The sequence below is a fragment of the Mucilaginibacter sp. UYNi724 genome (assembly GCF_054057495.1).
In genome coordinates, this window is the sequence record NZ_JBSRZI010000010.1 from 57,672 (window position 1) to 173,014 (window position 115,343).

101 protein-coding genes (2 of these 101 cut by a window edge) are annotated in these 115,343 nt (G+C 44.3%); 41 read left to right on the forward strand and 60 right to left on the reverse strand.

Annotation, left to right across the window (positions count from 1 at the left end):
- The 7 genes from ACVW0P_RS15010 to ACVW0P_RS15040 all read right to left on the reverse strand — a co-directional run.
- Positions 1 to 1,227, reverse strand: partial view of an amino acid permease gene (locus tag ACVW0P_RS15010; RefSeq protein WP_457132810.1) — the 5' portion only. Its footprint begins 228 nt before the window's first position; only the first 1,227 of its 1,455 coding nucleotides appear in the window; its start codon is at positions 1,225 to 1,227; its stop codon lies beyond the left edge, outside the window.
- A gap of 235 nt (positions 1,228 to 1,462) precedes the next feature.
- The gene (locus tag ACVW0P_RS15015; protein ID WP_457132811.1) at positions 1,463 to 2,461 is read right to left on the reverse strand and encodes a quinone oxidoreductase family protein; all 999 of its coding nucleotides are present in this window, start codon (positions 2,459 to 2,461) and stop codon (positions 1,463 to 1,465) included.
- 83 nt (positions 2,462 to 2,544) lie between these two features.
- Positions 2,545 to 3,156: a superoxide dismutase gene (locus tag ACVW0P_RS15020; RefSeq protein ID WP_457132812.1), complete on the reverse strand. Its 612-nt coding sequence runs from the start codon at positions 3,154 to 3,156 to the stop codon at positions 2,545 to 2,547.
- A gap of 200 nt (positions 3,157 to 3,356) precedes the next feature.
- Entirely contained in the window at positions 3,357 to 3,830 is a 474-nt protein-coding gene (locus ACVW0P_RS15025; protein WP_457132813.1) for a nucleoside deaminase, read from the reverse strand.
- Positions 3,827 to 4,204: an SdpI family protein gene (locus tag ACVW0P_RS15030; protein ID WP_457132814.1), complete on the reverse strand. Its 378-nt coding sequence runs from the start codon at positions 4,202 to 4,204 to the stop codon at positions 3,827 to 3,829. Before ACVW0P_RS15030 ends, ACVW0P_RS15025 begins: the two co-directional genes overlap by 4 nt.
- A 1-nt stretch (position 4,205) precedes the next feature.
- Positions 4,206 to 4,541, reverse strand: coding sequence for a tRNA-binding protein (locus ACVW0P_RS15035; RefSeq protein WP_457132922.1), 336 nt, complete (start codon positions 4,539 to 4,541; stop codon positions 4,206 to 4,208).
- Between the two features lie 318 nt (positions 4,542 to 4,859).
- On the reverse strand, positions 4,860 to 5,393 hold the full coding sequence (locus ACVW0P_RS15040) for a YfiT family bacillithiol transferase (protein WP_457132815.1): 534 nt from the start codon (positions 5,391 to 5,393) through the stop codon (positions 4,860 to 4,862).
- Between the two features lie 82 nt (positions 5,394 to 5,475).
- Here ACVW0P_RS15040 and ACVW0P_RS15045 point away from each other — a divergent pair, with 82 nt between their 5' ends.
- Positions 5,476 to 6,807, forward strand: a complete 1,332-nt coding sequence (locus ACVW0P_RS15045; protein ID WP_457132816.1) for an FAD-dependent oxidoreductase — start codon at positions 5,476 to 5,478, stop codon at positions 6,805 to 6,807.
- A gap of 55 nt (positions 6,808 to 6,862) precedes the next feature.
- On the opposite strand, the gene ACVW0P_RS15050 is transcribed toward ACVW0P_RS15045, so the two are convergent.
- The 13 genes from ACVW0P_RS15050 to ACVW0P_RS15110 all read right to left on the reverse strand — a co-directional run bounded on the left by ACVW0P_RS15050 (position 6,863) and on the right by ACVW0P_RS15110 (position 23,861).
- Positions 6,863 to 8,026, reverse strand: a complete 1,164-nt coding sequence (locus tag ACVW0P_RS15050) for a uracil-DNA glycosylase family protein (RefSeq protein WP_457132817.1) — start codon at positions 8,024 to 8,026, stop codon at positions 6,863 to 6,865.
- Between the two features lie 6 nt (positions 8,027 to 8,032).
- Positions 8,033 to 8,749, reverse strand: coding sequence for a hypothetical protein (locus ACVW0P_RS15055; RefSeq protein ID WP_457132818.1), 717 nt, complete (start codon positions 8,747 to 8,749; stop codon positions 8,033 to 8,035).
- Positions 8,737 to 9,627 carry a hypothetical protein gene (locus ACVW0P_RS15060; RefSeq protein WP_457132819.1) on the reverse strand — a complete coding sequence of 297 codons (891 nt, stop codon included), beginning with the start codon at positions 9,625 to 9,627 and terminating at the stop codon, positions 8,737 to 8,739. Before ACVW0P_RS15060 ends, ACVW0P_RS15055 begins: the two co-directional genes overlap by 13 nt.
- 823 nt (positions 9,628 to 10,450) lie before the next feature.
- Positions 10,451 to 11,170 carry a 6-phosphogluconolactonase gene (pgl, locus tag ACVW0P_RS15065; protein ID WP_457132820.1) on the reverse strand — a complete coding sequence of 240 codons (720 nt, stop codon included), beginning with the start codon at positions 11,168 to 11,170 and terminating at the stop codon, positions 10,451 to 10,453.
- Positions 11,171 to 11,260: 90 nt separating this feature from the next.
- Positions 11,261 to 12,778 (reverse strand): glucose-6-phosphate dehydrogenase, encoded by a 1,518-nt coding sequence (zwf, locus tag ACVW0P_RS15070; RefSeq protein WP_457132821.1) that lies wholly within the window; start codon positions 12,776 to 12,778, stop codon positions 11,261 to 11,263.
- Between the two features lie 108 nt (positions 12,779 to 12,886).
- The gene (gene gndA / locus ACVW0P_RS15075) at positions 12,887 to 14,314 is read right to left on the reverse strand and encodes an NADP-dependent phosphogluconate dehydrogenase (protein ID WP_457132822.1); all 1,428 of its coding nucleotides are present in this window, start codon (positions 14,312 to 14,314) and stop codon (positions 12,887 to 12,889) included.
- The gene (locus ACVW0P_RS15080) at positions 14,295 to 14,939 is read right to left on the reverse strand and encodes an HAD family hydrolase (protein ID WP_354427398.1); all 645 of its coding nucleotides are present in this window, start codon (positions 14,937 to 14,939) and stop codon (positions 14,295 to 14,297) included. Before ACVW0P_RS15080 ends, gndA begins: the two co-directional genes overlap by 20 nt.
- A gap of 4 nt (positions 14,940 to 14,943) precedes the next feature.
- Complete coding sequence (tal, locus tag ACVW0P_RS15085; protein WP_457132823.1) at positions 14,944 to 16,038, reverse strand: transaldolase; 1,095 nt, start codon at positions 16,036 to 16,038, stop codon at positions 14,944 to 14,946.
- A gap of 129 nt (positions 16,039 to 16,167) precedes the next feature.
- Positions 16,168 to 16,866 (reverse strand): ribose 5-phosphate isomerase A, encoded by a 699-nt coding sequence (gene rpiA, locus ACVW0P_RS15090; RefSeq protein WP_457132824.1) that lies wholly within the window; start codon positions 16,864 to 16,866, stop codon positions 16,168 to 16,170.
- Positions 16,867 to 16,945: 79 nt separating this feature from the next.
- Entirely contained in the window at positions 16,946 to 18,952 is a 2,007-nt protein-coding gene (tkt, locus tag ACVW0P_RS15095; RefSeq protein WP_457132825.1) for a transketolase, read from the reverse strand.
- 15 nt (positions 18,953 to 18,967) lie between these two features.
- The gene (locus ACVW0P_RS15100; protein ID WP_457132826.1) at positions 18,968 to 19,723 is read right to left on the reverse strand and encodes an ROK family protein; all 756 of its coding nucleotides are present in this window, start codon (positions 19,721 to 19,723) and stop codon (positions 18,968 to 18,970) included.
- Positions 19,724 to 19,954: 231 nt separating this feature from the next.
- Positions 19,955 to 21,490, reverse strand: coding sequence for a carboxylesterase/lipase family protein (locus ACVW0P_RS15105; RefSeq protein WP_457132827.1), 1,536 nt, complete (start codon positions 21,488 to 21,490; stop codon positions 19,955 to 19,957).
- A gap of 58 nt (positions 21,491 to 21,548) precedes the next feature.
- A complete protein-coding gene (locus ACVW0P_RS15110) occupies positions 21,549 to 23,861 on the reverse strand; it encodes a glycoside hydrolase family 3 N-terminal domain-containing protein (protein WP_457132828.1) in 2,313 nt (770 codons plus the stop codon).
- A gap of 199 nt (positions 23,862 to 24,060) precedes the next feature.
- Here ACVW0P_RS15110 and ACVW0P_RS15115 point away from each other — a divergent pair, with 199 nt between their 5' ends.
- On the forward strand, positions 24,061 to 24,627 hold the full coding sequence (locus tag ACVW0P_RS15115; RefSeq protein WP_457132829.1) for a biliverdin-producing heme oxygenase: 567 nt from the start codon (positions 24,061 to 24,063) through the stop codon (positions 24,625 to 24,627).
- A 45-nt stretch (positions 24,628 to 24,672) separates the two neighbouring features.
- Here ACVW0P_RS15115 and ACVW0P_RS15120 read toward each other — a convergent pair whose 3' ends face one another.
- The gene (locus ACVW0P_RS15120; protein WP_457132830.1) at positions 24,673 to 26,880 is read right to left on the reverse strand and encodes an ATP-binding protein; all 2,208 of its coding nucleotides are present in this window, start codon (positions 26,878 to 26,880) and stop codon (positions 24,673 to 24,675) included.
- 201 nt (positions 26,881 to 27,081) lie between these two features.
- Here ACVW0P_RS15120 and ACVW0P_RS15125 point away from each other — a divergent pair, with 201 nt between their 5' ends.
- The 3 genes from ACVW0P_RS15125 (at position 27,082) to ACVW0P_RS15135 (ending at position 30,309) form a co-directional block, all read left to right on the forward strand.
- On the forward strand, positions 27,082 to 27,495 hold the full coding sequence (locus tag ACVW0P_RS15125) for a VOC family protein (RefSeq protein ID WP_457132831.1): 414 nt from the start codon (positions 27,082 to 27,084) through the stop codon (positions 27,493 to 27,495).
- Positions 27,496 to 27,718: 223 nt separating this feature from the next.
- Positions 27,719 to 29,431 (forward strand): DUF3857 domain-containing transglutaminase family protein, encoded by a 1,713-nt coding sequence (locus tag ACVW0P_RS15130; RefSeq protein ID WP_457132832.1) that lies wholly within the window; start codon positions 27,719 to 27,721, stop codon positions 29,429 to 29,431.
- Positions 29,419 to 30,309: a DUF2569 domain-containing protein gene (locus ACVW0P_RS15135; protein WP_457132833.1), complete on the forward strand. Its 891-nt coding sequence runs from the start codon at positions 29,419 to 29,421 to the stop codon at positions 30,307 to 30,309. The genes ACVW0P_RS15130 and ACVW0P_RS15135 overlap by 13 nt, the downstream gene beginning before the upstream one ends.
- Position 30,310: 1 nt before the next feature.
- Here the strand turns inward: ACVW0P_RS15135 and ACVW0P_RS15140 are convergent, their stop codons facing one another.
- From ACVW0P_RS15140 to pdeM, 4 genes are all read right to left on the reverse strand, one after another.
- Positions 30,311 to 31,588 carry a DUF3472 domain-containing protein gene (locus ACVW0P_RS15140; protein ID WP_457132834.1) on the reverse strand — a complete coding sequence of 426 codons (1,278 nt, stop codon included), beginning with the start codon at positions 31,586 to 31,588 and terminating at the stop codon, positions 30,311 to 30,313.
- A gap of 37 nt (positions 31,589 to 31,625) precedes the next feature.
- A complete protein-coding gene (locus ACVW0P_RS15145) occupies positions 31,626 to 33,581 on the reverse strand; it encodes a beta-galactosidase trimerization domain-containing protein (protein ID WP_457132835.1) in 1,956 nt (651 codons plus the stop codon).
- Positions 33,582 to 33,654: 73 nt separating this feature from the next.
- Positions 33,655 to 34,089: a CBS domain-containing protein gene (locus ACVW0P_RS15150; RefSeq protein WP_354427374.1), complete on the reverse strand. Its 435-nt coding sequence runs from the start codon at positions 34,087 to 34,089 to the stop codon at positions 33,655 to 33,657.
- Between the two features lie 84 nt (positions 34,090 to 34,173).
- A complete protein-coding gene (pdeM, locus tag ACVW0P_RS15155) occupies positions 34,174 to 34,839 on the reverse strand; it encodes a ligase-associated DNA damage response endonuclease PdeM (protein WP_457132836.1) in 666 nt (221 codons plus the stop codon).
- A gap of 113 nt (positions 34,840 to 34,952) precedes the next feature.
- Between pdeM and ACVW0P_RS15160 the strand changes: the two genes are divergently transcribed.
- Positions 34,953 to 35,279: a nucleotide pyrophosphohydrolase gene (locus tag ACVW0P_RS15160; protein WP_457132837.1), complete on the forward strand. Its 327-nt coding sequence runs from the start codon at positions 34,953 to 34,955 to the stop codon at positions 35,277 to 35,279.
- A 120-nt stretch (positions 35,280 to 35,399) separates the two neighbouring features.
- Positions 35,400 to 36,224: a DUF4349 domain-containing protein gene (locus ACVW0P_RS15165; RefSeq protein WP_457132838.1), complete on the forward strand. Its 825-nt coding sequence runs from the start codon at positions 35,400 to 35,402 to the stop codon at positions 36,222 to 36,224.
- Positions 36,225 to 36,297: 73 nt separating this feature from the next.
- Here ACVW0P_RS15165 and ACVW0P_RS15170 read toward each other — a convergent pair whose 3' ends face one another.
- From ACVW0P_RS15170 to ACVW0P_RS15185, 4 genes are read right to left on the reverse strand one after another with little or no spacing between them, the layout of a single operon-like run.
- A complete protein-coding gene (locus tag ACVW0P_RS15170; RefSeq protein WP_457132839.1) occupies positions 36,298 to 37,017 on the reverse strand; it encodes a 2-phosphosulfolactate phosphatase in 720 nt (239 codons plus the stop codon).
- 27 nt (positions 37,018 to 37,044) lie between these two features.
- Entirely contained in the window at positions 37,045 to 38,124 is a 1,080-nt protein-coding gene (gene gcvT, locus ACVW0P_RS15175) for a glycine cleavage system aminomethyltransferase GcvT (protein ID WP_457132840.1), read from the reverse strand.
- Between the two features lie 54 nt (positions 38,125 to 38,178).
- Positions 38,179 to 39,372, reverse strand: coding sequence for a glycosyltransferase family 4 protein (locus ACVW0P_RS15180; RefSeq protein ID WP_457132841.1), 1,194 nt, complete (start codon positions 39,370 to 39,372; stop codon positions 38,179 to 38,181).
- 40 nt (positions 39,373 to 39,412) lie between these two features.
- A complete protein-coding gene (locus tag ACVW0P_RS15185) occupies positions 39,413 to 40,048 on the reverse strand; it encodes a ribonuclease HII (RefSeq protein ID WP_457132842.1) in 636 nt (211 codons plus the stop codon).
- A gap of 107 nt (positions 40,049 to 40,155) precedes the next feature.
- Between ACVW0P_RS15185 and ACVW0P_RS15190 the strand changes: the two genes are divergently transcribed.
- The gene (locus ACVW0P_RS15190) at positions 40,156 to 40,620 is read left to right on the forward strand and encodes a DUF4920 domain-containing protein (RefSeq protein WP_457132843.1); all 465 of its coding nucleotides are present in this window, start codon (positions 40,156 to 40,158) and stop codon (positions 40,618 to 40,620) included.
- Between the two features lie 113 nt (positions 40,621 to 40,733).
- Here ACVW0P_RS15190 and ACVW0P_RS15195 read toward each other — a convergent pair whose 3' ends face one another.
- The 7 genes from ACVW0P_RS15195 to panC form a co-directional block, all read right to left on the reverse strand.
- Entirely contained in the window at positions 40,734 to 41,426 is a 693-nt protein-coding gene (locus tag ACVW0P_RS15195) for a hypothetical protein (RefSeq protein WP_457132844.1), read from the reverse strand.
- Between the two features lie 84 nt (positions 41,427 to 41,510).
- Positions 41,511 to 44,327, reverse strand: coding sequence for a carbamoyl-phosphate synthase large subunit (carB, locus tag ACVW0P_RS15200; protein ID WP_457132845.1), 2,817 nt, complete (start codon positions 44,325 to 44,327; stop codon positions 41,511 to 41,513).
- A gap of 194 nt (positions 44,328 to 44,521) precedes the next feature.
- A complete protein-coding gene (locus ACVW0P_RS15205) occupies positions 44,522 to 45,241 on the reverse strand; it encodes a sterol desaturase family protein (protein ID WP_457132846.1) in 720 nt (239 codons plus the stop codon).
- A 70-nt stretch (positions 45,242 to 45,311) separates the two neighbouring features.
- A complete protein-coding gene (locus ACVW0P_RS15210) occupies positions 45,312 to 45,878 on the reverse strand; it encodes a Crp/Fnr family transcriptional regulator (protein ID WP_457132847.1) in 567 nt (188 codons plus the stop codon).
- 8 nt (positions 45,879 to 45,886) lie between these two features.
- Positions 45,887 to 46,864, reverse strand: coding sequence for a TonB family protein (locus ACVW0P_RS15215; RefSeq protein ID WP_457132848.1), 978 nt, complete (start codon positions 46,862 to 46,864; stop codon positions 45,887 to 45,889).
- 27 nt (positions 46,865 to 46,891) lie between these two features.
- Positions 46,892 to 47,242, reverse strand: coding sequence for an aspartate 1-decarboxylase (gene panD, locus ACVW0P_RS15220; protein ID WP_354427351.1), 351 nt, complete (start codon positions 47,240 to 47,242; stop codon positions 46,892 to 46,894).
- 93 nt (positions 47,243 to 47,335) lie between these two features.
- A complete protein-coding gene (panC, locus tag ACVW0P_RS15225) occupies positions 47,336 to 48,187 on the reverse strand; it encodes a pantoate--beta-alanine ligase (RefSeq protein WP_457132849.1) in 852 nt (283 codons plus the stop codon).
- Between the two features lie 155 nt (positions 48,188 to 48,342).
- Here panC and ACVW0P_RS15230 point away from each other — a divergent pair, with 155 nt between their 5' ends.
- The 4 genes from ACVW0P_RS15230 to ACVW0P_RS15245 all read left to right on the forward strand — a co-directional run bounded on the left by ACVW0P_RS15230 (position 48,343) and on the right by ACVW0P_RS15245 (position 52,862).
- Complete coding sequence (locus tag ACVW0P_RS15230) at positions 48,343 to 49,167, forward strand: glycogen/starch synthase (RefSeq protein WP_457132850.1); 825 nt, start codon at positions 48,343 to 48,345, stop codon at positions 49,165 to 49,167.
- A gap of 15 nt (positions 49,168 to 49,182) precedes the next feature.
- Positions 49,183 to 50,553 (forward strand): DUF4270 family protein, encoded by a 1,371-nt coding sequence (locus ACVW0P_RS15235; protein ID WP_457132851.1) that lies wholly within the window; start codon positions 49,183 to 49,185, stop codon positions 50,551 to 50,553.
- Positions 50,554 to 50,696: 143 nt separating this feature from the next.
- Entirely contained in the window at positions 50,697 to 52,532 is a 1,836-nt protein-coding gene (glmS, locus tag ACVW0P_RS15240; RefSeq protein ID WP_457132852.1) for a glutamine--fructose-6-phosphate transaminase (isomerizing), read from the forward strand.
- Positions 52,533 to 52,730: 198 nt separating this feature from the next.
- A complete protein-coding gene (locus tag ACVW0P_RS15245; protein WP_457132853.1) occupies positions 52,731 to 52,862 on the forward strand; it encodes a hypothetical protein in 132 nt (43 codons plus the stop codon).
- Positions 52,863 to 52,936: 74 nt separating this feature from the next.
- Here ACVW0P_RS15245 and ACVW0P_RS15250 read toward each other — a convergent pair whose 3' ends face one another.
- Positions 52,937 to 54,430 (reverse strand): catalase, encoded by a 1,494-nt coding sequence (locus ACVW0P_RS15250; protein ID WP_457132854.1) that lies wholly within the window; start codon positions 54,428 to 54,430, stop codon positions 52,937 to 52,939.
- A 90-nt stretch (positions 54,431 to 54,520) separates the two neighbouring features.
- Between ACVW0P_RS15250 and ACVW0P_RS15255 the strand changes: the two genes are divergently transcribed.
- A complete protein-coding gene (locus ACVW0P_RS15255) occupies positions 54,521 to 55,456 on the forward strand; it encodes a LysR substrate-binding domain-containing protein (protein ID WP_457132855.1) in 936 nt (311 codons plus the stop codon).
- A 93-nt stretch (positions 55,457 to 55,549) separates the two neighbouring features.
- Here ACVW0P_RS15255 and ACVW0P_RS15260 read toward each other — a convergent pair whose 3' ends face one another.
- From ACVW0P_RS15260 to ACVW0P_RS15270, 3 genes are all read right to left on the reverse strand, one after another.
- A complete protein-coding gene (locus ACVW0P_RS15260; RefSeq protein WP_354427336.1) occupies positions 55,550 to 55,957 on the reverse strand; it encodes an HIT family protein in 408 nt (135 codons plus the stop codon).
- A gap of 83 nt (positions 55,958 to 56,040) precedes the next feature.
- On the reverse strand, positions 56,041 to 56,514 hold the full coding sequence (greA, locus tag ACVW0P_RS15265) for a transcription elongation factor GreA (RefSeq protein ID WP_354427334.1): 474 nt from the start codon (positions 56,512 to 56,514) through the stop codon (positions 56,041 to 56,043).
- A gap of 222 nt (positions 56,515 to 56,736) precedes the next feature.
- Positions 56,737 to 57,672 carry a 2-hydroxyacid dehydrogenase gene (locus tag ACVW0P_RS15270; RefSeq protein WP_457132856.1) on the reverse strand — a complete coding sequence of 312 codons (936 nt, stop codon included), beginning with the start codon at positions 57,670 to 57,672 and terminating at the stop codon, positions 56,737 to 56,739.
- Positions 57,673 to 57,946: 274 nt separating this feature from the next.
- On the opposite strand from ACVW0P_RS15270, the gene ACVW0P_RS15275 reads away from it, so the two are divergent.
- On the forward strand, positions 57,947 to 58,510 hold the full coding sequence (locus ACVW0P_RS15275; RefSeq protein ID WP_457132857.1) for a hypothetical protein: 564 nt from the start codon (positions 57,947 to 57,949) through the stop codon (positions 58,508 to 58,510).
- Here ACVW0P_RS15275 and rsmA read toward each other — a convergent pair.
- The gene (gene rsmA, locus ACVW0P_RS15280; protein ID WP_457132858.1) at positions 58,507 to 59,292 is read right to left on the reverse strand and encodes a 16S rRNA (adenine(1518)-N(6)/adenine(1519)-N(6))-dimethyltransferase RsmA; all 786 of its coding nucleotides are present in this window, start codon (positions 59,290 to 59,292) and stop codon (positions 58,507 to 58,509) included. The genes ACVW0P_RS15275 and rsmA overlap by 4 nt on opposite strands.
- Before the next feature lie 215 nt (positions 59,293 to 59,507).
- On the opposite strand from rsmA, the gene pdxA reads away from it, so the two are divergent.
- The 5 genes from pdxA to ACVW0P_RS15305 all read left to right on the forward strand — a co-directional run bounded on the left by pdxA (position 59,508) and on the right by ACVW0P_RS15305 (position 63,806).
- The gene (pdxA, locus tag ACVW0P_RS15285) at positions 59,508 to 60,563 is read left to right on the forward strand and encodes a 4-hydroxythreonine-4-phosphate dehydrogenase PdxA (protein WP_457132859.1); all 1,056 of its coding nucleotides are present in this window, start codon (positions 59,508 to 59,510) and stop codon (positions 60,561 to 60,563) included.
- 80 nt (positions 60,564 to 60,643) lie between these two features.
- Positions 60,644 to 61,828 carry a DUF5009 domain-containing protein gene (locus ACVW0P_RS15290; protein ID WP_354427326.1) on the forward strand — a complete coding sequence of 395 codons (1,185 nt, stop codon included), beginning with the start codon at positions 60,644 to 60,646 and terminating at the stop codon, positions 61,826 to 61,828.
- A 197-nt stretch (positions 61,829 to 62,025) separates the two neighbouring features.
- Entirely contained in the window at positions 62,026 to 62,514 is a 489-nt protein-coding gene (locus tag ACVW0P_RS15295; protein ID WP_457132860.1) for a cupin domain-containing protein, read from the forward strand.
- Between the two features lie 52 nt (positions 62,515 to 62,566).
- Positions 62,567 to 62,959: a VOC family protein gene (locus ACVW0P_RS15300; RefSeq protein WP_457132861.1), complete on the forward strand. Its 393-nt coding sequence runs from the start codon at positions 62,567 to 62,569 to the stop codon at positions 62,957 to 62,959.
- A gap of 67 nt (positions 62,960 to 63,026) precedes the next feature.
- On the forward strand, positions 63,027 to 63,806 hold the full coding sequence (locus tag ACVW0P_RS15305) for a DUF3800 domain-containing protein (RefSeq protein ID WP_457132862.1): 780 nt from the start codon (positions 63,027 to 63,029) through the stop codon (positions 63,804 to 63,806).
- 161 nt (positions 63,807 to 63,967) lie between these two features.
- On the opposite strand, the gene ACVW0P_RS15310 is transcribed toward ACVW0P_RS15305, so the two are convergent.
- Entirely contained in the window at positions 63,968 to 64,804 is an 837-nt protein-coding gene (locus ACVW0P_RS15310) for a DUF5677 domain-containing protein (protein WP_457132863.1), read from the reverse strand.
- Positions 64,805 to 64,904: 100 nt separating this feature from the next.
- On the opposite strand from ACVW0P_RS15310, the gene ACVW0P_RS15315 reads away from it, so the two are divergent.
- From ACVW0P_RS15315 to ACVW0P_RS15370, 12 genes are all read left to right on the forward strand, one after another.
- Positions 64,905 to 66,242: a hypothetical protein gene (locus tag ACVW0P_RS15315; protein WP_457132864.1), complete on the forward strand. Its 1,338-nt coding sequence runs from the start codon at positions 64,905 to 64,907 to the stop codon at positions 66,240 to 66,242.
- Between the two features lie 642 nt (positions 66,243 to 66,884).
- Positions 66,885 to 67,406, forward strand: a complete 522-nt coding sequence (locus ACVW0P_RS15320; protein ID WP_457132865.1) for a YceD family protein — start codon at positions 66,885 to 66,887, stop codon at positions 67,404 to 67,406.
- A 17-nt stretch (positions 67,407 to 67,423) separates the two neighbouring features.
- Positions 67,424 to 67,615 (forward strand): 50S ribosomal protein L32, encoded by a 192-nt coding sequence (gene rpmF, locus ACVW0P_RS15325; RefSeq protein ID WP_354427311.1) that lies wholly within the window; start codon positions 67,424 to 67,426, stop codon positions 67,613 to 67,615.
- A 17-nt stretch (positions 67,616 to 67,632) separates the two neighbouring features.
- Positions 67,633 to 68,571, forward strand: coding sequence for a phosphate acyltransferase PlsX (gene plsX / locus ACVW0P_RS15330; RefSeq protein WP_457132866.1), 939 nt, complete (start codon positions 67,633 to 67,635; stop codon positions 68,569 to 68,571).
- Between the two features lie 11 nt (positions 68,572 to 68,582).
- Positions 68,583 to 69,587, forward strand: coding sequence for a beta-ketoacyl-ACP synthase III (locus tag ACVW0P_RS15335; protein ID WP_457132867.1), 1,005 nt, complete (start codon positions 68,583 to 68,585; stop codon positions 69,585 to 69,587).
- 166 nt (positions 69,588 to 69,753) lie between these two features.
- On the forward strand, positions 69,754 to 70,227 hold the full coding sequence (accB, locus tag ACVW0P_RS15340) for an acetyl-CoA carboxylase biotin carboxyl carrier protein (protein ID WP_354427306.1): 474 nt from the start codon (positions 69,754 to 69,756) through the stop codon (positions 70,225 to 70,227).
- A 119-nt stretch (positions 70,228 to 70,346) separates the two neighbouring features.
- Positions 70,347 to 71,681, forward strand: a complete 1,335-nt coding sequence (gene accC, locus ACVW0P_RS15345) for an acetyl-CoA carboxylase biotin carboxylase subunit (protein WP_354427304.1) — start codon at positions 70,347 to 70,349, stop codon at positions 71,679 to 71,681.
- Positions 71,682 to 71,752: 71 nt separating this feature from the next.
- The gene (gene tatC, locus ACVW0P_RS15350; protein WP_457132868.1) at positions 71,753 to 72,610 is read left to right on the forward strand and encodes a twin-arginine translocase subunit TatC; all 858 of its coding nucleotides are present in this window, start codon (positions 71,753 to 71,755) and stop codon (positions 72,608 to 72,610) included.
- Between the two features lie 235 nt (positions 72,611 to 72,845).
- The gene (gene rpiB / locus ACVW0P_RS15355; RefSeq protein ID WP_457132869.1) at positions 72,846 to 73,280 is read left to right on the forward strand and encodes a ribose 5-phosphate isomerase B; all 435 of its coding nucleotides are present in this window, start codon (positions 72,846 to 72,848) and stop codon (positions 73,278 to 73,280) included.
- Between the two features lie 30 nt (positions 73,281 to 73,310).
- Complete coding sequence (locus ACVW0P_RS15360) at positions 73,311 to 74,891, forward strand: M28 family peptidase (protein ID WP_457132870.1); 1,581 nt, start codon at positions 73,311 to 73,313, stop codon at positions 74,889 to 74,891.
- Positions 74,892 to 75,024: 133 nt separating this feature from the next.
- On the forward strand, positions 75,025 to 76,407 hold the full coding sequence (locus tag ACVW0P_RS15365) for a LutB/LldF family L-lactate oxidation iron-sulfur protein (protein WP_457132871.1): 1,383 nt from the start codon (positions 75,025 to 75,027) through the stop codon (positions 76,405 to 76,407).
- Between the two features lie 9 nt (positions 76,408 to 76,416).
- The gene (locus tag ACVW0P_RS15370; protein ID WP_457132872.1) at positions 76,417 to 76,965 is read left to right on the forward strand and encodes a dihydrofolate reductase family protein; all 549 of its coding nucleotides are present in this window, start codon (positions 76,417 to 76,419) and stop codon (positions 76,963 to 76,965) included.
- Between the two features lie 4 nt (positions 76,966 to 76,969).
- Here the strand turns inward: ACVW0P_RS15370 and ACVW0P_RS15375 are convergent, their stop codons facing one another.
- Positions 76,970 to 77,788 carry a DUF4198 domain-containing protein gene (locus ACVW0P_RS15375; RefSeq protein WP_457132873.1) on the reverse strand — a complete coding sequence of 273 codons (819 nt, stop codon included), beginning with the start codon at positions 77,786 to 77,788 and terminating at the stop codon, positions 76,970 to 76,972.
- Between the two features lie 88 nt (positions 77,789 to 77,876).
- Here ACVW0P_RS15375 and ACVW0P_RS15380 point away from each other — a divergent pair, with 88 nt between their 5' ends.
- Together ACVW0P_RS15380 and ACVW0P_RS15385 are read left to right on the forward strand one after the other, a co-directional pair.
- Complete coding sequence (locus tag ACVW0P_RS15380; protein ID WP_457132874.1) at positions 77,877 to 79,853, forward strand: alpha-ketoacid dehydrogenase subunit alpha/beta; 1,977 nt, start codon at positions 77,877 to 77,879, stop codon at positions 79,851 to 79,853.
- A gap of 13 nt (positions 79,854 to 79,866) precedes the next feature.
- On the forward strand, positions 79,867 to 80,121 hold the full coding sequence (locus tag ACVW0P_RS15385) for a hypothetical protein (RefSeq protein WP_457132875.1): 255 nt from the start codon (positions 79,867 to 79,869) through the stop codon (positions 80,119 to 80,121).
- Between the two features lie 87 nt (positions 80,122 to 80,208).
- Here ACVW0P_RS15385 and ACVW0P_RS15390 read toward each other — a convergent pair whose 3' ends face one another.
- From ACVW0P_RS15390 to gcvH, 5 genes are all read right to left on the reverse strand, one after another.
- On the reverse strand, positions 80,209 to 80,826 hold the full coding sequence (locus tag ACVW0P_RS15390) for a SprT-like domain-containing protein (RefSeq protein ID WP_457132876.1): 618 nt from the start codon (positions 80,824 to 80,826) through the stop codon (positions 80,209 to 80,211).
- Positions 80,827 to 80,937: 111 nt separating this feature from the next.
- The gene (gene feoB, locus ACVW0P_RS15395; protein ID WP_457132877.1) at positions 80,938 to 83,052 is read right to left on the reverse strand and encodes a ferrous iron transport protein B; all 2,115 of its coding nucleotides are present in this window, start codon (positions 83,050 to 83,052) and stop codon (positions 80,938 to 80,940) included.
- 12 nt (positions 83,053 to 83,064) lie between these two features.
- Positions 83,065 to 83,280: a FeoA family protein gene (locus ACVW0P_RS15400; protein ID WP_354427286.1), complete on the reverse strand. Its 216-nt coding sequence runs from the start codon at positions 83,278 to 83,280 to the stop codon at positions 83,065 to 83,067.
- A gap of 218 nt (positions 83,281 to 83,498) precedes the next feature.
- Positions 83,499 to 83,894, reverse strand: a complete 396-nt coding sequence (locus ACVW0P_RS15405) for a VanZ family protein (RefSeq protein ID WP_457132878.1) — start codon at positions 83,892 to 83,894, stop codon at positions 83,499 to 83,501.
- Between the two features lie 7 nt (positions 83,895 to 83,901).
- Positions 83,902 to 84,282 (reverse strand): glycine cleavage system protein GcvH, encoded by a 381-nt coding sequence (gcvH, locus tag ACVW0P_RS15410; RefSeq protein WP_354427281.1) that lies wholly within the window; start codon positions 84,280 to 84,282, stop codon positions 83,902 to 83,904.
- A 142-nt stretch (positions 84,283 to 84,424) separates the two neighbouring features.
- Between gcvH and ACVW0P_RS15415 the strand changes: the two genes are divergently transcribed.
- The 4 genes from ACVW0P_RS15415 to ACVW0P_RS15430 all read left to right on the forward strand — a co-directional run bounded on the left by ACVW0P_RS15415 (position 84,425) and on the right by ACVW0P_RS15430 (position 89,122).
- The gene (locus tag ACVW0P_RS15415; RefSeq protein ID WP_457132879.1) at positions 84,425 to 85,006 is read left to right on the forward strand and encodes a DUF4142 domain-containing protein; all 582 of its coding nucleotides are present in this window, start codon (positions 84,425 to 84,427) and stop codon (positions 85,004 to 85,006) included.
- 114 nt (positions 85,007 to 85,120) lie between these two features.
- Entirely contained in the window at positions 85,121 to 87,562 is a 2,442-nt protein-coding gene (locus ACVW0P_RS15420) for a zinc-dependent metalloprotease (RefSeq protein ID WP_457132880.1), read from the forward strand.
- Between the two features lie 33 nt (positions 87,563 to 87,595).
- On the forward strand, positions 87,596 to 88,612 hold the full coding sequence (locus ACVW0P_RS15425) for a Gfo/Idh/MocA family oxidoreductase (RefSeq protein WP_457132881.1): 1,017 nt from the start codon (positions 87,596 to 87,598) through the stop codon (positions 88,610 to 88,612).
- A 24-nt stretch (positions 88,613 to 88,636) separates the two neighbouring features.
- Entirely contained in the window at positions 88,637 to 89,122 is a 486-nt protein-coding gene (locus ACVW0P_RS15430) for a TlpA family protein disulfide reductase (RefSeq protein WP_354427273.1), read from the forward strand.
- An 88-nt stretch (positions 89,123 to 89,210) separates the two neighbouring features.
- On the opposite strand, the gene ACVW0P_RS15435 is transcribed toward ACVW0P_RS15430, so the two are convergent.
- From ACVW0P_RS15435 to ACVW0P_RS15450, 4 genes are all read right to left on the reverse strand, one after another.
- Positions 89,211 to 89,999, reverse strand: coding sequence for a succinate dehydrogenase/fumarate reductase iron-sulfur subunit (locus ACVW0P_RS15435; RefSeq protein ID WP_457132882.1), 789 nt, complete (start codon positions 89,997 to 89,999; stop codon positions 89,211 to 89,213).
- A gap of 27 nt (positions 90,000 to 90,026) precedes the next feature.
- Complete coding sequence (locus tag ACVW0P_RS15440; protein ID WP_457132883.1) at positions 90,027 to 90,392, reverse strand: four helix bundle protein; 366 nt, start codon at positions 90,390 to 90,392, stop codon at positions 90,027 to 90,029.
- A 78-nt stretch (positions 90,393 to 90,470) separates the two neighbouring features.
- The gene (locus ACVW0P_RS15445; protein WP_457132884.1) at positions 90,471 to 92,405 is read right to left on the reverse strand and encodes a fumarate reductase/succinate dehydrogenase flavoprotein subunit; all 1,935 of its coding nucleotides are present in this window, start codon (positions 92,403 to 92,405) and stop codon (positions 90,471 to 90,473) included.
- 83 nt (positions 92,406 to 92,488) lie between these two features.
- Positions 92,489 to 93,268: a succinate dehydrogenase cytochrome b subunit gene (locus tag ACVW0P_RS15450; RefSeq protein WP_457132885.1), complete on the reverse strand. Its 780-nt coding sequence runs from the start codon at positions 93,266 to 93,268 to the stop codon at positions 92,489 to 92,491.
- Between the two features lie 209 nt (positions 93,269 to 93,477).
- Here ACVW0P_RS15450 and ACVW0P_RS15455 point away from each other — a divergent pair, with 209 nt between their 5' ends.
- Positions 93,478 to 94,611: a TlpA family protein disulfide reductase gene (locus ACVW0P_RS15455; RefSeq protein ID WP_457132886.1), complete on the forward strand. Its 1,134-nt coding sequence runs from the start codon at positions 93,478 to 93,480 to the stop codon at positions 94,609 to 94,611.
- Positions 94,612 to 94,659: 48 nt separating this feature from the next.
- On the opposite strand, the gene ACVW0P_RS15460 is transcribed toward ACVW0P_RS15455, so the two are convergent.
- The 7 genes from ACVW0P_RS15460 to ACVW0P_RS15490 all read right to left on the reverse strand — a co-directional run bounded on the left by ACVW0P_RS15460 (position 94,660) and on the right by ACVW0P_RS15490 (position 104,852).
- The gene (locus ACVW0P_RS15460; protein WP_457132887.1) at positions 94,660 to 95,109 is read right to left on the reverse strand and encodes a GNAT family N-acetyltransferase; all 450 of its coding nucleotides are present in this window, start codon (positions 95,107 to 95,109) and stop codon (positions 94,660 to 94,662) included.
- A gap of 100 nt (positions 95,110 to 95,209) precedes the next feature.
- Positions 95,210 to 96,073: a glycoside hydrolase family 16 protein gene (locus ACVW0P_RS15465; protein WP_457132888.1), complete on the reverse strand. Its 864-nt coding sequence runs from the start codon at positions 96,071 to 96,073 to the stop codon at positions 95,210 to 95,212.
- A 70-nt stretch (positions 96,074 to 96,143) separates the two neighbouring features.
- Complete coding sequence (locus ACVW0P_RS15470) at positions 96,144 to 97,181, reverse strand: family 16 glycosylhydrolase (protein WP_457132889.1); 1,038 nt, start codon at positions 97,179 to 97,181, stop codon at positions 96,144 to 96,146.
- 8 nt (positions 97,182 to 97,189) lie between these two features.
- The gene (locus ACVW0P_RS15475) at positions 97,190 to 98,083 is read right to left on the reverse strand and encodes a PKD domain-containing protein (protein ID WP_457132890.1); all 894 of its coding nucleotides are present in this window, start codon (positions 98,081 to 98,083) and stop codon (positions 97,190 to 97,192) included.
- 11 nt (positions 98,084 to 98,094) lie between these two features.
- Entirely contained in the window at positions 98,095 to 100,179 is a 2,085-nt protein-coding gene (locus tag ACVW0P_RS15480) for a hypothetical protein (RefSeq protein WP_457132891.1), read from the reverse strand.
- Between the two features lie 19 nt (positions 100,180 to 100,198).
- Positions 100,199 to 101,710, reverse strand: coding sequence for a RagB/SusD family nutrient uptake outer membrane protein (locus ACVW0P_RS15485; RefSeq protein ID WP_457132892.1), 1,512 nt, complete (start codon positions 101,708 to 101,710; stop codon positions 100,199 to 100,201).
- Positions 101,711 to 101,729: 19 nt separating this feature from the next.
- Positions 101,730 to 104,852, reverse strand: a complete 3,123-nt coding sequence (locus ACVW0P_RS15490; RefSeq protein WP_457132893.1) for a SusC/RagA family TonB-linked outer membrane protein — start codon at positions 104,850 to 104,852, stop codon at positions 101,730 to 101,732.
- 321 nt (positions 104,853 to 105,173) lie between these two features.
- Here ACVW0P_RS15490 and ACVW0P_RS15495 point away from each other — a divergent pair, with 321 nt between their 5' ends.
- Positions 105,174 to 108,116, forward strand: a complete 2,943-nt coding sequence (locus ACVW0P_RS15495; RefSeq protein WP_457132894.1) for a ligand-binding sensor domain-containing protein — start codon at positions 105,174 to 105,176, stop codon at positions 108,114 to 108,116.
- Between the two features lie 128 nt (positions 108,117 to 108,244).
- On the opposite strand, the gene ACVW0P_RS15500 is transcribed toward ACVW0P_RS15495, so the two are convergent.
- The gene (locus tag ACVW0P_RS15500) at positions 108,245 to 108,916 is read right to left on the reverse strand and encodes a MarC family protein (RefSeq protein WP_457132895.1); all 672 of its coding nucleotides are present in this window, start codon (positions 108,914 to 108,916) and stop codon (positions 108,245 to 108,247) included.
- Between the two features lie 275 nt (positions 108,917 to 109,191).
- Here ACVW0P_RS15500 and ACVW0P_RS15505 point away from each other — a divergent pair, with 275 nt between their 5' ends.
- Together ACVW0P_RS15505 and ACVW0P_RS15510 are read left to right on the forward strand one after the other, a co-directional pair.
- Positions 109,192 to 111,966, forward strand: a complete 2,775-nt coding sequence (locus ACVW0P_RS15505; protein ID WP_457132896.1) for a TonB-dependent receptor — start codon at positions 109,192 to 109,194, stop codon at positions 111,964 to 111,966.
- Between the two features lie 469 nt (positions 111,967 to 112,435).
- Positions 112,436 to 115,343 carry the 5' portion of an AAA family ATPase gene (locus ACVW0P_RS15510; protein ID WP_457132897.1) on the forward strand. Its footprint extends 137 nt past the window's final position, so the window shows 2,908 of its 3,045 coding nt (coding positions 1-2,908); its start codon is at positions 112,436 to 112,438; the stop codon falls past the right edge of the window.

A 115,343-nucleotide genomic window follows, 5' to 3' on the forward strand; every position in this document is an offset into this window, starting at 1 on the left:
CACTCCGGCGCATACCATTACAAAAGCAAGTAAAGTGCCAATGCTGGTCATTTCGCCCACCACGCGGATGGGCACAAAGGCCGCGAATAAAGATATGAACCCGCAAAGCAGCATATTTGATTTCCACGGGGTGCGAAATTTATGATGAATCTCAGAAAACACCTTCGGCAGCAAACCATCTTTAGACATAGAGAAGAACACGCGTGACTGGCCTAACAAGTCAACCAATATTACCGATGTATAACCGATCAGTATCGCCAGTACAATGGCTTTGCTTAACCACTGGTAATGCGTTTTTTCGATAGCGATGGCAACCGGCGCGCCCGAGCCGATGAACTCTTTATAATTAGCCATCCCCGTCATTACATGGGCGAAGATCACAAACAGGATAGTACACACTATTAACGAGCCGATGATACCGATAGGCATATTGCGCTGCGGGTTCTTAGCCTCTTGCGCGGCGGTAGATACGGCATCAAAGCCGATGAAAACAAAGAATACAAGCCCGGCACCTCTAAGTATGCCCGACCAGCCATAATCACCCCAAACGCCCGTATTTTGCGGGATGTAAGGATGATAGTTTGCCGGGTTGATGAATGACCAACCTACGGCAATAAATACCAACACCACGCCAACCTTTAAACTTACAATAATGGCATTAATAAGCGCCGACCCTTTTGTACCACGGATGATGATACTGGTTACCAATACCACTATCAAGGCCGCTGGCAGGTTAATAATACCACGCACCACATCGCCATTGGCGGCTTTAGAAGTTTCGAATGGCGACAGGATAAGCTGCGGGGGCAGGTACAGATCAAACCATGATAAGAACTTAGTTAAATACTGCGACCAGCTGATAGCTACGGTTGCAGCGCCAACTGCGTACTCCAGCATCAAATCCCAGCCGATGATCCAGGCAAACAGCTCGCCCATGGTGGCATAAGAATAAGTGTATGCACTGCCTGCAACCGGTATCATCGCCGAAAATTCCGCATAACACAATGCCGCGAACGTACAGCCCAAAGCAGCAATTAAAAACGAGATGGTAACCGCCGGGCCAGAGTGCTGGCCCGCGGCGATGCCGGCTAACGAGAACAAGCCCGCGCCAATAATAATGCCTATCCCGATGAGGATAAGGTTAACCGGGCCAAGCGAACGTTTAAGTGAATTTTCTCCTACTTCTTCAGATTCTTTCAGTAGAAGTTCGATGGGTTTTTTGATCATGTTTAAATAAAGTCCACAAAATTAGTAGATTATTAATTAAACACTAATTATTAGTGATGTAAGTATGAAAGGAGGGGTGATTATGACTATCGCATATTTTACTCACCTCGACAACGCTACGCTGGTCGACGCTCTCTTCGCTGCGCGGAAAGAGGGTTTAGCTTCATTATTTTCTCACCTTTTGCGAAGCAGATAGGCGCGCGTACCTAGTACAGCAGGGTGATTAAATCTGCGGCTACGAAACCTTGATAACCAACTTGCCAAACTGCTTTGCCGCACCCATTTTATCAAAGGCCTTTTTAACATCAGCAAACGGGAACACCTCATCAACCATCGGGACTATTTTATGTTCGTTCACCAAGGCAAGCATGGCTTTAAAATCTTCCTGGGTGCCCATGGTGGTTCCTAAGATCTGCAGCTGTTTCCAAAAAATGGGGCGGGCATTTAGTTCGGGGATGTCACCTGCCGTACCACCGAAGAATACGATACGGCCACCGGGGTTACACAAATCCGGGATCTTGTTAAAATCGGGGCCGAGGGCGCTATCCACCACAATATCAAAACCACCACCGCTAAGGTGCTTTAGCTCCTGCGCCCAATCCTGAGCCTTATAGTTTACCCCGGCAGATGCGCCAAGTTGTTTGGCTTGCTCAATTTTCTCGCCCGTGCCCGATGTTACAAAAACTTGCGCACCTGCCGCTAAGGCAAACTGCAAGGTAAACGACCCCGTGCCAGCGCCCACCCCCACAACCAATACCTTATCGCCTTTTTTGATATGTGTTTTGGTGAATAACGCGCGGTAAGCAGTTAGCCCGGCCAAAGGCAAGGCAGCAGCTTGTTCAAATGTTAGATGCGAGGGTTTTGGGTATAGGTATTCTGCCTTAACCAATACGTATTCGGCCATGGTGCCATCATCGGGCAGGCCCAGTATTTTAAATTCTTTCGATTGAAATTCCGTTTGTTCGCCCCAGTTATGGGATGGGTTAATGATCACTTCTTTACCCAGCCAGTGGCTTGCACCCTCGCCTGCTTCGGCAACTATGCCCGCACCATCAGCGCCAAGAATGGTTGGGTATTTTATGCCGGCGTATTTGCCTTGCGTAATCCACCAGTCGCGGCGGTTTAAGGCGGCGGCTTTTATTTGCACCAATACTTCGCCCGGGCCGGGTGTGGGTTTGGCAACATCTTTTATAACCAATGGGTTTTCTGCGGATTCGAGTACAATGGCTTTCATGGTGGTAATGCTTAATTGTAAAATAAAAAAAGCGGCAGAATTGTTTCCAATCTGCCGCTTTCAAATATAAAAGGCTGCGCTAATTAAGCGATAGCTTTTGTATATAATTCTGAAACGTGGTTCCAGTTAATTACATTCCAGATAGCGGTTAAGTATGCCGGGCGCAGGTTTTGGTACTTTAAGTAGTACGCGTGCTCCCAAACATCGATACCTAAAATTGGGGTGCCTTTTACTTCGGCAACATCCATTAAAGGGTTATCCTGGTTAGGGGTTGATGTAACAGCCAGTTTTTTATCGGCAGTAACAATTAACCAGGCCCAGCCAGATCCGAAACGGGTTGCACCGGCTTCGTTCACTTTGGTTTTAAAATCAGCAACCGAACCGAAAGTGCTTTTAATAGCATCGGCCAAGGCGCCTGTAGGCTCGCCGCCACCGCTTGGTGAAAGCAACGTCCAAAACATGGTGTGGTTATAGTGGCCACCACCGTTGTTACGTACTGCAGGTGCAAATTTTGATATATTTTTGATGATGTCTTCAATTTTACCATCAGCCTCCGGTTTACCTTCTAAAGCTTTGTTTAAGTTGGTAATATAAGCCTGGTGGTGCTTGCCATGGTGAATTTCCATAGTAGCTTTATCGATGTGTGGTTCCAGAGCATCGGTAGCGTAGGGTAACGCCGGTAGTGTAAATGCCATAATATTTAAAATTTAAGGTTAAACGTTTTCGTGATGGAACAAATATAAGGGTTGAGGTATGTTTTTGTTCTATATCAATGTCAAGTTTTTGTTAAGAGAGTCCGGAAGACGGGAAGACAGAAAGTCGGCAGATGATTTGCATGCCCCGCCTTCTTATCGACTTACGGTCTTCCCGCCTTATGGACTTCCCGACTCCCTCCCTACTTCCTCTTCCCTTTAAAAAAATCCTTCACTAACTGCGAGCACTCGTTTTCGTGGATGCCGCCGGTGATGAGGGTTTTAGGGTGGGTGATACTTTGGTTAAGCCTGCCGAAGCCCCGCTGAACATCATAAGCGCCAAAAACTATCCGGCCTACCTGGAACCAGTAGCTCGCGCCGGCGCACATTACGCAGGGCTCCATGGTAACATACAACGTGCACTCGGGCAGGTACTTGCCACCCATAGAATTTACCGCCGCGGTAAGGGCCTGCATTTCTGCATGGGCGGTTACATCATTAAGGCGCTCGGTAAGGTTATGGCCGCGGCCGATGATCTGCCCTTTGCAAACCACAATGGCACCAATAGGGATCTCATCTTCCTGCAAGGCCTGGCGGGCCTCCTTCAGGGCCTCGTTCATAAAAAAATCATCGGGCGATATGGCGGGCTGTTCATCGCCAAAAGTGTGATACCTCATAAGGGTTTATTGTCAAATACTTTACTCAAATGTTTCTCTGTACCCATCATTAGCAACACCGCCATTGTTATGGCCGACACGACTAATAAGGCTGTTTGGATGGCAATTTGCATATCCTCTTTCATGCCGATCATGTCTAAACTGATTGTTAAAACAAAACCCGCAACAATCGTGATAATACCAAGCCTGATCATATACACGGCCGAAAAATGATTGGCTTCATCCCATGTTTCCTGATTTTTCATGGCCGATGGCATACGGTACCCATACAGGCTATTGATGTGCTTCGGCGGGAAACGCTTTTGTATAAAGCCCATCAGCATAAAAAGGAAGCCTATTAATTGCGGGCCTATCAGCCAATGTTCTAAACGCATATCATATCAGTTTGCTGCCGTTTGGTACGGGTTTATCGATGGCGGTAAGTACAATGTCGCCGTTCTCGTCGGCAAGGCCGGTAACCAAAAACTCCGACATAAAATTGGCTATCTGTTTCCTTGGGAAATTCACCACACCCATGATCTGTTTGCCGGGAAGTTCTTCTTTTGTGTAATGCCTTGTGATCTGCGCGCTGCTTTGTTTTATCCCCAGCGGGCCAAAATCCACTTTAAGCTTGTAAGCAGGCTTCCTCGCCTCCGGGAAATCGACTGCTTCCAGTATGGTACCGGCACGCAGTTCTACCTTTTCAAAATCGTTCCAGGTTATGGTTTCCATAATAACAAAGGTATTTAAAAAAATTGCCATGTTATTTATCCATCGCGTTATTGCTTCGTACCGCAAAGACGCGCGGAAATTAATTCGCGTTAGGGATTACAGCGGATACCGGCCATGTGCCTAAGGCCTGCAGGCGTATGAGCGGAAAGCCCGCCCGCAGGGAACGCCCAAAAGAAGCCTCTTCCCCCGCTCTCTCCGAAGGAGAGGGCTAAATGCGCTGTGTTTTTAAGCCCTCTCCTTCGGAGAGGGTTTGGGTGAGGCTATCTTCGGAGAAGGTTTGGGTGAGGCTATCTTCGGAGAGGGTTTGGGTGAGGCGTCCTATCCTTTCAACTTCTTCACCGTTTCCGTTAAATGCGCCAAATGGTGGTTACCATGCCATGCATACAAGGCCAGGTTCTTTTTCAAAGGTGTTACACTACCACTCTCGGGGTGTACGAAAGTGCGGTTCCATTGGTCCTCGGTAAAAGATTCGAACAGGGCTATCATGTGCTGGTGGATGCCGTCGAGCATTTTTAGCGATGGCTCCACCGGCAGACGGTAATCTGCCTGGATGGCCCAACCGGCTTCGTCATATGGTTTTATGGTGGGGTTATCCTCTGTAAGGGCCAGCTTAAAACGGCAAAGCGAATTCATGTGGCTATCGGCCAGGTGGTGCACAACCTGGCGCAGCGTCCACCCGCCGGTGCGGTACTGGGTGTCTAACTGCTCATAAGTAAGGCCTAAAATAGCCTCGCGGATGCGGCCCGGCAAAGTGGCAATATCGTGGGTCCATTGGCGCATGTCCTGCTCGGTATAAGATACGGGCGGCACAAATTTGCCTATGGGGTAACGCATTTCTTCGTCTGTAAGCATGTGTTTGATGGATATGTTATAAATTTTGTGGTTGAACAAGTAATTGGCCTAAATTAGCGTTTTACAGTTATTTCGCCTTACGATGCTCAAAAAATTACTGCTAATAGTACTGCTCCTCAAATGCTCGGCAGGCTTTGCCGAAACTATCCGCACCGATGTTTTGGTAGTGGGCGGCGGGGCAAGCGGTGTGGCGGCGGCCATACAAAGCGCGCGCAGCAACGTAAAAACCATGCTGATTGAACAAGGCGCCCGGCTTGCCGGCAGCATGGCCAGCGGCGGCATGTCCATACTGGAAGCCAACCGCAATTTAGCATCCGGCATTTATGCCGAATTTAGGGAACACATTCGCCAATTTTACAAACTTCGCCTTGGTTACGATACCACCCGCAACGCGCCGCTTGTTTTTGAACCGGCCACCGGCGCGGCCATCCTCAAAAAAATCACCGATACGGTGAAGAACCTCACCGTGAAAATGAATACGCCTTTCAACGCCATAAAAAAGGACGGCACGGGCTGGATAGTTACCGCGACCATAGGCGGCAAGCCCGTTACCATTAAAGCGAAATTGGTTGTAGATGCTACCGAACTGGGCGGCGTGGTTAGGGCAGCGGGCTTAAAGGGTGGCGAGATGTTGCAACTGGGTTTGAATGATATGTACACGCCTTACCCGCCCGAAGCAAGCGTTTCGCAACTGTACCGAACAAGCATTGCCGTGGGCGATGCCTTGCCCGGCAAGAAATACCCGCCCCCGGCAGCGTACTGCATCCCGCTGGGGGCTGTGCTGGTTAAAGACGAAGAGAACCTGCTGATTGCCGGAGAGGCAGTGGGCCTTACCGACCCCGCCGCACAGATGACGCTTGGGCAGGGCGTTGGCGCTACCGCCGCCTATTGCGTGTTTTTTAACACCACCACCAAGAACCTTCGCCCGCGAGTTATACAGGGCGAGATACTGGACCATAAAGGGATGCTGATGCCCTTCGCCGATATTAAAACTACCGACCGCGACTACCGCGCCATACAACAGATAGGAGCGACAGGTCTGCTGCAAGGCATGCAAAAGGTTAACGGCAACAGCGCGCAGGTTTTGTTTATGCCCGATACACTGGTGCGCACCGCCGAGGTAAAGCCCTTTTTGAACGAGATCTATTCCCGCTCGTTCCTGTGGTTTAACCGAGAGCAGCCGGGCGAACTATTCACCATAGCCAACCTGCTCAGCTACATAAGCGAAATGACCCTGCGCGACCCCGAAAACCTGCAGGACGGCCTCCAAAAAACATGGAAAACCTACTACCATTTCCTCACCGACTTTAACCCCAACCGCCCCATAACCCGCCGCGAATTTGCCGTACTGGCCAACCGCTTCCTAAACCCCTTTGCCCGTAAAATTGATATAAGTGGCAGATTGGTGAATTAATGTTTTTGTAAAGCAAGGGTTGTAGTGCTTGGGTGAGGGTAGCCCCGCTATCCGCTCATACGGCGCAGCCGTTCGGCGCGAGGCCGGTATCGCTGCTATCGGGTTTAGAGGGAGTTAGATTATTAAAATTAATTGGTGTGTTATATAGATTTACATTATTGTCACGCTCGGCTGCTAAGATATTTCTCATTGGTCTTGAGAAGTAAACTGTTCGTTTTAATGCTGCATTTGCTTTATTGCCATGTTCAATTAGAACCTCATCAATTAAATTTTTAGTGTCCAAATTAAGTTCTAATTCGTCATATTCATACCTACAAAACAAATCATCTGAATTTTTATATAATAAGATGTTATTGCCACTGAGGATTTTTGAGTCTAAATATGGAAATGACTTTTTTATTTTAAATATGTGAAGTTCTGTACAATAAGGACCATCTTTTTGCCTAATAATATAAGAGTTTGTGAGTCTATGCCCATATTTTAACGCGCTCTTATATTCGATCAAGTAAAATAGTTTGTGTAATGCGAAATAGGTATATGAGTCTTTTTTTTGAAATAAATAATTAATTATTGCAGATACATCAACAGTTAAAGGTTTCGCTGAGATAACCATAGGTTTCTTAGAAAGGTTTTTAAGGGCATCAGCGAGAAATTGGTAGTCCGATCTTTGATTTGCCAAGCTTCGGTGTAACATAGCTCTTTGTCCTGGATGGTATAGCGGGATTAAAAGCCTGCCGTACCATTTGTTAGCTGTCCGAACTGAGCCTTTTAAAGTTAAATTATGCTTAGATATGTAGTTTAAACTTTCTAAAGCTACTCTTCCTAAAGTCACAACTATCTTAGGTTTTATTACATCGACCTGTTCCTGCAAAAACTTGGAACAATTCAAAATTTCACTTTTAATGGGTGTCGAATTATTCCCGCTGTCGTCCCTTGGGTTACATAAGACGGCATTGGTTACAAAGATTATTGAACGATCAATACCAACAAATTTCAATAATCCCTCGAAATTATGTCCTGCTTTGTCTCCATGAAAAGGAATTCCGCTGTCGTCAGCACCTAAGCGTCCGGGAGCCTCGCCTATAAACATCAAATCTGCGTTGAGGGAACCGGCCGATCTATTTAAAACTTTGGTGACATTGCACATTCGAGGGCACAAGTCACACTGTTGTACTCTGGCACTAAGTTCATCGAAATCGTTAAAATTAAATAAATCCATAACTCGCTACCAAGTTAAACTATCAATACAATTCTTTACAGCTTTTTTATTATTTATGTAATAATGGATTGAATGACAGGTTATGCTTCCTACTTGTGAATTTGTCTTACTACATACAAATCCTAATAAATGGGTTAGCCCAATATAATTTCCAAGTGCCTTTTTTAGGAAGTCGTGATTTCGATAAACAGCCGTTAAGTTTAAATCATTATTAACCTGTGCAAATTGCACATATTGTAAACAAGGATTTCCAAGTATTCTCGTATTGCTGTCGTAATCGACTGATGACACATGCATAATATAACATGCGGTTTGTTTGTTAGGTCGACTATTTATGTCATTAATGATTTTTTGTATTTGATTCTCTTTTTTAAAGCCAAACTTTGTAAATCGTAAAAAATAGTTCCCCCACTTACTCCTATTCTTTCGATGTAGTTTTTTCCCTCTTACATAAAGGATTTCATGCAAATCATAAAAATGATTTACATCCTTTGTTTGATTACGTTGATATAATTTATATGGAAAAATTGTATTTGCAACATCTTGCATATCATTTTTTGTAATGATTTTAGACTGTATGATTTCATTTAGGTTATCGTCATCAATAAAGCTTGGTGCTGTTATATGCACAATTAAATTAAACCCGTCACCTTGGGATAAAATTAATGAACATGCATCTCGCCAAGCAGTTAGACAAGTTTGAGATTCAATTAGTTTTGGCATTTTTCTAAGTAACTTATTTCTCTGTTATTTAAGTCGACCTTCACACTTCCACCACAGTTTTTTACGAGTTGACGAAATACATCATAACCCATTAATATGGCTCGTTCCCATTCTGCAACATTACATTTTGACACCTCCAAATTAGATGACAGGTTTTTGATTGTTTTTATTATTTTGTTATCTACCCTTTCTATATCTTCGTAAAACAAGTGTTCTTTGGCAGATTGATAAATAAATGCACTTATAGCTTCTTCTATGATTGCAGCCCTTGCACCATCTTCTACTTCGTCTACCAATGGATCGCTTTTCCTTTTAATTTTCATTATAGTTCTTACAACTGGCGACCACCCGAGAACAGCAGCATACGCGAAATGGAAAATGTCATGATATCTGTATCCATCATCATCATAATTGTTATCTGTTAAAGGATCACCTATTGCTTTTCCATTTATTGAGAGGTGGATTATTTTTGTACCCTTTTTGGTTTCTTCACTAAACTTCAAAGTTATTAGTCGCGGAATTTTTTCTTCCTCGCAATTAACAGCATCGAACAATTCAGTTACGCAAACTATTTCGCCTGCCTTTGGAAATCTGACTTTTATTTTCTGTAAATTATTTGACGCAATTTCATCCAACTTCAAGTCCATTTTAGTGGCTATATTGGCTGAATACCACAATATATTCCCCAATATTTCTTCAACGTTGACCTCAAATTTCGTATGCGCTGCTTTATCTCTAAAGCGCTTCTTGAACTCCGTTATTAATGCTCCGCTTTCGCCTATAATTCCAAATAATGGAATTATAAAACTTTGCAATACTTTTCTATTTGGATTTTGATCATATTCTTTAGCCAGTTCTTGATATTTATTTAAGTCCATCTTATTATGATAAGTTATTATAAATATAAGTTTTAATTTTTTGACTACAACCCCGTAAAACTACCTGATTTTCAATTAGCTAATAGTTAATTTCTCGTCAGCGGACCAGCCTCGTTCGGAAGCAAGAAGAACAATGGCGGCCTTGTGCGTAGCAAGGGCATTGGAAACTTTTGTAGAAGTGTTGGCAAAAGCGGGTGGGGGCAAAAGATTTCCGGCCCGTGGTTCTGAGTGCTTTGCGGCGCGGGAATGGTGCGCAAGAGGCCTTTTTGCTGACTTGATATTTGGCTACTTTGTATCAAGACAAAGTAACAGCCCCTCCGCAGCAAGCGAGTGGACTGGCGTTATTAAAGCACAAACCTATCCTCCGTGCGGTTGCCACGCTATCGCTCGCAATGACATAAAGGGCTGAATGGTTACCCGTCCTAAGATATTGCTTTGTACTCTTACAACAATGAATTATGTAATGTCGAGCGCTATATCTCCACGCGTCATTGTGAGGAGCGTAGCAACGTGGCAATCTTCGATAGACTTGTATACTGCTCTGTAAGTAGGGGATTGCCACGCTATCGCTCGCAATGGCGTGGTGGGAGCGGCTTGGTGTATAACACACCCCTAACCCCTCTCAAGAGGGGAACTGCTGCTTATAAATTTTATGCAATCCCGTGGTGACAGTATATTGACACCATGCTACTTTTTCTAATTTATTGATCATTAGGCTATTACAAAAAAATTGCGGCGTTCACGGCCGTGAACGTGAACATTTGGGATGAAAAACGCCTTTTTATCTAAACAAGAAAGCCTCCGCAATGCGGAGGCTTTCTTGTTATTTGTTTTGCAGTTTACTTGCCGCCGGTTCATCCATGAACCATTGCAGGTCGGCGCCTGTTATGAGTTGGGCGGGGTACTCCTGTATGTCTTTTGGGTCTTCGAGGATATGTTTCACGGCCTCTGCCTTACCTTCGCCATATACCAGGAACGCGGTATGATGCGCATTATTGATGAGTGGGGCGGTAAAGGTAATACGGTTCATTTTAACCTCGTCGATATATAAGGCTTGCACCGATGCGCTTTCCTCTATCAATACAGCAGTATGCGGGAACAACGATGCCGTGTGCGAGTTATCGCCAAGGCCTAATATGATCAAATCGAAACTCGCGTTCTCGCCGTCAAAAAAACCGATGAGGTGGCGGGTATAATCCTTGGCGGCTTCTTCGGCACCCAGTGCAGTTTGCACCGCGTAAACATGCGATGGATCTATCCCCAACGGGTCAAACAAGGTTTGCTTGGCCATCAGGTAATTGCTTTGCGAATCGGTTAAGGGTACATCGCGCTCATCGCCAAAAAAGAAAAACACCTTATCCCACTCAATTTTATCACGGTACTCGCTTACCAACAACTCGTGCAGTTTCTTTGGCGAACTGCCGCCGCTAAGCGCTACGCTAAAGCGGTCGTTAGCCTCAATGGCGTGTTTGGCTGTATCGGCGAAGTATTTGGCTAAAGAAGCCAGTACTTCGGTATCCGTATTAAATATATTCAGCTTCATATATCAATTTGAGAATTAGGTAATTTGAAGATTTGAAAATGTACCGATCTAATCTTAAAATCAGCGCATTTTCAAATCTTCAAATTAAAATTATTTTTTGCCATTTACCGGCAAGGTGAACCAGTTGTAACCGTCGCGGGCAATCAGTGCCTCGGCAGATTCAGGGCCCCATGAGTCGGCACTATAATTAGGGAAATTAAGGCTCTTTTTGTTTTGCCAGGTGTTTAGTATCGGCATCACCAGTTCCCACGCGGCTTCTACCTGATCGCCACGCATAAACAGGGTTTGGTCGCCCAGCATGGTATCCAGTATCAAGGTTTCGTAAGCCTCCGGTGCCTGGTTGGTGTAAGTGCCTTTGTAATCGAACACCATATCAACGGCGTTCAGCACCATATCTATACCGGGGCGTTTGGCCTGTACCTGCAAACGGATACTCATCTCCGGCTGGATACTAATGATCAGCCTGTTTTGCTGCCAGCTTTCGGTAGCCTCGGCAGGGAATACCAAGTGCGGCACATCCTTAAACTGTATGGTAATAACCGACGACGATTGGTGCATGCGTTTACCTGTACGCAGGTAAAACGGCACACCCTGCCAACGCCAGTTATCCACGAAGAACTTGATGGCGGCGAATGTTTCGGTATTACTTTGCGGGTCTACTTTACCTTCCTCGCGATAGCCGGGCACTTCCTGGCCTTTCATCCATCCGCTACCGTACTGGCCCCTAACGGCCGAGTTACGTACGTCCTCAGGAGTAAATTTGCGCATTGATTTTAGCACATCGACCTTACGGTCGCGCACTTCATCCGCGTTAAAACTTACCGGCGGTTCCATCGCTATTGTACAAAGTAATTGCAGCAAGTGGTTCTGGATCATATCGCGCATAGCACCCGATCCATCGTAGTAATCGCCACGCTCTTCCACGCCTAATTGCTCGGTAACCGAGATTTGCACGTGCTCTATATAGTTACGGTTCCACAACGGCTCCATAATGGAGTTGGCAAAGCGAAAGGCCATAATGTTTTGTACAGTTTCTTTACCCAGGTAATGATCTATCCGGTAGATCTGGCACTCATCAAAAATACCTTTCAGCAATTCGTTAAGCTCTTTGGCCGTCTCCAAATCGTGACCAAATGGTTTCTCGATGATGATCCTTACCTTATTTTTATCTTCAGCTAATTTGGCTTTAGAGATATTCGAGGCGATGATAGGGAAGAAATTTGGCGCTACGGCAAGGTAGAACAATACATTCGCGGTGGTTTTCCACTCGGCGTTATGCGCGTCTATCCGTTTGCCAAATTCTTTGTAGGTCTCGGCATCTGTAGCGTCAGAAACCTGGTAATAAATGCTTTTTTCAAACTCGGCCCATTTCTTGGCGTCGGCTTTACCGCTGCGCGAGAATTGGTCAATGTCGGCATGCAAATTTTTTCTAAACTGCTCGTCGGTTAATTTTGTACGGCCCGTACCGATGATAGAGAACTGCTTTGGCAACCATCCATCTAAAAAAAGGTTGTAAAGCGCCGGCGCAATTTTGCGGGAATTTAAATCGCCCGTACCACCAAATATGATAAATATGGTTGGTTCTGATTTTGTGCTATTGTTACTCATTTTAGTATGTTCTAAGTTTTATTTGTATCAAGTAGTTAGTATCAGGTATCAAGATGTGCGTCGGCAATAAGCTTCCAAGTCGTGATACTTGATACTATATACTTTATACTAATTGCTCTGCGCCCACTGTGTATGGAACGTACCTTCTTTGCCAATCAGTTCGTAAGTGTGCGCGCCAAAGTAATCGCGTTGCGCCTGTGTTAAGTTTGATGGCATACGCTCGTTACGGAAGTTATCAAAATACTCTAACGATGCCGCGTAAGCTGGGATAGCTATACCCGCGTTAACCGCAGATGATATTACCTTACGAATGCCCGGAAGAGTGCCTTTAACTATTTCGGCAACGTCGCCATCTAACAGTAAATGTTCCAGATTTTTGTCTTTACCGTACGCGCCGTAAATGTTCTCCAGGAATTTGGAACGGATGATACACCCACCCCTCCAGATCTTGGCAATCTCGTCAAGTTTCAACTCGTATTTGTACTCGGCAGAAGCAAGCGACAGCATGTGCATACCCTGCGAGTAACTGATGATCATGGTGAAGTAGAAGGCTTGCTCTAAAGAAGCTAAAAGCTCATCTACCCCGCCGTCGAAAGTCTGGTTCTCATCTTTGCTGTAGATGCCTGCTGCTTTGGTACGAAGTGCCTTGTATTTAGAAAGATCGCGCATGGCAACAGCGGCATCAACCGTTGGGATAGGTGCCTGCAGGTCCATCGCGCTTTGCGAGGTCCATTTACCGGTACCTTTAGCACGGGCTTCATCTTTGATGTCGTCTAACAATAAGTGGTCGGTTCCGGGTGCTTTAAAGGCGAAAATATCCTTTGTAATATCTAAAAGAAACGATTGAAGGCGTTCGTTATTCCAGTCGGTAAATACTTTACCGATAGCATCGCCGTCCATCTTCAAACCTTTTTTCATGATCTCGTAGGTCTCGGCCAATAACTGCATAATACCATACTCGATACCGTTATGCACCATCTTCACAAAGTGGCCGGATGCACCGGGGCCTATATAAGTTACACATGGCACACCATCAACCTTAGCGGCAATGGCTTCAAAGATCGGTTTCATTACAGCATAGGCGTCTTTATCGCCACCCGGCATCATGCTTGGGCCACGGCGCGCACCTTCTTCACCACCTGATACACCCATCCCAAAGAAGTGCAAGCCATTAGCCTCCAGTTCCTCAACACGGCGGTTGGTATCGGTAAAGTGCGAGTTACCGCCATCTATCAAAATATCGCCCTTATCTAAAAGTGGAGAAAGTTCTGCAATAACGCTATCCACAGGTTTGCCCGCAGGTACCAGCATCATAATGGCACGCGGCGTGGTAAGGCTGTGTATAAATTCTTTAACGTCTAAAAAACCTTTTACTTGCAGGTCGCCGCCCTCTTTGTTCAGCGAATCTACCTTGGCTACATCTTTATCGTGCCCTGCTACTGCAAAACCATGGTCGGCCATGTTGAGTAATAAGCTACGGCCCATTACACCTAAGCCTATCATGCCAAAGGCATATTTATCTGTTGTTGCGCTCATGTTTTTTGAGGTTTTCTTTCTTTAAATTTTCTAATATTTCTTTCGTTTCTTCAAAGGAGGTATGCTGATGGGCCTCCATGCCTAATTTGTCAGCAGCCAGTGCAAACATCTTGCGGTCGTCAAAGTAAACGCATTCCTGTGGGGTAGCAAGGGCGATACCCATTGCAAGTTTAAATATGGCTGGGTCCGGCTTCCGGATCTTCACTTCACAGGATGACACAAATGCGTCAAAAACCTCGTGCAGCTTAAACTTTTTCACACGGTAATCATTCAGTTCCTTGCCCTCGTTGTTAATGGCGATGATGCGGAAACCACAATCTTTTTTCCATTCCTTTAACCACTTTAACATATCAGGCAATTCTTTCGACTGCTTAAACATGAAGTTTTTGAAATCCTCGCGTGTAAAATCGCGCGGATGGTTAAAAATAACGGTGTCCAGGTACTCCTCTAAGTCAACACCAGATGCTTCGTACACATTAAATATAAACGTGTGCAACTCACTTAACTCTTTGTAGTCCAACCCAAATAGCCGGGCGGCCTCTTGCCGGGATTCGTGCCCCCAGCCGTTAGTAAGCAGCACGCCGCCAATATCAAAAAACAGGACTTTTACCGATGAAGCTTCCACAATGTTATACTTTAGCTTTTTGTTCTTCGATAGCTTTCAGTAATTTTTCAAATGGCTTATTGAATTTCTCAATGCCTTCGTCTTCCAGGTCCTGGGTGATTTTATCAAGGTCGATACCCAAGGATTTTAATCGGCCTAAAGTTTCTGTAGCCTGGTCTAATCCTAACATTAAAGTATCAGCAGCAATACCATGGTCGCGGAAAGCTTCGATAGTTTCTAAAGGAACGGTATCAACGGTGTCCGGGCCGATAAGGGCTTCAACGTATTTGGTATCTTTAAACGCAGGGTTTTTGCTGCCTGTACTTGCCCAAAGCAAGCGTTGTGGTTTACCGCCTTTAGCTTCTAAGGCTTTCCAACGATCTGTACTGAATACCCTTTTGTAAATTTCGTAAGCTTTTTTTGCGGATGCGATGGCAACTTCTCCAACAAGGCCATTTTCACCTTTTTCCTGCAATAATGGGTCAACAACCACATCAATACGGCTCAAGAAAAAGCTTGCTACTGATGAAATGTGTTCGATGTTGTGGCCTGCAGCTAAGTGGTCTTCTAAACCGGAAATATAAGCTTCGGTAACTTCTTCATATCGATCTAAACCAAAAAGTAAGGTAACGTTAACGTTAATACCTTTGGCTATGGTTTCCCTTATTGCTTTTAAACCAGGTTTAGTACCGGGGATCTTGATCATTACATTTTTGCGGTCAACCTGTTTCCAAAGTAACTCGGCTTGTTTGGCAGTACCTTCGGCATCTAACGCCAAAAATGGCGATACCTCTAAACTTACATAACCATCTGCACCAACAACGCCTTCATTATATAAAGGGTCAAAAAGGTCGGCAGCTGCCTGGATATCTTTTATAGCTAATTTAAAAAACAACTCTTCTGTAGTTCCGCCATCTTTACCATATGTTGCAATATCAGCATCATAGTCTGAACTGCTTGAAATTGCTTTCTCAAAAATAGCAGGGTTTGAGGTTACGCCGCGTACGCCATCCTCATCAATTAATTTTTGCAAATTTCCGCTTTTAATTATCTCGCGGTCAATAAAATCAAGCCAGATGCTTTGGCCGAAATCATGTATTTGTTTTACGTTGTTTGCCATGATAAATGTATGTATGGTGGTTTTTATTTGTATTAATATTTAATTAGTTTGCCGCACAAATGTGGCGTTTATAGTAACCGATAGTGTAATCTTAATCTCCTTATTAGGTTAGGCTTACGTCACAAATTATTAGTCGTTTTCTGCCGTTAACAGTTGCAGGTTATAGCCTATAAATAAGCCACTTTCTATTACTCCTGTTATTGCCTTTATATCCCGCTCCAAGCTGTCGTTTATCTCGTTGAAACTACAATCGAGGATCAGGTTATTATTCTCGGTAACTATGGGCCCATCCTTGCCTTTTGCGGGGCGTAGCACAATGCTATTGGCGCCAAGTTTCTCCAGTTCAGCCTCTACAAGCAGTAATGCCTGCGGATAAACCTCAACTGGCACCGGGAAGTTTGTCCCTAATTTTGACACCAGCTTGCTCTCGTCGACAATTATGTAATTCAGCCGACTGCTTCTGATCAATAACTTCTCTTTAAACATCGCCCCGCCGCGGCCTTTTATCAGCCAATTGTTCGGGTCAACCTCGTCAGCGCCGTCAAACAACCAATGGGGGGTATGCTCAAACAAAGTAGTAAGCGGGATGCCCAGCTTGCTGCAAAACATCGTTATCTCTAACGATGTTGGGATAGCCAATATATTTAAGCCCTCGTTTTTAATCCTTTCGGATATTGCCAGTAAAGCCATATATACCGTAGAACCCGAGCCCACGCCCAGTACATCACCATCCTTAACCATAGCAGCAACCTGCTGCGCTACCTTTTGCTTACCGGCAGGGTTAATGATCTGTGACGACCATTGGAGGTTACTGATTAAACTATCCATGTTTGATTAGTATCAAGTAGTTAGTATCAAGTAGCAAGACAAAGAAAAATCTATGTATTTGCTACTTGATACTAATGTCTTACAAAAGCGCTTTCGCTCTTTTAACTACGTTTTCAATTGTAAAACCGAAGTGTTTGTAAAGGTCTTCTGCCGGGGCGCTTTCACCAAAGGTGGTCATACCCAGCATATCGCCTTCGTCGGTGGTGTATTTATGCCATCCCATTGGTGATGCCATTTCAACAGCCAACCGTTTGCGGCTTGCCTTAGGGAATACTTTCTCTTTGTAAGCGGCGTCCTGTTTTTCGAATAACTCCCATGATGGCATACTTACCACACGGGTAGAGATACCGTCTTTTTCTAACTGAGCCTGTGCATCCATAATTAATGCAACTTCAGAACCGGTTGCCATCAATATCAAATCAACATTTTTGCTGGCTTCTGATAAAATGTAAGCGCCTTTTTCAAGGTCGGCAGCTTTACCATATTTGTCCTGATCAAGGATAGGTAATCCCTGGCGGGTAAACACCAATACAGTTGGGCCACCTTTTTTCTCGATAGCTACTTTCCATGCAAAGGCGGTTTCGTTTGCATCCGCAGGGCGGATCACCGTAACGTTAGGGATTGCACGCAGTGATGACAAATGCTCTACCGGTTGGTGGGTAGTTCCGTCTTCACCTAAACCGATACTATCATGTGTATAAACGAAGATCGGGCTAATTTTCATGATGGCCGCCAAACGGATCGGCGGGCGCATATAATCAGCAAATTGCAGGAAGGTTGCGCCAAATGGTAACAAGCCTTTTGTTAAGGCCATACCATTTAATGCCGAACCCATGGCATGCTCGCGGATCCCAAAGTGGAAATTGCGGCCGCCCCTGTTCTCTGAGGTAAATGAATCAAAATCTTTTAAATTGGTTTCTGTAGATGGCGCAAGATCCGCAGCACCACCAATTAAGTTTGGCAAGCTTGCAGCAACCGCGTTCAACACTTTACCTGATGCCTGGCGGGTAGCCATTTTAGGGTCACTGCCTTTAAATACAGGCAATTTATCTGCCCATCCTTTTGGCAATTCGCCTGCAAACGCAGCTTCGTATTCGGCAGCTAACTCGGGGAATATCTCTTTGTATTTAACAAATAGTTCGTTCCATTTAGCTTCGACCTTTTCGCCGCGTGCGCCTTTTTCGTTGTAGTATTTTAATACTTCGGCAGGTACTTCGAATGATTTTTCAGGATCGAAACCAAAGTATTCTTTTACCAATTTGATCTCGTCTGGACCCAGCGGCGAACCGTGCGAACCAGCGGTACCCGATTTGTTAGGGCTACCGTAAGCGATAAGCGAACGAACGCGGATCAGCGATGGTTTTTGTGTTTCGGTTTTAGCGTTGATCAACGCTAACTCTAAGGCATGGGTATCGTTCACATCCGGCAGGTCCTGTACATGCCAGCCGTATGCACGGAAACGCGCGCTCACATCCTCGTTAAAGGCGATATCTGTACTGCCTTCGATAGAGATGTGGTTATCATCGTATAAATAGATAAGGTTACCCAACTGCAAGTGGCCCGCTAATGAAGCCGCCTCAGAAGTTACACCTTCCATCATATCACCATCGCTACAAATAGTGTATATGTTGTAGTTGAAAAGGTCGAAACCCGGTTTGTTGTAACGTGCCGCCAAGTGTTTTTGGGCGATGGCAAAACCAACAGCGTTTGCAAAACCCTGGCCTAAAGGGCCGGTGGTAACATCAACACCCGGTGCCAAGCCGTATTCGGGGTGGCCTGCCGTTTTGCTGTTTAACTGGCGGAATTGCTTGATATCATCTAATGAAAGATCGTAACCGGTCAAATACAAAAAGTTGTATTGTAATATACAAGCGTGGCCTGCCGAAAGTATGAACCTGTCGCGGTTTGCAAAATCAGGATTTTTTGGGTTATAGTTTAAAAACTTTGTCCAAAGTACGTGGCCCATTGGCGCCAAAGCCATTGCTGTGCCCGGGTGGCCCGAGTTTGCTTTTTGTACCGCATCTGCCGAAAGGACCCTTACGGTGTCGATCGCTAATTGTTCAAGTTCTTTGTTTTCTTTTTCCATTGCTATACTTAATTATTATTTTGTTGGGGTTGCCATTGCTGTGTGTGTAACCGGATGTTTATCTTCCTGCCACAATTTAGCCCCGCCTTTAATGCCATCGGCATTGGTTACTATTTTCATGTTTTTATCCAGCTTAAAGTCAAGCAGATCTGAGTTACCGCCGCCTATATATAAATAGTCGTAATTGAATACGGTTTTTAAAATATCAAAAACTTTTTTGATACGTCGGTTCCATCTCTTTTCGCCTATCTCGTCAAGTGCTTTATCGCCAATATATTCGTCATAATCGCGGCCTTTTGATACGGGGTGATGAGATACTTCCAGGTGTGGTAATAAGTGGCCGTCCATTAACAGCGCCGTACCAAAACCGGTGCCCAGCGTAATTACCATCTCTAAACCTTTGCCGCTCACAACGCCGAGGCCCTGCATGTCGGCATCATTTACTACCTGGGTTTCCTTACCAAGGTCGGCTTCTAATCTTTTGCTGAAGTCAACGTCTTTCCAGTAATCGTTACCCAGGTTTGGCGCTGTTTTAACAATGCTGTTACGCACATAACCTGGGAAGCCTACCGAGATTTTATCGTAAGCCGGGAACCCTTTAACCAAGGTATTAATAGCCTTAACCACATTATCCGGATTGGCCGGTTTTGGAGTAGCTGTTTTTTTGTAATCCATGGTAAGGTCGCCTTTGCTGTTCAGAATAGTAGCCTTGATACTTGAGCCACCGATATCAATGGAAAGGATCTTTAACGTAGAAGGAGTAGTTTTCATAGAACCGGTGATAATGTGTTGAACAAGTATTCAGGTATCGCGCTGTAAATATCACATTTTAAATAATAAATAGATACTATTCAGCTATAATATTAAACGCCAAATAAACTGTATACGAATAATATATATGTAATGCCTGTGTTACTTTTTTCACAAACACCCTGTAGTACCAACTCATTTAAAGCTGTAGGGTTTTTACAGACGCAGTTTTATGACATTTAGGCAACGGAATTACTTCGTCATATCCTTCACCATAAATTCCAATGCTGCTTTGTCGGCTAAGGATTTCCCGACAGGTGCCTCACTTAAATACATGGTTTTTGTTGCTGTGCTATTATACGCAGGCCATAAGGGCAAATGATAACCATTGGGGTTACCCGTTTTAACAAAATTTACCCAGTATTGCGATATGGTGTTTGCCAGCTCATGATCCACCTGTTCAAAGGGGCGATTAAGGAATTTGAGATTGTTGAATACGTAGGCTACTTCGCCGGTATGAAACGCGCCGTACTTTTTAAAATCTTCGGTAGCGGGTAGGCGGCGGGTAAAGCGGTACAGGTAAACCTTTGCTTTGCTTTTGGCGCTTTGCACCTTAGCCCAGGTATAGTTTTGCGTACCGAACGTTTGGTCGCGCGAGATAGCGATCTGCGATTCCTTGGCCTCTTCATCAGTCTTGGCGGGATATAGTTTTAGAAATGCAGCGGCCTTGGCCCCGTATTTTTTTTGCGCATCAGCGCGATAATCTATGCCGTTTCTTAGCTTACCTATAAACGCGTCGTCGGCATTCCAACCTGTTAATACGGGCACCTGGTTCTCTTTATTTGCAGCAAATGTTGCAGCGATACTTTGCGGTAAAACGTAGCCATCAACTATCGGGCGACCGCCAAATTGCTTTAACAAATCATCAGCAGGAAGTTTACGCAGGTCTGCTAAAGACCTTGCACAAAGTTTACCGGCAGTTTTTACGCCCATCTCTTCTGCTTGTTTTAAGGTTGTACCACCAAACGGACCGGCAAGAAAAGCGGCCCCGCTCTCGGCAATGACTTTATTGAAAAGGCTTTTAGCCAATGGCGATGCAACCAGGCTATTCACAGCCATTGAACCCGCCGATTGCCCCGCTACGGTTACATTATTAGGGTCGCCGCCAAATGCAGCGATATTTCGTTTAACCCATTTTAAAGCTGCCACCATATCCATCAGCCCATAGTTGCCTGATGCATGGTTAGGCGATTCTTTGGTCAGTTCGGGGTGAGCCAGGAAACCCAGGATGCCTACCCGGTATGGGGCGCTTACCAGGATAATGCCTTTTTTTGCCAGTGCTTCGCCATCGTAAATAGGCACATTGGTGCCGCCGCTTAGAAAGCCCCCGCCATAGATCCACACCATAACCGCACGTTTTTCGCTCGTAGCTTTGGCACCTGTCCAAACATTTAGGTAAAGGCAATCTTCGCTTAGGGGTTCGTCTTTGATCAGGAACTCGCGGGTGTAAACGCCAAACTCAGTCGGCTTGCCCTGTATAGGGCTTTTGGCAAAATCGGTACATTCTTTTACGCCGGCCCATGGTGTTACAGGTTGGGGCGCTTTCCAACGCAAATCGCCAACGGGAGGCGCGGCAAAAGGTATGCCTTTGAAAATATGGACGCTTTTATCCTCGCTGACCGTCCCCGATATTAAGCCCGCGTTTGTTTTAACAGTTTTAAATGTGGTTTGTGCAAAAGCGGATGAAGCCGCGATCAGCAATAAGGATAAGGTGAGGGTGTGTTTCATATTTATGGTATATTAAGGGGTGGCAACATTTAAAAGTTGCCACCCCTTGTAATGAAATTTACAGTTTTACGGTAGGTTTACTGTATTTGGTTGTGCGGGCATCTTTAATAACGCCTTTCCAGTTTAGGCCGTAGGCAAAATCATATACATGGCCTTCCGAATCTGTGTAGCATTTCATATCGTGCGGTACATCTTCATATTGGGCTTCTACAACTTTCATATCCAAAGGCATCTGCAATGGCAATAAAGCCGATGGTTCTGCCTTGCCGGTCAGGATATCCAAACTCGCCTGGCCTTGTACACCAAAATCAGCGATAATGGCATTGGCGTTTTTTTCAAACTCGCCAAAAACCATTGGGTTGTTCATGTTTACCGATACAATAACCGGTTTGCCCTTCATTTTGGCGTAAGTATCGTTCACCATTGCCAGATCTGTAGTGTTGGTTGATGTTTCTGATTTGCCTTTGTAGCTGCGGTTGGTGAATTTCTCAAGCGGGTCACCACCAGCCAGGCTGATTTCGCGGGCAGTTTCGGCGGTGTATTTGCCGTATTGTAAAGATACCGGCAGGTAACCATTACCGCCTGCTTTGGCATCAGCCTCATCATACCCACCATGGCCAATCGGGCTGGCAATAAATACCAGGGCGTAGTCGGCCTCATCAGCATTTTCGGTCACTTTAAAATATTTTTTAACGATCTCCATATTCACCGGGTACTCCAGCTTTTCCAGATAAGGCATCCCCATGAAGTTTTTACCTGCTGGGATGAACTTTTTAGGCACATAAACCGTCTTACCTGTTTGCAAAGGCAGCAAGTTGGCTTTATTCTTCAGCATCACTATCGATTTCAATTGCGCATCGTAACCCGCCTTCATAAATTCGGCATTACCAACGGTTTTCTTGGTCACCGCTACATCGAGGTATGGGTTCTCAAACAAACCAGTGCGGAAACTCCCCCTTAACAAACGCACCGCAGATTGCTCAAACCTGGCGCGCATAAACGCTTCGCCGTGCTCTTTTATGCCCATTTGGTAGGCTTCTAATACGGGCGCGGCATCATTGTTACCGCCAAATTGGTCAACACCGGCCATCAATATTTTGTAGTGGCGTTGGGCAATGGTAGCTTTCTCCATCCCCCATGATTTACCGGATAGGAAACTGTTGATCACCGTTTCGTCGCCGGTTACCAGCCAATCGGTGCATACTACACCATCATAATGGTATTTGTTACGCAGCAGGTCGGTAATAATATATTTGTTATAGTTGTTAGCCACATTTTCGTGGTTCTTGGTATCCTGGTTAAAGCTGATGGTATAGTAGGGCATCACAGCAGCAGCCATACCTGTTTTACCATTAAGCTTAAACGCGCCTTGTGTAAAAGGTATCAAAGCTTCGTTAAAATTTTTGCCGGGGTAAACGGCGTATTTGCCAAAGCCGTAATGCGCATCACGGCCGCCTTCGCCCGCGCCACCACCCGGCCAGTGTTTTACCATGGCATTAACACTATTGTAGCCCCAGCCATTGTTTAGTTCTTTAACCCCTGTTGATGTTTGGAAACCATCTATATAAGCCCTTGCCATATCTGCCGATAGCTGAGGATCTTCGCCAAAGGTGCCGCTTACACGGTTCCATCGTGGGTCTGTAGAGATATCAACCTGTGGGGATAATGCCGTGGCTATACCTAATGCCCTATACTCTTGCGCGGCTATATTACCAAATTTTTGCGTTTCGGCAGGGTCAAATGTAGCAGCCATGCCTAATGAGCCCGGCCACATGGAAATAGTACCGCCGGCACCGGCGTTAAATTCGGCAGTGGCAACGGTGCCGTGGCGCGGGTCTGAACTGTTATTGGCTGGGATGCCTAAGCCTGTTCCTTCGGCAAATGCCTGCACATTGTTATTCCACTTTGCGGCAACTTCCGGGCTTTGTACCGATGTTACCAGCACGTGGCGCACATTATCTTTTGAAAGGAATTGTTTTTGCTGGTCTGAAAGGTCATACGGGTTAGCACCACTTTCTGAAAAAGGTTTACCACCATAAGTCCCGGCAAACGGCCCAACCGGGATAGACGGGATCATTTGGTGGCGGCTATATAGCATCAAACCAGCAATTTGCTCTACGCTAAGTTTAGAGGCGAGGTCTTTAGCGCGTACATCGACGGGCAAACGCCAGTCTTCGTACTTATCAAGCTTACCATTCTTGTTAAGATCTTTAAAGGCCAGGCCGTCAACCGTAATTATTTTAACACCCGATGCGGTTGAATACCCCAGGCTGCGGCCGCCTTTATTGATTATAAAAGCAACATCGCCATTTTTAATTTCGGTCCATTTTGTTTGCGCCGACGCAAGTGCAGGGAGCAACGCAAGCAGCATTAGATAATTTTTTTCATAAACTATTTCTATTAAATACAGGTAGATTTAGCTTTTAGGCTATTTAATAATTGGTTTTCAACACAATGCATTGCTATTGTGTCATTGGTACACAATTGTAGATAATATTATTTTAAATAACAAGCATTTAAGTAATTAGGCATTTATTAATTTTACCATCATACCATCTACCCCAACATCTATGCTATCAGATAAATTAAAAGAGGAAACCAAGACAAATCACCAGATATTAGAAAAGGCACTTGTAGGTAACCTAAAAGCCATCAGATCAGCGCAGGAGTACATTAATCTGTTAAAATTATTTTACGGTTACTTTGGCGGATTAGAAGTAAAAATTGAGCAGTCGATAAACAAAACCCTTTTGCCGGATAATGATGACCGCCGTAAAACGCAAGCCATTGCCAACGATATTACCAACCTGGATGGTGAAGTGCCTGCCAAAGCAAATGGCGACGCCCTGCCGCGCATTACCAACCATTTAGAAGCGCTTGGTGCATTATATGTGATAGAAGGATCGACCCTTGGAGGCAAGATCATCAGCAAGATGATGCAGCAGCAATTGGGATTGGGCAATAAAGGGATGTCGTTTTTTACCAGTTATGGCGATAATACTGTAGCCATGTGGGACGCTTTTAAAGACGCGCTTAACCAACAGGCTGAAAACCCCGAGCAGGAAGCCGTTATTATTGCCGCCGCCAACCAAACGTTCTTAAAGTTTGGCGAGTGGTTTGAAAAAAATAAAGTTTAATTGCTGGGCGGGTTATTCACCTCCCCGATATAATATCAAAATTGCTTATTTCTTAAACGAGATATTAAACGTTGAACCCAGACCAAGTTCGCTATCTACCCAGATCTTGCCGCGGTGCTTCTCTACAATGCGCTTTACAATGGCAAGGCCCACGCCCGATCCTTCAATGTCCCCTACATTGTCAAGCCTGTTAAACAGCTCGAATATTTTTGTAAGGTGTTTAATATCGATGCCAAGGCCATTATCCGTAATGGTATAAGTCACTTCATTCTCGTTCTCGGTACCCAGTATGCTTACTTTTGGCGGGTTTGATTTGCTTGAATATTTGATGGCGTTACTGATAACGTTTGCAAACACCTGCGATATCATTACCCGGTCGCCCTGTATTTTGGGGGTGTTGCCAATGTGCACACAATCGTCATCAACACCATACACAAGCAGCAGATCGCGCACGGTATCGTGAATCATCTGTGTTGGGTCTATCTCTGTAAAAACCACATCAGAGCGGTTTATGCGCGAGTAATCGAGTACCTCGTTGATCATGGTATTCATCTTATCGGCACCGTTATTAATGCGCTCTAAAATTTTTACAGATTGCGGCTTCATATCCTTATCCCGCAGCAAGATCTGGGCGAAGCTTTTTATGGTTGACAGCGGATTTTTAAGATCGTGCGATATCGTGAAACTAAAAGTGTCAAGTTCCTCGTAGGCCTGTTTCAGTTTCTCATTCAGCATGCGGATCGCGCCAGCCTTTTGGTTAATGGCATAAGTTATCTCGCTGCGTAAACGCACTGCCGATTTCACCTCCTCGTTACTCCATTTTTGTGAAGTACCCGTTACCGTTTGCGACCACTCGTCAAAAGAATTACGTGGCGATATGTGCGCAAGCCCGTTGTTTATATCAATGGTAACAGGTTTCTCGGGGTTGCCCGCCCAATTAATTTTTTGTAATTGTTCTGCCTTAAACCATATTACGTACTCGCCCATCTCCCTGGACAGGACGGTTACCATTATTCCGGATGCCACATCGCGATAGATAGCTGCCTCGGGGAACTCGGCGGGTAGTTTATCGGTATAGTAAAATGTCTCGGCAACGTTGTTTTTTATCCAGTGAACCAGGTTGGTTATTTGTGGCAGTTCGGGAGTTTTGCCGAGGCGGGTGATGTTATTTTCAAATAGCAGTACAGCACCTGTCGCATCAACCGCGTTAAGGACAGTAACGGCATGGCCGGTTAGGGCGTAGTCGATATTATTGTCTTTCAGCATCAGCCTGCTCAATTGGTCAACCGCGCTCTTGTAGCGTTCCTGTAGCTGCTGGTTTTCTTCATCCTGCCTAAACTCAAGTGCCGACGATAGTATTTGCCCAATCAGTTTAGCCGATTCCCTCGAACGGTAGTCTATAAATCTTGGCGAGTAGTTATGGCAGGCTATCAACCCCCAAAGCTCGCCTTTGTAGATCAGCGAGATACTAAAACTGGAGTGCACCCCCATATTTTTGAGGTATTGGATGTGGATAGGAGATACGGCCCGCAAGTGCGAATTGGTCATATCAAGCGGCACCGTATTATGCGCCGCGGTTAATATAGCGGATGGTTCGGTGTTAACATCAGCAATAAGGCGTGTTAAGTTTACTTTATAAAGTTCGCGTGCTTGTTTTGGTATGTCTGATGCGGGGTAATGCAGGCCCAGCCACGATGGAAGTTCCGCGTTTTTTGCTTCAGCAATAACTTCGCCATGCCCGTCTTCGGCAAAGCGGTAAACCATCACCCTATCGTATCCTATTACGCTTTTTACCTGTATAGCGCTATTGTTTAAAAGGTTTTGCAGGTTTTTATCTGCCAGCATTTCTGATATGGATCGGCCTATTAGTTTGTGTACTTCGGTAGTGCTGTCAGATCGTGCCGGCTCAAACTCAAGCAAGTAATAATCTACTGATGTAGATATAATTAAATGGAATGGTTTACCATGAAGATCGGTGTTAAACGGATTGGTTTGCTCAAACCCATTCACTTTACCAAATGTTATAAGGCGGTTTATAAAATCAGGCGGTTCGTTTTTCCCAACCAAATGCTCTATCGCGCTAATATGTTTGCCTAACAAACCCTTCGGGATGTGTTGAAGGTATTCGGCGGCGTTCTCGCTCTCAAAGCAGATGTATCCGTCGCGATCAATAACCAATAAAAAACCATGAGATTGTATTTTTCCAGGGATGTGGATAGGTTCTCTATCGCAGTTTGTAAGATCGATGTTCACAGGCAAGCAGTATAGTGTAGGGCAATATTTTAAACAAATATGAAAAAATATTTGATATTTCCTCCTTTTCAAATTTATAGCGAATGCTTTTCAAGCGTGATGTCGGGATCTACCCTTCAAATGGTCGCGTTGACACCCTGAAGGTATTGTAAAACCGACTTACATTTGCTTATATTTATTAACCAAATAAAACTAAATATCATGACTAAGGAACTATGGATGAACCTGCCGGTTAAAAACATTAACCGCTCAATAGAATTTTTCAAAGCGATTGGTTTCGATATTAAAGATGGGCCGGGTAGCACGGCTACATCTGTTGCGCTATCAATAAGCGAAAAAAACATCATTGTGATGCTTTTCCAGGAAGATGTATTTAAGAATATAACCCAAAACGGCTTGGTTGATACTTCAAAAGCTACAGAGGTAATGTTCAGCTTTGGTGCCGAAAGCCGCGAAGAAGTGGACGAAGTAGCTAAAAAAGTTACCGCTGCCGGTGGTAATGTATTTGCCCCGCCAGCAGAGAATCAAGGCTGGATGTACGGCTGTGCATTTGCCGACCCTGACGGCCACCGCTGGAACGCCCTTTTTATGGATATGAGCAAAATGCCTAAATAAAAAAATTAGTATTAACCTAATCCTATGGCCATGTAAGTCCCTTTAGATGAACCACTGCCGATTGATCTGGTTACCTGCATTGTGCATTACCGCATAAAGGAAGACGAAGAAATTGCTTTGGCGCGAAAAGAAAACATAGCGAATAGTTGACTGCATATTTATTCTAAAAAAGTCACAAAAAATCAAAGCAAGTATGCTTTGATTTTTTTATTTTCATAGCCGTATGCAAAAGGGACTTATCCGCTTTATAACCTTATATATTGTACTGTTTGCCGGCGCTTTACATGCTGCTACGCCGCGATTATATATCTCACCAAAACCGGGATGGCTAAACACATATAAAGCTTATGATAAAAAGGTGGCATCAAGGGATATTACCAACGGATATTTTTACCAGGTTTTTGAGGAGCAGATAAACGTTGAAAAGCAGGCCGATTACACGCATATCGTTAAAGAAATAGTTTCGGAAGCGGGCATCCAAAATGGTTCGTCCATCACCATCGGGTTCGACCCAACATTTGAACGGCTTGATGTGCATGATGTTACCGTTTGGCGTAATAACAAACCCATAAGCCGTTTATCTGCCAAAGCATTTAAAATTATAGCCGACGAAAAAGAACTGTCGCGATTTATTTATCAGGGCAGTTACTCGGCGTATTGCATTTTAGATGACATCCGCAAAGGTGATAAAATTGAATATTCTTATACCATTACAGGCCGCAACCCCATCTTTAATAATAAATTTTTCAGGGACTTGTATTTCCAGTCCACAACACCGTTTGCGCAGGTTTATAAATCGATATTGGTATCTCCAGCGCACAAGCTCTATTTCAAATATTTTAACAAAGCGCCGCAGGCGGCAATATCTGCCAAAAATGGCCTTACCAACTATGAGTGGACCAGCTACCAGGTTTTACCGGCGCCTTATTTTGATAACCAACCCGGTTGGTACAACAATTACGCGTACATACAGGTAAGCGATTACAACAGTTGGAAAGAAGTTACCGATTGGGCATTAAAAGTTAACCCGGTATTACCAATTGTTAGTGGCAAGCTTGCCACCAAGGTTACCGAACTTAAAGCTGCCACTAAAGGGGATAAGGAGAAGTATTTTAGGGCCGCTGTTAAACTGGTGCAAGACGAGGTGCGTTATATGGGTATTGAGTTGGGCGAATATTCGCACCGCGCAAACTCTCCTGAAAGGGTATTTAACCAACGCTACGGAGATTGTAAGGATAAATCATTGTTACTGGCTTCGATTTTACGAGAAGGGGGCATTGATGCCGAAATGGTACTGGTAAATTCGGGGATCAATGGCGAAATAGACAAGTTTATCCCATCGCCCAATGCGTTTAACCATGCTGTTGTTGCTGCTATGGTAAACAATAAACAAGTGTGGGCTGATGCCACCATGTCATACCAGCGCGGCACAGGTACAAATCTATATTTCCCTAATTACGGCAAAGGCCTGATACTAAAACCCGGCAACGATAAATTGACGAATATCGCGCCGGCAAAGGCCGGTAAGATCCAGATCAGGGAGCGTTATACGATAAATGACGAAACCGCCATGGTGCCTTTAGTGGTTACCAGTGTTTACACCTTAAACGAGGCGGATAAAATAAGGGACAGGCTGGCGTCATCCAGCATGAGCGAAACCGAAAAAGCTTATCTGGCTTATTATACAAAAATACATCCCAAAATTGAGCAGAGCGATTCCCTTACGGTTATTGATGATGAAGAAAACAACAAAGTTACCACCATTGAGCATTACCGCATAACCGGGCTATTGAAAAAAAGCAAAGAAGAAGGGAAGTTTACCGCCGGCTTTTTTGCAAACACTATAAACGAACAGCTACCCGCTATACCTAACAAGGCAGAAAGCCCCGTAGCTTTATCTTTCCCGTTAATCTTGATTACACCATGCAGGTTGTAATGCCCAATGGATGGAACATAGAGAATGAACATAACGAAGTAAAACGTGATGCTTACCACTTTGAGTCACAATCATCAACAGACAATGATACCCTGTCGTTAAATTACACCCTCTCTTTTCTTAAGGATTTTATACCCGTAAATAAGCTGGATGAAACCCGCGACGACGTTAAAAAAATAGCTGATGATGAACTGTCCTACAGTTTCACTTACACGCCGGATGTTACCAAGGTTCCGTTCCGTTTAAATTACTGGATGCTTATTGCAGTAGTATTATTTGCATCAGGGCTGGTTTTTCTGGGCAGGCGAATTTACAGTACCAAAACCAATTGTACAGCAAACCTGCACTGGCGCTATCAGCCACAAATTGGCGGCTGGCTTATCTTGGTTGCTATAGGGCTTTGCCTCACGCCCATTTTAATACTTGGCGGCATGGTCACTAATGATTTTTTTGGCCTAAACAGGTGGGGTATAACACTACCCGGCATGCCAAAATATTGGTATAATGCAGCTTTAACCTTCGAGGTTTTAGGAAATGTATTTTCGATATGCTATGCAAGTTTTTGTTTCTTCTTGCTAATAAAGCGTCGTGATATATTCCCCAAACTGGTAATTGGCTTATATGCCTATTTTGTAGTTTTTCAATTTGTAGACTATATTCTGTTGCAGAACACAGGTGTTGATGTAAGAGCCGAAGATGGTAAAGACCTTATGCGCGCCATGGTTGCCGCCGCCATTTGGATCCCCTATTTTATAAAAAGCACGCGGGTACAAAAAACTTTTATTGTGCCTTACCCGGTAAATAAGTATGTGTTTGATACCAACGTAACTGCGCTACCCGAAACAGAACAGATAGAAGAAGAGACGAAGGACGAATAAGTTATCGCGGCAGCGTTTTAAAGTCGATTAAAGGCGGATCATATGCGTTTTTTGGTGAAAATTTTTGATTTAAGGGTGCCAGGTCGTCAAAAAATCCACCGTTACGCAGGTATAGTTTGCCATCCTTTACGCCACCCGAGTAATCTTTACGATAATTTTTGCGGGCGGTTTCATCGCCGGTATATGTTACGCCATTTATAGAATGGAAGCGCCCTTGCGCATCGCCAAGCCATTGATTGGTAAAATATGCCATGCGGGCCTTATCGCCATTACCGGGTTCAAAGTTTTCTACAAAGGAGTACAGATCATTCAAGTAACGTTTAGTTTTGGGGCGAAGGAAGCTTGCGATAAGCAGCCATTTTTCGCTGCCCTTTTCTTTGAACCAAGCAGTGTAGTTAGTTGTATTTTCAGTCGAATTAGGCTCGGCCTCTAATAAAAATGCATAAGTTTTACCTGCTTGCCATGGGTATTGCAGATAGCTTTGGCCGCCCGAGCCTTCGTCGCCAAACTCACCACCATGTACTGCCGGGCCTTTGCTTAACAGTTTTATTCGCAGGCTGTCGGGGATACCTTTTGGGTCATCGGTAGTAAATGGGCTCCATACAGAAAACAGCACGCGGCGCTCAGTTGGGGTGTTTACCTGCATGCCAAAATATCCGCCGCTAAATCCATCTGCCATAAAGTAGGAGCCAATTACATCTATTTTTTGCGGAACGGTTATCTCGTTATAAAACCACTTAACATCGTTTTTAATACTATCGGGTATTGCATACCGCAAATGCACCGATGGCCCGCGCCGCCCGAAATGGAATGATGAACCGGGTTTTACATAGGTAAGTTTATTATCTGCGTTTACGCTGTCTACGATCAAATCGGTAACGTCAGCATAAATGCTACCAGTTTTACTTATCCCCTTTAGGTCAACCTTGATGTAGCCTGATTTTAGGATAGATAGGTTGCCTACACTCACCGTATCATAGGCAGTATTATTAAACTTTTTGGTGAAAACAGTTTTGCCAAAAAAAACATTTATCACGCTATTGCCATTAGGCACACGCAGGCGTAAGGCCAATTTAATAGTTTGTGGATTGGAAACCCTAAAATAAATACTTGTGATATCTTTTGGGCTTTTCCAATTGGTCAAACCGTCATCTGCAATGGTGGCGCCACCTTTAGCCCAGGCATTGCCACCAAGTGGAATGATGGCTTTTATTGATTGCGCATCAACAATAATATTATTGAAAAATAGAATAGAAGCAAGTAGCAGTAAGTTTTTCATTTGCCTTTGAATTGAAAACGCTAAGATAAAACATAACTTATACCCATTTTATCACCAGTGTTTCATCGGCTTCTATACTGATGTGGTTGCCGCCTATTTTACCGCCGCTGTTGGCAAAAATCACCATGGGTTGGCGCTGGGTTTGGGTAATTAGCTTAAACTCGCGGCGGGCATCAGCTTTATTAACGATGATGGTTACAAGGTGCCCGTGGTTCTTTAGTACTTTCATTAATACACCTTTCTGCGGCTCTTCAAAAACAAAGGGCAGGTTTAAGGTGCTATGATCTGCTATTTTCGCCAGGAACATGTTCAGGTGATTATAATCGCCCAGGATGCGGCTACCTAATCCTACAAGCGATGGCAGCCAATAAACTATTCCTTTTCCAAAGGTGTTTTGTGTGGCAATAACGTTATCGCCGTGGTAAGCAAGCGCGGTTGCTGTTGTAGCTTTTAACTCGCCGCGCCATTGGTAGGCGGACAGCGCTATGCCATCTGCAATTAATTCTTCTATTTTATCGATAGCTTTATATTCTAACACATCACCCCCAAACAAGTTGCGTAAAGGTAAACCAAGGCGCGTAGTGGCAACAGCATTTTCGTCGTAATAGCCTGTTAAACCGTCGGCAATTAGTTTGCCGCCCTTCTGTACAAAAGCTTCCAGTAATTGCCAGTATTTAGAGGGAATTGAAATTTGATGCGCTAAAATAATAACTGACCCGGTGTAGTTATCTTGATTAAAATCATATTCGCCTATTTCTTTAAAATTAGCTTGCACACCGGCCTCGCTTAAGGCCTCGTAATAAGCGATTGCCGATTTCATAACTCCACCCTCGTTGCGCCCATCAAAGCTTTTGCCGCCCATTTGTAGCTTCTTTTCTACCCAAAGTGATTCGCGGGTATAAAGAATTTTGATGCCGGATGCTACTTCTTTTGCATCCTCAAAAAATGCGATGTGATCGTTCAGGGTGCTTATAACCCCGGTGGTAGCCTGCAACCTGTCTGATGGTTCATTATGATAATTCAGCATGCCCCACTCGCCGGCTTCTATACCGGATGAGCGTGGGTTAAGGCACCAGAATATGGCGCCCTTGCTTTCGCTGCCAATAGCTATCCAAAGCCACTGCGCTATTTCTTCTTTGGTAGGGCAAAGCGGCAAAAAGCCACTGTAAGTATTGTTGCCGCCCTGCAACTCGGTCATAAACCAGGGGATTTCGCCTGCTCCCGAGCGAATGATCTCGCAGTTGGCCGCAACCGCTAATGCGTATTGGTGACGGCTAAAATAACCAAAGTGCCAGCTTGCATGTGCCGAGCCGCCAAGGCTGGTTAAAAAGCTGCGCCAGGCAGTAAAATCATATTCGGCCACGTGGGTGAATATGGCGTGGTTGTTTACATGGATAATACTATCCGGATCGTGTTTATGTATCTCATTGATAAGCCATTGCAGGAACCAGGTGTTATAGTAAAGGTGGAAACGCTCGTCGGCAAAATCAAAGTGGTCATATCCGCCGCTGTTATAATCAAAGGCGGCCTGTGCTGCTTTCCATTCTCTAAATTTATCGGTAGCAAATTGCTCTTGTGGGAAATGCCCAACGCCGGGCTCGTTTACCGGCACCCAGCCATAGCAAGATTCGAACTGTTTAAAATGCCCAACCACGTTTTCTACATATCGCGCGATAGCACTCAGATGATCTTCATCCTTGGGGAATTTTAAGCCCCCCAGATCCGTAAAGGCAGTAGCTGGGAACAGGTTTCCATAAACTTTAATGCCATACTTATCAGCAGCTTTGTAGGCCTCGTCAAACAAAGTAAAATCCCATTTGCCATCGGCAAGGTGCATATAAGTCTCAAACAGGCGGATACGGGTGACCGTCATACCTGCTTCCCGGAGCCGTTTAAACCAAAGGTCAATTTCTTTGGGCGTTTGCCCGGGCTCGATAAAAACCTCGGCACCTATCATCATTGGGGTAGCCTGCTGTTTGGAAGTGTACTGCATAAATAAATATAGAGCATAATTCGCCCCCGGAAACGAATAACTTTTTAAAGCAGGAATGGTTTTAAAACGCGGTTTATGTAGACTGGATGTAGCTATGCAGCTGCTCTATGGTTTCCTTTTGCGAGTGGATGGTTTCGTAAACCAGATCGTTAATAGATACGATGCCACAAAGGTTTTGCTCTTTATCAAAAACCGGCAGGTAACGAATGTTCCGCTCGCTCATGATCAGCATGCAGCTATCCACGGTAGATTCGGGCGTAATATGCGGGAGGCCGTTACTCATAATCTCGCCAACGGTGGTATCGTCAGAGTGTTTACCCATCAATATGATCTTACGGGCGTAATCGCGTTCGGTTACCAGGCCAAGGTATTGGTCATCTTCGGTCACTACTACCGAGCCTATATTTTTTTCGGCCATCAGCTTAAGTACATCTAAAACGGTGGTTTTGGCAGGTACAGCAATAACATTGCTCCCTTTACGGGCAAGGATGTGTTTTACGCTTTTCATATAAATTCAGGTTATTGGAGACCTCAATTTACTAATAACTAATAGAAAAACAACAAGTTATATTAAAATAATAATTTTTCAGGTTCAACTTATGGCGATAACCTTATCTGTAAGTACGCCAAAAACTTTATCATCTTTTCGGCTCAGGATAGCCACTTTGCCGGTAAATTTACCGAAAGAGGGTAGTATAGCCTGGTATTTCCCAAAGGCAAAGCATGGCAACGTTACCTTTTGCCTGCCCTTGCCAACTAAGCTTACGCCGGGGTGGATGTGCCCGCATAAAACGTAGCCATCCTCATCTTTCGTCTCCGGGTCGGGCAGTGGGTGATGTAACATCAGGAACGGCCCCATCACCAGTTTTATTTGAAGTACGATGCCCAGGTCGTTATAATGTTTATCGCTGATAATATCGTGATTGCCTTTTATCAGGATGATCTCCAGCTTTGAAAACTGACTGCGCCAAAGCACAAACCAATCCCAGTCGTTATTCATATCGCTATGGAAAAGGTCACCCAGGAAAATCAGCTTTGCGGGTTTATGCTCGTATATCAGGTCGGATAGCATGGCAAGGTCATCCTGCTCCATATTTCGGGGGATAGCGATTCCTGCCTTACGGAAATGCCCCACCTTACCAAAATGCACATCAGTTACTATCAGTGCATTTTCTTGCGTCCAGTAAATTGCCTTTTGTGGTAACAGTAAAAGATCCTGGTCTAAAAAACAGAAAGGTGTACCCGCACTCATCGTCATATCGGGGGCAAAGATAAAGGTTTTAAAGCCTCTCCCCAACCCTCTCCGAGGGAGAGGGAGCTTAAAATACCGGCTTAAGGGTTGAGGTTTCCAAATTTAATATATCTTGCCTCATGGAAATTAAACAAGCCCAGCAGCTGGTTGAAGACTGGATAAAAACAACCGGCGTACGTTATTTTAACGAGCTTACCAACACCGCCATGCTAATGGAAGAGGTTGGCGAGGTTGCACGCATCATGGCCAGGCAGTACGGCGAGCAATCGTTTAAACCATCAGACAAGAAGGTTAACCTTGCGGATGAAATGGCCGATGTGCTATTTGTACTGATCTGCCTGGCCAACCAAACCGGTGTAGACCTGACAGACGCGTTAGAGAAAAACATGCAAAAGAAAAGCATCCGCGATGCCGACAGGCATAAGAATAATGAGAAGTTAAAATAGCTTTTTTCATTATATAATTCTATAAATTAAAGTAAAACAGAATATAATTCTGTTTTACTTTAAAAATCAAAATATAATAATGTAGATTTGGCTAAACCAGTTAATCTATATATTATTATTATGAAAAAGTGTTTTTTTATCCTAATCGCCGTAATTGTAGCCTTTACAGCTTGTAACCACAAATCAAACAACGGAGAGCAAGCTGTTTCCATATCCGAGGTTCGTCTTCAACCACATGTTGTAAAGCCTGACGAAGAGTCCAAAGAAAAAAGCATGGCTTTTGAGACGCCGATAGTCGTTGACGAACCTCTTGGCAATGCTGATGTAAACCAAGTTGCCGTGGCTAAACCCATCAATGTTGCGAAAAAAATCATTAAAGAGGGTGAAATGCGATTTGAGACGAACGATGTTGCCCAAACCCGCAAGCAAATCATCAGCTCATTAAAGAAACTTGGCGGTTACGCCGAGGACGACAGCGAGACAACTGATGGCGGGATAGGGAGCAAGGAATATACGTTGCTAATTCGCCTGCCCGCAAAAAGCTTTGATGCTTTTTTAGGGACGGTATCATCAACAGCCGCCAAAATAGATAGCCGCAACATCCGCATTAAAGATATTACCACGCAATTCATAGATACTAAAACACGGTTGGATAATAAGTTACAATTAGAAAAACGTTATCTGAACTTGCTAAACCGAGCGGGCAAAATGCGCGACCTGCTGGACATTGAGGAAAAGCTAACCGAGATCCGCAGTGACATTGAGGCCACCCAAGGCCAGTTGAATTATATGAGCAAACAGGTTGAATATAGCTCGTTAACAATTACATTTTATACCAAACAGCCCGAGCAGGTTGCCGCAGGTAATGGCTTTGGTTATAAGCTTAAAAGCGCATTAATAAGTGGATGGGAATCTTTACAAAGCCTGTTTTTGGGTTTATTATGAGGTTGGTATCTACTGCTGATAATAGCCGTGCTGATTATATGGATAAAAAAATGGAAAGGAAAAAGAAGACTTGCTAAGCAAGCCTAATCAACTTCTCGCCTTCTAAAACAGGGATGGCGGTTGTAAGGTCAACCTGCAGGCAAAAGGCAATATCTTTTTCGATGCCTAATTTTTTGAGTCGTTCGCCGTGCGATGTTTTGCTTAGGTATTGGCCGATGTTGGCTTTGCCTATCTGGAAAAGGTCATTAGCTGCAATTGCCGGGTCATCAAGCATAAAGCCGTTGCCTTTTAACTGCTCGATAACTGCTCCTGCAAAAAGGGTATCTTCCAGATTGAAATTGTTTTTCCACCCGGCGCAAACCAGCAGGATATTTTCCTGCTGCGTTTTTAACCAGTTGCAAAGGGCGGTTAAATTAAGGAACGAGCCAATAACGACCTTTTTTGCGCTGCGCGATAAGTGCAGGGCGTGAGTGCCGTTTGTAGTGGTAAGTACAACCGTTTTGCCCGCTACCTTTTCGGCGGTGTACGAGAACGGCGAATTGCCAAAATCAAAACCATCTACCACTTTACCATCGCGCTCTGCAGCGATGAGGTAGTTTAACCCCTTCTCGAGGTAAGCGGCGCATTCTTCCACTTCAGATACGGGGATAATGGCATCCGCACCGTTCTCGATCCCATAACAAATAGACGATGTCGCCCTGAAAATATCTATAACTACTACAATATAATCCGAAACGTTATACAACGGTATAAGGGCAGGAGAAAGGCAAACGTCTAAAGCTTTCGCAATCATTGGGTATTGTAATAAAGGGCGAAGCCCCTATTTATAAAACGGTGGCTTTACAACCTGAGCTTTTACTTTATTATCGCGGATAAGGATGTAGATCTCGGTTCCTTCTTTAGCAAATTCGTTTTTAACGTAACCCAGGCCAATTGCTTTTTGTAATGATGGCGATTGGGTACCCGACGTTACTTTACCAATAACATTTCCGTCGGCATCAACTATCTGGTAATCGTGGCGTGGGATGCCGCGGTCTACCATTTCAAAGCCGATAAGTTTCCGCGCTACACCGGCTGCTTTTTGTTGTTGTAATGCCTCGGAGTTGGTAAACTCCTTGCTAAATTTGGTAACCCAGCCAAGGCCGGCTTCTAAAGGTGAAGTGGTATCGTCAATATCGTTACCGTAAAGGCAAAAGCCCATCTCTAAACGCAGGGTATCACGCGCTGCCAAACCAATTGGTTTGATACCGAATGGCTCACCGGCTTTTAATACTTCGCTCCAGATAAATTCGGCATGCTCGTTATCGAAATAGATCTCGAAACCACCTGCGCCGGTATAACCCGTGGCAGAAACTACTACGTTATCAATCCCCGCAAATTTACCTTTGGTAAATGTATAGTACTCCATCGAAGCCAGATCGATTTCTGTTAAGCTTTGCAAAGCATCTGCAGCTTTAGGGCCTTGTACCGCAAGTAAAGATGTACGTTCTGAGATATCTTTCATCTCCACACCTTCGGTGTTAAATTTGCTGATCCAGTTCCAATCTTTCTCGATGTTTGAAGCGTTTACAACCAGCATGTAGGTCTTCTCGTCCATACGGTAAACCAACAAGTCGTCTACAATGCCGCCGTCTTCGTTTGGCAGGCAAGAGTACTGCACCTTGCCATCATATAATTTCGATGCATCGTTGCTGGTAACACGCTGGATGAGGTCAAGTGCTTTTTCGCCTTTCAAAATAAACTCGCCCATGTGGCTCACATCAAATACACCTACGCTCTTGCGCACGGTATCGTGTTCGGCGTTTATGCCAACGTATTGTACGGGCATATTGTAGCCCGCAAAAGGCACCATTTTAGCACCCAGATTGGTATGTATTTGTGTTAACGCTGTATTTTTCATGGTGAAAATTATATCACGGCAAAAATAGCAAAATAGCTGTAGTACGCGGGTAGTTTATATAATTGATTGATAAAAATCGGCAAGCTGTTGTGTAATGGTATTCACATCGTGCTGCTGCTCTATAAGGCGGCGCGCGTTGCGGCCAATTTCGCGGCAGTAATGTTCGTCGGTAATGCATCTTTTCATGGCGCGATGGAAATCGTCGGTATTGTTGGCGATAATAATATTTTTACCGTTCTGGATATTGATCCCTTCAGCACCAAGGGTGGTAGAGATGATGCATTTTTCCATTGCCATACCCTCCACAATTTTTACCCGCATGCCGCCACCGGATAGCAGCGGAACGATCATGATAGATTTGCTGTTCACAAATTCAAGTGCATTATCAACCTCGCCATGTATGAACACCTTCCCCAGCACTTCATAATCATCAAACCGCTCGGGGATGTTATGGCCTGCTACATAAAACTTGGCTTTCAGGTCGCCGTCGATTAGGTCTTTATGGAAATTATCTATAAACCACTCTATGCCCTCGCGGTTGGGCAGCCAATCCAGCGAGCCCAGGAAAAACAGGCTTGGGAAATCTTCTTTGCTGTGGTCGGGTTTATATAGCGAAAGGGCTATCCCGATAGGCAAAACCGTTAACGGTATTTTAGTACCGAATGACAGCATGGATGTTTTATCCTGATCGGTAAATACTACTATGCCGTCAAACTTATTTAGCAACTCCAACTCGTAGTTTTTGATTCGGCGGGCAAGTAGCTGCAGATACCAGCGTTTAAACGGGTCACTTTTTTGCTGGGCCAGCTTTTGCCAAACCTGGTGCTCGATGTTATGCGCCCTGAAAATTATTTTTGCCTTTGAGTTTTTGCGAATCACATCCAGGTAGGGCGCCACAAATATCCCCTCTAACTGGACAATGTCGTACTTGTTGTCTGTTAAATTCCTGAACAGCAGCTTCTCGAAGCCGGCATTATAATACTTATCAATATTGTAAGAGTTATTAGTAAACAGGTTGCTCACCGCCTCTATCATGGTTACGCGGGTGTCGATATTGTACTCGGTATAGTTTATCTTTTCAAGTAGCTCATCGCGCTCACGGGGGGCGCTGTTCTTTTTTACGTTGAGGGATATCAGGGTAACGTCGTGCCCAAGCGCTACCAAACCTTTTATGGTATTGCCTACCACAATAGGGTAACCACCATTCTGCGGAAACGGCGTGCGGTGGGTTAGTATTAATATCCTCAAAACAAAAGGTCAGTTGGTTGCTGTAAAGGTATTAAACCCTTTAGGCTTTAACAATTATCTCTTCAGAAATAGGGATGCCCGGCTGGGTTACTTTAAATGTTTTACGGTGATATGGCGTGTGCCCGTGTTGCAGCACCATTTTACGGTGACTGATGGTTGGGTAGCCTTTATTGCTGTGCCATTCGTACTCGGGATGTTCTAAAGCGATTTGCTTCATGTAATCGTCCCGGTAAGTTTTAGCGAGGATAGATGCTGCCGCGATACTAAAATATTTTGCATCGCCTTCAACAATACAGTGGTGTGGGGTATCTCGGTATTTATTGAAACGGTTACCATCTATAATTAAAAACTGTGGGATGCAAAGTAACTTATCAATAGCGCGGTGCATGGCCAGGAATGACGCGTTCAGGATGTTGATCTCGTCTATTTCGATATTATCGCACCAGGCAACGGCATGGGCAATGGCTTTTTCTTCTATCTCTATACGGAGTTGGTAGCGGGTTTCTTCGGTTAATTGCTTAGAATCGTTTAGCAGGTGGTGGTCAAAATCACGGGGGAGAATTACTGCGGCCGCAAATACAGGCCCCGCAAGGCAACCACGACCGGCTTCGTCACATCCGGCTTCAACAAACTCGTGCTGGTACCTTGCTAATAAAACCCGTTCGCTCTTTTTCACTTGTGCAAATATCTTAAAATAATTGGCCTGCGCCCAATTGTTGTAAAAAATAGCCGCTAAAATCAAAAGCGGCAAACTAACAACTAATACAAATGTTAAACAGCGTAATGAAGAAATTAGTATTCGTCATTTTTATTTTTTGCGGGATAAGCTGCTTTGCGCAAAAGCACGTGCACCTGCCGCATGGGATGGTGTTTGGCACCAAGCCCAACCACATCGCGCCTGTGCCCGCTAATAACATAGAAGCATTTATGGGTAAAAAGATAAGGCAAACCACCGCGCTTACCGGGACACTCATACGGGTTACCAAAGAAAAAGGCGGCTGGTTTGAAATGGATGCGGGCGGGGGTAAGATCATAGCTGCGCATTTTAAAGACTATGACATTACCCTGCCAACCCAATTAAAGGGCCGGGGCGTAATTATACAGGGCGTAGCCCAGCGCATTTTAACGGCCGATGATATGCAGCACTTTGCCGGCGATACGGTAATAGGCAGTAAACAGCACCGGGAAAAGATTAACCCAAAAACAAGGATCACTTTCGAAGTTTCGGGGTTAATGGTAGACAGGTAGGGAAGCTTATCCCCGCGTATCATTAAGAGATACGATAAAACAAAAATAGCGACAGGCCTAAACCCATCGCTATTCACAAGCTTTTCGCTTTATTCCTTTCGCTTTCAACCTACCTATGCAAACCTTGCTTCTTTTCTTAAAGATGCCGGTTCAACGTCCAGATAATCGGCAAAAAGTTCTTTTACTTTTTCGGCTACTTCGGCACGGTTAACAGTTTGGGCATTACGTCGGCATTTAAGGTAATGTTCGCGGGCGATTTTTTCTGACAGGTCGCCAAGGGTTTTCACCTTAAGTTCGCGGCCAAATTTACCTGCCAGTATCAAGCCGGTAATAGAGATCACCATACCTATGTAACCAACAATGCCAAATACAAAGCTAACGGTTACAGAAACTAAAAGGGCTATAGCAAATGCCCATACAACACCCGGTTTTGGGCGCAAAAGGCTCATGTGTAAACCCATTTCGTCTTCCAAGTCGGCAACAACCTCAATACGGTTATCGCGCGGGAAAAGTTCGCAAAGTTTGGTTTGCGGTTTTAGGTCGCACTTTTCAATTGGTTTTTTAGCGTTGATCGCATTACGCAATTTGTAAAAAGCCTGCTGTGTGGTGCAACTTTCTCCCTGTACTTGTTTAACCTTGTCAACAACCATGTCGCACAAGGCGCCAAAGGTTTTTACGTGTTTAAGATCTTCGTCTGCGAACCGGATATTGAACGATCTTTCGATCTTTAACAAAACATCACTTACATCCTCCGGGTCGATATTGTTCAAATTAACGACCGGTGTATTTTTTAAACTAACTTTCAATCCTATAGTACTAAATTAGACCATTTAGCCGCCGCGAAAACCCGGGGCGCTAACTTTAAATTCAAAACCGGTGCCAGTTTTAAATTACTTGCTCAAATACATTGATTTTTCTTTATACAGATGCCTGAAATATGGATCCTGAAGATCAGGAATGAACCTGATCGCCTCACCTGTCGATTTCATTTCGGGGCCCAGTTGTTTTTCAACCTCGGGGAACTTATCAAACGAAAATACAGGCTCTTTTATTGCATATCCCTTAAGCTTGCGCTCAATGGTAAAATCTTTTAGTTTGTTGACGCCAAGCATTACTTTGGCGGCAATGTTTATGTATGGCACATCGTAAGCCTTAGCTATAAATGGCACCGTACGCGATGCGCGCGGATTTGCCTCTATCACAAATACCTTATCTTCTTTAACCGCGAACTGGATGTTTAGCAAGCCACGAACGTTTAACGCACGTGCTATTTTGGCAGTATATTCTTCCATCTGGCTGATCACGTTATCGCTCAGATCAAACGGTGGTAATACCGCGAATGAGTCGCCAGAGTGGATGCCGGCAGGCTCAATGTGTTCCATTAAACCAATGATATGCACATCCTCGCCATCATGGATAGAATCTGACTCGGTTTCGGCAGCGCGATCCAGGAAGTGGTCAATTAATACCCTATTACCGGGTAAATTTTTCAACAGATTTACCACAGCTTTCTCCAGGTCCTCATCGTTTATCACGATGCTCATACCCTGGCCGCCAAGTACGTAACTTGGGCGCACCAATACGGGGTAGCCTACTTCGTGCGCAACAACCAATGCTTCTTCGGCACTTTCTGCAACACCATATTTAGGGTAAGGGATCTCTAATTCTTTCAACAGGTCGCTAAAACGGCCGCGGTCTTCAGCAACGTCCATATTGTTGAATGATGTACCGATGATCTTGATGCCATGCTCATGCAGCTTTTCGGCCATTTTAAGGGCTGTTTGGCCACCTAACTGTACAATCACGCCTTCCGGTTTTTCCAGGTCGATTATCTCGCGTACATGCTCCCAAAAAACAGGTTCGAAGTACAGCTTGTCGGCCATGTTAAAGTCGGTAGATACAGTCTCAGGGTTACAGTTGATCATGATGGCCTCGTAACCGCTTTCTTTCGCGGCTAATAAACCATGCACACAGCTATAATCAAATTCGATACCCTGGCCAATACGGTTAGGTCCCGATCCCAATACGATGATCTTCTTTTTATCGGATACGATAGATTCATTCTCGCCTTCGTAAGTAGAGTAGTAATATGGTGTTTTGGCAGCAAACTCGGCCGCGCAGGTATCTACCATTTTGTAAACGCGTTTAATGCCAAGGGCTTTGCGGCGCTGGTAAACATCCTCTTCTGTTACGTTACCCAAAACGTAGGCAATTTGGGTATCCGAAAAACCACGTTGTTTAAGGGTGAAGAAGAAATCTTCGGGGATATTATTCAATGAGTAGCGGCGCAGTTCTATTTCGATGTTCACTACATCCTGGATCTGGTTTAGGAACCAGCGGTCAATTTTTGTTACCTTACGGATAGACTCGATAGGCACACCCAGGCTCATGGCATCATAGATATGGAACAACCTGTCCCAACTTGGATGCTCCAGACTGTGCATGATCTCGTCCAGGTTGCGGCTTTGGCGGCCATCGGCGCCAAGGCCGGCACGTCCAATCTCCAAACTCTGGCAGGCTTTCTGTAAAGCCTCTATAAAGCTGCGTCCAATGCCCATAACCTCGCCTACCGATTTCATGGTAAGGCCAAGCTCGCGGTTAGCGCCTTTAAATTTGTCAAAGTTCCAGCGGGGGATCTTTACGATCACGTAATCTAATGTTGGCTCAAAGTAAGCCGACGTTGTTTTGGTGATCTGGTTCTCTATTTCATCAAGGTTGTAACCTATGGCCAGCTTTGCAGCTATTTTAGCTATTGGGTAACCTGTTGCTTTTGATGCTAATGCCGATGAGCGTGATACACGCGGGTTTATCTCGATAGCGATGATGGTTTCATCTGCCGGGTTAACCGAGAACTGTACGTTACAGCCACCTGCAAAGTTACCAATGGCGCGCATCATTTTAATGGCCTGGTTACGCATCTCCTGGTAGCAGCGGTCGCTAAGGGTCATGGCAGGCGCCACAGTTATCGAGTCGCCTGTGTGGATGCCCATCGGGTCGAAGTTTTCGATAGAACAGATGATGATAACGTTATCATTACCGTCCCTCAATAACTCTAATTCGTATTCTTTCCAGCCTAAAACGGCTTGTTCTACCAAAACCTCGTGGGTTGGCGATGCCTGCAAACCGCGGCTTAAAGCAGCGTCAAAATCTTCTTTTTTATGTACAAAGCCAGCACCTTTACCACCAAGGGTATAGCTTGGGCGAATTACCAGCGGGAAACCAATTTCCTGCGCGGCTTCTTTACCTTCCAGGAACGAGTTGGCTATTTTTGAAGGAGCCACCCCAACGCCAATATCCACCATTAACTGGCGGAAGGCTTCCCGGTTCTCCGTTTTCTCTATAGCGGCTATATCAACCCCTATAATTTTAACCCCGTATTTTTTCCATAAGCCTTGCTCATCAGCCTCGATACAAAGGTTTAACGCGGTTTGGCCACCCATGGTAGGCAGCACGGCGTCAATCTTTTGTTCGATGAGTATTTTCTCAAGGCTTTCCACGTTAAGCGGTAGCAGGTAAACATGGTCGCCAATAACCTTATCGGTCATGATGGTGGCGGGGTTGCTGTTGATGATGGATACGGTGATGCCTTCATCCTTCAACGAAAGGGCAGCCTGCGAACCGGCATAATCAAACTCACACGCCTGGCCTATAATAATAGGGCCCGAACCAATAATTAAAACAGATTTAATGGAAGTGTCTCTGGGCATAGTTTTTTAAGTCTTATGTCTTATGTCCAAAGTCGTGGGTCAGGGCCTTAAATCAAGCGATAAAAGACTAAAGACTACCGACTAAGGATTTGAAAATCCTATGCGCTGAAAGGCGAAAAATCCCGACCTCAGCGTCGGGGTGCAAAGATAGCATTTTGTAGATATTTGGGTAGTTAAATTTGTAAAAACATGTATTAACATTTGTGTACATCTTTAAACTTAAGCATGTCTGCCAATCTTAACTCCTTATCTGTGTCAAATCCACACGATGTTGTAAATTCTTTTGGGTTGCTGTATGTGCCAAAAAGCATGTCCCACCACACTATATCACCGTAATTGCTGGTGTGTTTATTATACTCGTGATGGATGCGGTGCATCTCGGGCCGTTGAAAAATATAGCCTATCCATTTAGGTGTTTTAATATTGGTATGGTAAAAAAACTCGCCCAAAGCGGTACATAAAGTATAAATAGCCCCCGCTTCCGTATTTAATCCTAATAACGTAAATACCAATAAACTGCCAATGATAGAGTTCACCGTCATTTCTAAAGGGTGTTTATAAAAGGATGTTATCACTTCTATGCGTTGTGCGCTATGATGGATCTGGTGGAAGCGGGTCCACAAAAAATCGCTTTCGTGGCGCCATCTGTGCCACCAGTAAAATATGAACGTTGCAATAACGTATGCGATGATACCGCCGGCCCAGGATGGTACATGATGGGATAAATGAAATAGAGAATAAGCCGATAGCCATTTTTCCCAGGTGTAACCGGCAATTGTAACTATAGCCAGTTGAGCAAAGTTTACAGCCAGTACCCTGATGGTCCAGGTTGGCACAGCGGGCAGTTTCCAGCCGGGGTTGCTTTTTTCAATGATGAAACAAAGCGCGAAACAGATAAGAATTACAATAAGCATAATGTTTAAATTTTATGCTGTAAATCTACGACTGAATGACGGCGAAAAGTTTTGACTTAAGTCAAAATCGTTAACGTGCCCTGATCCGGCTTAGTGTTTCCTGTTTAATGCCAAGATAGGTGGCTATTTGCCCAAGCGATGCTATCTGAATTACCTGCGGATATTCGGCCATTAATTTTTGATACCGTTGTGTTGCAGTAAGGGTTTGCAGGTTAATAGCGCGCTCCTCGCTACGGATGTAGTACTGTTCTGTAATAATGCGCCCGGTTATATTAAATTGAGGAAACGTTTTATACAGCTCCTGCAATTGCTCCCAACTTATGGATTGTACGGAACAGTCCTCTAAAGCTTCGATGCTTTCGAAGGATGGTTTACGTGAAAAAAAGCTATAGACAGAAATGATTATTTCGCCGGTGCCCATAAACCAACTCGTAAATTGGCTGCTATCTTTATGATAAAACGCACGCACAAATCCTTTTTTTATAAAGTAGATACGGTGCGCAACCTGGCCGGCTTTAAGTAACAAAGTTTTCTTTGGAAATTGTTCTTCTACTATCATCCCCGCAAAGCGCTGTTTCACATCGGGCGAGAGTATTTGTATGCTATTCAACAGATTGAAAAGAGGGGTGATATCCATAAGAGACCTTATTCGTTAGCCAGAGTGAAGTTTACAGGCATAGAGTAGCTTATCCGTGCAGGTACTCCGTACATCAAACCGGGGATCCAGTTAGGGCTAAGCTGTAAAACTCTTAAAGACTCGGCCCCTAACCCATGGCTTGGCGAACGTAAAATGATAAAATTGGTAAGTTTGCCATTCTTTTCAACCATGAAATTTAAAACTACCCGTCCTTGAATTTTTCTTTCTCTTTCTGTAGCCGGATATTTGATATTGGTACCCAAAAAATAACCAAATTTATTTTCGCCGCCGGGGAATGTCGGAGAAACTCGCCTAACGTCGTAAGTTGTATTTACACCGTTAACAACAGCTTTTCCGGATATTAGCTTACCATTATTATAGTCTTCTTCAAATGTTGCGTTGCTTTGTTTGTCAGTCCCTTTCCAAATTCCGTTTTTACTGCCGTTTACAATAGGTCCTTGCTCAATAATTTCCGTGAAGTTATCGCTATATAGAGCAAGCTCGCCATTGTCGTCTTTTACCTTTACGGTACCCAAAGAATCAAAGGCTTCTATAATCCTTTCTGTTGTTACTTTATCAGGAAAAGAAGCACCGGGCGCTTTTTTATCTCTTGTAATAATATCCTTATGGGTATATAAACTTCCGTTAGGATAATATTCGTAATAGTCACCGTAAGGCCAACCATCTATAAAAGTTTCTGTAGTTTTTCTTGTCCCGTTTTTATAAAATGACATACTGATGCCTGAAAAACTGTTGTACTCGATTTCTTTTGACCTACCTATCCGCTTTTTCTTGCCGTTGGCATAGTATTCAATTACATTATATAGGGTAGAACCAGAATCGGGCTCGCTTACTACGCGGATATAGTCTGCACTGTCTTTAACATCAACCTCGCGGCCATTATCCTTAAAAAAATAAACGTTTTGGCGTTGCGCAAAGCAAACCGATGAGATGAGTAGAAAGAAAGAAACGAAAAATGATCGCATTATTAGCAGGCTTAGTTTGCTGCTAATTTACTTAATTAACTTGTTATTAGCATCCGGGAAAATAAGAATTGGCTCGTAAGCACGGGCCTCGTCGGCTTCCATGTACGCGTATGACATAATGATCACGATATCGCCAACCTGGGCAAGCCTTGCCGTCGCGCCGTTAAGGCATATGGTACCGCTGCCACGTTCGCCCCTTATAACGTAGGTTTCGAAACGGGCGCCGTTGTTATTGTTAACAATTTGCACCTTTTCATTCGGGATGATATTAGCCGCGTCAATAAGGTCTTCATCAATAGTTATACTGCCAACATAGTTCAATTCAGCCTGTGTAACCTTAACGCGATGAAGCTTTGATTTTAATACCTCAATAATCATGATGCAAAGGTAGGAATATTTGGTTGATGGTTCATAGTTGATAGTTCATGGGAATGTTTCGCGTTTGTAATATCTGTATGACGGTTCTATGATCTATGAACCGTTAACTACTACCCATTTAATAATCACATTATCTATCAGCCTTGTTTTGCCAACGCGGGCGGCAGTTAGTGTAACAATATTTTTGGTATCCTCATTAGCAGGTAATAGCGTTTCGCCATCTACTATCCTGAAGTACTCTGGCTCAACAGTATTTTCGGCTGCCAGTTTATCCATGGCTTGCTGCTGAATTTGCGCTATGTTACGATTATTGAAATTGGCCGTAACCCAGTTAAGCGTTTTTGATAAAATGAGTGCGTGTTGCCTGTCTTCGGCAGTTAAATGCACATTGCGAGAGCTCATGGCAAGGCCGTCGGCTTCGCGTTCTATAGGGCACATTACCATACTTACCGGGATGTGCATCAACTCTACCATTTTGCTCACCACCATAAACTGTTGGTAATCCTTCTGGCCCATATAAAGGTTGGTTGGCTTTACAATATCAAGCAGTTTAAATACCACCTGCATAACACCCTGATAATGGCCGGGCCTAAATTCACCCTCAAGCAAATGTTCAAGTTGCCCAATGTCTAAATGCCATTGCTCATTATCGTCATACATCTCGTTAACCCCGGGGTTAAACAAAACATCACAACCGGCTTGCTCCAGCTTGGCCATATCGGCCTCGATAGGGCGGGGATATTTTTCGAGATCTTTGGGGTCGTTAAACTGAGTGGGGTTTACAAAAATGCTGCACACGGTAATATTGTTGGCTTGCTTTGCCTGCGCAATAAGCGATAGGTGGCCATTGTGCAGCGCGCCCATGGTAGGCACAAAGCCAATAGTTACAGCGCCCTGTTCAGATAAATATTCGCGAAGATCCTTGCGGGTGATAAATGTTTTCAAACTAAAATAAAGATTGCAAAAATTTGGCAAAGGTGTACAATTACTTAAAAACTACCAAACGCTGTTGCACAAGTGGTTGCCAGTTCATATAATAATGCTTATATTTGCACACTCAAATTTTTTGAACTTCTTATATATTTATTAATAGATTAGTGATGGGTAAATCAAAACTACTGTTCATAACTCATGAAATGTCTCCCTTTCTCGAATTAACAAAAATTGCTGAGATAACGCGCCAACTTCCGCAAGCTATGCAGGATAAAGGTTTCGAGATCCGGATTTTGATGCCACGTTTTGGGAACATTAATGAGCGCAGGAACCGTTTACATGAAGTTATCCGTTTATCAGGGATGAACATCATTATTAATGATAATGATAATCCGCTGATCATCAAGGTAGCTTCTATCCCTGCAGCACGCATGCAGGTTTACTTTTTAGATAACGAAGAGTATTTTCAACGCAAGCACGTTTTCAACGATAAAGACGGTAAATTTTATGCCGATAACGATGAGCGTATGATCTTCTTCTGCAAGGGTGCATTAGAAACTGTTAAAAAACTTGGCTGGGCGCCGGATGTTATTCACTGCCACGGCTGGATGAGTGCTTTGGTGCCTGCTTATTTAAAGACAACGTACAAAGACGACCCTACATTCAAAAATTCAAAAGTAGTTTACTCAATCTACGGAAATGAGTTTACGGAAAAAATGGATGATGATTTTGCACGTAAAGCCATAATGGGCGATATGACCGAAGCTAATATTGAAGTTTACAAAGAAGGTACCAATACAGCCATGTATGTAGGTGCTATCCATTACAGCGATGGTATTGTTTTAGGCAGTGCTGATATTGATGCCGATGTGTTAAATAATGTTAAAAACAGCAATAAATCGGTAATGGAATACGTTTCCACTTCTGATTTCGAAAATTATTACAATTTTTACGAAGAAATCACCAACGAACAATTGGTGGATGTTGCTTAAGCTTTAAAATTATATATGAAATTTTACAAATTAGGCTTATTAACCCTGTTAATAAGTCTTTTTATTTTGAATAGCTGCAAAACGCAGGATGGTATAGGTTTAGACCCGGCCAACCAGATAAACGGTAGCTTGATAACAGATAACAGCGTTGTGGCTACAACCGTGCTTGAAGATTCTATTATCACAAATAATTTATCTACCCGTGTACCGCTGGCCTACTTTAAAGATCCTGAATTTGGCACTACCGAAACAAATATATCGGCAGTATTATCTTTACCCGCTTCTGTAGCTTATACACTGCCAACAGGTGTAATTACCGTAGATTCGGCAGTATTAATATTGCCTTATGCAACAAATGGCTTTTACGGCGATTCGCTTTTGTCGAACTTTAAGATTGATGTGCGCCAGTTAAATGAGCGTATAACGCCTTCAAAATCTTACTACAATACCAAGCACTTTGAAACTGTTTCAACTATATTGGGTTCGAAAACATTCAAATCAAGGTCGCACGATAGTTTATACATTAAAGCGATAGTTACCGGAGGCGCGGATACGCTAATTAAGGTTAAGCCACAGGTGCGCATCCCACTTGATCCCGAAACAATGTATTCTTCCTTTTTCGGTGCAAATTCAGCATCATTGTCTAATAACGCTGTTTTTCAAAATACATTTAAAGGTTTAAACATTTCGCTTGATAAATCCCAAACAACAGGCGTTGGTGGCAACATGTTCTTTAGGCTCGATTCTGCTGTTGTTACTTATTATTATCGCAGAAACAATGCAGGTGCAATTGATACCTCTCTGATTTCGTTACCATTTGCTACAAATGTCACCGAAATTAAGCATACATACAGCACACAAGTCCAGGCTGCTTTAGACGGAACATCAACAGATAATTTGGTTTATTTACAAGGCCTTGCCGGCCTAAGGTCGAAAATTTCGTTCCCGAATGTCAAAAATATATTTACCGAAGGCGCTAATAATGTAATTATAAACCGTGCGGAACTTGTGGTTAGTGTTAAACCGGGTAGTGGTACACCATTTGCCCCGGGCAAAAGGCTTACTTTGTATAAATATGATATTGCTCACCAACGTGTAAATTTGCAGGATGCATCACTGGCCGACCCACGGGCATCTGTTTTTGGCGGCAACTTTGATACTACAAAAGGCGAGTACCATTTTATAGTGACCGCGTTCTTGCAAGATCTGCTGTTGGGTAAAACGGTTGATTACGGTACCTTCCTGGCACCGGTTGACCCTACTATTACCAGTACTATCGATATAAATCCTGCTTCTACTTATGCCGACAGGACAATCATAGGCGGCAAGAATGCATCACCCTATAACATTAAGCTTAACATCATTTATACCAAGCTTAATCAATAAAAAAACTTTTTAAAGCCTTTGAAAAATACCCCATTTGGGGTATTTTTTTTATATCTAATTTTTAACCTTGATAATGCTATTTATCTCCTTACTTTTGTTGCACATCTAATTCTATCAATTACAATACAAAATTTTATTTATTTATGTGCGGCATAGTAGGTTATATAGGTTTTAGAGACGCCTATCCAATAGTAATAAAAGGACTTCACAGGCTTGAATACCGAGGCTACGACAGTGCTGGTGTTGCCCTTGCAAATGAGGGTCTAAAACTTTTTAAAAAGGCCGGAAAAGTAAGCGATCTGGAAGCCCATGTTGAGGGCCAGGATCTTGCCGGTACTGCGGGTATGGGCCATACCCGCTGGGCTACCCACGGCGCGCCAAGCGACAGAAATTCGCATCCGCACTCATCAGGCGACAGCAAGCTTACCATCATCCACAATGGTATCATTGAAAATTACGCTACCCTTAAAGAAGCCCTTTCATCAAAAGGCCACGAGTTTAAAAGCGATACCGATACCGAGGTATTAATACACCTTATTGAAGAAATAAAAGACGTTACAGGCCTTGGCCTGCGCGAAGCGGTTAGGCTTGCCCTAAACCGTGTTGTTGGTGCTTACGCTATTGTTATTATGAGCGCGGATGAGCCAGATGAGCTAATAGCGGCCCGCAAGGGAAGCCCCATGGTAATTGGCGTTGGTAAAGGCGAATATTTTATTGCATCTGATGCTACACCAATTGTGGAGTACACCAAAAACGTCATCTACCTAAATGATAATGAGATTGCTTACGTTAGGCGCGATGACCTGCTGATCAAAAATATAGACAATACTATTCAAACCCCTTACATACAAGAACTGGAGCTTAAGCTGGAAATGCTTGAAAAAGGCGGCTACGACCACTTTATGCTTAAAGAGATTTACGAGCAACCGCGCTCTATCCGCGATTGTCTGCGTGGCCGTATCTATCCAGAGCAGGGTTTAGTTGCCCTGGGTGGTATAAAAGAATACATTGAAAAGCTAAAGAACATCGACCGGATAATTATTGTGGCATGTGGCACCTCATGGCATGCGGGTTTGGTAGGCGAATATTTAATTGAAGAATACGCGCGTGTACCGGTTGAGGTAGAGTATGCATCCGAATTTAGATACCGTAACCCAATTATATCTTCAAAGGATTTAGTTATTGCCATTTCACAATCCGGCGAAACTGCCGATACTATGGCGGCTATCGAGCTTGCTAAAGAAAAAGGCGCTACTATCTTCGGGATATGTAACGTTGTTGGCGCATCTATACCACGTATTACGCATGCAGGGGTTTATACCCACGCAGGCCCCGAAATAGGTGTTGCATCAACCAAGGCATTTACTGCACAGGTTACGGTATTAACGCTTATAGCTTTCTACATAGCCCAGCAACGCGGTACAATTACCCAAAGTAAATTTATTGAGTACTTAACCGAGCTTGATGAAATTCCCTCATTGGTTGAGCAAACCTTGAAATGTAACGATGTGGTTAAAGCCATTGCCGAGCGTTTTAAAGATTCTACCAATTGCCTGTTCCTTGGCCGTGGCAGTTCGTTCCCGGTTGCGCTTGAGGGTGCTTTAAAACTAAAAGAGATTTCTTACATCCACGCGGAAGGTTATCCTGCTGCTGAGATGAAACACGGCCCTATCGCCTTAATTGATGCGGATATGCCGGTTGTGTTCATTGCTACCAAAAACTCATCGTATGAGAAGGTTATAAGCAATATACAAGAGGTTAAAGCCCGTGGAGGCCACGTCATCGCTATTGTATCTGAAGGTGATACCGATGTTAAAGCAATGGCCGATTACACCATCGAGATCCCGCAAACAGGCGAAACTTTTGTACCGTTACTGGCAACTATACCGTTGCAGCTGCTATCATACCACATCGCGGTAATGCGTGGTTGTAATGTAGACCAGCCACGTAACCTTGCAAAATCTGTGACAGTTGAGTAGTGATTAGTGAACTGAGATTTGTTCGCTAAATTTTATATTATACAAAGGCCGGTAGTTGTTATCGGCCTTTTTTTGCGCAATATCTTTAACCTCAAATCTTTAGCTTCAAATATATTTCACTTAATCTCCCATCTCAAGTCTCTCGTGGCTAAAACTGGAACAATCCTTGCCATAACTTATTTAACTAAAACTATTATTATGGCACACCGCGGGAAACGAGGCCCATGCTGGGCAGGCTACAAAATAGCAGGCATGAAGAAAAAGAATGGCAAAAAAGTGCCTAACTGTATTAAATCGGCTTCTTCAACAAAACGAAAAGTTAAGAAATAAGGAAGCCACCCGTGTTTGGCGGGCAGCTTCTATAAGCATAATGTTTGTCTCGACTTTTTTTTCTTAGCTCCAACCTACGCCGGCATATGTTTCATGGTTTCACTCAGGTCCAACTGCAGGCCTTGTGCTACGGCCATCCCCAATCCAATATCCGCTCGAAACCAGTGGCAAAGCTGCCTGTTGGTTATTTCGTCTTTTTTAGGGCCATCAATACCACTCATGGAGTGTACTATGTTTTTCACCAGATCTTTTTTAGCCTCATCGCTCATCAGCTTGTATAGGTTGCCCGGTTGGGTGTAATGGTCGTTCTCGCCATCGGCATTGCGGTCATACCAATCAGCAACCTGGGCATTTATATCCCAGGCCGGTTCCTTATAACTTGGGTCGGCATGGATATCATCAAAACTGTTTGGGAAATAGTTCGGGTTTTTGCCTCCATTGCCATCAACACGCATCCTGCCATCGCGCTGGTAATTATTCACCATAAAAGGGCATCGGTTCACCGGGATCTGCTCGTAATTAGCCCCAAGGCGGTAACGGTGCGCATCGGGGTAAGAAAGTATGCGGCCCTGCAGCATCTTATCAGGTGAGTATCCTATGCCATCTACAACATGTGCCGGTGCAAAGGCAGCCTGCTCTACGTGTGCAAAATAGTTATCGGGGTTTTCGTTTAATTCTAAAACACCAACATCAATAAGCGGGTAGTCGCCATGTGGCCATACCTTGGTAAGGTCGAACGGATTGATATGATAGGTAGCAGCTTCCGCCTCGGCCATCACCTGGATCTTAAGGGCCCATTTAGGGAACTCGCCGTTATCGATATGCGTTAATAGGTCGTGCTGTGCAAAATCGGGGTTTTTGCCTCGCATGTCGCCGGCTTCTTCATCGGTAAAATTCTTGATGCCCTGTTGGGTTTTAAAATGGAACTTCACATAAAAACGCTCGTTGTTATTATTAATGAACGAGAACGTATGGCTGCCAAAGCCATCCATGTGGCGGTAACCATACGGTGTGCCGCGGTCGCTCATTAAAATAGTTACCTGGTGAAGGCTCTCGGGGTTAAGCGACCAAAAATCCCACATCATGGTTGCGCTTTTGCAATTGGTATAAGGATCCCGTTTTTGGGTATGGATAAAATCGCCGAATTTCTTTGGGTCTTTTATAAAAAACACAGGCGTATTGTTGCCAACCAGGTCCCAATTACCGTCTTCTGTATAAAACTTAAGGGCAAAACCACGCGGGTCGCGCTCGGTATCGGCAGATCCCTTTTCGCCACCAACGGTAGAGAAGCGCAGGAATGTGCGGGTTTCTTTACCTATCTCGTTAAAAAGCTTTGCGCGGGTATATTTGGTAATATCGTGAGTGATGGTTAAAGTGCCATAAGCGCCCGAACCTTTTGCGTGCACAACCCGCTCAGGGATGCGTTCGCGATTAAAGTGGGCCATTTTTTCGTGCAGGATAAAATCCTGCAATAGAATAGGGCCGCGTGGTCCTGCTGTTTGAGAGTTCTCGTTTTCTGCGTACGGCTTGCCCGATGCAGTGGTAAGTTTCTTTTTTATAGGGCCCATTATTTACTTAGATTAGTAAAATCAAACTTCACTAAAAATTATGAATAGAAAAAATCAATAATTACTATCTTTAGATAGATTATATTGATAATGACTATAACACAACTCGAATACGTTATCGCGGTTGATACCTACCGCAGCTTTGTGGCCGCCGCCAATAAATGTTTTGTCACCCAGCCAACGCTTAGTATGCAGATTCAGAAGCTGGAAGATACGCTTGGCGTAAAACTTTTCGATCGCAGCCATCAGCCGGTTATTCCTACCGAAATTGGTGAGGAGATCATAGCACAAGCGAGGATTTTACTGGCCGAAAGCGAAAAAATAAAGGAAATTATCACCGACAGACAAAAAGAATTGTCGGGAGAATTAAAGGTGGGCATCATCCCAACGGTGGCCCCGTATATACTACCCAAGATACTGAACGGCTTTATTGAAAAATATCCGCAGGTAAAACTCATTGTTTGGGAGCAAACTACCGAGATGATCATCCAGCAGCTAAAAATGGGGACGTTGGATTGCGGCATCCTATCTACCCCTTTGCACGAAAGCAGCCTGACGGAAATCCCTGTTTTTTACGAGAATTTTGTAGCCTACGCATCCAAAAACAGCAAGCTCTATAAAAAGAAAACCATTACGCCCGATGATATTGATATGGAAGAGATTTGGGTGCTTAACGAAGGCCATTGCATGCGCGAGCAGGTGCTGAATATCTGCCAGCGCCGCAAAGCCACAAAAGGGTTTCAGCATTTTGAGTATAACACGGGTAGTGTTGAAACTTTGAAACGCATGGTGGATATGAACAATGGCGCCACCATATTGCCCGAGCTTGCACTTGCCGATATGAGCGACCGCCAGCGCGACCGTGTGCGCTACTTTAAAAGCCCCGAGCCAGCACGCGAAGTAAGCATAGTGATACACCGCAATTTTTTAAAACGCCGAATGATAGAAGCCCTAAAAGTAGAGATCCTTGATTTTGTGCCAAAGCGTTTGCGTACCAAAAAGAAGAAAGAAATAATGGAAATATAAGGCGACAATCTTATAAGAGACGCGATACTTCGCGTCTCTTATAAGATTGTCTTACCAAAGGGAGATGCAAAATATTGCGTCTCTACTGTAATGTTATTTGTTGGTCACTTCCCTCAAAGCCTCAACAATTTTTAAAGCAGTTGTGGCAAGTTCGTCTGCTGTTGGACTAAGTTTTGGGCGGGCAAAATTCATATCATCTACCTGGTTCATGGGTATCAGGTGAATATGGGCGTGGGGCACTTCTAAGCCAATTACGGCTACCCCAACCTTTTTACATGAAATAGCCTTTTTAATGCCCGTTGCCACGATTTTGGCGAACATCTGCAAGCCTATATAAACCTCATCATCCAGGTCAAAAATATAATCAACCTCGGTTTTAGGTATCACCAATACATGGCCCTCTGCCAGCGGGCTGATATCTAAAAACGCCAGAAACTCGTTAGTTTCAGCAACTTTGTGCGACGGTATTTCGCCTGATATAATTTTTGAAAAGATGCTCATGGTTGGGATATAATTAGTGATTTAATGAGTTGGTGAATTAGTGATTTTGAAATTCGCTCAATCACTAATTCACTCATTCGTCATTACCTGGAAATTTCCATTACCTCAAATTCAATAACACCTGCAGGTACGGTTATCTCGGCAACTTCGCCAACAGATTTACCCAACAGGCCTTTTGCAATAGGTGACGTTACCGATATTTTACCGGCTTTCATATCCGCTTCGCTTTCTGATACCAGTTGGTAGCTCATTGTAGCGCCGCTTTTTAAGTTTTTAATTTTTACTATAGATAGCGCCAAAACCTTTGATGAGTCCAGTTTAGATTCATCAAGCAAGCGCGCGTTTGCAAGGGTTTCCTGCATCTGGGAAATTTTACCTTCGTGAAGCCCTTGCGCTTCTTTGGCTGCATCGTATTCGGCGTTCTCAGATAAGTCGCCTTTATCGCGCGCCTCAGCTATTGCAGCACTGATGTTAGCGCGGCCTGTAGTTTTTAAATATTGTAATTCTTCTTTTAATTTTTCTAAACCTTCTTTGGTATAGTATGATACCTCTGCCATAACACAATTATAATTAGTATTTATTATCAGATTACGCCAAAAAAAACCGCCCCCCTACTTTTTCCATAGAAGAGCGTGATGGCCTTAAAAACAAACAAGACTACGTGGGTTACCCTGCATAGTCTTGTTTAGTGTAAAACGAAGATAATATAATTAAGTTTAAATATCCAAATTTTTTTGTTGCACAAATTGAACTGATCTTGACTATTCACCTCCCGATAGCTATTGGGACAACCCAAGCTTAGAAAGCTTGGCGGCCATCACTTCGCTTATTTTGCGGTAGCTTTCAAACGTCCAACCTGCAACGTGGGGGCTAAGTAACAGCTTGCCGCTTTGGCGCAGTTCATCAAACCATTTTTGCTGGCCCAGCGCCGGGAATTTTTCTACCTCCAGCACATCCAACCCGGCAGCTATAATTTTGCCTTGTTTAATGGCATTAAGCACCGCTTGTGTTTTTACAACCTTGCCGCGGGCCGTGTTGATCAAGAAAATAGGCTTTTTAAAATGGAACAGGTATTCATCATCCACCAATCCATCGGTTTCTTTAGTTAGCGGAATATGCAGGCTCAGCACATCGCTGGTGCGTACAATCTCTTCCATGCTTACCTCGCGGGCGTATTGGTCGCTAAAGCCCGTTTTATATTTATCGTAAGCAATAACCAATACCCCAAAGCCCGACAGCCTTTTGGCAAAGCTGCTGCCCATGTGGCCATAACCAATAATGCCAACGGTTTTGCCTTTAAGCTCGTGCCCGCGGTTTTCCTCGCGCAGCCATTTGCCGTTACGGATCTCGGCATCGCCACGGTTAATGTTATTCATTAAAGATAGCAGCATCCCCATAGCATGCTCGCCCACGGCATCCATGTTGCCTTCGGGCGCATTGATCAGTTCTATGCCTTTGTCGATTGCGTAATCTTCATCAATATTATCCATACCGGCACCGGCGCGGCAAATAAAGCGTAGGTTTTTAGCCTCGTCTATAAAAGCCTTATCCACCTGGAACTTGGAGCGGATAGCCAATCCATCATAATCATTAATAATAGCGAAGGCTTCTTCCAACTTCATATCTGGTTGGTAATTTACGGTGTAGCCAAAACTTTGGGCTTGCTCCATAAAGGCGGGGTGCAGGTCATCAACTATAAGGATGTGATTTTTCAAGGATATAAATGTTTGATGGCAAAATTAACAAAAAGCAAGTCATTAGTTTAGGTTTACGATATATGTGTTTTAAGCGTGACGATTACTCACTCTGTCGTTGCTTCGCTCGACACCTCTCTCCGCTTTGCGGAAAGAGGGAATTTCATTTTCATCGCCTCTTTGCGTTGCAGAGAAAGTCGACCAGCGAAGCGTTCCCGATAGCTATCGGGACGGGGTGAGTAAAATCTTAAACCCGGCTTTAAAACTGGCACGTAAATAGCATGTACAATGCCATATGATGTACCCATTTAAAAATACCCGTAGCGATATAAAGCAATATATAGATAGACTATCTCATGATGGCTTTAAACAGATCTTTGAAAAAATAGACCAGGTCAGTATCAAAAAAAGTGTCGACAAAATGGGGCTTGATAAATTTATTAACCAATGCGCCTACATCGCGGCCGGTAGCGGGGCCATTGCCGGTAGCGGTGGCATCATGACCATGCTGGTAGGTATGCCGGTAGATTTTGTGAACCTGATAACCCAGCAGTTTAGGGTTACCATGGCAATAATGTATTATGCTAAGGGTAGTTACAGGATAGACTTTAACGAATTTATGCAACTGGTGGCAACCTCTTTTAAAATTGAAGCAGGTGTAGCCGTTACCAAAACCATGCTGGAAGGCATCGCCGAAAAATTGTTATTTGCCTTCGGCGTACGTGCAGCAGAGCGCTTAGTGCCTGTTGTTGGCGCCGTAATTGGCGGCACAGCAAATTATATGTTTATTAAACGAATGGCTCAAAAGGTTAAAGAATTAAACCGGGTAGATAAACGAGTGGTTGTTCCGGTGGTTTAGAGTTGCCTGTTTTCCGCAATCTCATTTGTCAACTTCACAAAATCGGAAACACTCAGGCGCTCGGCGCGCAGGTTGAGGGTTTTGTTGTCTACCATCTTTTCTTTATTTATTAAAGACGACACGGCATTGCGCAGGGTTTTACGGCGCTGGTTAAAGCCTGCCTTTACAACTTGCCAAAATAGTTTCTCGTCGCAACCCAAGTCGGCAGTTTCGTTACGGGTTAAGCGGATAACTGCCGATAGCACCTTTGGGGGTGGATTAAACACCCCTGCCTTTACTGTAAACAGATATTCTACCTTGTAATAGGCTTGCAGGAACACACTCAGGATCCCATACTCTTTACTACCGGGCTTTGATGCGCAACGCTCTGCAACTTCCTTTTGGAACATACCTACCACTTCGTGCACCTGCTCGCGGTGATCCAGGATCTTGAAAAGGATCTGCGAAGAGATATTGTACGGAAAGTTACCTATCACCGCCATTTGGCTTTCAAACTTTGCTTTAAAGTCTAATTCCAAAAAATCATCGTTTATCAAACGCTCGCCTAAAGCGGGGTATTTTTTTTTCAGGAAGATGTATGATTCGGTATCGATATCGATCAGGAACGTTTCGTAATCAGGTTTTTGAAGCAAAAAATCGGACAGGATACCCATGCCCGGGCCAACTTCTAATACTTGTTTGTATTTGCCTTCGGGGCGCAGGCTATCCACAATTTTTGAGGCAATATTTTTATCAGTAAGAAAGTGTTGCCCCAGATGTTTTTTCGCCCTTACTAATGTCATTATCCGTTTTTATTTGAGCAAATTACGGCATATTTGTGCTTTAATCAGAAATTATAAACTTTAAATCTTTTTATTTGCATGGCGGGCGGTGAGCTAAAAGCTTAAGCACAAAGCAAATTACAAAATAAGCGATCGTTTTTTGAGCTTTCCAAATCGATGAATCAATCGATGCCATCTGTGAAATTCAATAAAATAATCGATGAAATCATAAAATCATGAGCGAAAAACCTAAAATAGGAATAAGTATTGGTGATGTTAACGGGATAGGGCTCGAAATTATCCTGAAAACCCTATCAGATGCTAAAATATACGAGTACTGCACACCCATTGTTTACGGGCATACCAAGGTCGCGTCGTTCCACCGCCGCGCTACGGAATTAGGAGAATTCAACTTTAATGTGATAGATCAGCCTGCCGATGCGCAGCACCGCAAACCCAACATGATCAACTGCTGGGAAGAGGATGTAAAGATAGAGCCGGGCCAGATAACTGCGGAGGGTGGCAAATATGCCTACCTATCACTGCAACGCGCTACCGACGACCTGCTTGCCGGCAATATAGACGGCCTGGTAACTGCGCCCATCAACAAAGACAATATCCAGAACGAAGACTTTAGCTTTCCCGGCCATACCGAATACCTACAGCATCGCGATAGCAAACCCGAATCATTAATGTTTTTGGTGAGTGATTCCCTGCGTGTTGGGGTAGTGACCGGCCACATCCCGGTTTCAAAAATTTCGGAAAGCCTTACTACAGATAAGATCATCCAAAAGTTGAAACTAATGAACGCCAGCTTGCAAGACGATTTCTGGATCCGCAAGCCAAAAATTGCAGTACTGGGCCTAAACCCCCACGCCAGCGACAATGGTTTGATAGGCAGCGAAGAGCAAGATGTAATTATCCCGGCGATAGAAGAAGCCCGTAACAATGACGTACTTGCTTTTGGCCCATACCCTGCCGACGGCTTTTTCGCCAATGGTACCTACCTGCAATTTGATGCCGTATTGGCTATGTACCACGACCAGGGTCTTATCCCGTTCAAGCAAATAGCATTTGAATCGGGCGTGAATTATACCGCTGGGTTAAGCTTTGTGCGCACCTCGCCAGACCACGGCACGGCTTACGATATCGCGGGTAAAAACATGGCATCAGAGATCTCGTTCCGCGAGGCTTTGTTTACGGCACTGCATATTATAAAGCGTCGTAAGGAAACCATCGAACTAAATGAAAACCCGCTTGTGTTTGCTAAATTAAGCCGTGACAGGGATTAAATAAGTCATTCGGAGATACTGTTTTAAATTAATTGCCGTTAGATTAAAACATTTATCTCTAAAAATCATTTCCCTGTTTAATGAGTAATTTAATTAACCGCATCAGGTCAATTGATGCGTTTCGTGCGGTTACCATGTTCCTGATGATCTTTGTAAATGATCTGGATGGCGTGCCAAATACCCCCGAGTGGCTCAAACATGCTGGTATAAATGCCGATGCTTTAGGACTTGCCGATACTATTTTCCCCGCCTTCTTATTTATAGTAGGCTTATCTATACCGCACGCCTTTAAAAAGCGCCTTTATAACGAAGATGCCAAGCTGCCCCTGCGCATCATTACCCGGTCATTCGCGCTGATATTTATTGGGTTTTTCCATGCCAATATGGAAACCTATAACGAGGCTACCACTGTTTTACCCAAGCCGGTTTGGGATAGCCTGGCCACCTTTAGTTTCTTCTTCATCTTTTTAGATTACAGCAAAACCACGTCAAAATTAAAGCAATACCTTTTCCAGGGATTTGGCGTGGCGTTGCTGATAGCGGTTTGTATCGTGTACAAAAGTACCGACCCTGCCCAACCGTGGCTGCACCTTACCTGGTGGGGCATATTGGGGCTCATAGGCTGGTCTTACCTGGTGTGCGCGTTTATTTACTACTACAGCAATGGGGTGCTATGGGTGCAGGCCGCGGCCTGGATCTTCTTCATGTTCTTCAATATCGATTTTCACTTTGGGATGCTTAACTTTTTAAGCCCCGTGCAAAAATACATGTGGATAGCCGGCAACGGCGCAATGCAGGCCTTTACCATGGCCGGGGTATTTGTATCGGTGCTGTATATGCGCCTAAACCAAAATAAAGAGATAAAAATGCTATGGGTAGCCATGCTGCTGATGGCTGTGATACTATTCAACCTGGGCTTTATAGTACGTTATTTTAGCGGGGGTATTTCTAAGGCGCGCGACACCCCTTCGTGGGTGTTGATATGCACGGGAATAAGCCTGGTAGTGTACGCCTTCTTTATCTTTTTGGTTGATGTGAAGCACAAGTTCCATTATTTTAAGGCGATAGAACCCGCGGGCACCAACACCTTTACCTGTTACCTGCTGCCATTTTTGTTTTACCCGCTATACCAGATGACCAACCTTGGTTATCCCGAATACTTTGACCAGGGCACCGGTGGACTGATCAAGTGTGTGCTATTCTCGTTTTTAATGGTATGGCTAACCGGCCTGCTGCAAAAGATAAACGTGAGGCTGAAGATCTAACCGTGTTCACGTTCACGGCCGTGAACGCCCGTGAACATTTTGAAAATACTGATTATCAGCGTTTTAAAATATTAGAAATTTACAGATTGATAAAAACGCCCCCGAAACTCCTTTAAAACAGCCGGGAAAGATGCTTGCGGCTTTACCCGACTGAAATATTTTATACCTTGCCAACCGTTTTTCAATAACCGCATAATATGCCCGCCAACGCCCAATACTGGATAGATCATTTAAACCTGCAACCGCACCCCGAAGGTGGTTACTATAAAGAAGTATTCCGCTCTGTAAATGAGGTGAGCAGGGTTGGCTCGGCCGACTTGAAGCAGGCGTGCACCTCCATCTATTACCTGCTGGAGGGCCGGGACTTTTCCGGCTTCCACCGCCTCGCGTCCGACGAACTTTGGTATTTCCACAAGGGCACGCCACTGCACATCCACGTTTTAGAAACCGACGGCACGCACCGCACCATCCAACTTAGCGACGACGATACCGGCAGCCTGCAAGCCGTTATAGCACCCAACACCTGGTTCGCTGCCGAGATCCCCACGGCCACAGGCTTTGCCCTAATGAGCTGCGCCGTTGCCCCGGGCTTCGACTTTGCCGAATTCGAGATGGCGAAGAAGGACGAGCTGCTGGCGGCATACCCGCAGCACCAAGAGTTACTGGGGAGGTTGTGCAGGGAGTAAGCCCGAAAGCGGGTACAATTATTGCGCTTACTTTATAACCAATCACAAATACATGAAAGCGAAAAAGATCTGGGCAAACTTTAGTGTTAATGATGCCGCCCGTACCAGTCAATTTTACACACAACTAGGCTTTAAGGCCAACAATACCAACAACTACCCCAAATTGGCAAGCTTCGCGTTTGGCGAAGACGGTTTTGTGATCCACTTTTTTGAACAAGGCTCACAGATAAACGATTTTTTGACCGTTGGCGCTACCAACGAGATCATATTTACGCTCTCTGCCGAAAGCGAACAGGAAGTAAAAGAATGGGAAGATAATGTAAAAGTCGCGGGTGGCAGCATTTTCCAACAAGCAGGCAGGGATAAAAGCGGCTACTACGGCTGCGGCTTCGCAGACCCCGACGGCCACAAGTTTAACATATTGTTGATAGAAGACGGAATGTGAGAAGCATCCTTGTCTTATTTGTTAGATTTGATAGAATAATTTATTTCCAATTAAAGAGTTATCCATTATGGGAAATTTTTACATTGATGATAGTGTACACGATGATGCCGGATTCGTTCTGTGTGTCTGCGTCTACGCTCCGTCAGAATTGGAGCCGGTAATTGCTGAATTGATGAAAACTTGCGGACTTGATCCAGATGAATTTGAATATAAAAGCTCTGCAAACTTTTCAAAGCAACCGGAACTAATAGAGTTTAGATCAAAGCTAAAAGGGATCGTTCAACAAAGTTGTCATTATGGGGTTGTTGTACTTCCCCGATATAAAAGGGACAAAGCAGGACAGGAATGTTTATTGGCAATAAAACAGTTTATCACGGCGAATTCACAAATTGAACCACCTCTTTCTATCTTTATGGATCAAGGTTTGTTCCTTTCGGAAAAAGCGGCTAATACGTTATTCGATGAACTAAAAATCAATGATACCAAATTTTTCGCCGAACAAGATTCAAAGCAAATCAGGGGAATACAAGTGGCTGACCTAGTTGCGCACATGGCTTCTATTCAGCTCAAATCAGCCATGGGACTGATCAATAAAATGGTAAAAGCAGGTGAAAATTCAGGTTACGATCCCGAGGAAGAAATGGAACTTAGTTTTGAAATGTTTGGAACATTAAGATATTCTATTTTTAATAAAGGGAATGATAAGCCGCCGACTGGGGATCAATTTATTGATGCCGTGATGACCGTTGGCAAAGCGGGACTTTTCATTTCTGAATACTGTTCTGCGGATCTAGCTAATTCGGCTCAGGGTACTTTTGGTACGATTTATCTGGGATGTATACACTAATTTACGGAGGAGGATAGATTTATTGGTTTATTCTATTCAATGCATATCAAACAAGTACATCTAATTTGATTAGGTATTTGAGACCCAAAAGTAAAAAAGTCAACACTATGCTGAATTGAAAGCTTTACTTCGAAAAAGTGGCTTGCAACCTTTCGTAAGTTTTACAAATTTTGCGTATAAATATGGTGCTCCTCTTTAATAATTTTCAATTTATCTGGGTCGAGTACAGTTGTACAATCAGGGAACAACTGGATGCTATCTATGGTTGCTGCTAGCAGGTATTTGGTAACAAAATCAAGTGCCGTTTCAACATATTGTACTTCAGCTGAATTTCTCTTACCCGTACCCCGCTCATCGGTGGTGGATTGGGTAGCAAACGGCATAGAATGAATGTGGTTTGAAAAGAAGCGGTAGAGGGGCCTGAATTCTTCAGTTTTAAAGGCAATTTTATCCATGATTTCTTGGTTGGAGAAGTATTTCGCTTCTCTTCCGTTCAGAATGTTTTTTCGCCTGGCAGGTTCAATATATTTGTTGAATGCGACATCAATTATTAGCTTTTCTTTATCTAAGGCAAGATTTTTGTCGAAATCTTCCATCATATGAGCATCTGCTGTTTTGAAATCCTTATACAACTTATACTTCTCATTATTCATATGATAGCGAAGTAGCAATATTCTCAATTCCCGTTCATCTAGAGGAATAATGTTTATTGCTACATACCAGAAGATGATATAGCTTTCAACAATGTTGCGAGAAAGTGAGTGTATCGAAAACAAATCCCAAAACTCGTACTCAGCAGGAAAATGTCTGTTGTTTGGCATTAATCGGATGAAAGATAAAATGGATACCGTCATTCTGATGAACAATTGATTAGCCCGGACCAAATGCCAGGGTACATTTTTCTTTCCGCCACAGGCATTGGTAACGTCTATGGCAAAATCATGGTAGTTTTCCAGTTTGATCAGTTTTTCACTATAGCTTGTAAGGTCTATTTGCATGGCTTTTTTATTTAATCGTAACTGCCGTTGCTCGGCATTTCAAAATGATGAGATAAAATGTTTAGGTTAGATTTTAAATATCTAATACGTGACGCAATCTATGTATAAAGAACATTATTTATTTGAAGACTTGCCTGATTCAACAGTAATCTGGAAATACCTGGATTTTGATAAGTTTTTGTCGCTGCTAGTTACCCGATCGCTTTATTTCTGCCGGTCTGATAAGTTTGAAGATCCTTATGAAGGAACTTTGACGCCAGAAACGATGCAACAATTACGGGAAACCATAAATAGTTTTGGTTTTAATAATTCTGAAGAAATGTTCCAGCAAATGTTGATGCTGCTCAATACTTCCCGGAAAATGACTCTGGTAAACTGCTGGCACATAAACGAGTTTGAATCGGATGGTATGTGGAAGCTCTATAGCAAATTCAAGAACTCGATTGCGATACAAACCACGGTCGGTAAACTCAAAAGGGCATTTGATAGAGTTGTCCAGGACGTCTTTATTGGGAGAGTCAAGTATATTGATTTCGATAAAACATTCATTGAGGGATTTACGATGTTGGGGCCTTTTATTTATAAGAGGCAGAGTTTCGCTCACGAACAGGAATTAAGAGCGGTAGTATGGGAGACAGGCACTAAAAGTATAAGTGAAATTTTCCGCGAAGAAAAGGAGGAGGAACAGACAATTCCCATTCAGTTTGTCGATCATGGCAAAACACTATCGGTCGCGATAGATCAATTGGTGGAGAAGGTCTATCTTTCTCCTCTAAGTGAGGCTTGGTTTATTAGTTTGGTTGCCGATATTATTTCCAAATATGGTTATGATTTTCAAATGGTGACTTCCTCGCTACTATCTATCCCGGAGTACCTTGAAAAAAAACACGTAGACAAGCCAGTTATTGATACTGTTAACTTGCCTGTTCAGGTGCTGAAAGCATTTATTGAAAAGGATAGCTTTAGGCTTCAACGTGAAGAAGATGATCGATTGCGAACAATAAGCTTACAAACAGAGTCCATTAGAAATAAGTTGCGGCTCATAGAAGCCAGGATCAATGAAATCGCTGTGAATTCGAAAACTGAACGAATGACTGGAGCGGCTGCCATTGCTGAGATCGGGAAGCGATTTGCGGCAGATGAAAGTATAAATTATGATTTGCTATTGTCTCCTGAAACCAATTTGTTTATGCTTGTCGGCAATTTTCAGACATTGATGATTGAAATAACGACCTCCATAATACCTCAACGGGAAAAGGATATTTTATTCGCTACGACCTGTTTCTTGTTCACAGAAAAATGTATGGCAGGTCTTTCAGTTATTGCTTTTAGAATTGCTAATGAGGCGCAAATTGAGGCGGCTTATGCTGAAGCGCTTAAAGCTTTTTGCTTAACTATTTTTAAGATGATCAACGAAATTGATGAAAGAAAAATTTGATTCGGTGGGTTGTGATTTTGCGATAGGATATCAGCATGAAAAGATTTCATAGAAGAAATAGATTGGTGGGTAATGACATAATCAGGCGCGCCACATTTTATCCGGGCGGGTTCGTTAGTTACTGCAACCCCGGTAGCAATGGTTTCTAATAGCGTTTGCAAATATCCGCGGTAAGTGTGCTCGGTAGCGTTACCTAATTTAAAGCCTGCCTGTAGTCGTTCGATATATTGAGAAATGGTCATGAACAAGGTTTATATTGAAGATGCAAGATAGCAGAATTACAGGTTATAGATGTGGCTTTTCCCTTGCGTTAGGGATTGCAACGTTTACCGCCCTCGCGCCTAAGGCCTGCAGGCGTATAAGCGTAAAGCCCGGGCCGCAAGTAACGCCATAATATTACACACTAACACACCCCCAACCCCCCTCAAGAGGCGAATTTAACCACAATACACCCGCACTTCACGCCCCACTCCCCGCACCAATCCACCCGCTCCCCGCTCCATAATCCCCTTCCAATCCACCCGCTCCCCGCACCACAATCCCCGCTCCATTCTCCCCCTGTTAATAACCCTAAAACCAATTAAAAAAAACACTTTCCGGGTATCGAAATTTTACCTACATTTGCGGGCTAATTGTTGCTCATTGAAATCGCTAAAGACATATTCAATACCTTTTACCGGCCTTAAGCTGGGCAAGCATTATTTTGAATACGAAATAAACGATGCCTTTTTTGCAGAGTTTGAGTATTCGCTGGTTAAAAAAGCCAACTTGTTTTGCAAGCTGGAACTGGACAAGCAGGAAACAATGCTGATCCTTAACTTTGACATCACCGGTACGGTTAACGCCACCTGCGACAGGTGCCTGGCCGATTACCTGCAACCCGTGGATATCCACGAGCAGCAGATTGCCCGCTTTACCGAAGAGGAAATGGGCGAAGACGACGAGATAATTACCCTCGGCAAAAACGATCATGAGATTGACGTTGCCGGGCTGATATATGAATATGTTAACGTAGGCCTGCCGTTTATTGCACTTTGCAGCAACCAGGGCGACGGGAAACAATGTGACGAGGAAATGCTGGCAAATTTAGATAAGCTTGCCGCTAATGATGAACAAACCGAGAGCACCGACCCGAGATGGGAAGCTCTTAAAAAATTAAAATAATATAATAACAAAAAGTTATGGCACACCCAAAACGGAAAATTTCAAAATCAAGAAGAGATAAACGCAGAACGCACTACAAAGCAGTATTGCCTACTTTAACTACTTGCCAAACTACCGGTGCGGTACACATCCCTCACCGCGCTTACACTGTTGATGGTAATGTTTACTTCAACGGCAAAATCCTTATCGAGAAGGCAGTAGCAGCTTAAGTTTAAATTTTCTGAAAATGAAGATTGGCTTAGATATTATGGGCGGTGATTACGCCCCCAAGGCAGCAGTTTTAGGGGCAATTGAAGCTTATAAAGTTTTAACTGCCGGGCAAAAGCTTGTGCTTATTGGCGACAAGGAAGTAGCCCTCGGTATTCTTCAGGAAAATAATTTTAGCCCCGATAACTTCGAATTTGTACACACAACCGAAGTTATTGGCATGGGCGAACACCCTACAAAGGCCATTGTACAGAAACCCGATAGCAGCATTGCCATTGGTTTTAAGTTGTTGAAGGAGGGTGACATACAGGCGTTCTCATCGGCAGGTAATACCGGTGCTATGTTGGTGGGCAGTATGTTCAGCGTAAAAACCATCCCCGGTGTTTTGCGGCCGGCCATGACAACCATTGTACCCAAACTTAAAGGCGGTTTGGGTATTATTTTGGATGTTGGTGCCAATGCAGATTGCAAGCCAGATATGCTTGTGCAGTTTGGTGTTTTAGGCAGCCTGCTTGCCGAAAGCATTTACGGCATCCCTAACCCGCGTGTAGCGCTGATGAATATTGGCGAAGAAGAGGAAAAAGGCAATATGCTGTCGCTGGCTACGTATCCTTTAATGAAAGATACCAAACTGTTTAACTTTGTTGGTAATATTGAAGGGCGCGACCTTTTTGAAGACAATAACGATGTTGTTGTTTGCGACGGTTTTACAGGCAACGTGATCCTTAAACTTGCCGAATCTTTTTATGTTATTACCCTTAAAAAAAGATTAAAAGACGAATTTTTTGACCGCTTTAACTACGAGCAATACGGCGGGAGCCCTATACTTGGTGTTAATGCCCCTGTTGTTGTAGGCCATGGCATATCAAGCCCCGAGGCTATCAAGAACATGGTGCTGTTGTCGAGAAATATGATCGAGACCAATCTTATAGACAAAATTAAACTGGCTTTTCAGTAAAAAAATATAGAATGAGCAAAATTCATGCTGCTATTACCGCTGTAAATGGTTACGTACCCGAGTACATCTTAACCAATCAGGAGCTGGAGACAATGGTAGATACCAACGATGAATGGATAATGAGTCGTACCGGGATCAAAGAGCGCAGGATATTAAAAGGTGAAGGCCTTGGCACATCAGATATGGCCGTACCGGCTGTAGAAGGCCTGCTTAAAAAGCGTGGCATCAGCGCCGAGGCGATAGACCTGATCATTTTTTGCACCACCACCCCCGATCTTCCTTTCCCTGCTACGGCAAACATTCTTGCACATAAAATTGGCGCTAAAAATGCCTGGGGGTACGATCTGCAGGCGGCTTGCTCTGGCTTTTTGTTCGGTTTGGCTACCGGGTCGCAGTTTATAGAGAGCGGCAAGCATACTAAAGTATTGGTAGTGGGTGGCGATAAAATGTCGTCGATAATCAACTATGAAGACCGCGCTACCTGTATCATATTTGGCGACGGCTGCGGTTGCGCATTGCTTGAGCCCAATACCGAAGGTTACGGCATTATGGATTCGGTACTTAAAAGCGACGGCGCGGGTTCGCACCTGTTGTTCCAAAAGTCGGGTGGTTCGGTTAGCCCTGCATCGCATGAAACTGTCGCGAACAAAGAACATTATGCATACCAGGAAGGCCAGGCGGTATTTAAATTTGCCGTTACCAACATGGCCGAAGTTGCCGCCGAAGTAATGGACCGCAACAACCTTACCGCCGATGATATTGCATGGCTGGTACCACACCAGGCCAACAAACGCATTATTGATGCTACCGCAAACCGAACCGGCATCACGTCTGATAAGGTTATTGTAAACATACAGCGTTACGGCAACACCACAAACGGCACAATTCCGCTATGTTTGTGGGAGTGGGAAGACAAATTCAAAAAAGGGGATAACCTTATTTTAGCTGCCTTTGGCGGCGGGTTTACCTGGGGCTCTATTTATTTGAAATGGGCTTACGATAAAAAAGAAGCTTAATTGAGCTGTATAGATTTTAAATGTGCAGATATGCAGATTTTTAATTAAAACATCTTAAAATTGTACGTGTTAAACAACTAATTCATTTTAAATCATCTGCATCTTTGCACATCTGCACATTTGCATATTTATAAATACTTTTATCCAAGACCAATTATCGCTTATTATGGATATTAAACAGATTCAGGATCTAATACGCTTTGTCTCAAAATCGGGCGTGAACGAAGTATCGATCGAGCAGGAAAATTTTAAGATCACCATAAAAACCAACGAAGCACCTACTTATGTAAACGCTTCTGTACCGGTAGCACAGCCACTTGCTGCGGCCGCCGCGCCACAACCAAGCCTGCCTGCTGCAGCACCGGCTGCCGAAGCTGCACCGGTTGCCGATACCTCCAACCTGATCACCGTAAGGTCGCCAATGATTGGTACCTTCTACCGTTCATCATCACCGGATAAACCATTGTTTGTTAACGTAGGCGATGAAATAAACACCGGCAGCATCCTTTGCATCATCGAAGCGATGAAATTATTTAACGAGATCGAATCTGAAGTATCAGGCCGTATTGTTAAGATCCTGGTTGATAACGCATCACCGGTAGAATACGACCAGCCTTTATTTTTAGTAGAACCTAAGTAAATTTGAAAATTGATTAATTTGAAGATTTGATAATGTCAGCTTCAAATTAATGAGCTTTATACTTTGAAGATTAAAGAAATTTTCAAATAAACACATTTTCAAATTTTCAAATTAGAATCATGTTTAAAAAAATATTAATAGCTAACCGAGGTGAAATTGCCCTGCGAATTATTCGCACCTGTAAAGAGATGGGCATCAAAACCATAGCTGTATACTCCACCGCCGATCGTGATAGCCTGCATGTGCGTTTTGCAGATGAGGCTGTTTGTATTGGCCCCCCTGCAAGCCGCGACTCTTACCTTAATATCCCCAACATTATCTCGGCTGCCGAATTAACAAATGCTGACGCGATACACCCGGGATATGGCTTTTTATCCGAGAACGCAAAGTTCTCTGCCATTTGTGCCGAGTACGGGATCAAATTTATTGGTGCCACTGCAGACCAGATCAACCGCATGGGCGATAAAGCTTCTGCCAAAGAAACCATGAAAAAAGCCGGCGTACCCATTGTACCGGGCTCCGAAGGTTTATTGGATAGTGTTAAACAAGGCATTGTAATAGCCAATAAAATAGGTTACCCCATTATACTTAAAGCAACTGCCGGTGGTGGTGGCCGCGGTATGCGTATTGTTTGGAAAGACGAAGAGTTTGAGAACGCCTGGGATAGCGCACGTGCCGAATCTGGTGCAGCCTTTGGTAACGATGGCTTATACCTGGAGAAATACGTACAGGACCCACGGCACATAGAGATACAGGTAGTTGGCGATCAGTACGGTAAAGTTTGCCACCTGTCCGAACGTGATTGTTCTATACAGCGCCGCCACCAGAAACTGGTAGAAGAAGCACCATCACCTTTTATGACAGATAAGCTGCGTAAGAAAATGGGCGAGGCTGCTATTAAAGGCGCAAAAGCCGTTAAATATGAAGGTGCCGGTACGGTAGAGTTTTTGGTTGATAAAGACCGCAACTTCTACTTTATGGAAATGAACACCCGGATCCAGGTAGAGCACCCGGTTACTGAAGAGGTGATCAACTTCGACCTGATAAAAGAACAAATTAAAGTTGCAGCAGGTATCCCTATATCGGGCAAAAACTACGAGCCAACAATGCACGCCATTGAATGCCGTATCAATGCCGAAGATCCTGCAAACAACTTCCGCCCTTCACCGGGTAAAATAACAAACTTCCATTCGCCGGGTGGCCATGGTGTACGTGTGGATACGCATGTTTACAGTGGTTATGTTATCCCGCCAAATTACGATTCGATGATAGCCAAGGTGATCTGTATGGCCCAAACCCGCGATGAGGCTTTGGCAACCATGGAGCGTGCGCTAAGCGAATTTGTTATAGAGGGGGTTAAAACTACTATACCTTTCCATTTAAAATTACTGCAGGACCCTAACTTCCGCGCGGGTAATTTCACCACCAAATTCATGGAAACGTTCGAATATTAATATTTATACAATCTTAACGGGTTAATACAACGTAATTAGGTTTCCGGCGTTAATAGTGCTGAAATAAGGTAATGAGCGATAACAAACTGATACAAGCAATAAAAGAAAAAGGCCAGACCATGGAGGCCGAAATGTCGTTCTTTGATCACCTCGAGGCCCTTCGCTGGCACCTGGTGCGCGCGGCAATAGCTATCGTTGTCCTTACCTGTGGTGCGTTTTATTTTTACGATTTCATCTTCGATACTGTTATCATGGGCCCCAGTAAGCCAAGTTTTTGGACTTATAGGATGCTTTGTAAATTGGGCGATTATTTGCACCGCGACGGCTTTTGTATTACAAAGATCAACATCAGCCTGCTTAATACAGAAATGGCCGGGCAGTTTACGCTGCAGATCAACTCGGCCCTGCTTATTGGCATAACCCTGGGCTTCCCTTATTTACTTTGGGAGATCTGGCGCTTTATCAGGCCGGCCCTTCACGATAAAGAACGCAAAGCAGCAAGTGGCTTTGTTATTTATGCTACTTTCCTGTTTATTATTGGCGTGCTGTTCGGCTATTATGTAATTACGCCCGAGTCAATAAACTTTCTTGCGGGCTATACCGTTAGTAGTCAGATAGAAAATAAGTTTTCTATCGACTCATACCTATCATCTGTCGCAACTCTAACGTTAGCAACAGGTATTGTGTTCGAACTGCCTATATTGGTGTATGTGCTATCATCATTAGGCATCCTTACCGCCAAATTTATGCGCGAAACAAGGCGTTATGCGGTTGTAGTGATTCTGATTATCGCAGCAGTGGTTACCCCAACGCCGGATATGATGACCATGACGGTTGTAAGTATCCCGCTGTTTATTCTTTACGAGGTGGGCATCCTGGTATCTGCCATGGTAGAAAAACGTAAAAGGGCACGCGAAGCAGCGCTATAATTTCTTAAGATAATATCGAATGATGAATATTCTATTTTGAACACCGAAATAGGATATTCATCATTCCCTTTTTAAATCCGGTACGCCTTTTATTTCTGTCTGACAAAATTTCAAGTGATCAGCACTCTTCCATCTTCGAAATTCAAAATTCTTTATTCGATATTGCTTCTGCTCCTCCTCAATTCTAACAAAATCTTTACCTTCGGCAACACAATTAAATTTTAAATTTGAGCTGATGAAAAAAGGGTTAACGATAGCTATTGGTGCCGACCACGCTGGTTTTGATTACAAACAAGCCATCATGGATATGTTTGATGATATCACATTTAAAGATTTTGGCACCTATTCTACAGAATCTGCTGATTACCCCGATTTTGCCCACCTGGTTGCCACTGCTGTTGAAAAAGGCGAGGCCGACTTTGGTTTCCTGCTGTGTGGCAGCGCCAACGGCGTAGCCATGACGGCTAATAAACACCAGGGCATCCGCGCGGCATTGTGCTGGAAACCCGAAGTTGCCATCCCCGCCCGTACCCACAATGATGCTAACGTACTTTGTATCCCCGCCCGCCATGTTACAATCGACGAGGCTAAACAAATAATTGAGATCTTTTTAACGGAAGAATTTGAAGGCGGGCGCCATGCCACCCGCGTTAATAAAATTGGCTGCTAACTAATAAACTGACCCCATTACCAAAAACAAATGAAGAAACTATCACTATGGATCACAGGGATCGCCTTTTCGGCAACCGCCTGTGCCCAGCAAAACCCTACCGCGCTTAAGTACGGTAACATCATTAATGCAACCGATGCCAAAAAGCACCTAAGCATCCTGGCATCAGACGAGTTTGAAGGCCGCGAAACCGGCAAACCCGGTGCCGAAAAAGCCGCGAACTACATTGCTGCCGAATTTAAAAGATTAGGCCTGCAGGCGCCTGTGAAAGGTTCATACTTTTTAGATGTGCCTTTAACCGAGAATACGGTTAACGTTAGCCCTTTAACTATAAATGGACAAGCTTTTGGTAACTGGAAAGATTTTGTTTACCAGGGATCTACCGATGCGAATGTAAACGCCGCCGAGATCGTATTTGTTGGTTTTGGTACTGCTGATGAACTTGTGGGTGTTGATATCACCGGTAAAGTTGTGCTTTGGATAAATGAAGACAAACCGGAAGCGGGTAAAACACCAAATACAAGCTACCGCATGACAGAAGGCCGCAGGGCGCTTGTAAAAGCAATGCAAGACAAAAAACCGTTATTAATATTAGCGGCTAACGAAGGTGTTGCAACTGTACTTGCACGTTTTAAAGGGGTAAACCCAAGCGGCGGTGGCCAGATATCAATTAAGAAAGACGGTGCTGAGGCAACTAAAAACACTGCAGCCCCATTGTTTATTGTAAACGGCCCTCTTGCTGATGCTGCTTTAAAAGCAAGCGGTAAAACATTTGCCGAACTTAAAGAAGCTGCTAAAACCGCAAAACAAACACAAACTTTAAAAGCTACTGCCGGCGTCACTATCAGCGCTACCGCTAAAGATGTTAAGGCTGTTGACGTTTTAGGTTTTTTACCGGGCAACGACCCTATGCTTAAAAGTGAAGTATTGGTATTCTCTGCACATTACGATCACATCGGCTTAAACCCCGATCCAAACGCTAAGGATAAAGTAAACAACGGTGCTGATGATGATGGATCCGGTACTACAGGTATCTTAGAAATTGCACGTGCGTTCTCTAAAGCACAAAAAGATGGTAAAGGCCCCCGCCGCAGCGTACTGTTCTTAGGTAACGTTGGCGAAGAAAAAGGCCTTTTAGGTTCGGAGTGGTACACAGATCACCCGATATATCCGTTGGCTAACACCATTGCCGATCTAAACATTGATATGATAGGCCGCGTTGGTGAAGAGTATATTGGCAAACCAGATTCTGCTAACTATGTGTACTCTATCGGTTCGGCTATGCTAAGCACCGACTTGCATAACATTGGCGAGGCTGCTAATAACAACTACACCAAAATGAAATTGGATTACAAGTACGATGATGCCAACGATCCTAACCGTTTCTACTATCGTTCAGATCATTATAACTTTGCTAAATACGGTGTCCCAATCATATTTTACTTTAACGGTGTACATGCCGACTACCACGGCCTTGGCGACGAAGTGAGCAAAATCAATTTCCCGCTATTGGTTAAACGTGCGCAGCTTGCATTTTACACCGGCTGGGAATTAGCTAACCGCGATGCCCGCCCTGTTGTTGATAAAAAACCGGCTACCCCGGCAAAATAATATCGTACTGTTACAAACAATAAAAGCGGCCCATAAAGCCGCTTTTATTGTTTGTATAATATAATTGCGGGGGTTAAAACACTATTTTAACACAATATTAAAACTCTTGATCGCTTTGTTTACTTTCGTATAAATGGGAAACACCGCCGAAGATTTTTTGGTAGCCTCGCAAGAAAAGGCGTTTGAGCCGGGACACCGTGCCATTATCAATAAAAGTATTGATAAGTACGATGCCGCGTTTGATAAGGGCTTATCGCGGATGATAAACCTTGATAACACAAAAAAGAAAGCACATACCATTAAGTGGAAAGTGATGGAGAACCTGGACAAATTTTTGCCCGAGTTTGAATCCAATTTCTTGAAACGTGGCGGCAAAGTGATCTGGGCAAACGATGCCGAAGAGGCCAACCGCGAGATCCTGAACATCATTCAAAAAGCAGGGGCTAAAACCGTCATCAAATCAAAATCGATGGCTACCGAGGAGATCCTCCTCAACGAGTTTTTGGAGAAGAACAACATCGAATCGTTAGAGAGCGACCTAGGCGAATACATTATCCAGCTCTTGGGCCAAAAACCCTATCATATGGTTACCCCGGCCATGCACCTCTCTTTAGCAGACATAGCCAAACTGTTTAACGAAAAGTTTGGTACCCCGCTGGATATTACCGCCGAGCAACTTACCCAAAAAGCCCGCGAACTAATGCGGGAAAAATATTTGCAAGCCGATGTAGGTATTACCGGTGCCAATTTTATCATTGCCGATACAGGCAGCATCGCCATTACCGAAAACGAGGGCAATGCAAGGTTAACCACCAGTTTCCCCAAAATTCATATAGCGGTTGTTGGTATTGAAAAAGTGATACCATCCATAACAGACCTGGATGTGTTTTGGCCGATGCTATCTACCCACGGCACGGGTCAAAACCTAACCGTTTACAATACCATACTTAGCGGCCCCCGCCAACCAAACGAAACCGACGGCCCCGAAGAAATGTATGTGGTATTGCTTGATAACGGCCGCACCAACTTGCTTGCCCAAAAAGAGCAACGCCAGGCTTTATATTGCATCCGCTGTGGTGCATGCCTTAACGTATGCCCGGTTTTCCAGAATATTGGCGGTCATACTTACGACACTACTTATGGCGGCCCCATAGGCTCCATCATAACCCCGCACATGCGCGGCATGCAGGAGTTTAAACATCTCAGCTATGCATCTACCCTGTGCGGCAAATGTACCGAGGTTTGCCCGGTAAAGATCGACATACATAAAATGCTGCTGCTTAACCGCCGCGATGCGGTGAAAGAAGGGCTTGTTGCCACCAAAGAAAAATGGGGCTGGAACATCTGGACAAAAGGCATGCTGAAACGTAGCCTTACCGATTTTTTTGGCGGCAAAACCAAGAACCGTTTGATGCGCATGTTCTTCAAAAAACCATGGGGCAACCAACGCGAAATGCCCCAGGTAGCTCAAAAATCATTTAGCCAGCAATGGCAGGACGGGCACCGCCCCGAATAACTTCCCCTTATGCGTAAAGTAATTTTAAACCTGGCCATGAGCCTTGATGGTTTTATTGAAGGCCCCAATGGCGAATACGACTGGTGCCTTACCGACCAGGATTATGGTATGGAAGAGTTTTTTAGCCATACCGATGCCGTGTTTATCGGCCGCAAAAGCTTTGAGATTATCCGTGCGGATGCAGGGATGTTCCCGGTAAAAGAGATCTACGCGTTCTCTGACACGATTGAGCCCCGGCCCGGCGAAACATTTAAAGTTATCCCGTCTGCTAATTACTGTAGGGCTGTTGAGGATATTGTAAATGAAGATGGCGGCGATATCTGGCTGTTTGGTGGTGCCGAGCTGGTGTCTGCCTTTATGAATAAACGGCTGGTGAGCGAAGTGATCCTATCTATCCACCCCGTAATATTAGGCGGAGGCAAACCACTGTTTAAAGGTATTGAAAGCCGCGTAGGCCTTAGCTTCATCAACCAAAAAGCATACGATACCGGCCTGCTGCAGGTCCGCTACGAACTAATGCCCTGGTTTGACCCGGAGAAGCTTCAGTTTTTAGGATAACTAATTAGTGCTTATCCCCAAACCCAAACTCTTTATAAGTATTAGGCGCATCGTTACGGTTGCTGAACGAGAAGGTGTAGCTGGCAACCCACGATTCATAATCCGCTTCTTTACCTTTAGATGCCTCAAACTTGGTAGCCCTTAACAGGTAGATCCCTTCGCGGCTAACGCTAAAGTAAACTTTGCCGGCTGCATCGCTCGCCAGTTTTTGCGGGTACACATTGCCCGATTCTGTTTTAATGTAAAGCATCACCTGCCCGGTAAAGGGCTTGCCTTTAAAGTTTACCAGCGCGGTAATATCATCACCATAATTTAGCTTGTACGGGTTCTTTTTCAGGATGATCTCAAAATCATCATTCAACACCTTTTCGTAAGCGTTACCACTCGGATCATCAACGGTAATAAGCGTTTTTAGGTAGCGGTTATATTTTTCAGTAAAGTTTAAGGCGTTGCTGTTTTTAAGCTTATCGGCAATTTCATCATACCCTTGTTCTGTAAGGTACGGCAGGAAATCTTCGCGGGGTATCTCGTTCAACTCGTTGCTGTTCATCTGTACCAGTACCAGGCCGCTGTTTTGGATGCCATAATTCAATATTGGCGTCGCGTCATTCTTGGTAAGGGGCGCCAGGTCTGTTTTTTTGGACCCTTCGTAGATCATAAACTTGGTTGTCTGCTTGGCAGTGTATGGCACTTCGCGTTCTTTCACCAGGTTTTCGCCTGATAATAAATGCAGATTAAACTTATCGCCTTTGTGCAGGTAAAAGTTTTCGGGCATCAAAAAATGATCTGGTATAAAAGATACCAAACCTAAAAACGCAAACATTACAAGGAATTTGACGTACAAGTGCTTCATAGCGAAAAGATGGATTGCTCAAACATACAAAGTTTTAAAAACTTCTTAGCTTTACCGGATGACATTTGACCGGAAAAAGATAGATAACGATGGTTTGATAACGTTTTATAAGAAACTGTTATTGCCTCGCCTGGTCGAAGAGAAGATGTTAATTCTGCTGAGGCAGGGCCGTATTGGCAAATGGTTCTCGGGCATAGGTCAGGAAGCCATATCCGTAGGCAGCACCATGGCGTTAAATCCCGAAGAATATATCCTGCCTATGCACCGCAACCTGGGTGTATTTACTACCCGCAATATCCCAATTTCGCGCTTAATGGCCCAGTGGCAGGGTAAAGCATCCGGCTTTACAAACGGCCGCGACCGCTCCTTCCATTTCGGCACGCAAGAGTTTAAGATCATCGGCATGATATCGCACCTTGGCCCGCAACTGGCCCTTGCAGATGGTATCGCCCTTGCAGATAAATTAAAGAACAATAAAAAAGTTACCCTGGTGTATACCGGCGAAGGTGCCACCAGCGAAGGTGATTTCCACGAGGCGCTAAATATTGCCGCCGTTTGGGACTTGCCAGTTATATTTTTGGTAGAAAATAATGGCTACGGCCTAAGCACCCCTACAAACGAGCAATACCGTTGTGCATCCATAGTAGACAAAGCTATTGGCTACGGTATGGAAGGCCGCAAAATTGATGGCAATAATGTACTGGGAGTTTACCACACCATAAGCGAACTTGCCGCAGAGATGCGCGAGAAGCCAAGGCCGGTACTCATAGAGTGTATTACCTTCAGGATGCGCGGGCACGAGGAGGCATCGGGCACCAAATACGTACCGCAGGAGTTATTTGACGAGTGGAAGCAGAAAGACCCGTTGGATAATTTTGAGAAATACCTGCTTGATGAAGGTGTGCTGCGCCCGGAGTGGGTGCCTTATTTGAAAAAAGAGTTTACAACGCTGATCGATGCCGAAGTTGAAAAGGTTTTCAGCGAACCCGATATAATACCGCACGTACAAACCGAAGAGCAGGCGATGTACCGCATGTTCAATCCTCAGCAGCATTTGGTATCTGAAGTTAGCACCAACAAGCGCTATATTGATGCCATAAGCGATGGCCTGCGCCAAAGTATGCGCATGCATCAAAATATGGTGATAATGGGCCAGGATATTGCAGAATATGGCGGTGCATTCAAAATTACGCAGGGGTTTTTAGAAGAATTTGGTAAAGAACGCGTACGCAATACGCCCATTTGCGAATCGGGCATTGTGGGTACGGCGATGGGGTTGGCCATCAATGGCTATAAATCTACTGTGGAGATGCAGTTTGCCGATTTTGTTACCTGCGGCTTTAATCAGATCATAAACAACCTTGCCAAAACGTATTACCGCTGGGGCCAAACGGTTGATGTAGTGATCCGTATGCCGGCAGGTGGTGGCAGCGGCGCGGGCCCATTCCACTCGCAAACTAACGAGGCCTGGTTCACCAAAACACCGGGGTTAAAAGTGGTTTACCCTGCCTTCCCGGACGATGCAAAGGGTTTACTGATGTCGGCGATAGACGATCCTAACCCGGTTATTTATTTCGAACATAAAAACCTGTACCGCAGCATGAGTGGCAACGTGCCCGATGATGATTATTATGTAGAAATTGGGAAGGCCCGAATAGTACGCGAAGGCACAAAAGCCAGCATTATCACCTTTGGTATAGGTGTGCACTGGGCCATTGAATACGCCGATAATCACCCCGACCGATCCATCGAGATCCTTGATCTGCGCAGCCTGCAGCCATGGGATAAAGATGCGGTTATCAAAACGGTAAAGAAAACATCCAAAGTGCTGGTATTGCATGAAGATACCCTCACCAGTGGCTTTGGCGGCGAAATTGCGGCCTACATAGGCGAGCATTGCTTTAAGCACCTGGATGCGCCCGTGATGCGTTGTGCCAGTCTGGATACCGCCATTCCTATGAACAAAGCCCTCGAAGACCAGTTTATGGCCAAAGCAAGGCTGGAAGAGGTGATGGATACTTTGTTGAAATTTTAGGTACCTTAGTATTATGCTAACGTTAGAAGAAATATACGCGCAAGATCCTACTCAAAAAGTTATTGATGAGGGTGCAGGATGGGGTGCAGAACAAATGTTAAAAGCAGGTGTCCCAATATTCTATCGTGATGAACAATATCCCGAAACGATGGAGGGCAATTTGTTTGTGAAGGAATATACCAGCGGGGCAAAATTTATCGTAAAGAAAGAGTTAACACACGACTTGCGTTTATTGGAAGAAACCATCAGGCCTTTAAACGCTTTATAATGCCATCAGTTGTTCAGACCTTGCTTTCGAAACTACATTTTCCGGCAACTCAGAAATTAGGGATGTAAAATTGGCTAAGGACTTGTTTTAATTTCCCTCCTCCATCACCTCCACCTCAGCTACAGGGCTAAACAAATAAACCTTGCGCGTGCTTATCTCTACACATTTATATCGTTTGCGCAGTTTCTCTTCCTTGCGGAACACGCGGCCGTCCTTAAGCTTAAATATGGCCTTTAACGGCAGTTTCTCTACCGTGTGGATAGATTCTTTTGGCGGGTCGTATTTGCGCAGGGAGCGGTACAGCGTAAGGTCTGAACAGCTGGACGCCGCGGGGTTGTTAAGATAACTGGTTATCGCCTGCTTTACATCCGGCGGGAACACATCTTTCTCGAAGAAAGGCTGCATCATTTTTTTAAAGTTATTCTTCCACTCGGTGCCGTGTGGCTTGGCTTTTTGCTTATGCTCGTTCCAGGTATGCAGGTGTGCAAACTCGTGTACGGTGGTTACCAGAAAAGCGTAGGGGTTAAGGTCGAAGTTAACGGATATGCGGTGGCCTTTGCCATCATAGGGCGCGCGATAGTCGCCAAACTTGGTGCCCCGATTGCGCGAAATCTTAAATTCACATTTAAAGTAATCTATCCAGCGGCCAATAAGCGGGGCGGCATGCGGCGGAAGATACTGTTCTAATACTTTTACTTTATCCAATTTTTACCTCTGTATCAAAGATAAGGGTTTAGAGTAGAAAGTTTAAAGTAGAAAGTCCAAAGCTTTTTCTGCCTATTGTAAACTTTTTACTTTGAACTTTTGACTTTGAACCTACTTCAACAAATGGTACACCAAAAACGCTGCGCCATAGGCTAACACCGTCATATAAGCGAACTGGGCGGCGGGCCAGCGCCAGTCTTTGGTTTCGCGGTACACAACGGCTACGGTGCTGGCGCATTGCATGGCAAAGGCGTAAAACATCATTAGCGAAAAGGCTACGGCAAGGGTAAACACAGGGCCGCCGGTAGTGGGGTTGCGGGCATTGCGCATCTTATCCTGTACCGAATCTATCCTGTCGGCATCGCCATCTACACTGTAAATGGTTGCCATGGTGCCTACAAATACCTCGCGGGCGGCAAAAGAGGTGATCAGCGCTATACCTATCTTCCAGTCGAAACCGATGGGTTTAATAACGGGTTCAATAACGTGGCCTAAAACACCCGCGTAAGAGTTCTCCAGTTTTTCGGTAGAGATAACACGCGTCAGGCTATCCGGCGTCATGGTTTTGGTGTATTGCGGCTGTTGGTATTTTTGGTCGATATTTTTAAAGCGATCGCCGGGGCCGTATGATGACAGCACCCAAAGTATTACCGATACGGCGATGATCACCTTTCCGGCTTCCAGCACAAAGGTTTTTGCACGCTCATACATGCTGAATAGCACGTTGTTCCACCTTGGCATGCGGTACACGGGCAGTTCCATAATAAAGTAACCGCGCTCGCGGGCCTTTAGCACAAACTTCATCACATAAGCAACTATTACTGCCGATACCAGGCTTAGCACGTACATCCCCGTTAGGGCCAGGCCCCGTAGGTTAAATATCCACCAAATGTTTTTATTAGGTACCACAAGCGCTATCAATAAGGTATAAACCGGTAAACGGGCCGAGCAGGCCACCAATGGCGTAACCATTATGGTGATCATCCTGTCCTTCCAGTTCTCGATGGTGCGGGTACTCATGATGGATGGTACCGCGCAGGCAAAGCCACCGATAAGCGGCACTACCGATTTACCGTTAAGGCCTACCTTCCGCATGATCTTGTCCATCATAAACGTAACGCGCGACATATACCCGGTATCTTCCAATATGGATATAAATGCGAACAGAATAGCTATCTGCGGGATAAAGACCATTACGCCACTCAAACCTGCAACAACGCCGTCTATCAACAAACTGGTAAGTGGCCCGGCGGGCAATACATGGCGCAAGCCACCTTCCATCCAAACAAAAAGATCTTCTATCAGCGACATTGGGTACTCCGACCACGCAAATATCGACTGGAACATGAATAGCAATACGCCGATAAAGATCACAAAGCCAAATACCCGGTGGGTAAGCACTTTATCTATCTTGTTACTTATCGATTCATCCTGCGCCGTAACGGGCGTTTTAACGGTATCGTAAAGCAGGTCGTTTATATAGCTGTAACGGGCAATGGTTTCGCTGGCCTGCGCCTTTTGGGTATGGAAACCGTGTTCGTTTTCCAGTTCTTCAATGCGGTTGCTTTGAGCGGGGGTTAAAAACTTTAAGGTTTCGTGCTGATGCGCCAGTTGCAGGGCAAAGTACGGGTTATCGGTATCAAGCTCTTTGCTGATGCTTTGGATAATACCCGGTGCAAGAGCATTTACATCGATGCTATCTTGCTGCAGCGCAAATTTATTGGCGTACGATATCGCATTCTTCAGTTCGCTGATGCCTTCTAACTTGCGTGCCGATACGGGTATGATCAATACCCCCAGTTTTTGGGCCAACAGGTTAATATCGATATCTATACCTGCCTTTTTCGACAGGTCAATCATGTTCAGGGCGATAATAACCGGGATCTTCAAGTCGGCAACCTGGGTGTAAAGCAGCAGGTTGCGTTTTAGGTTAGTAGCATCCAGGATAACAACGATCAGGTCAGGCGTTAGCTCAGTATCTTTTTCTGCCAGTACAGAAAACACGATAGATTCATCCTTGCTTTTAGGGTATAGGCTATAAGTACCGGGAAGGTCAATTATTTCGGCATGGCGGCCATCGGGCAGTTGGCTGTAGCCAACTTTTTTATCAACAGTAACCCCCGGAAAATTTCCAATTTTTTGATTTAACCCGGTTAGTGCATTAAAGAGTGTCGATTTACCGGTGTTTGGATTTCCTACAAGCGCTACTCTGATATCGGCTTTCAAGTGCTGGCTATACTATTGCAAAATAATGGTTGATGCTTCAAATTTACGCAGGCTAAGTTGATAGCCCGATACATGGATAGCGATAGGGTCGCCAAGTGGTGCAATGCGCGATACCCTTATCGGTTCGCCGGGCAGGCAGCCCATTTCCATCAGCTTTACAGACATTTCAAGATCGGTAAATTCCTTTACAATTCCGGTTTCTCCTACTCCAAGCTGCTCAAGCGTCATGTGTGTAATTATTAGACCACAAATGTAAGCTTATTTAAAACAAATCCAAATAAGGACTTTGCAGGAAGAATGTAAAATTTAAAAAGAATAAGCGCTAGGCGTTAGCTGCTTTTTTAACAGAAGGTTTCAGGTGGCTAAAGTGCGGGCAGTTACAATCTTTTTTAAAGATGCCGCACGATGATAATACAATAGTTACCGTTGCTATTGCTAGGGTATATTTAACTTGTTTCATGATTTAGCGCATTACTGGTTATCAATACTCCAAAAACTCCCATACACCCACCAATAGTATCGGCTAAAAGGTCGTTCCAATCGCCGCTGCGCCATGTAAAAACACGTGATTGCAGCACTTCAATTAATGCGCCATAGCTTATCAGCACAACAGTGTTTTTCAAGGCTATCCCTATCCGGATGCTGCGGGTGTTCCATTTACGGATGCTGCCCGCGCAGTATAATATCGAAAGCACAAAAAACAAACCGCAATGCACCAGCTTATCAAACCCGGCAAAAAATATTGGCGATTCGCCTACGCTGCCAAGAGGCAACGCGCATATTATTAAAATAAAGAGGGCCCACAAAATAGCAGGCCCGTAATATTTTAGTGTATTATTCATTTAAAATTTAGTGGCCAATAACGCCTTTGTACGCATCAGCATCTAAAAGGTTATCTGCATCGGCAGCGTTGGTAATTTTAATTTTCACCATCCAGCCATCTCCGTAAGGGTCGCTGTTCACCAATTCGGGCTGGCTATCCAGTTTACTATTAACTTCAAGTATAGTACCATCAAGCGGCATAAACAGATCAGATACTGTCTTTACAGCTTCTACCGTACCAAAAACAGACTCTTTAGTTACATCCTGGCCAACAGTGTTAATGTCGATATAAACTATATCGCCTAATTCACCCTGTGCAAACTCGGTAATACCGATGTAAGCCTCGTCGCCTTCAACCCTTATCCACTCATGGTCGCTTGTGTATTTTAACTCTGCCGGAAAATTCATATCTGTTAATTTATCTGCCCAAAAATAATAAAACTTTAAGGTATAACAATAATAACCTCAACAAACTATAAGTGCAGCAATTAAAACTAATTGGCGTAATAATTGTTAAATACTAACTATAAAAACTAAAAATATCTACAAAATGAAAAAATTAAGTTTAGTGGCAATGGTGGCTATTGCAGCCTTATCATTCCAGGCGTGTAACAATGCCGCAAAAGACAGTAAAGAAAGTGCCGACAGTGTAAATGCTGTTAAAGACACAACCACCAATGGTTCTACAGGTATTGCTGTAGATGCAGACGACTCTAAATTCGCTACCGATGCTGCTAACACTGGCATGGCAGAAGTTGCTGCGGGTAAATTAGCTTCAGAAAAAGCGGTTAACCCACAGGTTAAAGAGTTTGGTGCTATGATGGTTATGGACCATACTAAAGCCAATGAAGAATTAATGGCTATCGCCAAAACTAAAAACATTACTTTACCCACTGCACCGGATGCCGACCACCAGAAAATGGCGGCCGATCTTGCTGCTAAAACAGGTAAAGATTTTGATAAAGCTTACGTTGACGCCATGGTTGACGGCCATAAGAAAGTAGCATCAATGTTAGAAGATGCTTCTAAAAATTGCAAAGATGCCGACCTGATGGCCTTTGCAACTAAAACATTGCCTACAGTTAAAGCACACTTAGCTAAAATTGAAGCGATTCAAAGCAGCATGAAATAAGCTTAGGCTATTTTTTTAGAAAAGGGATGGGCGTAAGCCTATCCCTTTTTTTATTTAGCCAATTTGCATAAGGCCGGTAAAAACAATAGTTTTAACAAACTTTCCTTTGGCCTTATGAAAAAAAACCTGCTCCTTGTTTTTTTACTATTATGCTGCTCACCGCTACTTAAGGCCCAAAAAACAGACGGTAATATCCCGGCCATGGTAAAGGGCTTAACCAAATACAGCGGTTACTATAATTTTTACTGGGATAATAAAACCGGCAAGATCTATCTGGAGATTGATAAATTTGATACAGAGTTCTTATATGTAAATTCCCTGCCATCGGGTATTGGCTCAAACGATTTGGGGTTAGACCGGGGGCAAATAGGTGATAGCCGCATAGTTAAGTTTATTAAAATAGGCCCCAAGGTATTACTGATACAGCCTAATTATAGTTACAGGGCAAACAGCACCAATGCTGATGAGCGTAAATCTGTGGAAGAAGCGTTTGCACAGTCGGCCATTTACGGCTTTACCGCAGTTGCTGCCGATGGCGATAAAACGCTGATAGATATTACTTCCTTTTTGCTTCGCGATAGCCATAAAATAGCCGAAAGGTTAAAAGGCCAGGGCAGCTATAGCCCTGATGAAAACCGCTCTGCTATTTATTTGCCCAATACAAAAAGTTTCCCGGACAACTCCGAATTTGAAGCTATTGTTACGTTGGCCGGTAAAGATACCGGGCCCGAAATTGCTTCGGTAGCACCCGATGCCGGTGCGGTTACCGTGCGTATGCACCACTCTTTTATTAAACTACCCGATGCAAATTACAAGCCCCGGAAGTTTGACCCACGCTCGGGCTACTTTAATATCGGGTATATGGACTACGCTACACCAATAGACGAGCCCATCACCAAAAGATACCTGGCGCGCCACCGTTTAGAGAAAAAAGACCCTGCCGCAGCCATGAGCGAGCCAATTAAACCCATTGTTTATTATGTTGACCGCGGCGCGCCCGAGCCTGTGCGCAGCGCTTTAATTGAAGGAGCATCATGGTGGAACCAGGCTTTTGAAGCGGCCGGGTACCAGGATGCTTTCCAGGTGAAGCTGTTGCCCGAAGGTGCCGACCCAATGGATGTGCGCTATAATATCATACAGTGGATCCACCGCTCTACAAGGGGTTGGTCATACGGCTCATCAATTACCGACCCCCGTACCGGCGAGATCATTAAAGGGCAGGTTTCATTAGGATCGTTACGCGACAGGCAGGACTTTTTAATTGCCGAAGGTTTTGTGCAACCCTATGAGGACGGCAAACCCGTTAGCGATAAAATGCTGAAGTTAGCTGTTGCCCGTTTGCGACAGCTTGCGGCACACGAAGTTGGCCACACACTTGGCCTGCAACATAATTTTACTGCGAGTGCAAATAACAGGGCCAGTGTAATGGATTACCCGCCACCTTTGGTAACACTGAATGCCGGCGGCCCCGTTGATTTAAGTAAAGCTTACACAACCGAAATTGGCCCTTATGATAAACGTGCTATCCTTTATGGCTACCAGGATTTCGCAAAAGGAGTTGACGAGGACAAGGCGTTAAAAGGCATCGTTACCGAAACCATTAAACAAGGTTACCAATTCATATCAGATGATGACGCCCGCACAGCCGGCGGGGCGCACCCCTATGCTCATTTATGGGATAATGGAAACAACGCGCCCGATGAACTAAACCGGCTGATGATCCTACGTAAACATATTCTGGATAATTTTTCGGCAAAAGCTATCAGGCAAGATGCACCAATGGCCACTATGGAAGAAGTTTTAGTGCCTATTTACCTGCTTCACCGTTACCAGGTAGAGGCTACTTCAAAAGTGCTGGGTGGCTTATATTATACTTTTGCTTTAAAAAACGACGGGCAAACCATCACTAAATTTATATCGCCAACCGAGCAGTGGAAAGCATTTGATGCATTGATGGCAACGTTAACTCCCGATGCTTTGGCGCTACCCGAAAAACTGATAGAGATGATCCCGCCCAGGCCTGTAGGCTTCCCGCGCACACGTGAAACCTTTAAGGCACGCACGGGCGTAACTTTCGATCCGATAGCAGCGGCTGAATCGGCGGCCGGGACTACCTTAACGTTTATGTTAAACCCAGAACGGGCCGCCCGTTTAATAGAATACCATGCGCGTAATAGTACACAACCCGGATTGCTCCCTGTTTTAAACAAACTAATGGCGCAGACCTGGAAGGCCCCACAGCCCGCCGGCTACAAAGGTGAATTACAACGCTTGGTGAACAATATAACCCTAAAGAAGTTGTTAACTTTAGCAGCCAATACCAATGCTGCAGATAACGTGCGCGGCATTGCACTCATGGAAATTAATGACCTGGAGAGGTATATGAAGGATGCTGTTAAAACAACTATAGGTAGCACAAAGGCAAATTTAATGTTTGGCTTAGCGCAGATCAAGTTATTTGAAAGTGCGCCGGAGAAGTTTCAGCCCGAACCACCATTGCCAATGCCTGATGGTTCGCCCATAGGAACTGCAGATGAAAAATATTTCGATAATTAAATTAAACGCCTTAAAAGGGCGTCATACAAATATATGCAAGCACCAATAGTTACAGGCTTAATGGCCTACGGTATGTCCGGCCGCATTTTTCATGCACCGTTCATCAGCACCAATCCGGCTTTTAAATTAAAGGCCATTGTGGAGCGTACCCATAAAAAAGCCGCCGAAATTTATCCTGAAATAAAAAGTTACGGCTCGATAGATGAGCTATTGGGCGATGACGAGATAGAACTGGTTATCGTAAACACGCCAAGCAACCTGCACTTTGAGCACGCTATGCTGGCCCTGAATGCCGGTAAACATGTACTACTTGAAAAGCCCGCTGCCGCTACATCAGCAGAAGTTAAAAAACTTTTTGATACCGCACGCAAACTCAATAAACACCTTATGGTTTATCAAAATCGCAGGTTCGATAGCGGTTTCTTGTCTACCAAAGAAGTAATAGAAAGCGGGCGCCTGGGTAACCTGATAGAAGTTACCTTCCGTATGGACAGGTACAAAGCTGCTATCGGTGTAAAATCTTTTAAAGAAACTAAAGGCGTACCTGCCGGAGGGCTGGTTTATGACCTTGGCGCGCATTTGGTAGATAATACCATCGCCTTGTTTGGCAAACCATTATCATTCAACAAAACTATTGGTATGTATCGCGAGGGGTCTGAAGTGCCCGATTATTTCCATTATCATTTAATATACCCCAACCAACTAAATGTTTACCTAACATCGGGCTTACAAATAGCAGGTGAAACCCCAGGCTTTTGGGTTAACGGCACACTTGGCAGTTTCATTAAAAACAGAAGCGATGTGCAGGAAGCACAGCTTGATAAAGGCATGATGCCAACCGACCCGGCATACGGCATTGAGCCGGCGGGCAATGAGGGCCAATTAACCACTGTTGGTATTGATAACCAAAAATGTACCGAACTTGTGCCATCAGTTAAAGGCGATTACCGCCAGATATTTGACGCTATTTATCATACAATGCGTAATAATGCGTTATACCCTATAACAGAAGAACACATTGCCTGGCAATTAGAGTTGCTAGAGGCATAATTACACCCAATGACCATAAAAGAAATGAAAAGAATTTTACTAATGTTAACCCTGCTTATTGCAGTGGCTTGTACTAATGCGCAAACTCCTCCAACTCCCCCTGTAATTGCGCCCTATAAAATTTTAACTACCAAAGATGTTTACAGCACCCCTGCCGACCTGAAAAAGAACCAGCCGGTGATGCTGATCTACTTTGCTACAGATTGCGGGCATTGCCAAAAACTGGTTAACGATATGAAGCCTTTTATGAAGGATTTTAAAAACATCCAGGTGGTGATGGTTACCTTCAGCGATATCCGTATGGTAAAAACTTTCCAGAACGATTACGGGTTGACCGCGTATCCAAACTTTACTTTGGGCACCGAAGGTTATACCTACACCGTACAAAAATATTACAAGCTTCAGCACACCCCGTATATTGCCATTTATGACCATAAAGGCAAATTGGTACAGGCGTATGAAAAACCACCAGAAATGAAGGAGTTGATCGCTACGGTAAAGAAAGCATAATAAGCTAAAAGCAAAAAGATATTAAACAACAAAGCCCGGTTGCAGATGCAGCCGGGCTTTGTTATTATGGTGAGCTTGTAATTTAAAATTATTCGCCACTTGTGTGATCATGTGCGTGTTCTTCGCGGAATAGTTTGGCGCTGAAGAAATCGTTGTTCATGAACGCAATATTGTTCAGGGTTATCTCTTTAGGGCATTCTGCTTCGCAGGCGCCGGTATTGGTACAGTTACCAAAGCCTTCCTGGTCCATTTGGGCAACCATGGCTTGTACACGGCTGTAACGCTCTGTTTGGCCTTGTGGCAATAAACCCAGCTGGGTAATTTTTGCTGATGTAAATAGCATAGCCGATGCATTTTTACATGCGGCAACACAGGCACCACAACCAATACAGGTAGCCGAGTTAAAAGCCTCATCGGCAATTACCTTAGGGATAGGGATGATGTTGGCATCGGGCACACCACCGGTATTTACCGATACATAACCACCAGCCTGTTGGATGCGGTCGAAAGCAGACCGATCTGTCGCCAGATCTTTTACTATCGGGAACGCGGCCGAACGCCAAGGTTCGATAGTAATGGTTTCGCCATCGCTAAAGGTACGCATGTGCAGTTGGCAGGTTGTAATAGCCCTCTTTGGGCCGTGCGGGTGGCCGTTGATATATAACGAACAAGAGCCGCAAATACCTTCGCGGCAGTCATGATCAAAATAAATAGGCTCCTCGTTCTTGCGGGTAAGGCTTTCGTTCACCACGTCAAGCATTTCCAGGAACGACATATCCGGCGAAATATTTTCGGCCTTATAAGTCACAAACTTGCCCGGTGTTTGTGTATTTTTTTGGCGCCATACTTTCAGCGTCAGGTTCATGTTTCCACTCATCTTATAATAGATTTGAGATATGAGATTTTAGATTCGAGACGGTTTGTTTAACATCTGTTGAAATGCATAATTCATCTTTTGCAATTCTTCAATCTGTTGTAATAACCCGTTCAGCAAATCGGTATTTAATAAATTTAACTTGTTTGATATAACCAGTTGGGTTTGTACTTCGTACGATGAACCATTGGCTATACCTAAAAAATTACAGAACTCTTTATTAGAATTTCTGCCTGCACCCTCGGCAATGTTTGAAGCAATTGAAACTGCTGCGCGCCTTAATTGGCTTGTTAAACCAAAACGCTCGTCAGTTGGAAAACTTGAAGTGGCTTTGTAGACGTCTACCGCCAGGTCCATAGCCTTATTCCAAATTTTCAACTCCTTCAAGTTATGCATCTTCTTAGATCTGAGAAGTGAGATGTTAGATGTGAGAGGGACAAAAAGTCTCAAATCTCATATCTAACATCTCAAATCTTATTTATAACTACGTTGTGTTAACTTAACATTTTCAAAAATCAGCTCTTCTTTGTGCAGCTCTTCTTCTTCGTTTTCACCTTTAAATTCCCAGGCTGATACAAACGTGAAGTTTTCGTCATCGCGTAAGGCTTCACCTTCTTCAGTTTGCGACTCCAAACGGAAGTGGCCGCCACACGATTCGCGGCGCGCCAAGGCGTCGGTAACCATCAGTTCGCCAAGCTCGATGAAATCGGCAACACGGCCGGCTCTTTCAAGGGCAGCATTTACTTCTTCATTTTCGCCGGTTACGATTGCGTTAATCCAAAAATCAGCCTTTAACGCTTTAATAAGGGCTTTTGCTTTGGTAAGGCCTTCTTCGGTACGTGCCATACCACAGTACTCCCACATAATGTGGCCAAGTTCGCGGTGGTACTCAACAACTGTTTTATTACCTTTTAGGGCAAGCAGCTTGTTGTTGTAAGCAATTACATCTTTTTTGGTTTGCTCGAATGCCGGGTGGCTGGTATCAACCTTTTTAGGGCCAATGGTTGCCAGGTAATCACCAAGGGTATAAGGAATAACAAAGTAACCGTCAGATAAACCCTGCATTAGTGCAGATGCACCAAGGCGGTTTGCACCGTGGTCGCTAAAATTACATTCGCCCATGGCGTAAAGGCCCGGTACGTTTGTGCTTAAGTTATAATCAACCCAAAGGCCGCCCATGGTATAGTGTACCGCCGGGTAAATACGCATTGGCTGCTTGTACGGGTTCTCATCAGTTATTTGCAGGTACATGTCAAATAAGTTACCATATTTGGCACGCACGGTGTCTTCACCTAAACGTTGTATCGCCTCGGCAAAATCAAGGTAAACGGCTAAGCCGGTTGTGCCTACACCTTTGCCCTCGTCAGACATTTCTTTGGCGTTACGTGAAGCCACATCACGCGGTACAAGGTTACCGAATGACGGATATTTTCTCTCCAGGAAGTAATCCCTGTCTTCTTCTTTAACCTCAGAAGCGGTGATTTCTTTCTTTTGCAGTTTTTGCGCGGTTTCTACCGTTTTTGGCGCCCAAACGCGGCCATCGTTACGTAACGATTCAGACATCAGCGTAAGCTTACTCTGGTGATCGCCGGTAACCGGGATACAGGTAGGGTGGATCTGGGTATAACAAGGGTTGGCAAAGTAAGCACCACGCTTGTGCGCGCGCCATGCCGCCGTTACGTTACTACCGATAGCGTTGGTAGATAAGTAGAATACGTTACCGTAACCGCCCGTTGCTAAAAGCACCGCGTGGCCTGCGTGTGTTTCTATCTCGCCTGTTTTTAAGTTACGGGTAACAATACCTTTGGCGTGGCCGTCAACAACTACTACGTCAAGCATTTCGGTACGGGTATACATTTTCACTTTCCCCAGGTGAATCTGGCGGTTCAATGCCGAGTACGCACCTAATAAAAGTTGCTGGCCTGTTTGACCACGCGCGTAAAACGTACGTGATACCTGCGAACCGCCGAACGAACGGTTATCCAGCAAGCCGCCGTATTCGCGGGCAAATGGTACGCCCTGTGCAACGCACTGGTCAATAATATTTACCGATACCTCTGCAAGGCGGTAAACGTTGCCTTCGCGGGCGCGGTAATCACCACCTTTAATGGTATCGTAGAAGAGGCGATAAACGCTATCGCCATCGTTTTGATAATTTTTTGCAGCGTTAATACCACCCTGTGCAGCGATAGAGTGCGCACGGCGCGGGCTATCCTGGAAGCAGAACGATTTAACATTGTAACCAAGCTCGGCAAGTGAAGCAGCTGCCGAAGCACCCGCTAAACCCGTACCTACAACAATAACATCGTACTTACGCTTATTGGATGGATTAACCAGCTTTAAGTTAAATTTATGCTTGCTCCATTTTTCGGCTAATGGGCCTTGCGGAATTTTCGCATCTAAACTCATTTCTTTTTATTTACGATTTTAGAATTACGATTTTAGATTTTAACATTAGGGTTATAAATCGAAAATCGCAATTCGTAAATTAATTATAAACTTTTCAAATAGTACACTATTGGCATCAGGGCAAAACCTAACGGTATAATTACCGCGAACAGCCAGGTGCCAAAGAAATAAATTATAGGCTTGTACTTTTTATGTACCCAACCCAACGTATGAAATGCGCTCTGGAAGCCATGCAGCAAGTGAAACGCTACCGCACCCATTGCTATCACGTAAAACGCTACATACCATAAATGGCTAAAGCTTGATGTGATACGTGCATGCAGGTCCTTCACACGAACGATCTCTACATTGTTTTCTGTAGATATCGAACGCTCAAAATCGGCGATCTCCGGTTTGTAGTCTGATACTGTTGTTTCATTAGTCGCCAGGTTGGTGCGGTACTCTTTAAAGCCCAGGATGTTATTGTACTTGTAGGTAAACCAAAAATCGCCCATGTGGATCACGATGAACAACAGCAGGATGGAACCAAGCAAGCCCATGTTTTTTGACGCCCATGATGCATTTGATTGGTTATGCACAGCATAACCAACCGGCCGTGCCCTGCGGTTTTTAATAGTTAATACCAAAGCATATACAGCATGCACAATTATGGCAAGGTATAAAAGGTAAGCTATTACCTCGATAGGAGGAAAATGCGTCAGGAAGTTTGCGTAGCTGTTAAATGCAAAGCCCTGGTCGTCTTTAAATAACAAAAGGTTACCGCCAAGGTGCACAATTAAAAAAGTACACAAAAACAAGCCAGTTAAAGCCATTATCAGCTTCTTTCCCAGTGATGAGTTAAAGGTTTGTTTAAATTCGCTCATTATTGATCAGATTTATTTAGGCAAAAGTACCAAAAGATAGAAATGGTTTCCACTTAAAGCAGTGATATTGGCTATTTAGAAACAGTCTAAGGAGATTTGTATGACAATACACTTCAACAGCACAATAATTTTAAATATCTGTGCGTAAAATTCTACCGCCAAATAAAAACATTTCGATAATTTAGTGGCATCCTGTCACAAATAATTTTATGAAATATTTATACTTCTTCGCACTTATTCTGCTGGTATCAGCCTGCAACACGCAACCTAAATTAGCCCTAACTTTTAAAACCGGCGCTGTAAAAAACGGCACTATCACCTTAAACCAGTTTAACGAAACGCTTTTTAGCCAGCCTATAAAAGAGGGCAGCGCAACTATTGCTAAACCGCTGGCTGCACCCGGGTATTATACCATATCAATTATTGACGGCGATAAACCGCTAAACACCAAACAAACCTTTGAACTTTACCTGGAAAACGGCAGCTACACTGTAGAAACCAAATTGAACGGCCTGTACCCGGCTGTAACATCTGCCTCGAAAACACAGCAGCAACTTAGCGACTATTACAAGATAGAGAACGAGATGGCGGGGAGTTTAAACACGGCTGTTAATTCGGGGCTAAGCTTCCTGGAATCGAGCGAGGCACGTAACCAGTCGCCAAAGGAACATTCTGCACTTATTGTAAAAACCCGAGGCTACCAGATCCAGCGCCGAAAACTGGAGCCGAAAGTTTTGGATGCTTACATGACCAAATACCCGGATAACGTTGTTGCTGCCCATATTATGGCACAGCAGTACATGGATGAATATCCCCCCGAGTATGGAGCATTGGCTAAAAAATTAACTGCTGAAGCCAGGAATAGCGATGACGGCCTTAAGGTTACCAACAAGCTAAATGTATTGGTTAAACTTTTGCCGGGAGCTGATGCCCCGGAAATAACAGGTGTTATGCCCGATGGCAAACCATTTGACAGGCACGCCATAAAATTCAAAGCTATATTGGTAGAGTTTTGGGTATCCGGTAGCCAGCTTTGTGTAACAAACCATTCTAAAATTATAAACGGGCTTATTGTTGGCGACCGCGACCGGAATAAATTTGGTGTGGTAAGTGTTTCTACAGATACTAAAGCCGACGTTTGGAAACGCGCCATAAAGCAAAGCAACCTGATTTGGCCGCAGGTGTGCGATTTTAAAGGCGACAGCTCCCCAAATGTTGCCAATTGGAAGATCACTACCGTCCCCACTTACTTTTTGGTGGATGGTAATTGGAAGATCATCAAAGCAAACATAGATATATTGGACGTGGACCAGGAAGTGCACGAGTATTTTAACAAACATTAATGAGAAAGCCCTTTAGAAAAATCTAAAGGGCTTTTTTATGCGGTTAGCTTACGGCTTTCTTATCATTTCTACGTGTTCTATGCCATCTTCGTCGTAACGCTCGCCCTCGGCAACAAAACCTAACGATTTGTAGAATGGCAGCGCATAAGTTTGCGCCCCAATGCGGATGGTTGTCGGGCCAAACAGATCATTGCAACCCCGGATAGATAATTCCATCAACTTTCTCCCTAAGCCACTGCCCCTTGCCTCCGGCGATGTAATAACACGGCCGATGGATACCTCGGCATAAGATAAACCGGCGGGCAGAAGCCTGCTATAGGCAGCAAGCTTATCATTAGTATAAACCAATACATGTTGACATTTCTGGTCTTTATTATCCTGGTCAAGGAACACACAATTTTGTTCGACCACGAATACTTCGCTGCGCAGGCGCAACAGTTCGTATAGTTCGTTTACGCTAAGTTCGGCAAAGGATTTAATAAAGTGGGTTATACTCATGGCAGTGGTATTTGCCAGCAAAGCTAATTTTAATAGGTGGAAAAGCAAAAAGCCCTCAGGTTGTATATCCGGAGGGCTTTGCTTAGCAGGGGTATGCTTCTTATTTGTTTTGGGTTACTTTAACCCAGTCGACCCACATTTTGGCTTCGCCATTTTTAATCTTTTTTAAAGATGATTCGGAAAGGCCGTAATACGGTTTTTTGATTCCGTTTATTTTAAAAGGATAAATGCCCCCCACCGCGAAATTTAGGATAAGGTGCTGCTTATTATCAAATACCCATTTGCCGTAATGCTGTGCCATGGTGCGTGTAACACGAAACATAGGCTTACCATCATACTTAAAAACAAGGGCATCGGGGGTCCATTCTACGCCGTAAACGTGCCATTGGGTGGCATCATTTTCTTTATCAAAGTACTGTCGGTTTACAAAGGGCGTTTCGCCGCTGTAGCCGGGGCCATGTACAGCCGCGCTCACCCAGTCGGCTTCGCCAATAAACTCCATAATATCAATCTCGCCATCATTTGGCCACATGCCGTTGCCCAGCATCCACCAGGCAGGCCATAAACCATCGCCGGCGGTAACTTTTATACGAGCCTCTGCTGTACCATACGTAAAATCGAACTTACCCTTGGTGACATACCTGCCAGATATAAAATCAAACTGCTGATTATCGAATGTTTTAAAGTTTGGGGAGTATTGCGGTTTTAACACCAGCACACCATTTTCGATGTATGCAGTTGCAGAAGAGTCTACATAAGCCTGCAATTCGCCATTGGTATGGAAACCGGTTACTATGGGGCTCCACTTGTTGCGGTCGATCTTACTTTCTGAAAAATCATCAAAGAAGATAACATTGCCTTTAGCGCTACCTGCAACCTGTGCCTGCTTTACCGATGAACATGAAGCAGCAATAGCTACAACGGCTGTGATGGCCGCGAAATAAATACACTTTTTGTAAAGCATAAAATTGATTAGGGGATTGTGTTTTAAACAGAAAGGCCATCGTTAAATGGCCTTTCTGTATTTAAATTGATTATTTATAAACGCGAACGTAATCTACTTCCATCGTATCGGCAGTAAAGTTAGGGTCAACCGCCGGGCCGCCAAAGTTACCACCAAAGGCCACATTCAATATCAGGAAGAAATCCTGGTTAAACGGCTTATCGGCGCTATTATCAAACGTGTAATACACCACGCCATCAATAGCAAACTTCATAGCGGTTGGCGTCCAATCCATGCTGTAAACGTGGAACGCTGTAGATGCAGTAGGGTTTTGAGTAGTACTACCTACGCCCCCCGCGCCTGAATGACCGGGGTAGTGCATGGTAGAAAATATGGTGTTCTGTAGTTTACCCACGTGCTCCATAATATCTATCTCGCCACAGCCGGGCCATGGTGTGCTATCAATGTTACCACCCAAGGCCCATATTGCAGGCCAGGTACCAACACCTGCAGGCAACTTGGCTTTTACCTCTACACGGCCGTATTTAAAGGCAAACTTACCTTTTGTAAGCAACCTTGCAGATGTATAGCCAAACCCACTGTAATTTTCTTTTTTAAGGTTGATCTTTAAAGTACCGTTTGATACCGATGCGTTATCCGGACGGTTGGTGTAGTACTCCAACTCGTTATTGCCCCAGCCATTGTTGTTACCCAAATCGTAACCCCACTTGCCCGGATCAGGCGCGCCAGCGGTATTAAACTCGTCCGCCCAGATCAGCGCCTCACTTGCAGATACATTAACCGAAATGGTTTTTGTACTTGTTTTGCCGGTTGAACTTTTGGCCGTAACTTTTACATTATAGGTGCCCGCAACCGGGTACTTATAAGTTAAGCTGCCTGTAGTGTTTGTTTGGAAAACGCCGTTGCCGAAATCAAACTCGTACGATACCGCGTTATCTGCAGTTACCGCGAAGGTCACTGTACCGCTTTTATCAGTGCTAACCGTTGGTGTTACACTGATGTTGGTTGGCGTGCCTGCAGTAGCGGAGCCACCCGTATCATTACTTTTAGAGCAATTGGTAAACAAGGCTACCAATGCTATCATTAAGAAAGCGTTTAATCTTCTCATATCTTTATCTATTTAACTTTAAATTTCTGATACCATGCAAGGCCGTCAATACCAATATTACGCAAGGTAATGCTTGTTTGGGTAAGCTCCATTATTTCATAAGTGTAACCACCTGTACCAAATGCAATTAAGCCCTTATCAGGAACTACGAATTGTATGCGTGTAGAGTTTGCCGATGTTGAACCTGATGTAGCATCCATAAAGGCAAGTTTTTTTGTACCTGTCGCGTCAAAGTCATAGCAATTATCGCCGCCAGCTTTACCGTAAAACACAGTAGCGCCTGCAATAAAGAACGACTGGCCTTTGTTGTTTATAACCATATTGATCCCTGTACCATCTTTAGTAAAGGTTATTTCATCGTCATATAAACATTCTGCGCGCTGGTTAGGCTCTGCCGCGTAGTAGCTTGGGGTATAACCATCTGCCGGGCCAACACCAACGTGGCCTGGCGTTAAACGATCTATAACCCATGTACGAGATGTACCATTAGTTAGGTTTTGCGTAATGGCAGCAGGGATCTCAAACGATACATACACCCTTATTTTTTTGCTTACTGTAGACGTTACACCACCCGTGCCAATGGCACTAACGGTAATGGTATAATCGAAAGTACCCGGGGCAGAGTATTTGTGTACTTTATCTCCGCCAGGCACAATTTCGGTAATGCCATCGCCATAATCAACTTTGTAAGATATGGCACCTCTGCCGGCGGTAGTAACGGTTACTTTACCAGTGCCGCCACCATCGGGGTTGGTCGCATTTACTCCGTCAATGGCTGTTGTTACGCTTATTTCCGTTGGGGTAACTATGTTACCGAACGAATACTTCTCTTTTTTACAGCCTATCACAACGATAACGACTGCAAAACAGATGGTTAATAATGCTTTTATATTAATTTTCATCGCTATATAAATTAATTAAGTGTGATATCATCGAAATACCAGGTGTAGTTGGCCGAGCCGTTGCCTGCTGTGCCGTTATCAAATATCAATACTATCTTTTGGTACGATTTTGCTGTATTGATAGTGCTGTAATCGAAGGTCAGTTCTTCCCATTCGTTTACTTTGGTGGTGGTCACTTCTTTCTCGAAGCTGGTATTTCCGTCGGTAAGGTTCTCTACCTTCAACAATACTTTAGTGCCTGCCTTTGGCGAGTAAACTTTCATTTTAAGTATTTTCTTGGTGAAGTCTATAGGGCCTGCAAGGGTTATGTAGCTGCCGCCGTAAGTAGCGCCAGCATTTTTAACCATTTTTGCCACCTTGGTGCTGGTGTTAATGCCTGTCGCCGATGGGTTATTTACTACTGTTACTACACCGCCTTCAAAATCAGTAAAGCCGTAGTTTAATGTCGTTGACTGGAAATCAAGCGGGATACCCAATATTGATGACGGTTGCGGGACAAATTTAACATCGTCCCAATAGAACACCTTGCCGTTACCTGCTGTACCAAAATCGAAAAACACGGATGCCTTATCGTAAGTATTTGCCGCGTTAAGTGCAGGTGTACCTGCAACAGGTGCGGTAAAATCGAATGTTAAGGTTTCCCAAGCATTAGCAACGGTAGTATTAGCTTCAGTTTCTACCGAAACGTTACCATTGTTATGATCCTCAATTTTTAGCCGTACATGGATGCCGGCAGCGGGCGAGTAAATGCGCATGCTCATTTTAGCGTACGATGCTGTTACCGGTATTTTTGCAGAGAAGCCAAGCGGGGTACCAATAGTAGTACCTGCCCATAATTCGGCACCATTAGGTTTGGTGGTCTTTTTAACTTTGTTTGATGCATCTGTTGGGTCATTAGCATCAACTGTTGCATTGTTACCAAAATCGGTAACGGTGTAGTTGGTGTTTGGTGCATCAAACGTAACCGGCAAGTTTATTTGTGCAATTTGGATAGCCATTTGCAGGTCGTCCATATAAAACACTTTACCGCTGCCCGCTGTACCAAAATCAAAAAACACAGATGCCTTATCGTAATTAAACGCGGCATTTAAGCCGGGCGTACCAGCCGATTGATTATTAAAGTCGAACGTCAAAGTTTCCCATGCGTTAGCAACTGTAGTTTTAGCATCCGTTTCTACCGCGTTGTTACCATTAGCGTGCTCTTCAAGTTTCAACTTGATAGTTAAACCCGCAGCAGGCGAATAGATGCGCATGGTCATTTTTGAATTTAGCGTACTAACCGGGATCTTGGTTGCAAAGCCTGTTGCAGTACCTAAGGTAGTACCTGCCCAAACTTCGGCACCTGCAGGTTTGGTAACCTTTAATACCTTGTTGGCATTATTTTTAGGATCTGTAGCCAATTCCGATTGGTTGTTGCCAAAATCGCTGGTTGTGTAATCAAAGTTAGCATCGTCAAACGCTAATGGAAGGTCTATTTGTTTACCTATTTTAATGGTTTGCTCAACTTTGGTTGTTGCAACACCACCGCTTAACGCTACAACCCTTACGGTATAAGTACCTGCTTTTGCATAGTTATGAGTAGCCGTTTGCTCCTGTAAGAACGAATCGTAGGGCTCGGGGTTAGCTGTTGCTTCATCGCCATAATACACATGAAACATGGTTTCGTAATCGGCAGTTGCGCCAACTGTTAATGCCAGGCCATTTGTGGTAATGGTTGTTTTAAGATTTGCCGGTGCTTTGAACGATACGGTTAGCGGTTGGGTAGATTCGGCACTTTTGCCGGAAACACCATGGCCAACTATTTTAACATTGTACACACCCTCGGCATATTTATGCTGGATGTTTTTACCGGCGGCTACTTTTACGTAGGTATCCGCACCGTCGCCGTAGTAAATATCAAAGGAAGATACACCTTCCCCATTAGGGGTAATGGTTACCAAACCGGTATTGTCTTGTGTAATATCAAACAACACCGATATTTTCGTCGGGTCTGATACCGTGTTTACGAACGAGGTATCATCAAACGTTTCCTTTTTACAGCCTGTTATAACAGCCAGTATCAGGGTTATGCTCAAAAAATATTTTATTGCATTCATGATCTTAATTTTTTAAGGTTTAGTAGCCCGGGTTTTGTGTTAAACCTGTAACATTAATTTCTTCTTGTGGCACAGGGAACACTTCGTTTTTGCCGGTTACAAAACCGGTAAGCTTGGTGGCCGCCTGCCCTGTTCTAACCAGGTCAAAAAAGCGGTCGCCATCCATAGCTAACTCTAATCTTCTTTCATCCCAAATGGCTTGCTTTAAAGCAGTACCTGTAGCAGTTACAGCGTGTGAATCATCACCAAATGCACGTTTACGTACCTGGTTAAGGTAACCCTGTGCTTTAGTATCATTTGGTGCTGTTGAACGGTTATTTGCTTCGGCAGCCATTAGCAATACTTCAGAATATCTTAACACCCTAAAGTTGTTTAGATAGTTAAGCTCTACCTGGCCCGATGTTTCACCTTTACGTGGTAAGTATTTACCGTTGTACAAGCCCGTGTTTTTGTAAGGTGCTACCTGGTAGCTGATGTTAAACTCTGGATGGGCTGCTTTGTAGTCCTCAATATTAAATGCGGTTATTGTTTTACGCTGATCGCCTGCTGCATATGCCGCGGCAAGGTTTTGCGTTGGCAGGTTACTGCTCCAGCCGGCAGCGAATGGCATGCCACCAACGCCGTTCAAGCCCCTGATGCCGTTCTGCTGAACTGCATAGTTACCCTGGCCACGTGTTGCGCCACCCCAGTTGTAGTATGGCGAACCATTGGTGTATTGGACCTCGAAAACCGACTCGGGGCCGTTTTCGCCGGCTGCTAAGTAGATAGAAGCGTAATCGCTAACCAGGCTAAATGCGCCCGAGGTAATAACCGGCTCTAACGCCGCTGCTGCTTCGGTAAATTTATTCTCGTACAAATAAACCTTGCCTAACAACGCCTGTGCCGCATATTTAGTAATACGGCCTTTTTGGCTTTGGGTAGTAGGTAATGCAGCTATAGCCGTGATCAGGTCTTTTTCTATTTGCGCGTAAACCTCTGCTTTAGGTGCGCGGGTTAACGATTTTGCATCGTTGTTGTCTAAACGTTTATCGATAAACAACGGCACATCGCCCCACATTTTTGTTAAGGTAAAATAGTAGTATGCGCGTAAAAAGTAAATTTCGCCAAAAAGGGCATCCTTACCATTAAAACTGACGGTTTCGCCGGCTTTGTTTTTGTCTTTATACTGGATCAGGTAATTAGAGCGGTTAACGCCTTCGTAGGCCACCTGCCACAGATCAAGTATGGTTGAGTTTACCGATGTTAGGGTAAAATCATCTATTTGCTGTAAAGACAAAATGTCTGATGCACTTTCGCCACCTGCTACCGAGTTGTCTGATGCGATATCGCCCACAACCACTGCCTGGTTTAACCACTGCACCGGCGAGTAAACGCTGACAGCCATAGTGCGGTAATCAGTTTCAGATTTCAGGTAATCCAGATCGGTAACTAAAAACCTATCGTGCGGGTTGTTCTCCACCCATTTTTTACATGCTGTAAACGATGTCAGTAACAGGACCATCGCAATTAGCTTTATATATCTTTTATTCATCGTATTGTTTTTTAATGAATTATAATTTAATGTCAAGGCCCATGCTGTACGTTCTTGGCTGCGGGTATGCGCCACGGTCAACACCGGTATCAAGCACTCCGCCAGAGATCTCAGGATCGTAACCGGAATATTTGGTGAATGTAGCAGCGTTACGTACCTGCGCGTAGATCCTTATACTTTTAAACACTTTACCCTGCATTAAACGCGGGAAGGTATAACCTAACTGGATATTTTTGATCTTTACGAATGAGCCATCCTCTACATACCTGTCTGATGCGCGGATGTTGCTGTTAGCATCGGTAAATGAGTACCTTGGGTTACGTGCATCGTTTGTAGTACCCGGCCCGGTCCACCTGGCCAGCACACCACGAAATTTATTGGTGTAGTTGGCGTTACGCTCATAAGCGCGGTAAATATCATTACCTATAGAGGCATAAGTGAACGCGTTAAAATCAAAGTTTTTGTAACTCATAGATAACGTCCATCCTAAAATAACATTAGGGAACGGGTTACCAATGTTTGTACGGTCATCTGCATTAATAACACCATCGTTATTTATATCCACAAAGCGGATATCGCCCGGCTGCGCCCCTGTTTGTGTTGGCGCTGCTGCTATTTCTGCCGCGTTTTGGAACAGGCCATTAGTTTTATATCCGTAGAAATAACCCGGTGCCTGGCCCTTTTCAAAAACAGTAACCTGTTGCGACTGACCGTTGAAGTAGCTGCCGCCAAATATTTTAGCGGTACCATCGGTATTGGTTGCAGTAACTAAGCTTTTAATCGTTGTTATGTTAAAGGTATTACCCAGTTTAAAAGAGCCGCCAATGGTTTCGTTGTAGCCGATAGAAATATCTAAACCGCTGTTTTTAGTTGACCCGATGTTGGCTGCAGGGACAGGTATGGTACCACCCGTGTAAACTGTTGCCGGTTGGAACAACAGACCGCCTACACGTTTTTCGTAATAATCTGCAGTGATGTTTAATTTACCATTAAACATGGTAAGGTCGAAACCAACGTTAGCTTGTTTCTGGCTTTCCCATCCTAATTGTTTATTTTCTGTTGCGCCAAGGGTAGAACCCGGGTAAAACACATTGCTAAAGTTATAGCCATTACTGTTTGCAGTAGGGCCGTAATCAGGGCCGCCCGTTACAATAGTGGTTGCCTGCGTATTTGTATTATCGTTACCCACAGTACCATAGCTACCCCTTATTTTTAAGAAATTAATTGCCGGTACATTAAAGAAACTCTCTTTACTTGCAACCCAGCCTACCGAACCTGAGAAGAAATTGGCAAACTTGTTATCGGCGCCAAAAGCGGTAGAACCATCGCGGCGCGCGGTGAACGATGCCAGGTATTTCTCCTTGTAATCATAGTTCAACCTGCCAAAGAACGACATGTTGCGTTTAAAGTATTGGTAATAGTACCCGCCTGTTGCGCTTGGGTTGGTAGCTGTATTTGTACCCGTTGCTGCAGAGTAATCTGCAAATTCCCATGAGTTGAATGGCACATCCTGCCTGTTTACACCCGCCGCGTTGCCAGACTCTTTAGACAATGAAAAGCCCACAACGGTTTCTAACGTGTGATCTTCTGCTACTTTAAAGTTGTAGTTGGCAAATGTTTCCCAGGCGTAGTTAAAGTTGCTTACCTTATCGTGGTTTACACTACTATGCTTATCTATCACGGTAGAGCCATCGGCATTCATGCTGTTATCAACATTAAGCGGCCCGTAAAACACCAATGGGGTAAAGCCCTTGCTGTTGGCATCGTACTTGGTGTAGCCAAACCTGCTGCTTAGTTTCAGGTTCTTTAAAATATCGTATTGGGCTTCAAATTTACCGTACAATTTACTTCCAAGGCTGGTATTATAAGTGTTGTCAAGCTTGGTTAACGGGTTGTAAACTTCAGATAACAACAGGTTGCTGTAGCCATATTTACCAACACTGCCCGGGTCTGTGTTTAAAACCGATACGGTTGGGTCGAAGTTTAGCGCGCTGCCAATTACACTGTTGAAAGAGTTTTCCTGGATGCCTTTTGAATTTAATATTACACCCGTAGTGTTCAATATAAACTTAAGTTTAGGCGTAAGCTGAAAATCAAGGTTGGCCGTAAAGTTTCCACGATCAAACCTCGACTTATCAATACCGCCAACTATACCACCCTGGCTGGTGTAACCACCCGATAAAAAGTAAGTTACCGTTTCGCTCCCGCCACGTACACCTAATGTATGCTGTTGCAAAGGCGCGGTTTTAAACACTTCTTTTTGCCAGTTGGTACCTACACCTAAAGTAGACAGGTCCGGGAAGATAACAGCACCGCCCGATGCAACGCTGCCTTCATTTAGGATAGCGCCATACTCTGTGGCGTTTAAAACGCCAATGTAACGGGCTATTTCCTGAACACCATAGCTGCTGTTAACGGTAAGCTCGGTTTTCATGTTTTTTCTACCCGTTTTAGTAGTTACCACAATGATACCGTTACCACCTTTAACACCGTAAATAGCGGTGGCAGACGCATCTTTAAGCACACTGATAGATTCGATATCTATAGGGTTTACCGAGTTAAGATCGGCAAGTGATTGCTGCACACCGTCGATAACGACCAATGGTGCCGACCCAGCGTAAGAAGGGATGCCCCTGATAGCTACTGTTGGCGTTGAGCCAGGCGTACCGCCTTGCACCACGGTAACACCTGCTGCTCGTCCCTGTATTGCTTCTTCTGCACGTACCGGGTTTTGCCTTTGGATGTCCGTACTTTTTACGGTTGAGATAGCACCCGATACCTTAGTTACCTTTTGGGTGCCGTAACCAACAACTACCACCTCATTAAGGGCGTTATTCACGTTATCCTCTAAGGTGAAGTTCTCTGTGCCGGCTTGTGTTACTTTCCTTTCGACAGATACCATCCCGACAAATGACACCACTATGGTGCCGCCACTTTGCGGCATGTTTAACGCGTAATTGCCGTTTATATCGGTAACAACGCCCATCGTTGTGCCTTTAACGGTTACTGAGGCGCCGGGCAATGCCTGTCCGTCTACCTTTTGGGTTACTTTACCTGTTAGGCGCAGGGTTTGTGCATAGCCCTGGCTAACAAAACAAAAAAGCAAAGCAATCCCCATAAAAAACTTGAGTTTTAATTGCATAGGTTTATTTTTAGATTAAATTAATAGGGTCGTTTAGGACGACGTTGGTTGGTTGTAAAAGTTTATTCATACGGTCTTCTTTTCGGGCATAAAAATGCACGGTCATAATTTGGCTAAAGTGTTTTTTATAAACGGTTAAAAATTGGTTTGTACTACTACCGCGGTAATTGGTTGTATGGCCGCAGCAATTGGTTTATAGGGATCAAATGTAGAGCAAGCGGATACCAATGCAAAATTTCGCACTACATCACTACTACACAACCTTGAAAAATCATTTAAAAACACGGATATTAGTAAACCAATTGTAAAACCTGTATAATTTTGACTGCACGCTATAAACCCTTATTTTTTAAGCTACTACTTTTAGTAGTACTTGTTGTTTTTGGGCAATGGGCAATGGCACAGGCCTACATTGGGCAGCGCAAAACGGTTAATTACGAGAAAAGGCAGTACAACGCGGGCACCCAAAACTGGAAAATACGCCAGGACGCGCAGGGCCGCATGTATTTTGCCAATAACGAAGGGGTGCTGGTGTTCGATGGGTCATACTGGCAGCTATATCCGCTGCCCAACAAAACCATTGTACGCTCATTAGCGTTTGGTGCCGATAAAAAACTTTACGTTGGCGGGCAGGACGAGATAGGATATTTCGCCCCTGCTAAAAATGGGCTGCTTGAATTCACATCGTTAAAAAACCTTATCCCAAAAGCCGACCAGGCGTTTTCTGACATTTGGGATATTGCCGCATATGGGGGCGATGTATTCTTTCGCACCCATGATAAGATATTTAGATATAGCAACGGTAAAATAACGGTTTACCATTCGCGTTCATGGTTGTTCCTGGGAATGTACCGCGATAAGCTACTGGCCCACGACGAGCAAAAAGGCCTTTTGGGTTTTGCAAATGGCAGCTGGCAGCCTTTTATTGCCAAAGCTAACCTGCCTGATGGGTTCTACATTACCAGCATATCTAAGTTTAACGATACCACCAGCCTGGTTACATCCGCAAAGGATGGCTTGTTTTTGCTGAGTGGCAATAAACTGAATTACTTCAATCTGAACGGGGCCGGCATAGATATCCATCAACATTTTTCGGCAGCTACAGCTCTACATGATGGTACTTACCTGGTGGGTACTTATGTCAACGGTATTTACCAGTTTGATAAAACGGGGAATATCATCGAAAATATCGGAAAAAAAGAAGGCTTGCAAAACACCAACGTGCGCTGTATGTATACCGATGCAAACCACAATGTTTGGCTTGGGCTGGATAACGGGATCGACTACATAGCGTACAACAACGCGGTTAAACATATAAACCCATTAATATTTAAAGATGGCGGGGGCTATGGCGCTGCCCTTTTTAAAAATAATTTATACTTCGCTCTATCAAACGGGGTATATCAGTTACCTGTTAATGGAGTTAGCGACCTAAGTTATCTGAAAAACGACTTTAAAACGACCGGCGAAGGGCAAACCTGGAACATGGCCGAAGTAAACGGCCGCCTGCTTGCGGGGAAAGATGATGGCCTTTTCGAGATAACGGGCGACAGGCTTGCCCCCATTTACAACGCGACAGGTTTCTGGACGTTCCAATCCCTCAAAAACAAAGCAGGCGAACCTTTGATAGCGGCAGGTAATTATTATGGTGTACGGCTTTTTGATAACAAAGGCGCCAACTTTATTGATAAAGGCAGTGTGGGCAAATATTATGAGTCGGCCCGCTTTATGCAGGTTGATGATCATAATTTGATCTGGACATCGCACCCCTACCGCGGGGTGTACAAACTGGACCCTAATACCGGCAATGTTAAAACCTACACTCAGGACCAAGGGCTGCCCTCAACCCTAAACAATTTTGTTTTTAAAATAAAGGGGCGGATAGTAATTACCACCGAAAAGGGTATATATGAATACAACCCGGCTACCGACCGTTTTATCCAATCGCCGCAATTCAAGAAAATATTTGGCGACAGGGGTTTACGGTATCTTAAGGAAGATGCCAACGGCAACGTATGGTTTGTGCAGGGAAAAAGCGTTGGCGTGGCCGATTATACATCGGCACCAACCATTATCAACATCCCCGAGTTGAATAACCGCATACTAAGCGGCTTTGAGAATATTTACCCGGTTAACGCCAATAACGTATTTGTAGGTAGCGAGAACGGTTTTTACCACATCAACTACGCCCGGTACAAGCAAAACATAAGGCCTTTAAATGTTTATATCCGTAAGGTAAAAGCAACGTATGGTACCGATAGCCTGCTTTATGGCGGTTACTTTGCCGGGGTTAGCGATGATAAAAAGCAGGCCGCCGAAAATACCCCGTCGTTAGCCCACAACTGGAACTCGCTGCATTTTGAATACTCGTCGCCAATTTTTGAGGAACAATCTAACGCCGAATACAGCTATTTACTGGATGGCTTTGACAAGGAATGGTCGGAATGGTCTAAACGGCCGGATAAGGATTACACCAACCTGCCCGCAGGTAATTACACCTTTAAGGTGAAGGCCCGCAACCATCAAAATAATGAATCGGCGGTGGCGGTTTATGCCTTTGTTATAAACCCGCCGTGGTATCATACCATTTTGGCCTACCTTATATATGTGGTGATTTTTGCGGGTGTCCTTTACTATCTGTATAAAATACAGGAAAGGCAACACATTGCTAAACAACAAAAGCAACTGCATCTTCAACAGCAAAAGAACGAGGAAGAGCAGAAGCAAATTGCCTACCTGCACCAGCTGCAGCTGGAGCGGTCTGAAAAGGAAGTGGTGAAACTGAAAAACGACAAGCTACAGTCAGAAATAGAATTTAAAACGTCCGAACTGGCATCTACAGCCTTAAATCTGGTGCAGAAGAAGGAGTTTATACTAAAGGTGAAAGAAGAGTTGCAGCATATTCAAAAATCGGGCAGGGAGATGGTGGAAACTACCGAGATAAAAAAGATATTGCGCCTGCTGGCCGAAGAGAATAAGGTGAACGAAGAGTGGGAACAATTTTCCATCCACTTTGACAAAGTGCACTCCAACTTTTTAACCGTAATAAAAGACCGCTACCCAAGCATCAACCAGCAGGAACTAAAGCTTTGCGCCTACCTCATCATGAACCTATCCAGCAAGGAAGTTGCCCAATTGATGGCCATATCTGTACGCGGGGTAGAGATCAGCCGTTACCGCCTCCGCAAAAAGCTCCAGATCCCCACAGAAATGAACCTATTTGAGTTTTTGTTTAATATACAAAGGGAGATAACGAAGGGGTGATAGGGGTGACTAATGTAGCTTTAACTAATTACTTCCGTAATAACACCCTCGCCTAATCTTATCAATAGGAACCGTGTGTATAACCTGTATCAATACAGCATTGACTATCCCGGTTTCATAGTATATCCCTATATCTTAAATATCGTCTTCAACCCACTTATTCCTATCTGCAAGCCCACGCAAAAGATCAAAAAGGCGGAGATGCGGTTTACGATGTTTTCGCCGTTCTCTCCCAAATAATTGATCATAGTTTTAGTGTTGAGGTAAAAGAAATAGATCATGGAACACATCACTACAATAGATACCAGGATGGCGCCGGTGGTCATGTAATACCGGGCGCTGCCCATGGCGTCGGCCTGGGCGCTTAAAGTAAACAATACCGATATGGTGCCCGCGCCCGTGGTTGCCGGGAAAGTAATAGGATAAAAAAGTTTGTTAGCGATATGGCTAAAGGCCGATACATTGGGTTGCCCGTCAAGGTCTTCGGGCGAGGTCTTTTTCTCGTCGGACGACAGAAACTCCCACCCCATTTTACAGATCATGATTCCGCCCGCCAGCTGCACAACCGGTATCGAGATGCCAAATAGCCTTAAGATCCATTGCCCCGCAAATAACGATACGGTGCAAATTAAAAACGCATAAAAGGTTATCTGGGTAACGGCTTTCCGCTTCTCGCCTTTTGTAAGGTTCTCAAAATATGGGCTAACCATAAAGGCGGAGCCTATTGGGTTAACAACGGGGAACAAGGCAATTATACCAATGAAAACAAGGTGGACAAAAGATTCGTAAAATTCGGGCATCGGGTGGCTTATATATTCCCATAAAGATATACTATGCATAGCAACTATCAAAAAAAGGTAAGATATCACCCTGCAAAAGGCCTTTTTACCCGCCAACTAATAAACTTATTATTTTTTGCCTGTAATTTTCGGCGCATTTTTGCCAATAACATCAATTTAACATTCATTTTTTTAATAAATTTAGTAAATTGTTAAAAATGTGTTAAGCAAATGTAAATATCATTGCAAATTCATTACCTTGTAGTGTATATAAATTTAAACCCCAACTTTTGGATATGAAGAAAAATCTACTCCTAATCGTCACATTATCGTTGATAAATGCCACGGCATTAATGGCGCAAACCGGCAATGTTACGGGCGTTGTAACAGATGCAGCCACTAACCAGCCCATGCCTGGTGTAACCGTAACTGTAACAAACGGTGGCAGTGTTGCCATTACAGGTGCTAACGGCACCTATTCTGTTAAAGCACCGTCATCAGCCGGCATAGTGTTTACCTACACCGGGTACAAAACGCTAACTACAAGTGTTAATGGTCGCAGCAAAATCGATGTTTCTTTATCGTCAGAGATCTCACAACTGAACGAAGTGGTAGCTATCGGCACACGCTCGGCAGGGCGTGTAAAACTGGAAACGGCAGTCCCGGTTGATGTAGTGAACATCAGTAAAGTATCCAGTAATACCGGGCGGCTTGACTTAACCGACATACTTAACTACGCGGCCCCGTCTTTCAACTATAACAAACAATCAGGCTCGGATGGCGCCGACCATGTGCAACTGGGAACCCTCCGCGGCCTTGGGCCCGACCAAACCCTCGTGCTTGTTAACGGTAAACGCCGCCACAGCACCGCTTTTGTTTCGGTATTTGGCACACGCGGCCGCGGTAACTCGGGGGTTGACCTTAGTTCGATACCAACCGCTGCAATAGACAGGGTAGAGATATTGCGCGATGGCGCATCAGCACAATATGGGTCTGATGCTATTGCGGGAGTCATCAACCTGGTTCTAAAGAAAAATACAGGAGAGTTTACCGCCAACATAGGTTACTCCGGCTATTATGACCCCGCTTTTAATACCGGTAAAGGCGTATTAGCTGCTTACTACCCCCATGGCAACGCTATAGACGGCAACGGCATTACCATAGATGCTAATTATGGCTTTGCCATAGGCAGTAACGGCGGTTTCTTAAATTTAACCGGCGATTTTGCTAAGAGTGGTAAAACGTTTCGCCAAACAAAAGATACCGCCACCGCTAACCTGCAGGCGTTGCCTTTTAACCCATACAGGCGTGCAAATGGCGATGCTTCATCAACAAGCGGGTCTGTATTTTTCAATAACGAGATACCCCTTGCCGGCACCCGCACAACCTTTTACAGTTTTGGCGGCTATTCATATAAAGTAGGAGATGCTTATGCGTTTACCCGTAACTTTTCGGGCAAGCCAGAGCGTTTCCCAACCAATGCCGGTGGCGACCTGATACCGGTTAGCGGCATTATTTTCCAGGACCCAAGCGGCGATTCGTACTATAACCCGCATATACAAACACATAATACCGATTTAGCTTTGGCCGCAGGCCTTAAAGGCACCATTGGCGAAAACCTGGATTGGGACCTGAGTAATAACGTAGGCAATAACAAATTTCACTTTTTTGGCGATAAAACATTTAATGCCTCTTTAGGCCCCCAGCAAACACATTTTGATGATGGCGGCTCGGAGTTTTTACAAAATACTACTAACTTAAACTTTAGTAAGCATTTCCCTAAAGCGGCAGCAGGCCTAAACCTTGGCTTTGGTGCCGAATATCGTTACGAACGTTATAAAATATTTGCCGGCGAAGAGGCTTCTTATACCAATTACGATGCTACCGGCGTAAAGGCAGCGGGTTCGCAAGGGTTCCCCGGTTACCAGCCTGCCGATGCGGTAAATGCTAACCGTTCGGTTTTTGGCGGCTTTGTTGACCTCGAGCTGGATGTAACTAAAAAATGGCTTATAGATTTTGCCAACCGCTATGAGCACTACAGCGATTTTGGGTCGAGCTTTACCACAAAGTTTGCAACGCGCTATAAAATTACCAACACCTTCAACATCCGCGGATCATTAGGTACAGGTTTCAGAGCGCCATCACTACAACAGATCAACTATAGCAACACGTTCACTAATGTGCAGGGGGCTGTTGTATCTGAGGTGAAGATAGCACCAAACTACAGCCCTATCACAAAAGCGGCAGGCATCGCTAACCTTACACAGGAGCGCGCAAAAAACGCAGGCATTGGCTTTACCTTTAAACCAATCCCCGAATTAAGTTTTACGGTTGATGGTTACATTATTAAGGTAAAGGACAGGGTGGTGCTTTCGGGCCAGTTCAGCGCGTCGGATGCAACGCTCGATCCGGCATTTACCGCCGCACTCGATAACCTGCATGTAAGCTCGGCACAATTTTTTGCCAATGCGGTTAATACAACCAACCGTGGTTTAGACGTGGTTATCGATTACACCAAAAACGCGGGCAGTAACCGCTACAGGTTATTGTTTACCGGTAACTTCCAGAGTATGGATATCGATAAGATAAATTACCCGCCCATATTGGGTAAAACTCCCGCGTTAAAGCAAACATTTTTGAGCGACCGCGAGCAGAAGTTTATCCTGGCATCGGCACCTCCGCAAAAATTCGCCCTTAACCCCGAGTACGGCCATAAAAGTTTTACAGTAGGCGTACGCGTAACCTACTTTGGCAAAATAGACCTTTTAGGTTACGGCGACGGCACTACGCTTAGCCCAACGGTACCGCTTGATAACGGCAGCGCGCAAGTACCCGACCAGTACATTTATAGCGGAAAAGCCGTAAGCGACCTTTACTTTGGTTACAGGCTTAATAAAGCTGCACGCATATCTATTGGTGCCGATAACATTTTTAACGTACACCCGGACTTGGGTTATGTTGTGGGCGCAAAAGGCTGGGCGTACAACAATGAACCTGCCGGCCCGTTTGATGCCGTGCAAATGGGGCAAAATGGCCGCCGTGTCTTTTTAAGAATGGGTTTTAACTTTTAAAGCGCTTTCAATAAAAGATACGGTATCACTTAATATAAATAAAAAAGCCCTTTAGACATCCATCTAAAGGGCTTTTGCTTTGCGAAACGGACGCCGGTATCTAAGGCTGTAGGGATGATAGGTAGATATTATAACCTGTTGACCTTAAAAAATCTTAAAACAAAAAACGCTTAGATAAATCTAAGCGTTTAATTTTTCAGCGGAATGGACGGGACTCGAACCCATCTCAATAATCCGTTGATATTCAATATTTTACAAGTTTGTAAGTGTGGTAATTCCCGAATTCTCCACATTTAATTTGCAACAGTTTAATTCCTAATGACTTACATAAAGATAAATAATAATACCGATTATTCCAATTTATACTTGAATAATAAACAAGTGTTCGTAGATGTGACACGTCACAATAATTAGAATGCTATATGAGATTCCAGTTAAGATTGGCCTATATTGCATTATATTTTAACCAATGCCTTTTCAACCTGATCAAATTAGTCGTAAAAATATTCTGCAGGCGATCGCCGAGCTTGAACAAAATCCAAATAGCGGACGTAAGTCCACCGGCTATGATTTGTTTTTTGAGGCGAAAACTTATCCTCCAAAAGAGGTACTACGCAGGGCCCACGAATTAGCGACCGGCGAGTATTTATGGAAACGTAGCGGCGGATCGCAGACAAATGATTTTTTAATCAGCCACGGGTTCGAAATAAGAGCCAAGAATGATAGGCCGGACCCTTTCCCGGCTTTGGTTAAAGACTACAAGGAATTAGTGCGAAAACAAGGGTTGCACGATGAGCTATACAAGTGGGAACTAATCGAGACTTTTAGGGGCCGACCGGACTTCGAGGCCGAAGACCTGCTATCCGAACTCAAAAAGATCAATTTTTCCAACTTGATCTATGGTCCAGGTATCGGCGTGATCTACCATTTGGCCAGGGAACGCAGTGAGCCTTACCGGCAATGTTTGCATCGGCTTTTTGACGAGTCGGTCGAATTACAAATAAGAACCGAACGATTTACCAGTACAGCTTATCAATTGTACCGCGAGATCGAATCAGATCCGAAAAGACAACCGCATCATGATGAACGGACCATCGCGACCTTGCTCACCTATCATGACCCTTATCGGTATGCCTTTTACAAAGACTCCTTTTACCGGACCTTATGTAAAGTGATCGGTGAAAAACCAGCCGACCCGGGAAAAAAATATGTAGACTATTTGGCTATCGTAGATCGGTTTATCGAGGATTATATTCAGGATGATCAGGAATTGATCGATTTGGTTAACCAGCATAAGTCTACAAAATCATTTGATGATCCCAATTTTAAGCTCCTCGCACAAGATATCTTATACCGGATGCTGGAGATCAACGGAAGGACATTTACTACACTCATTGAAGAGATCGGCACCACATTGAACGATGATCTGGAAACGCCCAGGTTTTCCCTTATAGCTCATACTCAAGGCAACCAGAAAAATCGCGATTGGGTGTGGATGGCAGATGAAGCCAAACTGATGAACACTAGCACCGCTCATTATGAACTGGAGGTTGTTGCGAGCAAAAGGGACAAGATTCGCGTATGTCTTCATTTTGAAGAGGAAGACAATAATGCCCGATTTGAACGAGAGATCGGAAAAGTCTTACCCGATGGCTTGCAGTGGTTTAGCTGGTTTGCCGCCAGAAGCCTGCGCCTTAAAAAGGAAATCGATTTTTACGGTGAACATACCGTGGTAGAAGTGATCGCTGCACTCAAAAAAATAGATAGCGCTATTGGCGATCAAGTTAGAAAGATTATTTCCCATATCAATAAAGAAATTATGCTCGAGGAAACTAAAAAAACGCAACCCTTAAACCAGATTTTGTATGGTCCGCCGGGTACGGGTAAAACCTATCATACAGTTAATAAGGCCCTACAGTTATCGGGGATGGATATTAGTGCGATGTCGAGAGCTGCTATGAAAGTGGCCTTTGATAAATTAGTGGCGGAAGAGCGGATCGTATTCACCTCTTTCCATCAGAGTTTAGGTTACGAGGACTTTATCGAGGGTTTAAAACCTGTTATTAGTGGTGATGATGCGCAACCGATCCAATACGTGATCAAACCCGGAATATTCAAGACAATCTGCAATGCTGCGCGTGGTTTGCAAGACGTCAAGGTACAGAAGGGGGATATTTTCACCAAGGCCAAATTTTATAAAATGTCCTTGGGTGGCTTACAAAATCAGCACATCCACGACTGGTGTATAAAGAACAACTGTGTTGGCTTGGGTTGGGGCGATGACAAGAACTTTGAAGGGTTTAAGGGTATAAAGCTCTGGAAAGACTATCGCGACAAGTTTGTAACGGAATTTCCAGACCTGGTGGATAAAAGCCGGTACCATATAACCGCAATGTACGCTTTTCAGCAAATGAGGATTGGCGATATAGTGGTGATCTCCAAAGGCAATCATATTATTGATGCCATTGGAAAGATAACAGGAGACTATGAATGGGACGATAATAATGATTTTGGCTACTTTCAGTTCCGTAAGGTGGAGTGGCTGGCGACCGGGCTTAACCAACAGCCCGCTACATTTTTCCGTAAGCAGATCAGTCAGCAAAGCATTTATGAATTCTTCGATGATGATGTAAAAAAGGAAGTTTTTATTGAATTATTTAAGTCGGATACACCGGAGATCAAACCTTATGTCCTCATTATTGATGAGATCAACCGTGGGAACATTTCCAAGATATTCGGCGAACTGATTACTTTGATCGAACCCGATAAACGCTTAGGCCATACCGAAGGCTTAACCGTTACGCTACCTTACACTCGTGACGATTTTGGGGTGCCGGCCAACCTGTATATTATCGGCACCATGAACACAGCTGACCGAAGCGTAGAAGCGCTAGATACGGCCTTAAGGCGCAGGTTCAGTTTCCAAGAAATGCAACCTCGTCCAGAGTTGTTAACACCGGCGCAGGTCGTGTGGCGTTTTTTCTGGCAGTATAAGCAGATGGAATGGCATGATAAAGACTACCTGGTTTATGAAGACGAACTATTCAATTTATTGGAACCAGATGATACATTCAAAAACGAGCGCAAAGCAAAATGGGATAGTTTTGCCAAAGAAGGACCGAATGAATCGCAAATTGATCTATTTAAACCTTATTCATATACCGGGATTAACTTGGAGAAAATGCTGACCACCATTAATAAACGGTTGGAAGTGTTGAAAGATAGAGACCACTTGATCGGTCATGCTTATTTCATTCATGTTTACAGCATAGAAGGCCTAATGGTCGTTTTTCGCGATAACCTCATCCCATTATTACAGGAATACTTTTTTGGCGATTATTATAAAATTCAATTAGTTGTTGGTGCGGGTTTCATTC

Coding starts and splice junctions, on each gene's coding strand:
- ACVW0P_RS15160 (WP_457132837.1), top strand. CDS start 34,953: ATGGAAATTAAACAAGCCCAGCAGCTGGTTGAAGACTGGATAAAAACA.
- ACVW0P_RS15450 (WP_457132885.1), bottom strand. CDS start 93,268: ATGAGCGAATTTAAACAAACCTTTAACTCATCACTGGGAAAGAAGCTG.
- ACVW0P_RS15315 (WP_457132864.1), top strand. CDS start 64,905: ATGTATAAAGAACATTATTTATTTGAAGACTTGCCTGATTCAACAGTA.
- ACVW0P_RS15110 (WP_457132828.1), bottom strand. CDS start 23,861: ATGCTGCTTGCGTTGCTCCCTGCACTTGCGTCGGCGCAAACAAAATGG.
- pgl (WP_457132820.1), bottom strand. CDS start 11,170: ATGAAGCTGAATATATTTAATACGGATACCGAAGTACTGGCTTCTTTA.
- ACVW0P_RS15430 (WP_354427273.1), top strand. CDS start 88,637: ATGAAAAGAATTTTACTAATGTTAACCCTGCTTATTGCAGTGGCTTGT.
- ACVW0P_RS15040 (WP_457132815.1), bottom strand. CDS start 5,393: ATGCTTACAGACGAAGAAATGCGTTACCCCATAGGCAAATTTGTGCCG.
- ACVW0P_RS15310 (WP_457132863.1), bottom strand. CDS start 64,804: ATGCAAATAGACCTTACAAGCTATAGTGAAAAACTGATCAAACTGGAA.
- pdxA (WP_457132859.1), top strand. CDS start 59,508: ATGAGCGAAAAACCTAAAATAGGAATAAGTATTGGTGATGTTAACGGG.
- accB (WP_354427306.1), top strand. CDS start 69,754: ATGGATATTAAACAGATTCAGGATCTAATACGCTTTGTCTCAAAATCG.
- ACVW0P_RS15480 (WP_457132891.1), bottom strand. CDS start 100,179: ATGAATGCAATAAAATATTTTTTGAGCATAACCCTGATACTGGCTGTT.
- pdeM (WP_457132836.1), bottom strand. CDS start 34,839: ATGACGATGAGTGCGGGTACACCTTTCTGTTTTTTAGACCAGGATCTT.
- ACVW0P_RS15130 (WP_457132832.1), top strand. CDS start 27,719: ATGCAAAAGGGACTTATCCGCTTTATAACCTTATATATTGTACTGTTT.
- ACVW0P_RS15035 (WP_457132922.1), bottom strand. CDS start 4,541: ATGGAAACCATAACCTGGAACGATTTTGAAAAGGTAGAACTGCGTGCC.
- gcvH (WP_354427281.1), bottom strand. CDS start 84,282: ATGAATTTTCCGGCAGAGTTAAAATACACAAGCGACCATGAGTGGATA.
- ACVW0P_RS15030 (WP_457132814.1), bottom strand. CDS start 4,204: ATGCGTTTAGAACATTGGCTGATAGGCCCGCAATTAATAGGCTTCCTT.
- ACVW0P_RS15475 (WP_457132890.1), bottom strand. CDS start 98,083: ATGAAAATTAATATAAAAGCATTATTAACCATCTGTTTTGCAGTCGTT.
- ACVW0P_RS15165 (WP_457132838.1), top strand. CDS start 35,400: ATGAAAAAGTGTTTTTTTATCCTAATCGCCGTAATTGTAGCCTTTACA.
- ACVW0P_RS15145 (WP_457132835.1), bottom strand. CDS start 33,581: ATGCAGTACACTTCCAAACAGCAGGCTACCCCAATGATGATAGGTGCC.
- ACVW0P_RS15275 (WP_457132857.1), top strand. CDS start 57,947: ATGATGTACCCATTTAAAAATACCCGTAGCGATATAAAGCAATATATA.
- carB (WP_457132845.1), bottom strand. CDS start 44,327: ATGCCCAGAGACACTTCCATTAAATCTGTTTTAATTATTGGTTCGGGC.
- plsX (WP_457132866.1), top strand. CDS start 67,633: ATGAAGATTGGCTTAGATATTATGGGCGGTGATTACGCCCCCAAGGCA.
- ACVW0P_RS15360 (WP_457132870.1), top strand. CDS start 73,311: ATGAAGAAACTATCACTATGGATCACAGGGATCGCCTTTTCGGCAACC.
- rpiA (WP_457132824.1), bottom strand. CDS start 16,866: ATGGATAGTTTAATCAGTAACCTCCAATGGTCGTCACAGATCATTAAC.
- ACVW0P_RS15150 (WP_354427374.1), bottom strand. CDS start 34,089: ATGAAAAGCGTAAAACACATCCTTGCCCGTAAAGGGAGCAATGTTATT.
- gcvT (WP_457132840.1), bottom strand. CDS start 38,124: ATGAAAAATACAGCGTTAACACAAATACATACCAATCTGGGTGCTAAA.
- ACVW0P_RS15290 (WP_354427326.1), top strand. CDS start 60,644: ATGAGTAATTTAATTAACCGCATCAGGTCAATTGATGCGTTTCGTGCG.
- panD (WP_354427351.1), bottom strand. CDS start 47,242: ATGATTATTGAGGTATTAAAATCAAAGCTTCATCGCGTTAAGGTTACA.
- ACVW0P_RS15020 (WP_457132812.1), bottom strand. CDS start 3,156: ATGGCATTTACACTACCGGCGTTACCCTACGCTACCGATGCTCTGGAA.
- ACVW0P_RS15425 (WP_457132881.1), top strand. CDS start 87,596: ATGCAAGCACCAATAGTTACAGGCTTAATGGCCTACGGTATGTCCGGC.
- ACVW0P_RS15490 (WP_457132893.1), bottom strand. CDS start 104,852: ATGCAATTAAAACTCAAGTTTTTTATGGGGATTGCTTTGCTTTTTTGT.
- ACVW0P_RS15440 (WP_457132883.1), bottom strand. CDS start 90,392: ATGCATAACTTGAAGGAGTTGAAAATTTGGAATAAGGCTATGGACCTG.
- ACVW0P_RS15460 (WP_457132887.1), bottom strand. CDS start 95,109: ATGAGTATAACCCACTTTATTAAATCCTTTGCCGAACTTAGCGTAAAC.
- ACVW0P_RS15335 (WP_457132867.1), top strand. CDS start 68,583: ATGAGCAAAATTCATGCTGCTATTACCGCTGTAAATGGTTACGTACCC.
- ACVW0P_RS15210 (WP_457132847.1), bottom strand. CDS start 45,878: ATGGATATCACCCCTCTTTTCAATCTGTTGAATAGCATACAAATACTC.
- ACVW0P_RS15050 (WP_457132817.1), bottom strand. CDS start 8,026: ATGGATTTATTTAATTTTAACGATTTCGATGAACTTAGTGCCAGAGTA.
- ACVW0P_RS15260 (WP_354427336.1), bottom strand. CDS start 55,957: ATGAGCATCTTTTCAAAAATTATATCAGGCGAAATACCGTCGCACAAA.
- ACVW0P_RS15470 (WP_457132889.1), bottom strand. CDS start 97,181: ATGAGAAGATTAAACGCTTTCTTAATGATAGCATTGGTAGCCTTGTTT.
- ACVW0P_RS15125 (WP_457132831.1), top strand. CDS start 27,082: ATGACTAAGGAACTATGGATGAACCTGCCGGTTAAAAACATTAACCGC.
- ACVW0P_RS15235 (WP_457132851.1), top strand. CDS start 49,183: ATGAAATTTTACAAATTAGGCTTATTAACCCTGTTAATAAGTCTTTTT.
- ACVW0P_RS15055 (WP_457132818.1), bottom strand. CDS start 8,749: ATGCCAAAACTAATTGAATCTCAAACTTGTCTAACTGCTTGGCGAGAT.
- ACVW0P_RS15300 (WP_457132861.1), top strand. CDS start 62,567: ATGAAAGCGAAAAAGATCTGGGCAAACTTTAGTGTTAATGATGCCGCC.
- ACVW0P_RS15465 (WP_457132888.1), bottom strand. CDS start 96,073: ATGCTTTACAAAAAGTGTATTTATTTCGCGGCCATCACAGCCGTTGTA.
- ACVW0P_RS15445 (WP_457132884.1), bottom strand. CDS start 92,405: ATGAGTTTAGATGCGAAAATTCCGCAAGGCCCATTAGCCGAAAAATGG.
- ACVW0P_RS15045 (WP_457132816.1), top strand. CDS start 5,476: ATGCTCAAAAAATTACTGCTAATAGTACTGCTCCTCAAATGCTCGGCA.
- ACVW0P_RS15205 (WP_457132846.1), bottom strand. CDS start 45,241: ATGCTTATTGTAATTCTTATCTGTTTCGCGCTTTGTTTCATCATTGAA.
- ACVW0P_RS15015 (WP_457132811.1), bottom strand. CDS start 2,461: ATGAAAGCCATTGTACTCGAATCCGCAGAAAACCCATTGGTTATAAAA.
- gndA (WP_457132822.1), bottom strand. CDS start 14,314: ATGAGCGCAACAACAGATAAATATGCCTTTGGCATGATAGGCTTAGGT.
- ACVW0P_RS15420 (WP_457132880.1), top strand. CDS start 85,121: ATGAAAAAAAACCTGCTCCTTGTTTTTTTACTATTATGCTGCTCACCG.
- ACVW0P_RS15105 (WP_457132827.1), bottom strand. CDS start 21,490: ATGAAACACACCCTCACCTTATCCTTATTGCTGATCGCGGCTTCATCC.
- ACVW0P_RS15385 (WP_457132875.1), top strand. CDS start 79,867: ATGCTAACGTTAGAAGAAATATACGCGCAAGATCCTACTCAAAAAGTT.
- rpiB (WP_457132869.1), top strand. CDS start 72,846: ATGAAAAAAGGGTTAACGATAGCTATTGGTGCCGACCACGCTGGTTTT.
- ACVW0P_RS15405 (WP_457132878.1), bottom strand. CDS start 83,894: ATGAATAATACACTAAAATATTACGGGCCTGCTATTTTGTGGGCCCTC.
- ACVW0P_RS15140 (WP_457132834.1), bottom strand. CDS start 31,588: ATGAAAAACTTACTGCTACTTGCTTCTATTCTATTTTTCAATAATATT.
- tatC (WP_457132868.1), top strand. CDS start 71,753: ATGAGCGATAACAAACTGATACAAGCAATAAAAGAAAAAGGCCAGACC.
- ACVW0P_RS15415 (WP_457132879.1), top strand. CDS start 84,425: ATGAAAAAATTAAGTTTAGTGGCAATGGTGGCTATTGCAGCCTTATCA.
- glmS (WP_457132852.1), top strand. CDS start 50,697: ATGTGCGGCATAGTAGGTTATATAGGTTTTAGAGACGCCTATCCAATA.
- ACVW0P_RS15255 (WP_457132855.1), top strand. CDS start 54,521: ATGACTATAACACAACTCGAATACGTTATCGCGGTTGATACCTACCGC.
- ACVW0P_RS15435 (WP_457132882.1), bottom strand. CDS start 89,999: ATGAGTGGAAACATGAACCTGACGCTGAAAGTATGGCGCCAAAAAAAT.
- tal (WP_457132823.1), bottom strand. CDS start 16,038: ATGGCAAACAACGTAAAACAAATACATGATTTCGGCCAAAGCATCTGG.
- ACVW0P_RS15060 (WP_457132819.1), bottom strand. CDS start 9,627: ATGGACTTAAATAAATATCAAGAACTGGCTAAAGAATATGATCAAAAT.
- ACVW0P_RS15100 (WP_457132826.1), bottom strand. CDS start 19,723: ATGAAAACTACTCCTTCTACGTTAAAGATCCTTTCCATTGATATCGGT.
- ACVW0P_RS15135 (WP_457132833.1), top strand. CDS start 29,419: ATGCAGGTTGTAATGCCCAATGGATGGAACATAGAGAATGAACATAAC.
- zwf (WP_457132821.1), bottom strand. CDS start 12,778: ATGAGTAACAATAGCACAAAATCAGAACCAACCATATTTATCATATTT.
- accC (WP_354427304.1), top strand. CDS start 70,347: ATGTTTAAAAAAATATTAATAGCTAACCGAGGTGAAATTGCCCTGCGA.
- ACVW0P_RS15505 (WP_457132896.1), top strand. CDS start 109,192: ATGAAGAAAAATCTACTCCTAATCGTCACATTATCGTTGATAAATGCC.
- ACVW0P_RS15500 (WP_457132895.1), bottom strand. CDS start 108,916: ATGCCCGAATTTTACGAATCTTTTGTCCACCTTGTTTTCATTGGTATA.
- ACVW0P_RS15400 (WP_354427286.1), bottom strand. CDS start 83,280: ATGACGCTTGAGCAGCTTGGAGTAGGAGAAACCGGAATTGTAAAGGAA.
- ACVW0P_RS15215 (WP_457132848.1), bottom strand. CDS start 46,864: ATGCGATCATTTTTCGTTTCTTTCTTTCTACTCATCTCATCGGTTTGC.
- ACVW0P_RS15455 (WP_457132886.1), top strand. CDS start 93,478: ATGAAATATTTATACTTCTTCGCACTTATTCTGCTGGTATCAGCCTGC.
- ACVW0P_RS15230 (WP_457132850.1), top strand. CDS start 48,343: ATGGGTAAATCAAAACTACTGTTCATAACTCATGAAATGTCTCCCTTT.
- ACVW0P_RS15295 (WP_457132860.1), top strand. CDS start 62,026: ATGCCCGCCAACGCCCAATACTGGATAGATCATTTAAACCTGCAACCG.
- ACVW0P_RS15115 (WP_457132829.1), top strand. CDS start 24,061: ATGCTATCAGATAAATTAAAAGAGGAAACCAAGACAAATCACCAGATA.
- ACVW0P_RS15250 (WP_457132854.1), bottom strand. CDS start 54,430: ATGGGCCCTATAAAAAAGAAACTTACCACTGCATCGGGCAAGCCGTAC.
- ACVW0P_RS15305 (WP_457132862.1), top strand. CDS start 63,027: ATGGGAAATTTTTACATTGATGATAGTGTACACGATGATGCCGGATTC.
- ACVW0P_RS15365 (WP_457132871.1), top strand. CDS start 75,025: ATGGGAAACACCGCCGAAGATTTTTTGGTAGCCTCGCAAGAAAAGGCG.
- ACVW0P_RS15375 (WP_457132873.1), bottom strand. CDS start 77,788: ATGTTTGCGTTTTTAGGTTTGGTATCTTTTATACCAGATCATTTTTTG.
- tkt (WP_457132825.1), bottom strand. CDS start 18,952: ATGGAAAAAGAAAACAAAGAACTTGAACAATTAGCGATCGACACCGTA.
- ACVW0P_RS15370 (WP_457132872.1), top strand. CDS start 76,417: ATGCGTAAAGTAATTTTAAACCTGGCCATGAGCCTTGATGGTTTTATT.
- ACVW0P_RS15170 (WP_457132839.1), bottom strand. CDS start 37,017: ATGATTGCGAAAGCTTTAGACGTTTGCCTTTCTCCTGCCCTTATACCG.
- ACVW0P_RS15380 (WP_457132874.1), top strand. CDS start 77,877: ATGACATTTGACCGGAAAAAGATAGATAACGATGGTTTGATAACGTTT.
- rsmA (WP_457132858.1), bottom strand. CDS start 59,292: ATGACATTAGTAAGGGCGAAAAAACATCTGGGGCAACACTTTCTTACT.
- ACVW0P_RS15190 (WP_457132843.1), top strand. CDS start 40,156: ATGAAGAAATTAGTATTCGTCATTTTTATTTTTTGCGGGATAAGCTGC.
- ACVW0P_RS15245 (WP_457132853.1), top strand. CDS start 52,731: ATGGCACACCGCGGGAAACGAGGCCCATGCTGGGCAGGCTACAAAATA.
- ACVW0P_RS15485 (WP_457132892.1), bottom strand. CDS start 101,710: ATGAATAAAAGATATATAAAGCTAATTGCGATGGTCCTGTTACTGACA.
- rpmF (WP_354427311.1), top strand. CDS start 67,424: ATGGCACACCCAAAACGGAAAATTTCAAAATCAAGAAGAGATAAACGC.
- ACVW0P_RS15025 (WP_457132813.1), bottom strand. CDS start 3,830: ATGAGGTATCACACTTTTGGCGATGAACAGCCCGCCATATCGCCCGAT.
- greA (WP_354427334.1), bottom strand. CDS start 56,514: ATGGCAGAGGTATCATACTATACCAAAGAAGGTTTAGAAAAATTAAAA.